Raw genomic sequence first — 104,366 nt, forward strand, 5'->3', positions numbered from 1 at the left:
ACATCTAAAGACTCCGAAAGACCGGCTCCGGACACACTAAGTGAAACACTACCTGATCTAATGGTAATTGGGAATAAGCATCTTGATTCTCAAAAATTCCGGCAAGCTCGCCTAAAGTTCTCCGGCTCTTTACCACACCTTCCCCCTTTAGCTCATCTTGAAAAAATGACAAGGATGGGATTACAATCTTTTTATGTTCCATGATATTCTATTTTACGATACAACTTATATCGCAAAAATAGATCGAATACCTTGGGCTTTATTTTAGTATTTTTCCAAACAACTATGAAATCCTGCCCTTATTCTCCATCCAGGCGCTCCTTATATTTTTTCTGGTACTCGGATGGAAGCATATTCGTGGTTTTCTTAAATTGGCCGATGAAGTTGGATAGATTATTGAATCCGGCCTCGGAGCTAATCGTGGATATCTTCAGATTTCCCTCTATCAATAGTTTTTTCGCGTGTCCTATGCGCATGTCATTCAAGTACTCCACGAAAGTCTTCTTGGTCCGTTTCTTGAAATAACGACAAAAAGCGGTCGGAGTCAAGCCTACCAAAGCGGCGACTTCCTCCAGCTTCACTGGAGACGTGAAGTTCTTCACCAGATATTTATAGACCTTATTGAAACGCTCGAAATCGTCCGAGTTGACCGTTTCCGTAAACCCCGTACTGGCTAATATCTCATATTCTTCGGAAGTCGCCATTAATTCCAGTAAAGCAATCAATTTGATCACCCTACTCGCTCCCGTCTCATTGGCGGATTGGCTGATCAGCTCGGCAATCTTCTTCCGGGACTTACCCACAAACTTAATCCCTCTACGGGAACGCTCTATCAATTCCCGGATATTATTCATCTCCGGAAGACGGATTAAATTAGGTTCAAAAATCTGACGCTTGAAGAACAAGCAAATACAAGTAGCCCGCAAGCCAGAGCTCTTATCGAAATAAACAGGGTCGTTTCTCCACTCATGTGGCAGTTGAGGGCCGATCATACAAACATCGCCCTCGAAATATCCTTCCACATGATCCCCGACAAAGCGAGTACCCGTACCACTTGTGATATACATTATCTCAATAGCCGGATGGTAGTGCCAAGGCACTATAAAATGCGGTAGATCCTCCACATAGAAATGAATGTGACTATCTATCGGGAATGGCAGTTCTTGAAATAATGGTTTCATAAGCTTTATACTAAAGGTTTCAACCTCTCGATCAGTTCATCCCCAAGCGCCCGTTTATTCACGATATGTTCCTGCACGGCGGTAACAAACGGATTATTCACGAAATCTCCTCGAACACCCTCGAAATCCTGTTGTTTTTCCTTGTTGGAACCATCCACTCCGAAACCGATCATAGAAGTCAAAGAGAATTCCTTACGGGCATCCTCATAAAGCATCTCATCCAAGCGGATCACACATTCTTGCCAACGACGAACCAGATCAATAATCTCCGCGGCGGAAATCGAACGGAGATCCACCCCATAATAACGTTCGATCATCTCGTAGGCCCATGTCCATTCCAAGGAATAATAACGTCCGTGAACCAAACGGAAAAAGCATTCCACATCCTCTAAGGAAGCGATTTCCCCCTGTTCGATATCTTGCAACAAGGCATCTAGCGGTTCCCTCGGGAGGATCAAGCCCGCCAAGTCCAGCCATTCTCCGGAGCCTTTGGATTCCGTAGGACGCAATTGCTCCCAGACCTCTTCCATAGAATAATAGGTCGTACCTTCCAAACGCTTGATTAACGAGTTACCAAAGAACTTATTAATTGCCATGCCATAAAAGTTCAACGCATTCCGGAGTGAGGAACCTTTTATACGAGTATTCTGATAATAATAAATCTCGGAAGTCTCTCCAACCAATGCCTGCAGGTTTTTCAAGATATCCACCGCTTTCAGCATCTTCTGGATCGTATAGGGACTCAATAGATTATAGTTAATCATATCCAAGCGATCCGGGTCCGTACGTTTATCACGCTTCGGCCATTTCTGGGCATCACGGATCGTACCTACGCTGCGAAGATTAATTCCCGGGACTAAGTAAGTCTCATCATCCTTCTCTATTAAATAGGAGAAGGGAATATCGGAAGTATCGCTATGGTGATGATGGCGACCCATTACCAAAGAGAAAGCGCCAATACGGGCCGGCCAAAGGATATACGAGTCGCTGGTCGTCTTGGAACCACGTTCCACGATCCCTTGATGAATCGGTCCCAGCTTATACATATGATTACTCTGGTTGGAGCCACTTCCCGCGTTCAAGAACGAATACATTCCCGCTATCAGCAAACTGCTCTTATGCATAGACACCGTAAACGGACCGGCGAAAATAGCGCAAGCCTCCCCATTCTCGAAAGCGCAGTTGCTGAACAACAAGGAATCATGGGCCGAGAAGTTATGCGTCACTTGGCAAGCCTGTCCGATAAAGCAACGGATAATCTTAGCGGCATCCGCGATCTTGGCTCCCGAAGAGACAATGAAATCTTGCGCGATCACACTATCCCCGATAAATACCGGGGCCTCTCTCTTACTATTTACGGAACCATTTTCCAGACGTGCGCTATTCTCTATGGTCGCGTAATCACCAATCTTCACGTTACGGATCGTACCGGTATTGACAATCTTGACCTTATCGCCAACCGTTCCCTCCGTAGAGGCGATACCCTCCGTATAAGCGGTAATCATATCCCGCAAGCGTTCGATCAAGGCCGGACGATGGCGGTACAAAGCGATAATATAAGCCAATGAAGCCGACAGGCCATCGTAAATCGGAACCTCACGCCCGCCGGTCTCATTCAAGACCGACACCTCGACATTATTCCCGAACGTAGCCTTGCCTTCCACCAACATAACATTTATATTCTGGATAAAGCAGTCATCACCGATCCGGTAATTAGCGATATAATTCTGTACGTTCTCGATCAGCACATTATCCCCCAACGTACAATTATGCAGGGTAACATGACGAAGCCCGCTATGCTTTACCAATCCTCCCGGCAGGGTAAACACCTTACGAAAGGCTCCTAACTTAACCACTCCTGAAAAACGTACATGGTTCACATATTCAATATCAAACACCTCTGGAACCCAAACTTGATTCCAATCATCGGCCCGGCAAGCCTGAGATCGCAAGGTGGCGATCTCATCCGGCCGCAAATTTCTCAAATGATTCATTGGTACTAATTTTGTAAGACTCTACTCTTCATCGTATTGCTGAAAGAGGAAGTCATTGTAAGGGAAACGGGTGATATGGATTTGTTTGACCCGTTCATACAACATCTCTTTCAACGCCTCTATATTCGTACGTTCCTTGGCGGAGATAAAGATGCAATTATCTTGCAATTTTCCCATCCACGTACGTTTCAGTTCATCCAGATCGATATTCTCACGACCACGAGGGGTCAAATCATCTTCCTCTTTCGGGACAAAGGTAAATGCGTCCACCTTATTGAAAACCATGATCATCGGTTTCTCGGTCTTATCGATCTCCGCCAACGTACGGTTCACGACCTCTATTTGCTCCTCAAAAGTCGGGTGTGAGATATCCACGATATGTACCAGCAAATCCGCCTCCCGTACCTCATCCAAGGTAGATTTAAAAGATTCCACCAACTCGGTCGGTAACTTACGGATAAATCCGACCGTATCAGACAGCAAGAACGGCAAGTTCTCGATAATTACCTTGCGTACGGTCGTATCTAGCGTAGCGAACAACTTATTCTCGGCAAAGACCTCACTCTTGCTCAATAAGTTCATCAAGGTAGATTTACCTACGTTCGTATATCCGACCAACGCTACACGTACCATCTTACCCCGGTTTTTCCGTTGTACGCTTTTTTGCTTGTCAATATCCACCAGCTCTTTCTTCAATCGTGCGATCTTATCCAAGATAATACGTTTATCAGTCTCCAACTGTGTCTCACCCGGACCACGCATACCTACGCCGCCTCGCTGACGCTCCAAGTGTGTCCACAGACGAGTCAAGCGGGGTAACATATATTTATATTGTGCAAGCTCCACCTGTGTCTTCGCATGGGCGGTCTGTGCACGGCTAGCGAAGATATCCAAGATCAAGCTCGTACGATCCAAGATTTTCACCTGCAATTCTTTCTCAATATTACGGAGTTGCTTCGGACTCAGCTCATCATCAAAGATCACCAAACCGATCTCATTCTCTACCACATACTCCTTAATTTCCTGCAATTTACCGGTCCCGACAAAAGTGACGGAATTCGGGTAATCCATTTTCTGGGTAAAACGCTTTACCGCATCCACCCCTGCCGTATCGGCCAAGAAAGCCAATTCGTCCAGATATTCCTTAACTTTTTGCTCATTTTGCTCAGGGGTAACCAAACCCACCAAAACGGCCTTCTCGGTCTGTGCCTCAGATATGATAAATTCTTTCATGCCACAAAGATATATTATTTCAATTATTTACGTATATTCGCGAACATATTTACAAATATAAATCAACTTAGCTATGAAAAAGAGAATTTGGCATCTATCCAGACGCGTTGTCGTTTGTACGGTATTCCTATTCGTACAACAATTTATCCAGTCACAAGTTTCAAATCCGTCTACATGGGAAAGCTTTGTGCAAAGTAACGCAAATATATCTATTCGAGATACGTTTCGGATGCAGACATTTGAGGGACTTGCTTCTGATAATTGGGATTATGCCATTACAGGTGAAGCCCTTATTGAAGATATCTCCGGCGTGAAAGATATTCCTAACAGCCACGGAAACTACGGGTTACGAATGCCAATGAATACGCAAGCGGCTTTCGAGCATTTCACGTTAACAGATCATCAAGATATAAAAATCAGTATACGGAAAGGGGGCATCCATTTAATGCTCGAAGAAAAGATGCAAGTTAAGACTTACCGCCCTAACAAACCAGAATATGTGTCGATCATAACTTTAAATAAAGACGATGCTACTGCTTCATTCGAAAAGACGGATATAGGCAGCAATCCCCCGGGATTGGATATTATCGTCCCCACACCGGCTGCCAATACCAAAAACGGCTATTATTATGTAGACAGCGTTTACGCACACGGCATGATTCCTACCTATTCCCTATTTACCGGAAACAGCGATTGGAACCATGAGGATCGCTGGAGCCACCTACCCGCCTACCGTCACCGCAACGCCTTGATTAACGGTAATATCTCCATAAATACAAATATCAGCTGTAAAGATATCTTTATTGGCGATGGAAACATCCGTATTTTACCAACCGGAAATCTATCCGTAAATAACCTTACCATCTATCCTAATGATGGTATCTTGGCGTCTTCCTCCACCTTGCGATCGTCCGGAACTATTAACATCTCCGGCAAAATAACGATCGAGAAGACCTTCGCTCAAAAAGGCAAATGGTATTTTATCTCCTTCCCCTTCGATGTATTCGCTTCCGGCATAGACCCGGATTTCCAACTGGGTGATGACAAAAGCGATACAAACGGTAATTACTTTTACGTACAAACCTACAACGGAGAAAAGCGAGCTAATTCACAAAGCCCTTCCAACAACTGGGAAGTCATACCACAAACAATAATCAATACATCCCAGCCCATCTTCAAGAAGAACAAGGGATACCTAATCGCTATTGACGCCTCCGCCGATCGCCAGAACCTCCGTTTCTCCTCGAAAGCAGGAGATATCCCTATAGATTTCGGAAAAAACGGTCAAGCCTCTATTCCGGTAAGCATTAACAACCAAAGCCAGAACCAGAATCACAACGGCTGGTATCTATGCGGTAATCCCCTGCCGGCTCCTTTAGCTCTTAGTCAAATAGAATCAAACTCGGCCTTAGACGGATACATTTATATATATGACGGCTCCACCTACCAACCCTACGTGATCGGTAGCGATTTCGCCATCCCTCCATTCTCCGCTTTCTTTGTCAAAGCGCATAAAAGTACCAGCCTATCTGTATATAATACATCCGAACCAGACAATTATAAATTATTATCAACGAACGCACCCATATCTTTCCCGACATCGGAACCTCAAGCCCGACAAGATTCCCCTGTTTCCAATCAAGTATTTTCATTTCCGGAATTAAGCTATCAGCTAGAGAACAAGACTTTATTCATTACTAATCTTCCATCCCCCGGTAAAGTCGAACTGTTTACTCCGGCAGGCATATTAGTATTCACGCAAGCGGTACAGGCAGGGAACCCTATCCTCCCGATTCCCCTCCCACAAGGTTTATATATCTTAATTATTCAAACAGAACATTATCGGGCACAATACAAATGCGTTTTAACCTCCTAAAGCCCGAAACAATCTTATATCTTTGCCCTGTTTTTAGAATAAAACGAATATGAAGAAGATCAATATCACAACAATTGCCTTACTTGTTTACTTAATCGTAATGAGTATCATCGGCTGGCCGGGAAACAATCCCGGAAACAATTATACCGAATATTTCTTGATGATCGGCGCTACGCTCGTCATCATCATCCTTCTACGCTATCTGCAAGTCAAACGTCTGAGAATGCGAGATAAGTGGAATAAAGACGATGATCCTGCCAAGCAATAAAAACACAGCCTGTTTTTCTTCACAGAAGAACAGGCTGAATGAACTTTATTTTATTACACTAGTATTAATATTACTGCTTTTTCGCCCTCACAGGCTACTTGAATGTCTCATAAAGACTACGCACAGTATAAATTATTCGATTATAAATAAGTACAATCTTAACAGGACACACACACCACTTGTTTCGCTTACTTTCTTAAAATGAGTTACTTTCATAATTCTTACATTTTATTCACTAGTACTAAAACGTCATTAACCAATACGTAAAAGACAGCCGATATCATTTTTGTAATCGTAGCCTAATCGTCATATCACTGAAAGGCAATACAATCGTGAACACATTTTTAATAACATAGACATATCATCGTAATATAATCACACGTCCTTTGCGTTCTGAAAAAATAGATTAATTCTAATATATTTTAAGGACAAAAGGATGGACAACAGAAATTACTTTACGATGGCGATTCCCGCTCTTTTGCTAGGCGTAGCATACTTACAGCCAATCAATGCGGCACCAGCGGAGGATCTGCCAAACGTTACTGGACGAATGACGATCACCCAACAGACATTCACGGTAAGTGGCGTAGTCGCCGATACGAACGGAGAACCAATTATCGGGGCTAACGTGATTGAGAAAGGGACTACAAATGGAGCCGTAACCGATTTTGACGGCAAATTTTCTCTCTCGCTGCAAAACAAGCAAAGCATATTGGTCGTTACTTATATCGGTTATAACACCAAGGAGATTCCAGCCGGGAATGGTTCTCCCCTCACGATCCAATTGCAGGATGACACCCAGAACCTAGACGAGGTTATCGTGGTAGGTTATAGTGTACAGAAGAAAAAAGACCTTACCGGTGCTGTTTCCGTACTGGAGGTAGGCGACCTGAAAGATACCCCGGTATCCAGTGTAGATCAAATGATGCAAGGTAAATTGTCCGGCGTAAACGTAATCCCGGATAATATGCCCGGCGGAGGCGTAGCGGTACGTGTACGCGGTTTCAGCACGATCCGTAACAATGATCCGCTTTATATCATCGATGGCGTGCCAGTAGAGGGCGGCATCAATTTTCTCAACCCGAATGATATCGAAAGTATGCAGGTATTGAAAGATGCTTCTTCCGCTTCCATCTATGGCGCACGTGCGGCAAACGGCGTGGTTATCATCAGTACAAAAAAAGGGAAGGAAGGTACTTTCCGGGTAAACCTAGACGCTTACGTGGGAGTACAAACCTCGGCAAAACAGATGCGTATGCTAAACGCCCAAGAATATGGCGACTTATTATGGCAGGCACAGCGTAACGACGGGAAATCACCAGTAAGCGACGTGTATGGCTCCGGCGAGACCGCCGTAATTCCGGAATTCCTTGACGCAGATCACCGTCTTCCCTCGGGAGACGTGGATTGGGTTGACGAGATCATGCAAAAAGCCATGGTCCAGTCCTATAACCTCTCTCTGGCGAAAGCAGATAAAGTTAGCAGCCACTTGTTCTCCCTAGGCTATTTCAACCAAGACGGTCTTATGAAATATACTGGTTTCGAACGTATATCCGGACGTTTCAACAATGAGTTCAAGCTCTTCAACGATCGTTTGAAAATCGGTGAGAACGCCACATTATCACATGCGTGGGGAACCTCGGTCACCAATAACGCCGCACTGGGAGGTATGTTATACAACGCCTATAAGACCGTATCCATTACCCCTGTTTACGATCTGGACGGGAATTTCGGCAGCAACCCGATCGCCGACATCTCCAACCCGTTAGGCGAATTATACCGTAATAAGGATAATAAAGATCGTACCACCCGTCTATTCGGTAATCTATTCGCCGAACTGAATATCCTAGAGGGACTTTATTTCAAGACCAACTTCGGAGCGGATTACAAAAACCTGTATAAACGAAGCTTCAAGGCCAAATACAACGAATTGAACACCCAGCAACCCTTGAGTACGTTGAGCACGCAAAACCGTTGGAACTTCAATTGGGTATTCACGAACACGTTAAACTATTTACGGACATTCGATAAACATACGATCGGAGCCTTATTAGGTATCGAGACAAACCGTTATCAAGAGGAATACTTCTCCGCCTCCCGTGAAGGCTTTGCCTCGGATGACGATAACTTCCATTTCCTCGATGCGGGCGATAGCGGCTCCCAGAAGAACGCAGGTTCTGCCTTTACTTCCAAGATGATGTCTTATTTCGGTAAAATTGATTATAATTTCGACAACCGCTACTTATTCTCAGCCACGTTCCGACGTGACGGATCTTCTAAACTTGGTAACAATAAATGGGGTAATTTCCCGGCTGTCTCCGCAGGCTGGCGTATCAGTAGCGAACCGTTTTATGATATTCCGGCTATCAGCAACATGAAAGTCCGCATAGGTTGGGGACAAAACGGCAACTCTGATATCCCGGCTTATTCTACGATCGATTCTTACATGAGTAATCCGAACCACTCCAACTATCCGATCGACGGTAGCCAAAATTCCGTGACAACCGGATACACCCAAACCCGTTACGGTAACGCAAACCTGAAATGGGAGACCACCACGCAAACTAATGTCGGGCTGGATCTAGGCTTCCTAGATAACAGCCTAACCGTTGTGCTGGATTGGTTTAACAAAGATACCAAGGACTTATTATGGGAGCGTCCCTTGATCGGTACCGTGGGGGGTACGAACCAAACGGTATGGGACAATGTCGGGAAAATGCGTAACCGGGGTTTCGAAGCTGAGGTCAGCTACAATAAGAGCATCAATAAAGATTTCGGGTTCAATGTCGCCTTCAATATGTCCGCTATCAAAAACAAGATGACTGAATTAGACGGTGATGTCTCCTATATCGGACTGCCTACCAGCGTGATTCACTCCCTCAACTTCGATCAAGAGGTTTCTCGTTCCGCCATCGGACAACCAATCGGCTCTTTCTACGCTTATAAAGAAGACGGTTTATTCCATAGCGAGGCGGAGATCAAATCATATACCAATAATAAAGGCGAACTACTCCAACCCAACGCAAAACCGGGTGATATCAAGTTCGTAGACGTAAACGGAGATGGCGTAATAGACGGTAACGACCGTGACTATATCGGTAACCCGCTCCCCGATGTCACGGCAGGCCTTACATTAGGAGTCAACTTCCATAATTTTGACCTCAGTCTATTCTTTCAGGGAATGTTCGGAAACGATGTATACGACTTGACCCGTTATGTGGGTGATTTCTACAATCAATCGCAATACAACAAAAACAGCCGTGTCGTTAACGCATGGACACCGACCAACACGAATACGGATATACCCCGTGTCACCATGGACGATCCGAACAATAACATCCGGCCCTCGTCCTACTATGTGCAAGACGCCTCTTTCGTTCGCTTAAAGAACATGAAAATCGGTTATTCCGTACCTCAGTCCATCCTATCCAAGATTAAGTTCAATAGCTTGTATATCTATGCGCAAGCAACCAACTTATTCACGATCACCGGATACGACGGTATCGATCCGGAAGTGGGATTGCAAAGTTACTCCAGTGACTACCGTAACCTAGATATGGGTGTGGACCGCGGCATCTATCCGTTATCCCGCACCTTCACCTTTGGAGTAAACGTAAGTTTTTAATCATCAAACAACAACAAACAAGAATATGAAGAAAATGATTATAGCGGCCTGTGCCGTATTCGCATTGACATCATGCAGCGATTTTCTGGAAGAGACACCTGTAGGCGAACTGACTCCCGAACAAGCACAAGATCCCAATAACATTGAGGGATTGATTATCTCCGCCTATTCCATCCTAGACGGCCAGATGGACGATGCCAGCTCCGGCTTGAATTCAGGATGCTCCAACTGGCAATTTGGCGATGTGATCTCAGACGATACCTACAAAGGCGGAGGTGGTACGGGAGACCAGAACCCGGTTCACTTGATGGAAATCTTCCATATCGACCCGACTATCCAAGATTACAATCGGAAATGGCTAGCCTTATACGAGGGCGTGAACCGCTGTAACCAAGCGATCCGTATCCTCAAAGGCAGCGATTATGATAAAAAGGAGACCCGTATCGCCGAGATGCGTTTCCTGCGTGCCCATTTCTATTTCAACTTAAAGATCATCTATAACCAGATCCCATATTTCGACGAGAGTGTCAGCGATCCTTCCGCGTTCGCCTCTATCTCGAATAAGGAGTATACATCCGATCAATTATGGGAGAAGATACTGAATGATTTTAAGGCCGCCTACGAAGGTCTCCCGGATTCCCAGCCGGATGTGGCACGTCCATGCAAGATGACGGCCCGGGCTTATATGGCTAAAGTTTACTTGTTCCAAGGCAAATGGCAGGAATGCGCTACAGCGACGGATGAGGTGATCAATTCCGGCAAATACCAGCTACTCCCCGACTTCCGGAATATCTTCTTGCCGGAAAATGACAACTGCCCTGAAATTTTATTTTCAGTCCAAGCCTCTATCAACGATGGCTCCCCGAACAACTACAACGGAAATCCGGGCGACCGTTTGTTACCTCCGGGAGGCCCTTATCCCAACTATGGTTTCCTTCGTCCTTCCCAAAACCTAGTAAACGCTTATAAGACCGACTCCAACGGCTTGCCTTTGGAAGACGGCATAGACGTTTCGGAAAATGATTATGTAGACACCCGCCTAGACCACACGGTAGCCCGCCCCGGAATCATGTTCCTAGATGTCCAACTCTATGACTGGACTCCTCGTGAGGCTACGGTTTACGGTCCGTATAGCCCGAAAAAACGTATTGTCTCCAAGAACTCAAGTTACTATTTGGCTATCTGGCCATACGTAAACGCATTGAATGTTTATATTATTCGATATGCGGACGTGTTATTGTGGCGTGCCGAAGCTGCTATCGAACTAGGCGATTTGGCTACCGGATTGAAATACATCAACCAAGTTCGCGAGCGTGCCATGAACAGCCAGACCGTAAAAACCGCTGACGGGACAGCGGATGCCGCCAAATACCGGATCGGATTATATCCGTCATTTTCCGACAAAGAGGAGGCGATCCGAGCCTTACGTACCGAACGACGTCTGGAATTCGCCTTAGAAGGTGAACGTTTCTTTGATCTAGTCCGTTGGGGAATCGCCTCAGACGTGATGAACACTTATTTCGAGCATGAGAAGACATTCCGCTCTCATCTCCAAAATGCCCGTTTCATCAAAGGGACCCACGAATACGGCCCGATACCGCAAGCGGTTATAGACCTTGCGAAAAATGGAATCATCGAGCAAAACCCAGGATATTAATGGGAATGCTCCCATTCTTCTTAAAAGAAATAGCTCCTATCCGAATATTCGGGCAGGAGCTATTTACATTTGTCTTTATATCGTCTCTTTATAACTTATCCCTTAAAAACCTACCGGTATAGGATGCCTCGCAAGCCGCTATCTCCTCCGGTGTGCCGGCACAAACCAGCTGTCCGCCGGCCTTTCCGCCTTCCGGTCCTAAATCGATCACATAATCCGCACATTTGATCACATCCATATTATGCTCGATAATTACCACGGAGTGACCTTTCTCGATCAAGGCATTGAAAGCTTTCAACAAAGTCTTGATATCATGAAAATGTAAACCGGTCGTAGGCTCGTCGAAAACGAACAAGGTAGGTTGCTGCTTCTCTTGGCCTAAGTAATAAGCCAGTTTCACACGTTGGTTCTCACCACCGGATAAAGTGGAGGAAGTCTGTCCCAGCTTGATATAGCCCAAGCCCACGTCTTGCAGCGGTTTCAAGCGTTTCACGATCTTCTTTTCTTGGGAGCCGGAACCTTTCTCGAAGAACTCGATCGCTTGATTCACGGTCATTTCCAACACATCGTATATGTTAGCGCCTTGATACTCTACATCCAATACATCCTGCTTGAAGCGTTTGCCGTGGCAAGCCTCGCATTCCAAGGTGATATCCGCCATAAACTGCATCTCTACCGTGATCTTGCCCTCGCCCTTACATTCCTCGCAGCGACCTCCTTCTTTATTAAAGGAAAAATAAGCGGCGTTATATCCCATCTGCTTCGCTAGAGGCTGCTCGCCGAATAGTTTACGGATCTCATCGTAAGCGCCGATATACGTCACAGGGTTCGAGCGAGAGCTCTTTCCGATCGAGTTCTGGTCTACAAACTCAATCGCCTGAATCATATTCAAATCTCCACTGATACCGGAGCAATCTACGGTCAGGCGGGCGGCATCATCCAAATGGCGTTTCACGCCCTCGTAGAAAATATCACGAACCAAGGAACTTTTACCCGAACCGCTCACGCCGGTAACCACCGTCATCACGTTCAAAGGAAACTTCACGTCCACGCCCTTTAAGTTATTCTTCCGGGCCCCTGTCACTTCTATATAATTATTCCACGGACGGCGGTAAGGCGGGATCTCGATCTGATCCTCTCCCGTCAAATAACGTACCGTATGGCTATCGCTACATTTCCGGAGGTTATTCACATCGCCTTGATAAACAACCTCACCCCCCAAACGCCCCGCTTTCGGACCGATATCGATGATATAATCCGCCGCACGGATAATCTCCTCATCATGCTCCACCACGACCACGGTATTCCCCAAGGCTTGCAACTGTCGCAATACCTTGATCAACAAATCCGTATCCCGGGAATGCAGACCGATACTCGGCTCATCCAAAATATACAACGAACCCACCAAGCTACTACCCAACGAGGTAGCCAGATTGATACGTTGGCTCTCTCCTCCGGATAAAGAGGCCGAGAGGCGATCTAAAGCCAGATAACCCAACCCCACATCCAACAGGAATTGCAAGCGATTATTGATTTCCGTGAGCAAACGTTTAGCGATCGCCGCATCCGTCTCGTCCAGTTCCAGTTGATCAAAGAAAGCCTTTGCCTCCGAAACCGGCATCGTCACCAGCTCGGCGATATTCTTACCGCCCACTTGCACATACAGCGCTTCCGGTCTCAAGCGGCTCCCCTTACAAACCGGGCAAGTCGTCTTTCCCCGATAGCGGGCTTGCATCACCCGGTATTGTATCTTATAAAGATTCTCTTCCACGAACTTAAAGAAATCGTCGATACCGTGTAAGCCTCTCGCCCCATGCCACAACAAATCCTTCTCTTTCTGTGTCAGGTCGTAATACGGACGATGGATCGGGAAGTTATATTTCTCGCTCTTCACGATAAAGTCTTTCAGCCATTCCCCCATCACCTCACCTTTCCAGCAAACCACGGCTCCTTGGTAGACAGACAAGCTTTTATCAGGCACCACCAGATTCTCATCGATACCCAGCACCTTACCGAACCCCTCACAAGTCGGACAAGCGCCCAACGGATTATTAAAGCTAAACATCATATCGGTAGGCTCCTCGAATATCATGCCATCCGCCTCGAACTTCTTCGAGAATTCCTTCACGACTATCCCTTCCTCCGTATAAATACGGATCAAACAGGTACCATGGCCCTCAAAGAAAGCGGTCTCAGCCGAGTCTGCCAAACGGCTTTTCAAGGTCTTATCGTCCGATACCGTCAGGCGGTCCACCAACAACTCGATCGGATAAGACAGCAACTCCTCGCTGGCCAGTACCTCCGAGATACGATATACCGTATCATTCACCGACAGACGGGCATATCCTTCTTTCCGCAAGATCTCCAGCTGTTCCTTCATATCCCGGCCTTCCGGCAAGACAACCGGGGCGAATACGGCAAAACGAGTCCCCTCGGGATATCGCACGACCTCCTTGATAATATCGCTCACCTGATGTTTTTTCACCTCGGTGCCGGAAACCGGCGATATCGTCTTCCCGACGCGAGCATATAACAAGCGTAAATACTCATAAATCTCGGTAGATGTACCGACCGTGGAACGCGGATTACGGGTATTCACCTTCTGCTCGATAGCGATAGCGGGCGGTATTCCCTTAATATAGTCGCATTCCGGCTTACTCATCCTTCCCAAGAACTGGCGGGCGTAAGCGGATAAACTCTCTACATACCGGCGTTGTCCCTCCGCATAAAGGGTATCGAACGCCAACGATGATTTTCCACTCCCCGACAGCCCGGTTATCACCACCAGCTTGTCCCTCGGAATCTCTACATCTATATTTTTCAAGTTGTTGACACGTGCCCCCTTGATGAAAATCGAATTGCTCTCAGACATATTACCTTTATCTTTTTCTTTAACGCAAAGATAGCCAAAACTAACCGATTCTGCCCTATCTTCATCGAACTAATTCACACAGTTAGACAGGGTGTGCCTCGTCCCTACTGCCAAGTAAATAAAATAACAAGGGTGAAATATTTCATATTTACAGGGAATCTTCTACATTTGTTGAAAATTTCATAGACAAACACAGCAAGGCACCCATGTACATTAAATATTTTCGCTTCTTAGTAGCGATTCTCTTTTGTGCGATAACCTCATGTTCTACGGTTCGCGAGAAGCCTCGTCCGGCTACGAGTACGGGCAAGGAGGCCAAGCGAGAGTTTAGGGGAGCATGGATACAGACCGCTTTTCAAGGCGAATACAAGGATATGACTCCCGCCCGGATGAAAAAAGACTTCATCCGCAAGCTTAATTACCTGCAAGCATGCGGCATCAACGCCATCATCTTTCAGGTGCGCCCCGAGGCGGACGCTTTCTATAAATCCGATATCGAGCCGTGGAGTCGCTTCTTCACCGGAGAGCAGGGCGTAGCCCCGGCAGGTGAGTTCGACCCGATGGCCTTCCTAATCCAAGAATGCCATAAACGGAACATGGAGTTTCACGCTTGGTTGAATCCTTACCGGGCGAGCACGGCGGGAAACACCCGTTTCGCCGATTCCCACATCTATCATAAGCATCCCGAATGGTTTGTCACTTATAATAAACAAATCCTTTTCGACCCGGGATTGCCGGAAAGCCGTCAGTTTATTTGCCGGGTAGTGCGTGATATCGTCGGCCGTTACGACGTGGACGCTATCCATATGGACGATTATTTCTATCCCTATCCCGTAGCGGGTATGCCTTTCCCGGATGATAACAGCTTCCGCAAATACGGCTTGCGAAAAGGATACAGCGAGGCGCAAAGGAACGATTGGCGCCGGGAGAACGTGAATACCCTGATCCGGGAATTGAAACGTACCATCTTGCTCACCAAGCCTTGGGTACGCTTCGGTATCAGTCCCTTCGGCATCTACCGCAACAAGAAAAGTACCGCGGACGGATCGGGTAGCAATACCAACGGCCTGCAAAACTACGACGACCTCTACGCCGATATCACCTATTGGGTACAGCAAGGTTGGATCGATTATAACATCCCCCAGATCTATTGGGAGATCGGACACCCGGCGGCGGATTACATCACGCTTATCAAATGGTGGGACAAAAACGCCAACGGAGGTCATTTATATATCGGGCAAGACGTGGCCCGCACCATGAAAGCGGACCAATTAACCCGCAAGATGCGTTATGAGCGTGCCTTGCCTCACGTGAGCGGCAATTGCTTCTGGCCCGCCAACGAGATTCTATGGAACAACAAGGGCGTAGCCGACAGCCTACGGCGGAACTACCACCGTTACCCGGCCCTTATCCCAGCCTATACCCATATGCATAACCGTCCGCCAAAAGACGTAAGCAAGCTAAAGACCGAATGGACACCTAAAGGCTTCTTGTTACATTGGCAAGCGGAGCAAAGCCCCACGAATCCGGAGCTAGCCTCCTATTTCGTGGTCTATCGCTTTAACGACAAGGAGCCGATAGACACGAGCGATCCCTCGAAGATCGTGGCTATCACCCGGGAAACCGGCTACTTGATGCCTTACGAGAAAGGTAAGGTAAAATACCGCTATGTAGTGACCGCCGTAGATCGCTTTCACAACGAGAGCGAGGGCAAGACAAAGAAAGTAAAATTATAAAGACAACAATATATGTTAACCGACCATCGCTGCACCAAATATACCGACTGTTCCTCTTGTAGTTTCTACCAGAGGGACATATTCAAGTATCGTCTTTATCCGAAAGGGTACGTGATCCCTCAGACAAGATGCATGCAGAACATGGTCTTTTTCCTAGTCAAGGGAGAGATCTGGCTGAACAGCGAGGAGCACCCGGACACCACGTTCCGGGGCGGACAGTTCGTGTTGCAACCGATCGGTTCGAAAGTGGAGTGCAAGGTACTCGACTACACCGAATGTATCATCTATCTCTTCGAGCGTCCGCAAAACATATGCGACAATCGTTTCAACAAAGGCATCTCCATCGTGGAGAACGAACGCCAGCAGCCCATCGTAATGACGATGGTCCCGCCGATACAACTCTTCATCGAGGGCATGAAGCTTTACCTCAACGATGATTTAAGATGCTCCGGACTGATGCAAGCCAAACGCTCGGAGATGGTCTACTTGCTGAACTGCTACTACCCCATCAAGGAGCTAGCCGCCTTTTACGCCCCGATTTACCGGTATAGCCACAGTTTCCAGTATTTCGTGATGCAGAACTACCAGAAGGCGAAAGACGTGGAGACCTTCGCCCAATTGGGAGGCTACAGCGTACCCACCTTCCGCCGTATCTTCAAGGATACGTTCGGAGAGCCCGCTTATCAATGGATGCTGAAACGCAAATGCCAAGACATTCATAACGACCTTATCATGACAGAGCTTTCCATATCCGAGATTTGTTACAAGTATGGTTTCGAGTCGCTTTCCAACTTCTCGCACTTCTGCAGGGCGAATTTCGGCCAATCTCCCCGCTCTATCCGTTCTTTAAAGGATGAAAATACATAATATTCAATGATTTTTTTTAAAATCTCTCAACTTTTGCAACTCTTTGGACAAAAATAACAATTCACCCCTTTAGCATTCCCTATACATTTGCGTTCAGAAGGTCAATCATAATTGATTTTCAAAGAAAAATAAAATGTATAGGTACAATAAGACAAGTATTATCTTAAAGATCTCTATCGCAGTTTTATTCATTATCGGCATGGTGCTGGAATGTAGTTGCGAGAGATCCGAGGAACCGGAGAAAAGAGGCACGGGCTACATCACTTGCACCCTTCGTTGGGATAGCGTGGTAGCAGGTTCCCCGGTACCGGAGAAACTTCGCTATTGTATCTACCCGTCGGAGGGCGGGCCGATGATACAGACGGATGGGAACGCCAATGGCATCACCCTGTTCTTACCACCGGATAAATATAATGTATTGGTTTTCAATTACGACGCGAAAAACATAGGTTTTCGTAATATGTCGAAGTTCGAGGAAGCGGAAGCATATATCTCCTCTCTAGAGGATCTGGAGGCATGTCAAGACGAGGTGATCCCGTTATATGTCGCCACGATCCGTTCGGTAGAGGTTGAGGGGGATACGGAGAAGCATAAGGAATTGACCTTGTCGCCGTTTTTCCTATCGAAGGATAGTTCCTTGAATCTAAGCAATGAAAGGAAAGGGATCGCGAACAATATCAACGGGCTAAAGAAAACGAGTATCCGATGAGAGAGAGCCGGTTATTTATCATCTTGATCTCGCTTGTCATGGGATTGGCGGGATGCTCGAAAGAGACTATGATCGGCGAGTATGTAGACCGTTGCGCCGTGCGCCTCGACATAGATTGGGGTCCTTGCGGTATCGACCCGGATGGTATGACCGCGCTCTTTTACCCGGTCGATGGAGGGGAGCCAAGCCGTTTCCTTACCAACACGGTCACGGGTGACGAGGTGCGATTGAGGAAAGGGATCTATAACGTAGTGGTATTTAACCAAGCGGCCGAAGAATACAGTTATCTCACGATCGAGGGTCAAGATCAATACAGCACCCTGCGGATCGTGATGAAGACGATGGATAGCGATTGGTACACGCCCACCGAGGGAGAGCGGCTGATCTACGATCCGGAACCTTTAGCGGTAGCTACATTGGAGGGTTTTGAGGTGACGCAAGAGATGGTACGGGCGAACCTTAAGGAGGGAAAGGAGTTTTCCTTGGCTTGCCGGCCCGAGAAGGTAATCTTCACGACCCATCTGTCCTTAGAGATAAAAGGATTGCACAACGTGCGGACTGCGAGGGGATCGATTAAAGGGATGGCGGATACATATTGGATAGCCAACAGTAAGACTGGGAGTAGCATAGCGACGCAACTCGTTGACTTCTCGGAAAAGACTTTTCACAAGAACTCAACGACCGATGGTATCTTATCCGGCTCTTACTTGACACTCGGCAGACCAAACGTCACATCGAAGGCCACGGACGAGATCAGTAATTTGCTTACGCTCTCCATCTTATTGGTCGATAACAAGACGGTCATTACGAAGCAATATGATATAGCTCCACGTGCCGCGATCAATAATGAGACGAAAGAGGTGAAAGTGGTGTTGGGTACCGGAGCCGATCCGGACGAGGAGGAAACTCCCGAGGATATTCCGCTGGAATTGCCAAACGTAAAGCCGGCAACTAATGGCGGCGAAGGAGGATTCGACGCAAGTATAGACAATTGGGGAGATGAAGTAGATATTGTGCTCCCCGCATAGATATAGAATAATAAATAGTAACAACATAAAACAACATTAAAAGACTAAGCGTTATGAAGACAAATTTATTCATTGCAGCATTAAGCCTAGTAGTATTGGCTGGCTGCTCAAGCGAAGATGAAATTGATACATTAGTGTCTAAGAGTGATAATGCGATTACTTTCGGGACTTATGTGGGGAAACAGACGAAGGCTTTAGATAAATCAGCCTTTGCTAAGGATGATAAATTCGGAGTGTCAGCATATTATGGCGATGGAACTTTCGAAGCAAACTTCATGAGTAATGAGACTATTAGTACAACAGATGGCTCCACTTGGACCTATACCAACACGAAATATTGGCCAGAAGGTAACCCTGTTTCATTTGTAGCTTATTATCCGAATTTGACAACTGCCCCTACAATAGCTGATGGTGCAACAGCAATTCCTTTTACTGTGGAGAGTGATGCTACAAAACAGGTTGATTTCATGTGGTCAACAGTTAAGGCTGCCACTAAAGATGATAAAAATGGAACAGCAATCAATGGAATTACAAACACCACAACAGATGCCACAAGCGTTCCTTTTGTATTCCAGCACGGACTTTCAAGAGTTCTGTTTAAAGCACAACTCGGTGCTTCTTCCTATGCAGGTGTAACGATCAACATTACTAACGTGACGATTAAGGATATTAATAACACTGGAACATTTACAATTCCCTCCACTTTAGCAGTTGGAAGCTGGAGTAGCTCAGGAACACAAAATTATACAGCTTTAAACACTAGTACAACAATATCAAATAATACTGCAACCCCAATAGGGAACTCGTTACTAATGATTCCTCAAGATGTAGCGAACAAAGCTATTGAAATCACTTATAATCTTGTTTATACAAATCCCGAACTTACAATACCTAATACTAAAACGATTACTTTAGCCGCTAATAGCAAATGGGATATAAATAAGCAATATACATATATATTCACCATCTCATTAGATGCTGTTGATTTAACAGCTACAGTCGGCTCGTTCGATACAATTACTCCTGACATAAAATTATAAACTTATCTTTGAATAATTATATTTATTCAAGTAGCATAAGAATAAGTTAATTAAAAATCCAATATACTCGAATGAACAGAAAAGGTACATTCGAGTATATTCCATTCTATTACGATAGATACTAATTATTTTAAGTACATCCCATATTTAGTATGGATCTTTCAAAGAAACGCCTACGATAAAACAAATCACAAAGACCATTCCGTTAGCAAAACAAGCTCTATACTACTTTTTTGCTCAATACAACCCACATTCGGTGACATCCCCTTCCCGCAAGAACCACAAAACAACGAGAAGGAGATAGCCATTAGTGCCCTTTTCCATCTCAAAAGCCCCCCTTTGCACACACAATAGGTCGCGAAAGCCAACGCGAAAGGCCGCGTTAGGCGACACATATGGTTACGTTGGGCATCGTAAGCAGCTAAGAATAGGGTTATAACCTAATGAGAAAGGCGTTATAACCTTATTATAACCCTATCGTAACCTTATGGAATAGCCCAAACACCCGGCAAACCATGAGTTACGATGAATTAATTTCGCTAGAATAAAAGGCCATTTTCCAACATCTGTCTGTCTACTAAACAATTGCTGTTTTTTTCTTGCGTATTTGGAAGCGAGACGTACATCCGCCCGAAATAATCGACTCTCACGGACTTCCGTTTACATTTTGTCAAAATGTCAATCCGCGAGGAAACTTCTCCCCACATAGCATACGGATATCAATTATTCTTCCTATATTTGCGATAATCCCTCATATCTAAGCGTAGGTCACTGAAGGAGGACATAAGTTAACGAAGAGCGTTTAAAGATATTATCCCGCATTGAAATCTCGACAATTTCAACTCCCGGGGATAATAGACAAGAAACGCTCACGTCAGTGCTATATTTACCAGTAATTGCTCTGGACGATATAACAGCATGGCGTGGGCTATTGTTTATTATTCGGGAGTGGGCAGTCGAGAGCCTCAATGCGGTAATATCAATAGTTTCCACGCTTCTGTATTTTTAGCCCGGCAACCGATGGAGACAGGTTGCCCTTATCCATTAAATGAAGACGATCCTCCTGTTACCCGTCTTGTCGCTATGGCTCCTGCTTGCCACGCAAGCCCATGCCCAAGTCTATCACCTACATTTATCCGACAACACTTGCCGGATAACAGAATGCGTTGATACTCCACAAGGCATCAAGCCCTTGGGTCAGACATGGAAAGGAAACACCTTCCATGATCGTTTCACGCTAGATTTCGATCGCGCTATCTTCACGTGGGAAAAGGAAGGAAAAGAGACGTATGCCAACAAGATCATCAACCACACTGCCAAATACGCTCACCACTCATTCTCCACGGAGCAGATTACCGCCAACCTCACCATCAACAGCCATCGAGCCGTCCTTCAACTTATCCACTTTCAGAATGGCCAATGGATACAAGTCACTTATTTTTGCGAGATAGGGAATTAACGGCTCATGCGAACATCTACAACATCTACCACTTATACTTGATATTTGTACTTTTTATTTGTGAGTGAAAATTCCAGCCTTAAAAAAGGAGGCCTTAAAGTTTACGATAAACATCTTCAAAAGGTACTCTGCAACGTTCTCCCCAAATGCCTTTATTTCCATCCCGTATCCCACAAGGAATAGCCATGTTTATTTCAGCACCATGAGGTAGTTTCAATGTCCTTTTTAGCCGACGGCTGTCCAGCCCTTCTAAGGGGCACGTGTCATAGCCTTCGTTTGCCATCGCAATCATAAACGTTTGTGCGGCAAGCGCACAGGATTTATGGGCTGTCACACGTATGTCATTCTCGGAAACTTCAAGCATCATAGGACGGAAAATACTGATTATATTAGCCAACAATTTCCTGAGCAATCCGAGAATACCGAAGAACCGGGCATAAACAAAAGGCATCAATATACCGTAATATATTTCCCGATCCTTAATACGTTTGGCCTGACGTTCTTTAGGACTGTAACGACGAATGTTCTCCCGTTCAAAATTGAGTACGAATCGCGCATGTTTCTTGTACCAGTCACGCCGAACCACAAAAATGACAATTTGTGAAGCGGTAGAAGCCGCTTTCTGACCAAGGCAGTCCCTTGAAATTTTTGCCAATAATTCAGGTTCTGTAATATGGTAAAATTCCCATAATTGCATATCAGAACTGTTAGGAGCCAATGTAGCCAGTTCCAAACAATGTTTTACCTTTTCCGTATCTATTGGTTTCTCTTTATCATACACCCGTACAGAACGACGATGATGAAGGACTTCATCTAAATTCATAATGATACTGACTTGAATTAAACATTTATTCCCAGCTGATTACTTCAGCCATTTATTATCGTGCTTTATTTAATTGCCGCATAACGACCTTCGCCATTTCTTTAGAACTGAACGGGTCCTGCCCAGTAATCAGATTATTATCTACAACTACTTTTGAAGTCATAGGTATCAATGCTTTTTCATAATCCGCTCCTCTCTCTTTCAACAACGCTTCAAGATCAAAAGGCACGTCTTCTTTTCTTCTGGCAAGACTTTCCTCAAACCAACTGAATCCCGTCAGCTTTTTGCCTTTAATCATATATTCGCCATTGGATAGTTTGACATTCAACAACCCACTGACCCCGTGGCAGATGGCCGACACTATCCTGCCACTTTCATCCTGTTTCCTTACGATAGTCTTTAAAGCTTCATTGTCAGGAAAGTCATACATCGCACCGTGTCCGCCGGCTAAATAGACACAATCAAACTGTTGTTCCAACAGGTTATCCAAACTGTTTGCATGATCCAACAGCTTTTTGAATTCTGGCTTTTCCCAATACTTTTCGGACATTTCATCTAAAAAAATTGGTTTTAAACTTTCGGGATCAATGGGAATATAACCTCCTTTCGGATTGGCTACCGTTATGTCATAGCCGCTTTCTTTTGCACTATGATAGATATGAGTAAACTCACTAAGCCATAATCCGGTCGCGAGTTTCCCATTGGCAAAAGTCCCTGTGCTAGTAACTATTATTAAAATCTTCATGATAATCAAATTATTGATTCATATTCTTTAAAAGAAAACATACACATGGATAGATTGTTTTTCAGAATATGGAATCTTTAACATAATCCGAAAATATGAAAACCTGCAAATCCTTTCAAATGCTATCTCTATCCACCAGCATTCGATAAGGAGAAATTACCGATCCCTTTCCTATTACCTCCGGGAGGAAGCAATTTGATGAATATTGTTTCCGTGATGCCCAAGTTGAAAGAAGAATTAAGAGCTATTTTCAACGACTACGGCTTGAAATATGTCTTCGATACCAATAGCCAGGAGATTAAAGTAATGAAAGAAAAGAAACCGGGAGAGATATTTTTAATCCCATTTCATTCCATAGCCGATACCCTGCAGCGCATGATTTTCTACAAAGCGGCTATTGAAAGTAACAGTGAGTCCGCATTAGTTTTTGAAGAACCGGAAGCCCACTCATACCCTCCTTTCATATCAAAGGTAACGCAGGATATTATCCAATCGGACAGAAATCAGTTTTTTATAACGACACACAGTCCTTATGTGGTTAACGACTTTCTGGAATTACCGAGTGACGAACTTGCCATTTACCTAGTTGACTTCAGGAATGGGGAAACTTTCGTGAAAAGAGCCAGTGACACAGAAATACAAGAAATGTACGAATATGGCATCGACCTATTTTTCAACACTGAAACATAGCGAAAGATACAGAACACATTGCAGGCACAAGCCCATACCCAAGTCTACCGCCTACGCTTATTCGACAGTACTTACAGGATAACGGAATGCGTTAAAAACTATTTTACGGAATGTCCAAATGTTCTGTCAATACGTTTACGAATGTTCGTAATGGCGCACCTTCATAATTATCCAACTCCCCAACCAAGATCAGAGCGGCGTTCTTCATCCATGGGTGGTATGGAATGGATAGTTCATAGGGGATTTCTCGGATCAGTTCCGGGGTGTTCTTGATTACCGTATAAGCGTCGCCATCGGCGGCTTTCTTGCCTTCGAAAACTAAGGTACGGTCGTACATTTTTTGCTTGTTTGCCCCGTTTAGTACTACCGGGGCCATGACTACGGAATCTCTGTCGCTACGCAACATCGGCATCAAGGACAGGGTTTGATATCGTCCCACGGAGAGTCCGCAGACACTGATCGTTAGGTCTAGACGCAAGGAGTTGCCCTCCCGCTCGATGCGGTTTTGCTTCACGGAGACTTGCCCCCGGTAAGATTGTATAGGCACCTGCGCTCCTGCCGGAAGAACAAGGCCGATCACAAGCAAGCATATATAAATGAATGTCTTCATAGATTTATCTCTTTATTTGATGATGTAAACGATACTGATACCCGCCTTTGTTAATCCCCAATACTCGTTGCGGAACTTGCCGATAGGCGCATCTCCTCTAGGAAAAGCGTACTTATCATATTCGAAATGCAAGTATCCGAAACCCGCCGTGAACTCCACGTTCCAACGGGGCGACACGTATAACTGATAACCATAAGAGATACCGCCGCCATAAGCGTTACCGTTATAACTATTCTTTTTCTCCATCCCATACAGGAGCTTCAAACCGGCGAAATCGTAATCCATATACTGGGCATGAACCCCGAAGAAATGTCCGTTGAAACGCTCGTGTATCCAGTAGCGCGCCTCTGGTTGTATCATCCAATGCTTAAAGGACTTATCGCTCGAGAATGTCCAACCGTTATAATACCCCGATGCCTCAACCGACCAATGCTTGTTGAACGCGACCTCCGCCCCTACGTTCGGCGTAGTGATCGCGTCATAAAGCACATTGGTCTTCACGGCCACGACCTGTCCTTGAATATCCATAAAGGTTGACAAAAGAAATACTAACAGTAAATATAGTTTATTCATATCTCCCGGTTCATTAGGTTTGTTTATTTAAGAGGCAAAACCGTACAAATATAAATATTATTTATCAGTTCATTTGTACGTTAACTTATATAATATCCATGATTTACGGATGAAAAACGTTATCTTTGTAAAATAAATCCAGAATATGACTCATGAAGGCTAAATATATCGTGATTTTTTTCCTGTCACTCCTTTCGTTTGTCGCTTGCGATAAAGAGGAGGTCGTTATCCCTACTACCGCCCCTCGTACGGTTCTTATCTATTTCGCGGGGGATAATAGCTTGAGTGGATACGTGAGCCAAAACCTGAGGGCGATAAAGGAAGGGATTGAGCGAGATGGATTGAACAACGGCAATTTGTTGATCTATACGGATAAGCAGAACGAGGCTCCCCAGCTTTTTCAATTAAAGCTGGAAGCGGATACCATCCGGCAGATCGTGCTCGAGACCTACGACTCGAACCAGAACTCGGCCTCTACCGAGACGCTGACGCAAATAATCGACAAGGTACAAAAGGAATATCCGGCGGATAGTTACGGGTTGGTGCTGTGGAGTCACGGAACAGGATGGCTGCCTTCTGATATCTATAGTTATTTGCGTTCCTTCGGGCAAGACGGGAAAAATAATTTCATGGAGATCAATGATCTGGCCTCCGCTTTATCGAAGTATCATTTTGATTTTATTTTGTTCGACGCTTGTTATATGTCGTGTGCCGAGGTAGCTTACGCTTTCCGGGGATGTGCGGATTATATTATCGGCTCGCCAACGGAGATATTGGCGAACGGCTTCCCTTATCAATCGATAATGGGGGATATGTTCAAGAAAGAAGCTGATGTGGTGGGGATAGCGACAAAGTTTTATACGTATTATCAAAGTGAGGCAGGAACGATCTCGGTCATGAAAAGCGATGAGTTGGATGAATTGGCTGCTACTTGCCGTACCCTATTCCATGATAAGACGGAAAGAGATCTTTTCGCCGTACCCGTTAGCGAATTGCAGATCATGGAGTATTTGACGCCGAATTATCATGCCTTATATGATTTTGATGATTACGTGAGCCGTCTGGCCACGGAAGAGCAATATAACGCATTCAAGCGGAGCATGGAAAAGGCGGTTATTTACAAGGCTACTACACCCAAGGCGGTTTACGCTTATCCGTATCCGTATGGAAGCTATCTGCCGGTCAATAAATATAGCGGCTTATCTATCTACATCCCCCAAGAAGCCTTGCCCAAACTAAATGAGTGGTACAAGGATCTTGAGTGGTATAAAGCGGTCTATTAATCACCTCTTATCCAACGCTTTCCGCGAGGAGTGTGAAGAAATAGTAAGATACTCCCTGCTATTGCAGCAACAATTGTAAAAAACACAGCCACTACTATCATACTAATCTATTTTAAGTATTAAACTTCCAATATATGCAAACCATACGGTAGCAACTAAGCCAACTCCAAAAATATACCAAATGATCAAAGGTATAGTATCAACATATGATAACCTTTCCCAATTACCTATATTAAAGAAAGCTCCACCTAATCCCAACACTAAAGCCGCAAATGTCAACTTTGACAGGTCAAAGAAATACTTCGCGATATTCTCCCTCCGTATCTTCACTAACTCTCGTGCCTCTTTATTCTTTTCTCTCCTTCTTTCAAAATCACTCATGACAAAAATAGTATTTATATTTCACATCCCATTCTATTTCACTAGGAAAACTTCTTTATAACGTTCAATTTTTCCTTGAGGATGAACGAGTTCCGCATAGAAAATATAGACTCCTGTTCTCACCTTGGAACCATTCACCGCAAGGCCGTTCCAAGCCAATTCACCTTCTATCCCTAATAAGTCATGATTTACCACCTCACTGATACGCCTTCCGGAGATATCAAATATCCAGGCCCTACAGGTATAGCCGGATTCATCAAGATGGTAGGAGATCGTATATTCCTTCGTTGCCTCAGAATAAACGGGAGACTCTATGCCCGTGACCTCGCCTTCATCTTGCTTTCCATATTGGGAATTCCGATAGCCGGGCGTACCGTATCCCGCCGTGGCCGAAGCCGAAGTCCAATTCATCTCATCCTGCGTATCGCTATCAGGATTAATCCGCTCCAAGGCAATCCCCTTCTCATTTTTCACGGATGGGGCATGCCATTTAGAGGAATAACGAATCTCATCGATCATAACCTCATCTTCCGTACGAAACAGGACTAGCGTAGCGGAGGTATTTGCCAAGACCGGAAGTTTTAATTCATGCAAAGCATCCGGCGAAGATATCAGATAAAAATCGCTCACTCCTTCTATACTTTTAGTCAGCAACGCATAATCTTGTGGTTCTACCAGAGAGACTATAGAAGATAAAGGATAATGCGTACTCAATGTACCATCGGATTTGCGGGTAGCAACAGACAGTCCAGCCAAAGACAATGTCCGGTCCGAACGATTATAAAGCTCGATATACTCACTCCCTTCCGGGTAAGGATTCGGCAACAACTCATTAAAAACGATCTCATTGGGTAAGACTATAATGTCCGTGGGGATACCCGGTTTATGGGGAGTGTCCGGACGATCCGGATCTTCTGGTTCATCGTCAGGAGAAGAGTTTGCGGAACCCGGCGTGCCTCCTCGCTCATCCGTTGATAAATAAAAACCGATTTCAGAACGTTCCCAAGCGATACCGGCTTTCGCTTTCTCATAGGCAATCCGGTCGATCTCCTTACCGGAAGGATCTAATAACGCAAGCTCCTTCCCCGTGTTCGCCAAAGACGCCGGGAATTTATCCAAGGGTATATCTTGTCCCGAATCGTCAATATGTATATCCCTACCGGACCGATAAAGCACGATATATCCATCCGCATCCAAAAGCAAAGCTGTTAATACCGTAGGCTTACTACCATATAAGAATGACCAACCATTTAACTCTATAGCCTTATCCGTCGTATTATAAAGTTCCACATACTCCGTTTCCGGAAAAGCCTTTTGTCCTTTCGGATCAGCCATCACCTCATTAATACGGATACTACCGGCGGGGAAAGAAGGAGTATCCGGCACTTCTGGTTCCTCCGGAGCGTCGGGCTCTTCTTCATATTCTAACCGAATCTCGGTAGAACTCTCCGGAATCTTATTTCCCTCAAGATCCATTAACCCCGAGCACAACAAATCATAACCCATACCAACCTTCAACTCCTTATCAAAGCTGATATTCACATGGATCCGCATATCATCCGCATAGGTCATACGAGAGGCATTACCGATACCCGATATAGAGAATATCGCCTCACGGATATCCACCGGAAGATTATATTGTAATTGGAAAACAGACTCGGTGATCGGTTGGATAGCAAGAAGCCGCGGAAGAACCAACGGCTCATCGGGCTCATTGGGTTCTTCTGGCTCTTCGGGAGTATCCGGCTTCTCTGGTTCGATCGATATATTATCGGATATAATGATGTAGTTACACGCAAAATCATTTACTCGAGTTTTAGAATAGCGGCATTCAAAACGTAGTTGTCCCCCTTTACATGAAGAAGAAACTTCAGACTCACAACTCCCTATCAAGACAAACCTACCCTTCTCTAGCACATATAAGTTCCATATCTTATGATTTTCTAAAGTAAGTTTCACTTTCAAATCCACGGCTCCCAACAAGACATCGAGCGCTTTCTCTATTAAGATCTTTGGATTCTTCTCCGTTGCGGTATGTTTCCGAAAAGTTATCGTTTTCTTATTACTGCCGATTTGGACATAATAATCGTTTTTTAATCCAAGCATCCTCTGATCATCTAAATAAACATGTAGCCGGATATGGTTTTGATCGCTTGGTTTGAAATCCATCCGAATCTCAAATTCCCATTCCATTGTAGCGGAATAAACGAGAGGAGTTTCTATGGAAACACTTTTCCGGGTAGGATCCGCACGTGAGACCAGCCATCCGGTCTCAATCACAAAGCAATCTAAATCACCCGTCCAAGGGTTATCCGATGTAATCTCCGGTCCATTAAACGGTTCTTTTAACTGGGGATAAGCGCAAAGCGGAAGTAAAAACGCAAGAATTAATAATAATTGTTTCATAGCTATATCGTTTTAGTTATAAATTTCTCTATCTTTGCACCCTAATAAGTTACAACTGTAAATAATAGGGCGCAAAAGGCAAAAATATGAAAGCCCTTTACAGACAGCAAAGTTATAACTATTTTACATTATTCAAATTAAATCAGTGCTCAAAATGAAAGTAGCAATTGTTGGTGTAAGTGGAGCCGTAGGACAGGAGTTCCTGCGTGTACTCGACCAGAGAAACCTCCCGATGGATGAGCTGGTACTTTTTGGCTCATCTCGTAGTGCCGGACGTGTTTATACCTTCCGTGGTAAACAGTATACCGTTAAGGAACTGAAGCATAACGACGACTTTAAGGGAATCGATGTTGCTTTTGTTTCAGCCGGAGGTGGTACTTCCAAGGAATTTGAGAAGACGATCACGAAACATGGTACGGTGATGATCGATAACTCCAGCGCGTTCCGTATGGACGAGGATGTTCCATTGGTCGTACCGGAAGTAAACCCGGAGGATGCCTTGAATCGTCCTCGTGGTGTGATCGCTAACCCGAATTGTACCACGATCCAGATGGTTGTAGCGTTGAAGGCGATCGAGAACTTATCTCATATCAAGCGTGTTCACGTATCTACTTATCAAGCTGCCAGTGGAGCGGGCGCTACCGCTATGGCTGAGTTGGTAAAACAATATGAGCAATTATTAAAGGGCGAGGAGCCTACAGTAGAGAAATTCGCTTATCAATTGGCATATAACGTAATCCCTCACGTAGACGTATTCACGGAAAACGGCTATACGAAAGAGGAGATGAAGATGTATAACGAGACCCGTAAGATCATGCACTCGGATATCGAGGTGAGCGCGACTTGTGTTCGCGTACCGGTTATGCGTGCGCATAGCGAATCTACTTGGGTAGAGACAGAGCGTCCGATCAGCGTGGAAGAGGCTCGCAAGGCTTTCGCCGAGGCTGAGGGTGTGGTATTGCAGGATGAACCGGCAAACAAGGATTATCCGATGCCGTTGTTCGTAGCGGATCACGATCCGGTTTACGTAGGCCGTATCCGTAAGGATATCAGCAACCCGAATGGGTTGACATTCTGGACCGTGAGCGACCAGATCAAGAAAGGCGCCGCTTTGAACGCCGTGCAGATCGCCGAGTACTTGCTAAAGGTGGGTAATATCAAATAACAGACAACTTTGTAAATTCTATATACGTGGAAGCGGGATCAAGAGAATACTCTTATCCCGCTTTTTTATTCCTTAGCGTAATTCCTCCATGCCTTCTCAAAACGTATAAATCAATACGCCCAATACCCGATGGTTGGTTATCGAATGTGTGTCATGAATCCGTCCGCCATCTTGCAAATCCACATGGCCATACCATGCGATGGAAGGGCTATATTCAACACCTAATTTCCAGTGCGGAAGATTATACGAAAGCTGCAGGTTGGTCGTAAATACCTGATCTACGTCCAGACCTACGCCATAGGTTTTGCCTACCAGTGCCTCATTCGCTCCCAAGTTCTTCAAATAGCCTAAGAACAAACCCGGTTTCCATTTCTTTCCGTACACGATATTCAACCAAGAAGTAGAGAAAAGATACGGTGAATATTCCTGTTCGCCGGTACGTGGGTCGATAGAGGTGACGCCGTAACCACCCAACATACAAGTTTGTGTCAAGTTAGAAGCCAGCAATGTTTTCGCCATCACCAACCAATTCGCGTCCTGATATTTCACGTGCGCCTCGCCGGATACGGAAGAAACCCGCTCGCTGACTTTATAAATCTTGCCATCCACCTCGTTCTGCGTTCTCGGCACCAACGACAAGATCTCCATACCGGCTCCTACCTGCCAACCGGGTTTCTTATAATCCACCCCGAGATAGACTTCCGGCACGCAACTATTCTTGATATATTCCTCGCTCTTTCCGTTCGGTCCGGCCGATAGATATTGCAACTGCCATAGAACCGACCCGGTCAATTGCCACCCATTGTCCGTATAACGATAACGAATTTGCGGGCTGCGGTTAAAGGGCTGGAACGGAGCGCCGGTAGAAAGATTCAACATCTGTGGAAAGACCTCGCCAAATAGCGGATGCCATGTCTGTCCGATCAAGACAGCGGACTTGCCCCAATCCAGATTCACATAGGCATGACGGATACGGAGCACCGCCCAATTGCTACCCGAACCCCGGAAATCGGCCTCTAGTTTCAAGGAAGTCTTGGCCGAACCAACCTTCGGTCCTTGTACATCGATTCCCAAACGGGAGTAAAGCAGGTAAAAACTACCGTTCGGACTAGCGTTCAAGTCCTTGCCATCCGCATCCAACGCCACGTCCTTCGGATATAGGTGGAACAAACCATCCACGATCTCGGCGTTCGCACGGGAATTATAGAACAAGTCTCCACGTACCTGTCCGTAAAATTTGTAAGAGAAGTTTTTCTTTTGCGCCTGTACGCATACCGCCATACATAGGCCGATCAAAAGAAGCAAGTTGCGTTTCATTTCCATTCCGGTCAATCTATCTTTAAAAATAATACATCATCAAACCTAATATACGATGATTCGTTATCGCATGTGTTTGCTCGATACGTCCGCTCTCTAAGTCGGTCGTGCCATAATAAGCTGTCGCCGGACAATACTCGAAACCGAACTTCCAATGCGGTAAATTATACGATACGTTTAAGCTGACGGTTATTAATTGATCGATATCCAATCCCATACCATACACCTTATCCGCTGAGACCAAGGACTTCCCGGTTCCCAAATTCTTCGTATATCCGACGAAAACTCCCGGTCTCCATTTCGTTCCGTAGGCGAAATTCACCCATGTCGTAGAATGGCGAAAAGGCGTATATCCCTGCTCGCCCGTACGGGAGTCCACCGAGCTCACCCCGTAACCGCCCAATAAAGCGGTATGATCCAAGGCTGAGGCCATCAAGGTTTTCGCCGCAAAGGTATAGTTTCTTCCGCTATACTTCAAATGTGCCTCGTAAGAGAATGCGGTCATTCGCTCGTTCACCTTAAAAGTTTGCTCCTTCCATTCTGTGGAAGTACGGGGTTTCAAGGAGATCATATGAGCGCCGAGCCCCATCAACCAACCATCCGCAGGGGTAAAATCCGCCCCCACGAACATCTCCGGAATGCAACTATTCTTGATATAATCCTCGCTCATGCCTTTCGGTCCGCTGGAAAGGTATTGTAATTGCCACAACACGGAAGCCGTCAATTGTACCCGGCTATTCGCCTTATACTGGTAACGGATCTGAGGGCTACGGTTGAAAGGCTGGAACGGCGCTCCGGTGGAAAGATTCAAGACATCCGGCATCACGGCGCCAAACAAGGGATGCCACGTGATCCCTACTAATACCGCCGATTTTCCCCAATCCAAGTTTACGTATGCCTGCCGGATACGTAACATCGTATTACTACTGGAAAAACCGCCAAAGTCCGTCTCTATCTTAGCGGAGGAACGAGCCTTGCCGATATCGGGACCCGTCACGTCCAAGCCCAAGCGGGAAGTGAACGTATAGAAACTGCCATTCGGCGTGGCGTTCAAATCCTTGCCATCCGCATCAAAACTCTTATCCAAAGGATAGAGATAAAAGTTCCCATCGATCGGAGCCATATTAGCCCGGGAATTGTAGAAAAGATCTCCACGGACGAAGCCGTAGAATTTGTAAGTGAAGTTTTTTCTTTGCGCTGTCGTAGAAAATAAGGCTAGCATCCCCACGAGCAACAGGGTAATCCGTCTCATTATAATTCAGTTTGTTATTTTTCTTACCTTATAAGCCGCGAATGTATATATTTTTATGGATTCAATTTGAAGAAACGAAATATTATTTGTTCCTTTGCTTCCAAGTTGTAAGCCTTAAAGGTCAAATTAGATTAATATTGTAAACACCAGATAAAGAAAATGAGTACTAAAAAGTTTTTGCTAGAAGAAAAAGATATACCTACGGCATGGTATAATATCGTAGCGGATATGAAGAACAAACCGCTGCCGATCTTAAATCCACAAACTAAACAGCCCTTAAAGGAGGAAGATTTATATCCTCTATTCTCGAAAGGCGTCTCTCATCAAGAAATGAACACGACAGACACATGGATCGAGATCCCCGATGAAGTACGCGAGCTTTATAAGGTATGGCGACCGACTCCGTTGGTTCGTGCCACTGGATTGGAAAAAGCGCTGGATACGCCCGCCCATATCTATTTCAAGAACGAGAGTGTAAGCCCGATCGGTTCACATAAGTTGAATTCGGCCTTGGCTCAGGCTTATTATTGTAAACAAGAGGGTACGACAAATATCACGACCGAGACAGGCGCTGGACAATGGGGTGCCGCTCTTTCTTACGCGGCAAAAGCTTTCGGCTTGGAACTTGCCGTTTATATGGTAAAGGTTAGTTACCACCAGAAGCCCTACCGTCGTTCGATCATGCAGACTTTCGGAGCACAAGTTGTTGCCTCCCCAAGTATGAGTACGAAAGCCGGACGCAAGATCTTGACAGACCATCCTAATTATCAAGGTAGCCTAGGTACCGCTATCTCCGAGGCGGTAGAGTTGGCCATGCAGACACCGAACTGTAAATATACATTAGGTAGCGTATTAAACCACGTTATGCTGCATCAGACCGTTATCGGACTGGAAGCTGAGAAACAAATGGAAATGGCTGGCGAGTACCCTGATGTCGTTATCGGTTGTTTCGGGGGTGGTTCCAACTTCTCCGGTATCACATTCCCATTCCTGCGCCATAAACTAACGGAAGGTAAGGATATCCGGGTTATAGCAGCGGAACCGGCATCTTGCCCGAAACTTACAAGAGGGCAATTCCAATATGACTTCGGAGATGAGGCTGGCTATACCCCGCTAATCCCGATGTTTACGTTGGGACATAATTTCTCTCCAGCGAATATCCATGCGGGAGGTTTGCGTTATCATGGCGCCGGCTCCATCGTCAGCCAGTTGATGAAAGACGAATTGATGAGCGCCGTGGATATCAAGCAATTGGATACCTTCAAGGCCGCTACTTTATTCGCGCAAGCGGAAGGAATCATACCGGCCCCGGAATCATCCCACGCTATCGCCGCGGCTATCCATGAGGCAGAGCAAGCCAAGATCGAAGGTAAACCTCGTACGATCTTGTTCAACTTATCGGGCCACGGCTTGATCGATATGGCCGCTTACGACCAATATCTATCCGGTGATCTAACAAACTATGAGGTAACGGATGAGGAAGTAGCTAACAATTTGAAAGATTTGGAGAAAATCATCTGATAAAAACAAGAAAAGGGGCGATACCAAATCGCCCCTTTCCCTTATTTGTCTATGAAAGTCTTAATTTAAAGTATGTATTATGAGAAAATTTCTTCGTAATTAGTACTCGGGATAATCATGTTCTGGACATTTAAGCTAAAGTTTTTCTTCTTCTTATCCCACATACCGTAATTTGTCTTTATCTCTCCACTTCGATCATCATATTGATAAGTGATCTGATAGAATGGAACCCATTCGTCGTTTGTCCGATCCCAACGAAACGCTTTCTTCTCGGAAACCTTGCCGTTCTCGTTGTACTGGAACTCATATCTTACCTGTTTGTTCAACAGTCCGTTTTCCTGTAAGAATACCACTTTAGAGATAATCTTACCATTCTCCTCTTTTGTATCATATAGATAATCTTTAGGAGACGCTGCGCTTATCGCTAAACTACACATGAAAGTAAAAACTAGCGCAAGAATACTTTTACCCCAAACTGATGTCTTCATACTATTTTAATTTATAAGGTTACTATCATTTTGTACCGCGAAGTAAGGAAGTTTCCCGACAATCACCAAAAGCAAAGTGACAAATCGTTAGCAATATCACAATATTTAACACATTTAAGACCTTCATTCCCTTCGATTCCCCCATGTTTACTGACATATTGTAAACCAAATCGTAAGTTCCCCCGATTTTTAAATATCTATTATTTACCACCAGCCGGATGTAACTTTCAAAAGAAAACTTTAGACACCGCTTTTTTAATAAATTAAAAATCTATTGATTAATAAATATATTCTTACCTTTGCAAAGGCAGAATGCAAATTGATTTCTTGACATGCGACAAATAATGAAACTATTTATCACATCCTTTCTTTTTATCCTATTCTCAGGATGTACAAAGGATGTATATGATCCTTCCGATAAAATTCCGGGAGAAGGTACTAATCCATTCTCAAAGGTAACAATTTCCTCTAATTTCGATTGGTCGATGATACAAATATCCCACCTTACCGTACAATCTTTCGACCCCTATGATGGCACCTATAATTATCTGGTAGAAGTATTTGATAAAAGTCCGGAAGATCAAGATGCGAATCTTCTCGCTACCGGGGTTTGCTCAAAGAAAACGCTTTTCGATAAGAAAATTATCTATCCAAAGGGAGAGTCGGATCAAGTTTACATACAATTGACGACCCCTACCGGATATCAAGTTACCGCTCCTGTCACCTTAACACCGGGTAATGATAATGTCTGTGCTTTCGATTCGTTAGCCGTATCGCAGGAAACAACCGCTACTCCGGTTAGCCGTACCCCGACCCGAAGCGTGTCTTCCACCTATACATTTATAATAGAAGACTCTTTCCCTAATTATGGAGATTATGATTTTAATGATGCCGTGATAAAAGTCCAGATGGAAACTTCCATGAAAGACGATTATGTACAATTCGCCAATATAAAACTGACTTTCCGTGCATTAGGTGGAACTAAGCGGGCCGGAGCTTTCATCCATCTCCCCGGCATAAAGTCCAAAGACATCCAAAAAGCCGAGTTAAATGGCTGGACCACGACTCCAGAATCGGAAACCGAGACTCCGGTTTATGCCCTATCGGATGATATACATGGATTATTCTCTTTTCATGAAATGATTAATACAGATAATGACCTTCCATATAGGGGAAAGCAAGAACGTTTGATCACCTTTTCGTTCGCAGCCGGTGCCTTAAAAGATTTGACCATTGATGACATCGATCTTTTCACGACCGTATTAAAGCGGGAAGGAGAGGTCTTACGCACGGAAATCCACCAACGTAATTATAGCTATACCCCCAAAGGGGTCAGATACCGTTATTACTCAAATGATAATTGCATATGGGCCTTAATGATACCGGATGATTTCAAATACCCTGTGGAACATGCTTTTATTGGTGATGCCTATCCGGATCTATTGAAATGGGTAAGTGGAGATAGCAAACATGTACAATGGTATAAAAGTAAGAATACGGTTGATAAGTGGATTTATACCCGAGAACAATAACAACCTAAAATCCTCCGTAAAATGAAAACGACCGCCATCTTATTTCTTGCCTATCTGGCTTTATGCGTTCAGTGCTCAGTGCCGGAAAACAAGAGCACGAAAAAAGAGATTAGTACTCAACCGATAAAGGTGGGTGTATTCGATGGGCATGGAGGAGCACAGACCTGTATTTGGGAAACTGTCGCCGCTATCCGGCTGGACCCGGAAATGGAGGTATGTACCATTACTACAGCAGATATAGCTAATAATGTGCTCGATTCGATCGACGCTATTATTATCCCGGGAGGAAGTGGCAAAAGTCAGTACTTAAACCTAGGGACCTTAAATCAACAACGTATCAAGGACTTCATCGCTAAAGGTAAAGGGGCTGTCGGGATCTGTGCCGGAGCCTATCTATTCTCGAATACTCCCGATTACACCTGTATACAGCTAAATGGACAGCAAGCGATCGACATCGAGCATGACAACCGAGGGCATGGATTAGCGAAATTCACCTTATGCGAGGAGGGTAAGAAGATATTCCCCGAATTAGCCGACCGCGATACGAGTTTCGTCATTTACTATGAGGGACCGGTATTTATAAACAATCCGGCTGATACGATCCAAAGCAACACGCTTGCCATCATGGAAAGCGATGTGCATGAGGAAGGAAACGCCCCGGCTAATATGACAAACGGTAAGCCATTCTTCGTAGCCAATAACTACGGGAAAGGGCGTGTTTTTAGTTCCATCGCCCACCCCGAAGGTACTCCCGGCATGATGTGGATGATCCCCCGGATGGTACGTTGGACCTTGAATAAGCCTTTTATCCCTTATCAATCCTCCGCCGTACGTCCAGACCTGTTCAATCATGAATCATTAATGGCTACCGATGATTTAAAGCAGGAAGAAAAAGCCTTTCAAATCCTTTTAAGCGGAGAAAGCGAGCAAAAGGTTGCCGCCTTGGATTGGCTGGAAGCACATCATTCATGGGATGCCAAACGATGGGTACAAGGATTGCTTTATGACGCTTCACCCGCCGTCCGTATCCGGGCAGCCCGGTATATAGCGGATACCCATTACTTACCTTTCTTACCCAACTTACAGGCGGCCTACCGGACAGAAACCGATAAGGCGACCCAAGAAGAATTAAAGACGCAGCTGGAGAAACTAACAGCCCTACTTCCTTAGGCTAGGGAGATTTAAACTCTCCCTAGATATTCATCTACCGTATAGTTTAAGAAACGATTGAATGGTAATAACAATTTAAAGTCATCCACCGCCTTATCCATCCAATCCGTAGCGTAAAAGAAATTATCCGGCTTATAAGACACCACGCTGAAATCCTTATGCTTCATGATATAACCATAAGGGGAATCCATTGGATAGCCGGCAGGCATGCGTTTCAGCATCTCCCCCTCTAACACCGGGAATGTTTTCTTAAATGTAGGTTCCTCGATAATAGCCGTAAATTCCTCGATATGATCGTATATATCCTGACGAAGTTTCTTTAATAGCGCAGGTGGCGGGCACCATACACCACCGGAAAGCAAGCAACCTCCCGGCTCCAGATGGATATAATAACCACCCCGTTCGCTGGCACGACCACCTTGGGAGATGTAAGCGGCGAAATGACATTTATAAGGAGTCTTATCTGGAGAGAAACGGATATCCCTGTATATCCGGAACAAACAATCTTTCGCCTCCAACCCGGCTACCTCGGGATCGAATAAGGAGATACGACCGATTAAATCCTGCACCTCATCAATAAAAACCTTACGTAGCGCATCGTAACGACTTTTATTGTCTTGGAACCATTCCCGATTGTTATGGCTCCTCAACTCTGTCAAGAACTCTATGATCTGTTCATTCATAACTTTCTATTTTTAATCCTTACAAATGTAAGAAATATTAGAAACTGTAACCCAGATTCAGATAAAATTGCAGGTTATTATTCCGGTTCGACAATCCGAAGTTCGTATTCATCGGACCGAACATACTATTATAGGCATAACCGATGCTGCCTCCCCATACACTTTCTCCCTTGAGCAGGTCGAAGAAATTATCCTCATGGATCGCATAGTTGGCTATCAATGAGATATAGTGCCGCTGCCCGATACGCTGACGTAAGTTCAAACGGACGATCGCCACGGAATTATCGAATATCTCCATCCGATTGATCCCCGCGAACGGTAACTGCTGGGGAAGGTACCTTTCCGGCATATCGCCTCCCACCACATTCAAAAAGGGATAAGCCGGATCTTTCCCGATCAACACGCGACCATCGATAGACGGCAACAGACTCAAATGGGAAGTCAGCGGCAATACTGAAAGGAAACTGAGTTTCAAAGCGGAGAAGAAGGTATGTCCCTTATAAGTCACGAAGTTATCCGTATAAATGGAATAATCCGCTTGCAGAGAAACGCCTTTACTCGGGAAGTAACGGCGGTCCAAGGTTTCCAGATGGGCCTGAGCGAAGTAACTGATAAAGCCTTCCGGTTTTACTTGATACTTTTGGTTTTCCGCCGTATAAAGGAATGAGTTATAATCAAAATACTCATAACGGGCTCCTAGCTTCAACTTGAAATTCAGCCAGTTCATGTCCGAATATCCAAGTTCCACGAAATGGTGGCGATACGTCGTATTTACGATTTTATCCCCCCGGTTATAGACGTCGAGATCATGGTACGTGAACATGTAAGACAGATTGATGTTACGCAAGGAATTACGCTCTATCGCATAGTCCACTCGCCCATACATACGTTTCCCGATCCTTCCCGTTACGGAGAACTTCGAATGGTAACAAGCCCGATTGTCAAAAGTAGCATTCAGCAACAGGGCGACGATATCCTCACTATTAAAATTCAAGCCCACATTAATCGCACTATTTGATTTTTCCTGTACCGTAAGCACCAAATCCTCCTGCCTCTCACCGACCAATTTATAGCTCACATTCGAGTAAAGATTTGTACCGATCACGATAGACATGGCTTCCTGCAATTTCTTCACGGTAAGCAAGCTATTCTCTTTCAAGCCGCTGATTTGCGTCAACCATTTCTCATCACGAGGATCTATACCTTCAAACAAGACACGCCGGATATGAAACGTATCGGTAGGGGCTACCGGATAGGAATGTACTAATCTCTTTCGGTGCATATCCGAACTATCGGATAAAACAATCTTCTTCTTTAAGGCAAGAATCTCATCCCATTGCTTGCGGGCGACTTGCTCACCCCGGTCAATCAAGGTATCCAGGGCCGTCTCCCCAAAACTAGCGGAATTATAAGGGTCTGTATTCGGGCGGAACAACAGATCGGTTTGTTCCTTATTCGGTCCGTATTTCTCATAACCATGCAAGGCGATGATCTGCCCTACGATATCCCAAGGGGTATTTATCCGCTCCAACTGTTTCAAGTCGCTAGTACCCAGATCTACGCCAATAATGATATCCGCCCCCATATCCCGTGCGACATCCGCCGGATAGTTATTCTTGATCCCACCATCTACCAACACCATGCTATCCAAACGTACCGGTGCAAACACGGCAGGAATCGCCATACTGGCACGCATAGCCAACGGAAGACTTCCATGATGGAAAACATATTCTTGCCCGTCCACCACATTCAACGCCACACAAGCGAAAGGTATATTCAATTGATTGAAGTCCACGGAATCATGATAACCGATCGTTAAATCAGAGAAAAGGTTCTGGAGATTTTGACCTTTTATCATCCCTTGGATCGTTATCTCTTTTTTACTCCGGCCAAAAGGAAGGGAAAAGACATATCGCTCGGAATTCTCTTTCTCCGGAAAAGTAAGGTTACTACGTTTCACACGGTCACTTAGCAACATGCTCCAATCCTGCCAACGTACCATGCTATCGATCTCAGCGGCAGTATAGCCAACGGAATACAAGCCACCAACGATAGCTCCCATACTGGTTCCGGCAATATAATCAATCGGGATACCGGCCTCCTCCAATACCTTCAACACCCCGATATGAGCGACACCTTTCGCCCCACCGCCTCCCAGCACCAAGCCAACCTTTTTCCGCTCAGCCATCACAGAAGGCACCAACATCAACCCAACCAACCACAATAAAAGGAACTTCCTCATCTAGATATTCTTTCCGGCAAATGTAGCTGGTTTACTCGAAAACGCAAACGGATTCATCTAGAATAAAACGTATGTTTACCTATATATAAAGTTTATCGCTATCTCATCTATTCTATAAACCATGCCGTGAACTGTATAAACCAAGGCGTGGTCTGCACATTCCACGGCGTGGTTTATACAGTTCACGGCGCTGATTTAAGAATAAATACTTATTCGCTATGGAATGTATAGGTTATCGGAGAACTATTTCAACAGGAGAGGAACATTTTATTTCCGGAACATAAGTGGGCAATAGATAGTATTTGATACAGTCTCCCTAGAATTAATAGGCATTTCTCTCTAAAATCGATTTACGTATTATGAATCAGGTATGTACGTGTTTATCAAAAAATAATATAGCCATCAACTTACTTTTTTCCAGCAAGGTAGCAGCCGGAGCAATATATTACTTTTTCTTTTTCAGCAGCATGACCACAGGATTCGACTCTTCATCCAAGTTTGCGGCGATCTCCTTCAACTTTCCTTTTAGCTGGCCTTTCTCGTAAGCCTCAACTAAGTCCGGGGCATCTAGAGTTTGGCAGATAGCTATTTCGGGGTTTCTTGGCTCTGATGTTAGAGAGACTTCTTCCTTATTAATGAAATCATCATTGTATAGAATATAGCTGAATAAGGCATTTTCTTGTTTATCATACACCAGATCTTCACCAAGGAAACCTTTAAACGTCGTAAAGTCAACCTCTTTTCTCATGGTTCTCATGAAACAGTAGCGATCGGTGATGACGGTTGGAAAAAGAAATACTTTAGTATCCATGGAGGATATGGAAGGGCTTCTTACGATAAAAGGACTCAGATTACCATCCGGCAAGTAATGGAATATGGTATCAGACGATGTATTGACAAGTATCCATTTATCCCGATCCGGAAACGTAAGATAAAATTCCGGCGTAATGATAAACTCCCCTTCTGTTACAACCGGAGTCTCAGTCCCCTTAGAGGGAATTTGGATCTCATGGGTGATACGGCCATCTTGTTTGGAAATAATCAAATGGCACTCCCGCTTGCCTTTTTCCGATGGATAACTCTTATAGCAAATCAAATGATCACGATCATAATTAAATATATAATTATAATAACTGGTATCCGTGAACTTAAAACTCCTTTTATAGTTTCCTAATAAGTCATAGACACCTATTTTTCTCGCTGGATTATCCTTGACGAATATCTCATCGTTACCCTCATCCAAGACAAGCCCTGTAAGCTGCGTGTATTCCTCACCGCTTTGCCCTAAACGGTTTATCTTCCTTAGTCCCTTTCCGTTTCTATCGAAAACAAGAATATCCCCATCACTGCCCCGATTCGTCACCAGCATGATATCCTTTCCGATCGCTTTCACGGCACCTTTAGTTATAAAATCATCCGTGGTTTCCAACGCGATGTATTCCACGTCCACAAGATCTTGAAGTATCAGTTCCTTTTCCGGATAATCGGCCATGACATCAACCCTTATAAGGTTATCGACAGAGGAAGCGGACCGATTGCCACATCCCATACATCCGACTAAAGCGAGTAGCATAGCCACTGCGTTCGTAGTTAATTTTCTCATTTTTTATGATGTTTAAAGTCTTTCGTTCGATGTCATTTCTTGCTCTTTAGCGCTTTCTCTTTGTTCATCATCCGTATCATCTCTTTTACCTCATCGGATGTCTCCGGCAGTTGTTGGATCAGAGATTGGAGTTCATTTATAGAAAGCTGGCTTTTCCGGTTATCTGGAGCCAGCATGGTTTGCTCCGTGATACCCCGTTTGGACATATCCGAATTTAATGACTCCAAGAAAGGCCGGGTAAAAGTCAAGTTACTCAGATCCGACTCGTTTTTCAACAGTTCCTTCGCGTAAGTCACTTGAGCGAATACACCTCTCTGTAGCTCCTCCGCATTCTTGAATCCGGAGATATCCGGATGGCTATATAGGTTCGCAATCTCACGAAGCAATTCTACACGAGTACCCTTCACCTCCCACGCCCGATAAAGCAGACGAGCCGCCTCCTCTATCTTACCCGAGCTTCTGGCGCTCATGGCACGAATCTCCATGACCATCTCCGATTCCTCCGGCAATTGATTGATCAGGTTACGCAAATCCACGATAGATATCTTGCTCTTTTTCCCATCCGGGTCTATCATAGTCTCCTCCGCCACATTACGGAAAAACATATCCTCATAGAAGGATTGCAGAAGCGCCCGGCTAAACACCATCGTCCTCTCGTCCGCTTTTTTCTTTAAGCTCTCATTCATATAAAGTACCAAGATAAAAAGACCTCGCTGACGATCCTCTTCACTCTGGAATTTAGACACGTCAATCTCACTATACATATGCGAGATCGCCGCTAGGAAATCCAGTCGTTCCGGATTCTTCTTCCATGCCTCATAGTAGAGACGGGACGCTTCCTTGTATCTCCCGTCTTTTTGGTAAGTCTCCGCACGGAAGGCCAATAATTGATTTACCAAGAAACGATTGGGTTCCAATCCCTTTTCCGCCCGGTCAAATAAGTCGTAAGCCCGCTTCCGGTCATACGTCTTACCCAAGGCGGAACCCAATAAGAGGCATACCTCGACAGAGGTCGTATCCTGCTCATATGCCATATCCAAGATATCTACCGAGGGCATATACAGACCGGCATAATACTTCGAGGCTCCCCCATATTTCAAGGTAAGGTAGGTGGAATCACCATCAGCCAACAAACTGGAATAGACAGAATCCGCCTGAACAAATTGTTTCACGATATATAGCCCCAATCCTTTACTACGCAATAATTGACGATTCCCGGGATTATAAAACAAGGCGGTATCGCAAATCGCTATTCCTTCCGATATATAATCCGGGCTACTAGCCCCCATCCGATACAATGAATTCACTAACGCAACCGCCAACCCCGCATTCTCACGATTCAAGTTATACGCCTGAAAATAAGCGGTCGTAGCAGAAGGATATTGTTCCATTCGAGTATAGCAATCGCCAATCGCACGGTATAAGACAGTATTATCCTCATTCTGAGCTTGCAATTTCTCATAGGCATCAACTGCTTTCTCATACTCCCCCAATTGGAAATACAGACGTGCCAACTGATAATTAGCGTAGAAGTTCGAGCTATCGGCGGATAATACCTGATGAAAATATCGCTCGGCATCCTCCGCACGGCCTAAGTTCGTCGCCGTCCGAGCCAAGATGTTTAAGATATCCAAGTTCGTCGTATCCATAGAAAAGCAAAGACGGTAATAGTCATAAGCCTTCTGATACCGAAGCATACCCTCATAAGCCTGCCCGATAGCGTTCATAATCTCATAATTCGAAGAATCAGCTAGTGTAAGGCTATCAGCATGAGCGATCACAGCCGCATATTGCTTACGGTTCACCAAGTCTTGCCAATTAAACTCTTGAGCATTTCCGGGAAAAATAAGGCAACAAAGTAACAGAACTGTAACTAAATTACATTTCGCATTCATATCTGTATATTTTTAAGATTACTGATTAAGCGACCAACATAGCCTCTATTCTTATTTCACTGTAACCGGAAAGTAATAGGCACCGTATATAAGACGCGGACCGCCTTTCCGTCCTGACGACCGGGAGTCCACCGGGGCATCATTCCGATGACTCGCAAAGCTTCCGCATCCAAGGAGGGATCTATTCCCCGTATGATTTTAGGTTCCACGATATTTCCTTTCTTATCTACCACAAACGAACAGATCACACGACCTTGCACTCCCGCTTCCTGCGCATCCGTCGGATACTTTATGCTTTGAGCGATAAACTTTAATAATTCACGATCCCCTCCGGGATATTGCGGCATCACGTCCACTACCGTCAAAGTCTCTTCCTTCATTTCTTCTACCGGACTTTTCAAACGGAACGTAATCGGGACCGTATATTTCACGGCGACCGCCTTTCCACGTTGCATTCCCGGATTCCAGCGAGGCATAGTGTTTATTACCCTTACGGCCTCCTCATTCAATAAAGGAGTCACTCCCCGAAGCACCTCCGGATTATTGACAGAACCATCACGCCCGACGATAAACGAGCAGATTACACGCCCTTGCTCCCCGTTATCCTGGCTCTCTTTCGGATACTTTATATTCGTGGCTATGTATTTCAACAACTCCGCATCCCCACCCGGAAAACTAGGCATCTTCTCTACCACGGTAAATACTTGCTCGTTCATCTCACGGGATTTGGAAGATAAGGACAAATGGGTATTATTTGTCATATCAGCAGCCAAGACCTCTTGGGACTCCCTTCCTTGATAGCTGCATCGCAAAATCGCATTCGCAGGGACCTCCAAAGAGAAAGCCCCTTTCCTATCCGTGATAGTCCCCTCTTTACCGCCCTTCACCACAACTGATGCCCCGATCAAAGGCTGCCCAGTCTCATCAACCAGAATGCCCGTAGCCGTCACCACAGCGTTCGAGACCGTAGCCTCATTCGCCAGACGGACAGTCAAACGGGCTACCGCCTCGATATTACTTAACAGCATCAAGATCCCTACCAATGGAATAAATATCAGATATTTCGTACGTACGATACCCGGGCTCCGCTTCTTGTTCATCATCATAATCCGGTTCTTCAGATGCAGCACATTGAAACTATTATACAAAGTAGTAACGGACTGATGATGAGCCAATCCCAATAAATGGTATTGATAGCTCTTACTATCGTAACCAGACTGGATCACCGTGTTATCCGCCAGATACTCCAGATTATGCCTAACCTCACGCTTCAATAACCATACAAAAGGATTAAACCAGCAAGCCATACACATCATCTCGCTCAAGATCACGTCAATCGAGTGCCATTGGGATACGTGCGTACATTCATGTGTCAATATCTCATCCGTTTCCTTATCCGAATGACTCTCCGGATGCAAGAAGACCATACGGAAAAAGGAGAATGGCCCGGCGGCCTTCCGCAACGCATAAACCGGAGTTTCATGAATAACAACACGCTCACTGGTATGAGCCAACCATAAGATACTGCTTAATTGCACGAGAAAACGTCCGCATAAGAACGCTACGATCCCCCAATAAATAAACCCCAAAGATCCCAACAACCATCCATACCAATCCACGGACGCCGCGGCATCCGCTTTCGCCGTCGCCTCAGGCAACATAGCGGAATACATATAAATCACGTCCGCTATAGGCTCTTGTTGCCTTACCCAATCTTGGATGTTCAGCAAAGGATAAAACAGAGCCAAGCCAAAGAACGCCAGCAAGATCGCACGACGTAGCTTGAAGAACGTGTCCTTATAGAAGAACAACCGGTAGAAGGCGTAAAAGAGTACAAAGGCTACATTTACCTTCAATAAGTAGGCAAATTCCGGTGTCATGGTATGTGGGATTTAGGTTATTCTTTTCCTTTCTCAATCAAATCGATGATATCCTTTAAATCATCCGTAGAGATTTTCTGATCTTTCGCAAAGAAAGAAACCATTTCTTTATACGAGTTAGCGAAATAATTCGTTACCACGCCCCCAAGGAACGTACGTTTATATTCCGTTTCCTCTATCAAAGGACGGTATTCATACGTATTTCCATAACGTTTCGCCTTCACGTACTTCTTTCGCTCCAGATTCTTGATCACGGAAGCGAGCGTCGTATAAGGAGGTTTCGGGTCCTCGTATTTGGCCAGCACATCTTTCACAAAACAAGGACCGATCCGCCAAATCCAGCGCATCGCCTCTTCTTCCTGCATCGTTAGCTTCTCCATAAATCTTATCCTTTTATTTAATGTATATCCACAAAGCTACGAAATAGTCGTAAACGGCATGCGGAAGGCACGTTAATTAACATTAAATAAGAATCACAAGACCTGCAATCGTGAATTATTGCAACTTAAACGTGATCGGCACCGTATATTTCACGGCTACCGGCTCGCCTCTTTGCGTGCCCGGTGTCCAACGAGGCATCATTTGCAAAACTCGAACCGCCTCTTGGTCTAATGCCGGGGAGATTCCTCTAAGGACCTTGTAATTCGTAAGCGTTCCATCCTTCGTTACCACAAACGAACAAATCACACGCCCTTGCTCTCCTTTGTCTTGGCTCTCTTGTGGATACTTTACATTCTTGGCTATAAATTTCAAAAGCTCCGCATCACCGCCGGGAAACTTCGGCATCACCTCTACTACCCTAAATACCTGCTCTCCATTTTCCAGCGTATCTTCGTCCTCCGCTTCCACCTGTACTTGCTCTTGTTTTTCTGCCTTTGTTACATCTGTCGGAACACTTTCTTCTTTTTGTTCCGAAGACTGTCCGCATCCTACGCACATCGCCAAAGCGAACAGGATGATCATTGTGTTCATAATCGCCTTTTTCATTTTCAATCCGTTTTAATGTTATTTATACCGTTATTACACATACTTACCAACCTCTAAGCATATCCGGATATTACGTTGGTTTCGCAAATATACGAAATGCTCGTAATATAAATATAAACAATACATTAATTAACACTAATAGCCATCAAAGGCATAGAAAAGATAAAAGAACACGATTATTTACCGAACAGTTAAAATACACAATATGCCCACTTTGCACGTAAATATTAGTATATGGCTGATATCTAAGCAGTTATACATACACGCCTATTACCGATCCAATTACTATCTATAATAAATCAGATTACTATCAATAGTAAATCAGATTTTCTATAGATAGTAACCATGAATACTATAGCTTCTATCGCTAGATTATTACAAGAAGTACAACCGAGCGATACATATCGAAGTCAGATAAGCGAATAAAACACAAAAACCGGATTGCCCTCCTCTCCTTTTAAGTCCAACTCCTGCGGAATCGTGATCGAGCGAAGCGATTTATATAAGTTTAGCTCATACGGGGTCACTACTTGTACCAGCTCATCTTTTATGACCCTCCCCCAGACCGGGAAATTCCGATAACTTCTCGTACCCTGCATGCCATGTTGAAGGTTCGCATCCGCCAGTTCATAGATAGAACCCGGCATCACACATTTTTCCACAAGTGTCTTTCCCGTCTTTTTATCTACAGAGGCTATATAATAGCCTTGGTTATACAATAAACGGAAATAATAATGTCCCGGAAACTCAATCATATCTTGCACAAAGATATCCTTGGGGTCCTTTTTTTCAATTCGCAAATTACTCATGTCCGTAACATCCAACGAACGAATCACTTCCGCATCCGAGTTTTTCAGATCAAGGACACAAGCCGCACTTATTCGATCCGCCGAGATACAGAAGACCGTATCATTACTACCGGTCTTAAACAACACAGAGTTTTGCGCATCAGAATAAGCGGGGGCGATACTTGTCGTGAACCCGCTCTTCTCATGGGGTAATAAAAAGGAATAAAAATCATTCTTGATCGCTATCGTATCCCCTTTCCTCGAAAATAGGCCTAATCCGAATCCTCCTCCGTTGAAAGGCTGAAAAGGGAATGATATGGCGGCGAAACGATCCTTTCCGATATGACGCATATAGATTACCGAATACTCATGGGTGGATTGTCCGATAAATTCACCTTCCAACGTATATTCCCAAACTCGATTATTACTAAATAAAAAAAGGCGATCATTACGTTCGTCCACTTGGATACATGGCAGAATACCTCTAAATTCACCCGGCCCCTGCCCTTCTTTTACCAACGTCCGGATAAAACGCCCTTGCCGATCGAACAGGACGATACGGGGCTCTTTTACGGGAAGCACATAGATATATCGATCTGTCACGGCATAATCATAAACTCCGTCTATCAACGAGGCATCATCCGTGGTCACCTCTAAAGGGACAAAAGTAACCCCCTTGATCTCATCGCCTAATCCCAATAGCCCCGGTTTATCCATCCCCCCTCTTATATCTGCGGTTAAAAGAGAGGACGCTTCCGTTGGCGAAGAACCGCATGACGCGAAACAAGAAACGACAAAAACACTATTTAAATAAAACAAGATAGAGGCTAACTTTACACTTTTCATAACCATGCTTTTTTGCCTCCAAAAATATCCCGCATATCTCACAAATCACATGATAAATGAGAACAAAAATGAGAACAAACCTGCCAAAACAGCTATAAATACATAATAATCAAAAACTTGAGATAAACTCCACAAATGTCTCCGTAGAACCTTCTTTCTTAAAAATCTTCCGGAATAGACGAGGACGAAGTACCGAACTATTATATTTCAATACCCGTGTGATCTGGTTGGCGGGAACGCCGATCTTCGTAAGCATACAGACCTTCAACTCCGTATCGGAAATAGCAGGATATAGTTTTTTCAGCCGTAAGGTAAAGTCATCATAAGCCTTATTCAACAAAACCTCCAAAAGCTCCCAATCCTCAGAGATAATCTTGCCGGCATCCCGATCGTGAAACTTCTCATAGACCTCCGATTTCCGCAAGATCGCGACAGATAATAAATGCTTACTCTCCTTATTATGAATCGACTCGTTACAAATCTCCAGCCGTTGTTTTTCCAATTGTAAGGAAACCAACATCAACTCTTGATCCTTTTCTTCCTTTATTTTCGTAATTCTCTTTTCCAAAAGGGCGATTTGCCGTTCATTCCCTTCTTTTTCTTCTCGCATACGTTGTTGCTGGCTAGCAATCGAGCGTCGCAAGGCTTCTTCCCTTCGAAGAGCGTTTTCCTGCGTATTTCTCCATCGCCGATAAAGGAGGAAGCAAATAAATAGGATTATGCCGATAATAAATGCGTACAGATAACGCTCCTGTCCCCTTTGCGATAGCATCAATTCTTTCCTATATAAGTCCTCACGAACCGGCCTTACATCATACCGGGAAGTGATCTGATAAATCGATTCTCTCGCTGACAGCGATCCGATAGAATCCCGTAACGCCTCGTATTTCTTGACTTCCTCCAGTATCCGGCCTTGTCCGGCCGTATCATTCAAGAGCTGATATTGGGCACTCGCTTTTCTCAAAAAAGACATAGCCTTGCCATATAATTCCTGCTCGGCGTACAGCCTCCCTATCTGGTTATATAACCGTCCCCAAAATTCGTAATCCCAATTCCCTCCCTCATATTCCAACGCACGTAAATAGCATTCCAAAGCTAGGGACGGTTGATCCATATCCTCATAGACCTTCCCCCGGTAAAACCAAGCTTTGGGTGGCCAGTAACAGCCTCGTGTCGTCCTATAATAATCCGTAGCGATAGAGATTATGGAATCCGATGTATGCCTCAATCCCGCCTCATCCCGTGATTCGGTCCATAACAGACAATAACGGGCTTTCTCTCGAAGCGATAATCCATTGATATCCCTCACTTTCTCTAATAACACCAAAGCACTGTCCGGATGATGCGGAATCAATTTCTCTACCTGCCAGAACAGGTTGCCATGCTTGTCACTCCTATATGAAAAAAGCACAAGAACCAAGATCACGATCGTAAATAATAAGATCGTAAACTTGATCCCTATGGAAAAATGCCGTGGCCCATTCAAATCCTTACGCATATAGGCAAATGTATATAAATTATTCATAAGGAAAGCCTTTTCCTTCCGCATTATTCCATGTGTCGGGACACATGCCCTGACCTCTCCCATTAATGCAGAAATATTTCTTTAATCGTTTGCGCAATATATGGATTTAGCATACCTTTGCGTGATAATTACATAGTTTAAGTAGAAATTTCTAAATACAATTAAATAACTTAAATTATTATCTTATGTGGTTACTTAATTCTTCTATCGGGAAGAAGCTGATAATGAGTATATCAGGCCTCTTTCTTGTTCTGTTCTTATTGTTCCACCTGTCGATGAACGTGACGGCCGTTTTCTCCGGAGAGGCTTATAACATGGTTTGTTCGCTGTTGGGCTCTAATTGGTACGCTGTGGCAGCTACTCTCGTATTGGCCGCAGGCGTTGTGATCCACTTCGTGTACGCTATCATTCTTACCTTGCAAAACCGTAAGGCACGTGGTAACGACCGTTACGCTATCAACGCTCGTCCGAAAGGCGTGGAATGGGCATCTCAGAACATGTTCGTTTTGGGTTTGATCGTTATCCTGTTCATGCTGTTGCACTTCAGCCAGTTCTGGTATAAGATGATGTTCGCCGAATTGATCGGTCATCACGAAGTTGCATTGGGGTCAGCTATGGTATCTCCACAAGACGGAGCCGCTTTTATCAACTATTACTTCCAAGGTAATGCCGTGATCACTGTTCTTTATTTGATCTGGTACGTGGCTTTGTGGTTCCACTTGACTCACGGGTTCTGGAGCGCTATCCAAACAATTGGTTGGAATAATACGATCTGGATGAACCGTTGGGAATGTATCTCTAAGATCGTAGCTACGGTTATTTGCGGACTTTTCGCGATCATTACTATCATCTTCTTCCTAAACGGAGTAGGTGCTTAATTGCAAGCTACAGGTTTTATAATTAAGAACTTTTGAAATTAAATCATTATGTCTGAAATAAATTCTAAAATACCTCAAGGCCCGTTGGCTGAGAAGTGGACTAATTATAAAAATCACCAGAAATTGGTGAACCCCGCTAACAAGCGTCGTTTGGATGTTATCGTAGTCGGTACAGGTTTGGCCGGAGCTTCCGCTGCCGCATCTTTGGCAGAGATGGGATTCAACGTATTGAACTTCTGTATCCAAGATTCTCCCCGCCGTGCGCACTCTATCGCCGCTCAAGGTGGTATCAACGCCGCTAAGAACTACCAGAATGATGGTGACTCTGTTTACCGTTTGTTCTACGATACGATCAAAGGTGGTGACTACCGTGCTCGTGAGGCTAACGTTTATCGTTTGGCTGAGGTTTCTAACTCAATCATCGACCAGTGCGTGGCTCAAGGCGTTCCTTTCGCTCGCGAATATGGTGGTTTGTTGGATAACCGTTCATTCGGTGGCGCTCAGGTATCACGTACGTTCTACGCCCGTGGCCAGACGGGTCAGCAGCTTTTGTTAGGCGCTTATTCAGCGTTGAGCCGTCAGATCGGTTTGGGTAAGGTTAAGATGTACACTCGTCATGAGATGTTGGATGTAGTTAAGGTAGACGGTCGTGCTCGTGGTATCATCGCCCGCAACTTGATTACAGGTAAGATCGAGCGTTACGCCGCTCACGCTGTAGTTGTAGCTACGGGTGGTTACGTTAATACGTTCTTCTTGTCAACCAACGCTATGGCATCTAACGGTTCCGCCGCATGGCAATGCTACAAGAAAGGCGCTTACTTCGCTAATCCTTGTATGGTTCAGATCCACCCGACTTGCGTACCGGTGAAAGGAGACTTCCAATCTAAATTGACTTTGATGTCCGAATCCTTGCGTAACGACGGCCGTATCTGGGTTCCGAAGAAACTGGAAGACGCTAAAGCTCTACAGGCCGGAACGAAGAAAGGTAAAGATATTCCCGAGGCAGACCGTGATTATTATTTGGAGCGTCGTTATCCGGCATTCGGAAACTTGGTTCCTCGCGACGTGGCTTCTCGTGCCGCTAAAGAGCGTTGCGACGCAGGTTTCGGCGTGAACAGCACGGGCTTGGCCGTATTCTTGGATTTCTCCGACGCGATCAATCGCTTGGGTAAAGAGGTCGTTAAGCAGAAATACGGTAACTTGTTCGATATGTACGAAGAGATCACGAACGATAATCCATACGAGACTCCGATGATGATCTACCCGGCATTGCACTACTCAATGGGTGGATTGTGGGTTGACTATGAGTTGATGACCTCCATTCCGGGTCTGTTCGCTATCGGTGAGGCAAACTTCTCCGATCACGGAGCGAACCGTTTAGGTGCTTCCGCTTTGATGCAGGGATTGGCCGATGGTTATTTCGTATTACCATACACGATCCAGAACTATTTGTCCGACCAAATCCAAGTTCCTCGCTTCAGCACGGATCTGCCGGAGTTCGTCGAGGCAGAAAAGGCCATCAAGGATCGTATCCAAAAATTGATGAACGTCAAGGGTAAAGAAACCGTAGACACTATCCACCGCAAACTAGGTCATATCATGTGGGAACATATCGGTATGGCACGCGACGCAAAAGGTTTGCAAGAAGCTATCCAGATGCTGAAAGACTTGAAGAAAGAGTTCTGGAGCAACGTATTCATCCCAGGCAACGCAGACAACTTGAATACCGAGTTAGAGAAAGCATTACGTGTAGCCGACTTTATCGAGATCGGTACATTGATGGCACACGATGCTTTGGACCGCGCTGAGTCTTGTGGTGGTCACTTCCGTACGGAGCACCAGACAGAAGAAGGTGAGGCCTTGCGTCATGACGATAAGTTCATGTACGTATCTTGCTGGGAGTACCAAGGCGAGGACAAAGATCCTGTCATGTTGAAAGAGGATTTGAACTATGAGTTCGTTGTTCCTCAAACACGTAACTACAAGAAGTAATAATCATCAATCTCAGAAAAAATTAGAATCATGGATAAAGATATAAGTGTAACACTTAAGGTTTGGCGTCAGAGAGGTCCGAAGGAGAAAGGACAGTTCGAGACATACAAAATTGAGAAGATCAATCAGAGTGTCTCTTTCTTGGAAATGTTGGATATCTTGAACGAGCAGTTGGTCAACGAGGGTAAGGAACCGATCGTATTCGATCACGACTGCCGCGAGGGTATCTGTGGCATGTGTTCATTGTATGTAAACGGACACCCGCACGGACCGGCAACTGGAGCTACGACTTGCCAGTTATATATGCGTCGTTTCCACGATGGAGAGACGATCACGATCGAACCGTGGCGTTCCGCAGGTTTCCCTGTTATCCGCGACTTGATGGTAGACCGCTACGCTTACGACAAAATCATCCAAGCGGGTGGTTTCACATCTGTCAACACAGGTGGTGTACCCGACGCTAATGCGATACCTATCCCAAAGAAGGACGCAGACTTAGCCATGGACGCTGCCGCTTGTATCGGTTGTGGCGCTTGTGCCGCCGCTTGTAAGAACGGTTCAGCTATGTTGTTCGTATCCGCTAAAGTTAGCCAGTTGGCTTTATTACCTCAAGGTAAGGTAGAGGCTGCCCGCCGTGCGAAAGCAATGGTCGCTAAAATGGATGAACTTGGCTTCGGTAACTGTACGAACACACGCGCTTGCGAGATGGAGTGTCCGAAGAACATCTCCGTTAGTAACATCGCTCGTTTGAACCGTGAGTTCATTTGCGCTAAGCTACAAGACTAATATTTGATTAGTATATCATGGAAAAGGCGTCTTTCTCTAAAAGAAAGGCGCCTTTTTATTTTTGTTATATGTTGAAAAACATAATTTAGCACTACAGATCTTGACAGGAATTGAAAAGTCCGTATATTTGCATCGTGGTTTTTTCATAATAGTATTAGATTTAAGGTTAACAAAGTTTGGTTAGGGCTTGTCGTGAGACAGGCTTTAATTGTTTATAGACCTACCTTTTAAACATGGACCACAAAATACTGCAAATAGAGATTGTTTAGCGTCATTTTATCGTCGATCTTTGCCTTTAAAGATCATATAGTATATGCTAATAAGTATTTTATTTGGCTTCTTATGTTATTTTCTCCGGGTGTTGATCAAACACAAGGAAAAAATCATGCGCCAGATAAGACAAATGGTAAAACAAAAATAAAATGGACAAAAAACGAACCACCAGTTCTTTCAGGGCAATGAGCACGGAAAGAAAACTCGAGTCGATCTTCCTTTTCGTAACAGGCCGATGCAACGCCAAATGCGCGATGTGCTTCTATGCCCAAGAAATGGATAAGAAGCAACCCGACCTCACTTTCGATGAAATCAAGAAAATATCAGAAACCGTTGGGCAATTCAACCGATTATGGATATCCGGGGGTGAGCCTACCCTGCGTGAGGATCTACCGGAAATATTGGAGTTATTCTACAAAAACAACCATATCAAAGATGTGAACATCCCTACGAACGGCTTAAAACCAGACCGGATCGTCGAATGGGTAAAACGGTTCCGCCAGAACTGCCCGGATTGTAATATTAACGTAAGCCTTTCCTTGGATGGTTTCGGTACGACCCACGATACACAGAGAGGCGTACAGGGAAACTTCTATAAGGCACTGGAAACCCTGCGTAAGATACAGGAGAATTTCGGAGACGACGGCAAGGTCCTGAAAAATATAGCAACCGTTATCACGAAATACAATATAGACCAGGTAGAAGACTTCATGACTTGGGTATACGGACGTTTCCGTACCTCCACACATACGATTGAGGCCGCCAGAGGCATGACCCGTGACGATGGCGTGAAAATCCTAACCGAGTCAACGCTACGCAAAATACAAGATGACATATCCCCTATCTATTCAGCTTATGCGGATCGGATGGTAGCGGATACCACCGGCTTAAGGAGACCGATCACACGCTTCTTCTATCTCGGCCTTATACGTACCTTATATAATGTGCGTGCCAGCAACATAGATCACCCGACCCCTTGGGGGATGGATTGTACGGCCGGAGAGACTACCTTGGTAATCGACTACGACGGACGTTTTCGTGCCTGCGAGTTACGGGAACCGCTCGGAAATATAAAAGAGTATGGTTGCGATATAAGTAAAGTGATGAATAGCGAAGCGATGAAACTGGAAATAGCCGCTATCGGACATGGGTATAAAGCCAACTGTTGGTGTACGCACGGCTGCTGGATCACCTCATCCGTCATTTTCAATCCACGTAAGATGATTCGCTCCGTATATAAAGGATACCGGGAAACGAAACGATTGAATCATCCCTTAGCCATCAATGAGCAGAAACTACAAACGATGGAAGCCAAATACCATCTGGACATCGAGCGTTTGCGTCAACTGAATATCCGGTAAACAAGACCCTCATAGCCCATAAATAAACGTAGCATGAAAATACTATTAGTAACCAGAGGCTCACAAGGCGACGTCCTTCCTTATTTGGCCATAGCGGCCGAATTGGAAAGACGCGGTCATGAGGTGACCATCAATCTCCCTCAAATATTCGAGGAGACCGTTAAACCCTACGGATTTAAATACGTATTGCAACAGTTTGACGATATCGGCGGCATGATCGATAGCGCAGCGCAAAACTCACATAAATTCCGGCCATTCCTTAAATGGATGCGGAACGTGATCGATAAACAGTTCGATCAATTGATTCCCCTACTAAAAGAGCATGATATTTTAGTATCGACCAACTCGGAATTTGCTGTCGCAAGTATCGCCGAGTATTGCAAGAAACCCTTGATACGTACCGCCTACGCCCCGTTCTTGCCGGGTAAGAAGATTCCCCCGGCCGTATTGCCATTTCCCAAACCCAACCCGATCATCACTCCCGCTATCCTATGGAAGTTGATGAACCGGATGACCAATTTCATGGTCAAAGACACGATCAATAAGAACCGGGCTAAATACGGACTCGCTCCGATCCGCAATTTTGGCTATCACGCGGGAGAGCGTTCATATAATTACTTGCTTTTCAGCCAGCACCTAGGAAACGTAGATCCGGACTGGACGTTCGAATGGTCGATCGGAGGCTATTGCTTCAATGACACTTTTCAATATGATGAGAAGGCTTACGAGGAAATGATATCATTCGTCGACAGCGCTCAAAGCCCTATTATCTTTTTTACCCTCGGGAGTTGTAGTTCCAAGGATGGTAACCGTTTCAGCAAAGCCTTGGTCGATATTTGCAAGAAACATGATTATCGGCTCATCATCGGTTCCGGTTGGGCAAAGACAGGAATCACCTTACAAGCGGATAAACATTTATTCTTAATGAAGCAGCCGGTTCCGCATAATTTGATATTTCCGCACTGCGACGGCGTTATCCATCATGGAGGTTGCGGCACGACCCATAGCGTAGGAAGGGCGGGAAAGCCCCAATTAATCACTCCGTTGATTATCGATCAACCCTATTGGTCCTATCGAATCCACCAATTAGGGTTAGGGCCGGAAGGGGTTAAGATAGCGAAAGCGAGCGAGCAGGAGATCGAACGCAAGGTTTGTGATCTGGTCACCAATCCGCTTTATAAGAAAAATGCCGCTCATATAGGCGAGATGATCCAAAAAGAGGGAGGTATAAAGAATATATGCGACTCTATCGAAAGATTTCAATGAGGCATAAGTTCCTATTAGATTTTATTACATGTTACAAAACACAATTTAGCACTTAAACTATTGACAAATAGCGGTAACTCCGTATATTTGCATAGTGGTTTTTTCATAATAGTATTAGATTTAAGGTTAACAAAGTTTGGTTAGGGCTTGTCGTGAGACAGGCTTTAATTGTTTTATAAGGTCTGCTTCCCGCAAAGCCCTTCGATTACATCAGAATAATCCGATGCGTCAATAAAGTTGATATCTTGTCTTTTAAGATCTTCCCATTAATCGGTTTCGCCGTATAGGCATCAAATCCACTATTAATGATCCGTTGCTCATCTTGGGCGAAAGCATAAGCCGTCACCGCAATAATAGGCACGCTAGCAGAAACCTTACGAATCTCTGCGGTAGCCTCGTATCCATCCATGACCGGCATCTTTATATCCATCAAGATCAACTGCGGTTTGTGCTGATGAAATAGCTCCACAGCCTCCTTTCCATTCCATGCATGAATCAATTTATATTCAGGCTTCAATATAGACTCAAACAGGCGATAATTACTGGAATTGTCCTCAGCGATCAAGATCGTAACCTCACTTCGGGCGATCTTCTCCAAAGTAACAGGCTTCTGCTCTTCACTAGGAAATAATTCTTTCTTCGGCTGAAAAGGCAATGTAAACCAGAACTTAGAGCCTTTCCCTTCCATAGAATCAACCCCGATCGTTCCTTTCATCTGGGTAACAATCATCTCACAGATGCTTAAACCCAGTCCTGTTCCTTGAGCGAAAGTATTCAGTTTTACAAAACGTCCGAAAATATCTTTCCGCTTATTCTCCGGGATTCCGCAGCCCGTATCCTCTACATAGAACCACAACGTATTATCATCCTTCAACTTATAGCCAAATAAAATCGATCCTGCCAGCGTAAATTTCATGGCATTGTTCAACAGATTGATCATCAGTTGAGACAGACGATTTCGATCCGTATAAATCACGCAAGGCTCCAGATAATCCTTAAATGAGATCTGTACATCCGGATTCTTATTCTTCAAATGAGCCGATTGCTCCAAATCCCTCAATACAGCGTTAATATCCACATAGTCATAAGTAAACTCCAAGGTACCCGCCTCGATCTTTGACAAATCCAAGATATCGTTTATCAACTGCAACAATAGGGAATTATTATTCTCGATAATATCAGCGAATTCCTTCTTATCCTCAAGGTCATCGGTCGAGGCAAGGATATTAGAGAAACCTACTATCGCATTTAACGGTGTACGTATCTCATGGCTCATATTTGCTAAAAACGCTGATTTCAATTTATTCGACTCCTCCGCCTTATCCCTAGCCATTCGAAGGTCATGTTCCAATTGCTTACGCTCGGTAATAGATATCGTAGACCCGATCAACGCTTTCGGTTTACCGGAAGCATCATATTCAGCCATTACCTGTATCTCCTCCCACTCATGGCGATCTTCTCCCGGAATCAACCGCTCCAGACAATATTCTTTTCGTACTTTCTTTATTTTCCCATTACACAAATCATCGAAAGCCTTTTCCACGCAAGCCCTGAAAGACGGGTGTATCTTGCTGAAATATTCCTTCAACGAAACCTCATGGGTATGCACCTCTGCTGTCTCTATATTATCTCCCGGATGTACTTTCGACTCATAGATAATCTTCCCTTCAGCCAGATTATATCGCCACGGTAAAAGATCTGCCGCCTCTAACGCCATAGCCAGCTTATGATTCATGGCTTTCAAATGCGTCTGGAAATTATGGATATCCGTAATATCAATAAAAAACGCATCAACTACATTCTCTTCCGAGGTAGGCATGATGATAATCGTATAGTAAAGCCCTGTCGGCTCAAAATAATACTCACAAGTAAAGGATTTCCCACTCTCCAGAACTGTAGGCACAGCCGATAGAAGCAAAGGATAACTTCCCCCAATTAAATTAGCGATCTCTTTTCCATGCTTATTTACCACGAAATCTTTAGGAGCGATTTTTTCCTCGAAAGCATGGTTTACATCCAAAACCTGCACATCGATTTGCGTACCTTCCCGAATCAGCCGCTGCCGTATATAAGGCAATGGCATATTATTAAATAAATCACGGTAACGGGATAATAGCCTCAACTCCACTTCCTTCATCTTTTGCTTAGAACGATACACGTAATGCCACGCTAAAAACACGACTACCAGAAAGAAAATCAGAAAGCCTAACAGCGGCATCCAATATTTTTCTAAAAAAGAGGGAGGCGCATTCAAATAGATCGCATCATGTGGGAAATTATCTTCATTAGACATCGCGCTCATCAGCGAAACATAATTCAAGTATTTATGAGGATCATCCACCGTTGAAACCGGGATCTTGCCCATATCTTCACCGTTATAAACTTGCTGTAGCAAGGGAATTAGAGCAGTCTCAATCGTTTTAGCGCTATTATAATATCCACCAATCGTATATCCTTCTTCCACGCCCATATCATATAAAGAAAAAACAGGATGCCTAGAAATGCCGTTTATACCTTGATACAAAGTACTATATAATAACGAGTGATTCAAGAAAGGTTTCTCGGTAATCCACGAGTAATACATCACGGCCGTCGCTCGATGTGGGTCTTTCTCCGACAGAACCGCCATTAAACTATCCATGGAGCAAGAACCCTCCGTATAAAAATCCACTTTCCCCTCAGGGAAAGAAGTTTCCATATGTTTCTCCATCTCATCCCGGAGCCATGTGGAGACATAACGTCTGTCGGATATGAAAATCAGACGTTTCAAACCCGGGATTAATTCCTTCACCAAGTCGATCGAACCTTTAACATAATAAGGGATAACCAATCCCGTAGCGTTATACCCCTTAACCGCCTCTTGTAAAGGAATCACCCTATCAGAGGAATGCCGCTGATTAAAATAACATTCATTTTCTGCCATTTCCCCCGTCTCCGAACAGACCAGAGTGGGAATATCCCCCCATTTCTCCCGGATCTTATCCCGCATAAAAGCCCATCCATTTACGCCTAAGTAGATAATTCCATCCGGCTTCTTCTTGTTAGCTTCAAAGAAGACCTCTTGTTTCTCTTTTAATTTCTCTGGCGTATCAACCAACATCACGCTTATATGATCTATCCGGAGAGTGTACTCCTCCGGGGTAGCGAACTTCGAGATCATGTTTAATAAATTACCAGACCAACGTTCGCCATCCACATATGAATTTATCACCAATACATACGATTCCTCCTTGACCGGATATGAAGAACTCCCATAAGCCAGAGTCGGCATACCGGCTATCAAGCATAAAATCAATCCAAAATAAAGTATTATTGCCTTTAAATTTATAATATTTCGTATCATTCCCTACATTCCTCTATTGCAGTTGTAAAGACAAAGATATTCCTTAATTATCAACTAATCTTATCAAACTCGTTTTTTTATCAAGTTTTGGTGTCAAATTCACGTTTCTTACAAACTAAAGGCTTTTTTAATCGGGACTATTCGGTTATTTACCGATACTCGTATAGAAATCAGCGGTATTTACTTGTGTATAGAATGACGAACCCGTACATTTGATAAAAAACAAAAAAATGGAACTTATGGATATGAAAGATTATGACATCGATTTTAAAGAGAAGAGGACAAACGGGTATCTGATCGCTACCTTATTTATCATTGTCGGTATATTATTTTTACTGCGGAATCTAGGAATGATAGATCCATCTTTATTTGACTTGCTTGTATCTTGGCCGATGCTGCTTGTCGTGTCGGGCATCTTTATGATTTTCCACCGTAATCCGGTAGGAGGTATGCTCCTCGTGGGCGTGGGAGTCTATTTCCTTTTCCCGCAGTTAAATTGGATCACGAACGATTTCTTACGTATATATTGGCCGTTAGGATTAATCCTGTTAGGATTGGTCATCATGCTGAAGCGGAAAGATTCTATCCGCACGAAAAAGCATAAACGTCCTTTTAACCATCCCCCTTTCGGGCACAGAAAGCCTAACGATGAGATCAACTACGAGACAGATAACGGTTTCGTATCGGTTGACACCACTTTCAACTCGGTAAGGTACATCGTACTGGACCCCGTATTCAAGGGGGCGGACATAGACGTATCTTTCGGCAACGTGATCCTCGATCTTAAAAAAACAACATTAGAGGCTGATGAAACCATCATAAACATAGATAGCTCCTTCAGCGGCGTAGTAATATACGTTCCTAAAGGATGGCTGGTTCGTCTAAAGGTTGATTCCTTCTTGGCTGGATGCCAAGACATGAGGGACCTGACAGAAACAACCGACATGACGCACACGTTATATATATGTGGAGACTTGTCGTTCAGCGGCCTTGAACTAAGAGACTAAACTCATCATGCAAGAACATCCTATTACAACATCCATATTACATAAAGGGCTGGGAAGCCTATTATTACTTTTAGCCATAGCGATCCAATGCGCATTATTAACTCTTTATGGCGATCTTCCGTTGAGCATCACTTTGGTCGATAGCTTACTTTCCATCGCATTGTTCGCCGTAGCGGGATATTATCTTTGGTATGTACAATGTACGTTACATATCATGCAAGCACGAGTGGCTTTCGCCGTACTCGTACAAATCGCTTGCATAGCCGGATGCTCGATCTTGCTACAAATATTCGGATTGGAAGATTGGGAGGAATTCTCGATCACGATTCCTTTTCGATTCCTGTTCGGCCTAATGGCATGGATCATTCTATCCCAATGGTATGCCAGTCGGGAAAGAAAGAGTGAGGCGGAACCTATCGTGAGACAAATGGAGGAAAAGACGGCACCTCCCCCGACTACCGTTCCGGAGGAGATTCTAGATCGTATATCCGTAAAAGACGGGGCACGTATTCATATCATCCCGATAAAAGAGATATTCTATTTGCAAGCATGTGGCGACTATGTGACCTTATTCACCACTTCCGGTCAGCACGTAAAGGAGCAAACCATGAAGTATTTCGAGCGAAGCCTTCCTTCTCCGGAGTTCGTTCGTATACACCGCTCTTATATCGTTAATACGGAACAGATATTGCGAGTAGAACTATTCGGAAAAGAAACCTATCAAGTACGATTAAAGGATGGAACATATCTTCGTGCCAGTAGCGCTGGCTATAAGCTACTCAAAGAACGTCTTTCCCTTTAGCAGTCCTATAAAAGGGACCTAATCATCGTTAAAATTAGAAGATTTTGATTGTAATATATAGAGTTTTGTGTTGTGTAACACTTTTTTGCAAGCATCGATATGTTACTTAACATATATTAGTTGCAAAAGACTTGACAAATGGTCTTGACGAACGTATCTTTGCATCGTGGTTTTTTCATAATAGTATTAGATTTAAGGTTAACAAAGTTTGGTTAGGGCTTGTCGTGAGACAGGCTTTAATTGTTTATAGAGGTTTGCTTCCCTAGATTTACATATAACTATAAAAAAACGGCCACCCCTAAAAAGAGGCGGCCGTAATTATTCTTAATGAAAGAACCTACTCTTTGACAATCCTTGTAACTTCCAAATCAAAGATCAAAGTCGTATAAGGCTTTATTATGACACTTCCCGAAGCACTCCTTCCAGCCGAACCGTATCCCATCTGTTGAGGAATCCAAATCTCCCAACGATCTCCTGGGTGCATATTCTGTAACGCTGTAGCAAAACCATCTACCATATCAGAAACAGTAAGCTCGGCAGGCTCTCCAGCCTCGAAAGAACGATCATCAAAAACTTCACCATTTATAAAAGAGCCTTTATAATAACATTCCACCTTGCTCGTATAATAAATCGGCTCCTTACTCTCCCCAGTCTTCAAGACCTTGTAAAGGATAAATCCGGCATTACTTTGAGAACTCAATTGCTCGAAACCCGGAACCAGCATCTGGGCTTGAAAAGCCTCCTCATTCTGGACCTTCCAAACCTCATCCACCTCTAGTGCCTCATCATCATCCCCACAAGAGGTGATCATGAGCACGCAAAACAACATCAACGCGATATGCCAGTACTTCTTCATTCGTTTACTCTATTACCTTTTTCAATAAATTCTTCATGCTCACCTTCTCCGTGATAATATCGTGAAGCTTATCGATGCTTACGCGCTCTTGCTCCATCGTGTCACGGAAACGGATCGTTACGCAATTATCCTTCAAGGTGTCATGGTCTACCGTAATACAATACGGGGTACCGATCGCATCTTGACGGCGATAACGCTTACCAATAGAATCCTTCTCGTCGTATTGGCAACGGAAGTCGAAACGCAACATATTTATAATCTCCTCAGCTTTCTCGGGCAGGCCATCTTTCTTCACCAATGGCAATACGGCCAACTTGATCGGAGCCAAGGCTGCGGGCAACTTCAATACCACACGGCTCTCGCCATTCGCCAACGTCTCCTCGCAGTAAGAACCCGCCATGATGCTCAAGAACACACGGTCTACACCGATCGAGGTCTCGATTACATACGGAGTGTAACTCTGGTTCAACTCCGGATCGAAATATTGGATCTTTTTACCGGAAAACTTCTCATGCTGACTCAAGTCGAAGTTCGTACGACTATGTATACCCTCCACTTCCTTAAATCCGAACGGCATCTCGAACTCGATATCCGTAGCCGCGTTAGCGTAGTGAGCCAACTTCTCATGATCGTGATAACGATACTTCTGATCTCCCAAGCCAAGAGCTTGATGCCATTTCAAGCGAGTAGACTTCCATTTCTTGAACCACTCGATCTCCTCACCCGGACGAACAAAGAATTGCATCTCCATTTGCTCGAACTCACGCATACGGAAGATAAACTGACGAGCCACGATCTCATTACGGAACGCCTTACCGATCTGGGCGATACCGAACGGGATCTTCATACGGCCAGTCTTCTGCACATTCAAGAAGTTCACGAAAATACCTTGGGCCGTCTCCGGACGAAGATAAATCTTAGTCGCTCCATCAGCGGTAGAACCCATATCCGTAGAGAACATCAAGTTAAACTGGCGAACCTCCGTCCAGTTACGAGTTCCGGAAATCGGGCAAACGATCTCGCAATCCAAGATCAATTGGCGAAGATCCTCGAAGTTAGACTCGTTCATCGCCTTGCTATAACGCTCATGGATCTCATTCCATTTTGCTTGATGCTCCAATACACGAGGATTCGTCTCACGGAATTTAGCCTCATCGAAAGACTCCCCGAATTTCTTAGCGGCTTTCGCCACTTCCTTATTCATTTTCTCCTCGATCTTGCCCAAATGGTCCTCGATCAAAACGTCCGCACGGTAACGTTTCTTCGAGTCCTTGTTATCGATCAACGGATCATTAAAAGCGTCAACATGGCCGGAAGCTTTCCAGATAGTAGGGTGCATAAAAATAGCGGAATCAATACCCACTACATTCTCATGCAGCAAAGTCATGCTATCCCACCAATATTTCTTTATATTGTTCTTTAACTCAACACCATACTGGCCATAATCGTATACCGCTCCCAAACCGTCATAAATCTCTGAGGAGGGAAATACGAAACCATACTCCTTACAGTGTGAAACTAATTTCTTAAATACATCTTCTTGTGCCATAATCTAATAATTTGCCAATTTTGTTAATATGCCAATGTGCCAATGATAAGTCCATCGGAGACCCGCCTGAGTGGCACATTAGCACATGGTCTCCTTTATGAGGTTACAAAGTAAATGATTTTTTCCGTAACTATAGAAAGTTTTGTATATTTACGACGTAAATCATTAGTGTTTGCGCAAACAGTATAATTTAAACAAGATAATACCATGAAATCAGAAGAAATCTCACGCCGCTCGTTCCTTAAGCGAGCGCTAGCCTTATCGGCAGTATCGGCCATCCCGTCGTTCTGGACACCCGCCCACGGACGTGTTCTACCTACTTCCCCGCTAATCAGCGCTAATGACCGGGTAAACATCGCGTTCATCGGCATCGGACAACGAGGGGGCGAGATCGCCAAGGAATTGTATAACACAGGTCTGTGTAACGTGGTAGCTCTCTGCGACGTGGACATGGGAGCCCCTCACACGCAAGAGATTATCAACATGTTCCCGAAAGCGGCCCGTTTTCAAGACTTCCGCACGATGTTCGACCGGATGGCGGACAAGATCGATGCCGTAAGCGTAGGCGTGCCGGATCATTCCCACTTCCCGATCACGATCGAGGCGATGGCGCACGGCAAACATGTATATGTAGAGAAACCGATGGCCCGCACGTTCCAAGAAATAGAGATCATGATGCGTGGAGCGAAGAAATACGGCGTTGTCACCCAAATGGGTAACCAAGGACATTCCGAGGCGAACTATTTCCAATTCAAGGCATGGAAAGAGGCCGGTATTATCAAGGATGTTACCGCCATTACCGCCCATATGAATAATCCGCGTCGCTGGCACGGATGGAACCCGAATATTAGGCATATGCCTATGGGAGAACCGGTTCCCGAGACGATGGATTGGGACACATGGATCGGCGTAGCTCAATATCATGATTACAACCATGACTACCATTTGGGACAATGGCGTTGTTGGTACGACTTCGGAATGGGTGTCTTAGGAGACTGGGGAGCGCATATTTTGGATACGGCACATGAATTCCTAGATTTAGGATTGCCTACAGAAATAAATCCGCTTTATTTGAAAGACCATAACCCGTTCTTCTTCCCGATGTCATCCACCCTTCTGTTTAAATTCCCGGAAAGAGGGAATATGCCGGCCGTGGATATCACTTGGTACGATGGACTGGACAATATCCCCTCCGTCCCGGAAGGTTACGGTGTTTCCGAACTTGACCCGAATATCCCGACCGTAGCCGGCGGCAAGATACAACCGGCGAAGTTGAACCCGGGCAAGGAAATCTACTCGAAAGAATTAACCTTCAAGGGTGGTTCTCATGGAAGTACCTTATCTATCATCCCGGATGAGAAAGCGAAAGAGATGGAATCCCGCTTACCGGAAGTGCCGAAAAGCCCTTCAAACCATTTCGCGAACTTCCTGCTAAGTTGTATGGGTAAGGATAAAACCCGCTCACCGTTCTCTATCGCCGGCCCATTAAGTCAAGTATTCTGTCTCGGTGTATTAAGCCAGCGCTTGAACCGCAAGCTCGTCTTCGATCGTGACACGAAACAGATCACGAACGATCCGGAAGCGAATAAGATGCTATGTGGAGTACCGCCTCGCAAAGGATGGGAACAATATTATACCATTTAATTGAAACATGGAGAATTGAAAGTTATTCGCTCATCGCTTTAACTTTCAATTCTCTCATATAGTTTATAAGCCTATTTGCTACAACATCTACAACTATCCCTGCAATCATCTGGCCTTAGGATATTTAGTTCATGGTGGTAGATAAAAAACATCTACAATTATCTGGCTCTATCTACCACTATTTACTGCCATTTACCACTTTTCCTTCACCTAACACAACGATCCTCTACACTCACCATATAGCATTATCCAATCTCCTTTCAACATATATAAAATATTAGCATCTAGTTATTTGTAGTTTTTCAGACTAAAAAACAAAAGTTTGTCCATATGAAAACAAAAGTTTAATAAGCGGAAAACTTTTGTTTCTCTATAGGGAAACTAAAGTTTCCTCAGTATGAAACTTTTGTTACCTCTAAGAGAAACCCACTTTTGCTTTTAATCCCTACGCTACGCTCTGCATTTTTTGTTATATTTATGGCAAATATAGAAAACCATAAGAACTAAAAGAATTTTCAAATTACCGAAGGAAAAGTACAAGGAGTGAGAACAACTACGGAAGGGGTCTTATTGTATAAGGGTATTTCATGAAGACCGGAAATCCGAACGAACAAGGATTGGACGAATAGGCACCCTATACGAAGGAAAAAACATTCGTGATGACATTCCATATCGAATAAAGTCATCACGAACGCCTTCAAATATACTCATAGGACTCCGAGAAACTCGACTGGGAGCTAGAAGAAGCCAATTCTTCAGAGACTAATTGAAGCAGATTGCCATTCTGATCATAGGACTTCGTGATCCGACGAAGCTCTATGGATTCTTTTTCTGTCGGAAGGTCGGCATAAACCATGATCTCCATGTTCAATCCGTTCTCATTGCGGTACTCGCTATATCGGAAAACCTCGGACGTTTCGGGATCACGAATCGTTTCTTTTGTCAACAACCCTGTCTCATCGTACTCATAGTCCGTATAAGTAAGCTTCCGGCCGAGTTCGTCGTACTCAACTTTCCGTTCCAGAAGATTATTCTTATAAGAAAAGACTGTCACCTTGCTCTTGCCAATAACCGGATATTCAGTAATCTCCTTTATTTTCCGGCCTTGTTCATCATACTTATAATGAAGCGTAGACAAATTATGATACGTCTGATCTAGGTTTCTGTTGAAGTAAACTTCTTTAGACAAAAAACCCCACTCGTCATAAACATATTCAACGTAGCCAATCAAGTATCCTTCTCCATCCTCCGTATTCAATGGATGTAATACCTTGGAGATACGTCCCGACTCATCGTACACATATTCCTTCGCTAGACTCTGAGGAGAGGAAATACCCGCACCGTACCAAACTCGTGCCAATTTAGCTCCCTCCGGATAAACAACACTAGGACAAATCACCGGCTTAGCCTCATCTTGAAATGAGTCCTCGCTACACCCCAGAGTGCCCAGCAAGACAAAAAGCAGGATGATCCCACCTATCGGATTGATGATTCTCATAATATCTTATTTATTTAAGTTTCTATAAGTTATAGATGATCAAACAATCTCAAAAGCTGCATATCTATTAAAAAAAGACACCGAATATTCGTCAGATTCGTATCCTATGAGTGATTTGCTGTTAAAGCTTGAACTTATACCCAACCGTCAGACTCATCGTATTGTAATTGGCACCGACACTTCTTACCTCATACAGAGAGAAATTATCGCCATCGATCTTATAGTTACCGCCCTCATCACCTAGAGAGAGATCATATCCCAGATTCATCACCCAGTTATTCACCTCTATACCAAAAGAAGTTGTCAATCCCCAATCAAAAGAATTCACGTCTCGAAATGGATGATCGGCGTTTTCAGCCTCATCATATCCCGAATGGCCATAACCATAACTATACCCTAGGCCAGTAGATTTGACATATTTACCAAGCGCCTGCGGCTCCTTCGAATACCCCATCGTAAACGAAGATCCCCAATTCGTATCATTCTTGACAGATACACCGGCATACATACCGACCGCTAAATGCATACGTACCTCTTTCGACACTTTCCATGAGAAATCAGCCATCACGGGCAATTGCAAAAAATGTTGCGTGATACCACCGGTCATCATCTCTTTCAAGACATACGTGGCAGACTCCGTCGTTCTCGGATAATCTCCCAACGAATACCCTCTATTCGCATAATATAAACCGGATTTCAATCCAATCCATCCCGGTTCAAACTGGTAAGATACACCAACGCCTACCTTAACCCCCGCACGCCAGCTAGATCCCATTCCAACACGATTAACCGCAGCAAATCCACCCTCCGGAGTAATCCCCCAGCGTGATTGAGCGCTCACCACCAAGCCGCTCAAAGCGCATAACACAAATAAAATCAGCTTCTTCATATCATTATTCTTTTATATGTAAATATCAATTGTTATTGATAAGACAAAAGATTCTGAAAAACCCCTACTCCAACACCTAATTTTATAGTTACCTTATACCTAAAATAGCATATATCAATTTTTTTACTATATTTGTTACTCAATAAATTACATGGTCATGAAAACATTAAATGAAATCATAAGTATTCTCAAAGAATACAAAAAGACTATGTCTTCCCAATATGGTATAAAGCGATTGGGAGTATTTGGTTCCGTTGCCAGAGGAGAACAAACAGAATCAAGCGATTTGGATATCTGTGTCGAGATAGAAACTCCTAATTTCTATATTCTATGTGATATTCAAGAAGATTTGGAAAAATTGACCGGATATAAAATCGATCTACTACGTTTAAGACAAAACTTGAATGAATTGTTAATGAATAATATACGACGCGATGGAATATTTGCTTAACCAAGAAATACTGCAAATCCTTCATAGAGTTCAATCTACAATTGAAACGGTCTTACGCAGAAATAAACCGATCTTTTCCGTAAATGACTATCTGCTGAGTGAGTCCGGCATGGAAAAGCTAGATGCCGCTTGTATGTTAATACAGACCATCGGTGAAAACCTAAAATCCATTGATAATAAGACCCATGGAACACTATTTTCTAAATACCCACAAATACCTTGGCGAAATATTTTTAGAATGCGCGATTATATCTCTCATCATTATGATGGTGTCGATGCCGAAATCGTTTTTGATGTCATTAAAGATAAACTACCCCCATTATTAGTTACAGTCAGCCAAATTATCAAAGAAATAGAATAGAATTTGCTATATTTACACCCTGTTAGCAATTTGGCGTAATAGCGTTGTGTAGAAAGAACTGGATTTTATGAGACCGGAAGATAAAGAAGACGATTATATCGAGGATAAGGAAAACGAGGAAATTGAGGATATAAATAGTGATACCCAAGATAACGAGACTACGGAGGAAGAGGCGAATACCCATTCCGACTATAAAGTCCCGGGGAAAGGGGATACACGTGTCACGACCTATCATTTGTCTGGGATGTACCAAAACTGGTTCCTAGACTACGCTTCTTATGTGATCTTGGAACGGGCCGTTCCGCATATCAACGATGGACTGAAACCCGTACAACGACGTATCCTGCACTCCATGAGGAGGTTGGATGACGGGCGGTATAACAAGGTCGCGAATATCGTAGGTCATACGATGCAGTTCCACCCTCACGGAGACGCCTCTATCGGAGATGCCTTGGTGCAATTGGGACAAAAGGATCTGTTGATCGATTGCCAAGGAAACTGGGGTAATATCCTGACGGGAGACGGAGCCGCCGCTCCTCGTTATATAGAGGCTCGCCTTTCCAAGTTTGCCTTGGAGACCGTATTCAATCCCAAGACAACCCTTTGGCAGCTTTCTTACGACGGACGTAATAAGGAACCGGTTACCTTACCGGTAAAATTCCCTTTATTGCTGGCACAGGGCGTGGAAGGTATCGCCGTAGGCCTGTCTTCCAAGATACTCCCTCATAATTTCAATGAGTTATTAGATGCTTCCATCGCCTATCTACGGGGAGAGGAATTCGCGTTATACCCGGATTTCCAGACAGGAGGCTCTATCGACATAGCCAAATATAATGATGGAGAACGGGGTGGATCGGTGAAAGTCCGTGCAAAAATCGGCAAGCTCGATAATAAGACATTGGTGATCTCGGAGATCCCGTATGGAAAAACAACCTCTACCGTGATCGAGTCCATCCTAAAAGCGAACGATAAAGGAAAGATCAAGATCAAGAAGGTAGACGATAATACCGCCAAGGATGTAGAGATCTTGGTGCATCTCGCTCCGGGGGTCTCTTCAGACAAGACCATCGATGCCTTATACGCCTTTACGGATTGTGAGATCAGTATCTCCCCGAACTGTTGCGTGATCAAGGAGGACAAGCCGCATTTCCTTACGGTCAGCGATGTGCTTCGCCACTCTACGGATCGTACGCTGGAGCTTTTACGGGAAGAGCTCAAGATCCAGAAACAAGAGCAAGAGGAGGCCCTGTTCTTCGCCTCCCTTGAAAAGATATTTATCGAGGAACGTATTTATAAAGACCCGGAATTCGAGAACGCCAAGAACATGGACGAGGCGATATCCCATATCGACCTTCGTTTAGAGCCGTTCAAGCCCCGATTTATCCGTGAGGTTACCCGGGACGATATACTGAAACTCATGGAGATCAAGATGGGACGTATCTTAAAGTTCAACTCCGACAAGAGTAACGAGTTCATTGCCCAGACCTTGGAACAAATCGCCAAGATCAACGATAAGCTGGAACATATCGTCGACTATACCATCGATTGGTTTACCATGCTGAAAGAGAAATACGGCAAGGCTTACCCTCGCCATACCGTGATACGCAATTTCGACACGATCGAGGCGACCAAGGTCGTAGAGGCGAACGAGAAATTGTATATCAACCGTCAAGAAGGTTTCATCGGCATGGGACTGAAAAAGGACGAGTTCATATGTAACTGCTCGGATATAGACGATGTCATTATCTTCTATCGCAACGGTACTTATAAGATCGTCAAGGTAGCGGATAAGATCTTTATCGGTAAGGATATTCTATATGTCAACGTATTTAAGCGTAACGACAACCGGACGATTTACAACGTCATATACCGGGACGGTAAGTTCGGATATAATTACATCAAACGCTTCGCCGTCACAGGCGCTACACGCGATCGGGAATACGACCTGACCAAAGGTACGGAAAACTCCCGTGTCCTTTACTTCAGCGCAAACCCGAACGGAGAGGCGGAGACCGTCAAGGTAATCCTGAAACCCAAACCCCGGCAGAAACTACTCGTCTTCGAAAAGAACTTCAGCGAGATAGCCATTAAGGGACGGGGTTCTCAAGGTAATATCCTGACGAAAGCGGAAGTGCACAAGATCAGCCTCAAGCAGAAAGGCTCTTCCACCTTGGGAGGCCGGGAAGTATGGTTCGACTGGGACGTACTCCGGTTAAATTACGATGGGCGGGGAGAAGAGCTAGGCGAGTTCCATAGCAACGATCAGATATTGGTGATCCTGCCGAACGGCGATTTCTACGTCACGAATTTTGACCTTAGCAATCACTACGAGTCCAATATCATGGTCATCGAGAAATACCAGCCGAGCAAGATATGGACTGCCGTATTATACGACGCGGATCAGAAATATTATTATATCAAACGATTCCTGCTGGAGGTAAACACCCGGAAGCAGAATTTCCTAGGAGAGAATCCGAAGAACCGCTTGATGTTGCTTACGGATGAGGTCTATCCTCGTATCGAGGTGATCTTCGGAGGCCACGACGCCTTCCGGGAGGCTCTCGTCCTCGATGCCGACGAATTTATCGCGGTGAAAGGCTTCAAAGCCAAAGGTAAACGAATCTCTACATTTGAGGTCGAGACAATCAATGAGCTGGAACCGAATCGCTTCGTCCCTTCCGAAAACGCATCGGAATCAGACGATACCGAAGGCAATGAGGAGGGAAACGACACTGACGACGGGCAGAGTACCACGGATATTATCGATGAAATTACGGGACAGATGAAATTGTTTGACGAATAACCTATGAAAACTATCACCTGTTTGATTGGTTTGTTCCTGCTGTTTCTCGCGTCACCGGCCAAGGCCCAGTCCGATGGAGACGAGATCCCTTGGTCTATCAACAGCGGAACCATGGTCGGTATAGGAAGCTACAACCTAATGGACACCTATTTATCTCCCAGCATGGAAGATAAGAAATATACAGGCCCCGGATTACGGGTAATGAATGAACGGATGAAGAGGGTCCGACTGGCAAACTATCGGGTATCCAGACAGCAAATCATAAGCGTCGATCTGGCTAGCACGGATAATGCTGCCTCTACCGCTACGGATTTCGCGGGCTTTATCGATTATACGTTGGGTTACCATTATCATTTGCCCACGGTATTGCCGGATTTAAAGCTTCTGGCGGGTGGTGCCGTGCATGGCATGGGTGGTTTTATATACAATACCCGCAACGGAAATAACCCGGCCTCGGCGAAAGCGGATATCGATTTGAACATCTCTGCCATGGCGATCTATAAGTTATGCGTCAAGGAATATCCTATGACGCTGCGCTACCAGTTCACGATCCCCTTCGCCGGTGTTTTATTCTCCCCCCATTACGGGCAATCGTATTACGAGATCTTCAACCTAGGGAATGCTTCGGGAGTGGTGCAATTCAATTCCTTCCATAATAAATTCGCCATGAAGAACTTTTTCACGGTCGATTTCCCGGTTTGTAATTTTACGATACGGGCAGGTTACCTAAACAGCTCTTACCGTACGGATATCAATGGGATACAGTCTCATATAATCTCTCACTCTTTTATGATCGGCCTCGTGAAAGAATTCATCTCTTTCGGAGGAAAACGCCTAAAGAATACCCAGCGGTTCAGAAGCGCTTATTATTAAAAGGAAATCAAATGAAACGATACCTTATATATATATGTATATCTCTCGGATTCCTGTTTACCGGATGTGAGAAATCGGACGAATACGTGGCCTCCCCACAGGAGAACTTTGAGGCGCTTTGGAAAATATTGGATGAGAATTACTGCTTCTTCGAATACAAGGACATTGATTGGAACGAGGTTCACGACCGTTATAAGACGCAGATAAGCGATACGATGAACCAATACGTCCTATTTGACGTATTAGGCGATATGCTAAACGAGCTGAAAGACGGGCATACCAATTTGATATCCACCTTCAATATGTCCCGCTATTGGGATTGGTACCTCGATTATCCGGATAATTTCGACTCAGACATACAAGAGAATTATCTCGGAAGGGACTACTCGATCGCCGGAGGACTTAAATACACGACATTGAGTGACGGTCAGATCGGGTATATTTACTACGGTAGCTTTTCCAGTTCGGCCGGTGAAAGCGGCTTGGATCACATATTCTATCAATTCAAGGATTGCAAAGGTTTGATCTTCGATATCCGGGATAATGGCGGTGGCATGTTATCAAACGCCGATCGCATCGCTTCTCGTTTCTTGGAGGAAAAGATACTGACCGGCTATATCCAACATAAGACGGGTAAAGGGCACGATGACTTTTCCGAACCTTATCCCCTTTATCTCTCACCTTCCGAGCGTATCCGCTGGTTACGTCCTGTCGTGGTCTTAACGAATCGTCATTGCTACAGCGCCGCCAACGATTTCGTGCAGAAAGTACGCATGATGCCTTATGTAACGACGATGGGAGATCGCACCGGAGGCGGTAGTGGTTTCCCCTTCAACTCCGAGTTGCCCAACGGCTGGGGTGTCCGTTTCTCCGCGTCTCCCATGCTGGATGTAAACAAACAGCATACGGAATTCGGTATCGATCCTACATATAAGGTTTCTATGACCCAAGAAGATATCGAGAAAGGTAAAGATACGATTATCGAGGCGGCGATCACCCACCTCTTGTCCGAGACCGAGAAGAAATAAGGTTTCGCTAAAAAAACAACGCAAATATTTGCAAGTTTATAAAAAAGCATTACCTTTGCACACGATTCCAATGCGGCTGTGGTGTAATTGGTAGCCACGTCAGACTTAGGATCTGATGCTTCACGGCGTGGGGGTTCGAGTCCCTTCAGCCGCACAAATCCAGAAATCCTTGTAAGTTCGCTTACAAGGATTTTTTAGTATGGATAAACCTCCTCCATATATACAAGCACTGTGCAGATCAAGGATTACAAACAACATCCAAATTGTTAATTTTAGAAGATTTTGTGCCTATTCTGTATAGTTTCAAATTCAAAAACATTTTTTATACCGGGCAGGCATGTTGTTTAACACAAGTTATACTCAAAACCCTTGACAAAGGGGCTTTACAAGCTTATCTTTGCATTGTGGTTTTTTCATAATAGTATTAGATTTAAGGTTAACAAAGTTTGGTTAGGGCTTGTCGTGAGACAGGCTTTAATTATTTATAGGGGTTTCATTCGTTTATAGATGCTTCCCGGCATCGATTTTATCTTTCCATCCAATTCCAACTCAAAGAGCAGAGAAGATAATTGATGTACCGGAAGATTCAAGGCTACGGACAATTCATTGATATGAGATTCCTTTTGCGTCTCCAAGAACGACAAGATCCGTTCGCTCTCCTCGTTCTCCGGAAACAATAATTGGGTTTGGACCGGTAACGCGTCTGTCTTTTGAGCGACATCCCAACGCATCGCCATGATTAAATCGTCAGCGCAAGTGATCAAGCCTCCTTTATTCTGCCGGATTAAGCCATTACATCCCTTAGAGTTGATATCCGTTACCCGACCCGGAAAGGCATAGACATCCCGGCCATACGAGAAAGCGATATCCGCCGTGATCAAAGAGCCTCCTTTCTCCGCCGATTCAATAACGATCGTGGTATCCGCCAAACCGGCTACGATCCGGTTTCGCCGGATAAAGTTCTGCCGATCCGGATTCGTCCCGCTAGGAAAGTCGGTCAATAAACCTCCCCGCTCCAACATCTCGACCGCCGTAGAACGATGCACGGGAGGATAGATACGATCCAAACCATGCGCCAATACGCCCACCGTGGGCAATTGGTTCTTCAACGCATTCCGATGAGCGCAAATATCGATGCCATACGCAAGTCCGCTAACGACCAATAGATCCGGGAAAATCACGGACAAATCCCGCAATAAACGCTCGGTCACTTCCTGCCCATAAGCGGAGGCCCTACGAGTACCCACAACGCTGATGATATGGGCGGCGTTTAAATCCGCCTTCCCCTTGAAATAAAATAAAACCGGAGCGTCTGGGCATTCCCGCAGACGTTCCGGATAATTCATATCTTTCAAGAAATAGATAGAGATACCGTTCTTTTGGGCAAAAGCCAATTCTTTCTCTGCCCGTAAAAGCACATCCGCCCGCTTAATCTCGGCGATAATCGAATCGCCGATACCCGGTATCTTCTCTAGCGACTGGCGCTTTTCCGTAAACACGGCCTCCGCATCTCCCAACGCTTCCAGAAGATGGCGGGCTAGGATATCTCCCACCCCATTAATCATAGTAAGGCCAATTTGGTAAATCTGTTTGTCTGTCATTTATGCTTGTTTTGATTCTATTCGCTTTAGCATCTCATCGAAATATTCTCCTCTGGTTAATTTGCCATTCTCTACGACAACGGATTCCACGACTCCTTTAGTAGCCAGCGCCCCATCGGATTCCCGGTAAATATCTTGCTCGAACACCAGTTTCACCCCTTTCTTATATACATTCAGGCAAGAAGTATACCGATCGCCGCTCCGCAAGGAGTTCTTGAACTGGATATCCACACGGGCCACAAAAGCATCGATGCCCTTCTCATGCATGGCGCCGAAGTTCTCACCCAACGACTCCAGAAACTCATGCCGGGTATGCTCCATATAATGCTGGTAATTGGAGTTATTCACCACGCCTTGCAAATCGCACTCATAATCGCGAACCTTGTCTGTCAGTTTAAAAATATATTCCTTCATTATTGTAGTTCTTTTTCGATTTGTACTTTCTCCATTTTATAAAGACGATCGGACGGGCGGATCTTCTCGGACATCTTTATCGAGAAGCGTTCCCCTTTCACGGTCTCCTCCACCGGTTTCAGGTCTACCCGGATCTCATCGACGGTCTGCATAACGGCTCCGGTCGTGGGACCCGTTACCAAGATCTCATCGCCTACTCTCAAGGAACCGGACTCCATCTCAAACTCGGCGACACCGATTCCGCTGAAGTATTTGATACCCCGTGCCACGTACACTTTCTTACGGGTAGCACCGGAGCCATATTTACTGCTCCATTCACCCAATCGTTGTCCCAGATAGTAGCCATCCCAGAAACCGCGATTAAAGACCCTGCGTAGACGCTCGTCCCAAACCGCTACCTTCTCCTCATCGAAGGTACCTTCGCAATAGGCCTTGACCGCCTCTTTATAACATTCGGTCACGAGACGCACATACTCCGGCCCGCGGGCACGCCCCTCCAGCTTGAACACACGTACGCCGGCATCCATCATCTTATTCATGAAATGAATCGTCTTCAAGTCTTTCGGCGACATGATATACTGATTCTCCACATCCAGCTCGATCTGGCTATCCTTGTCATGCACCGTATAGGCACGACGACAAATTTGCATGCAAGCCCCCCGATTGGCGGAAGCGTTCATCTCATGCAAACTCAAATAGCATTTACCGGACACGGCCATGCACAAAGCCCCGTGAGCGAACATCTCTATGCGGATCAATTCCCCTTTCGGGCCTTTGATCTGCTGCTTCACGATCTCCTGATAAATCTCATGCACCTGCTTTAAGTTCAACTCGCGAGCCAATACGACCACATCGGCGAAGCGGGCGTAAAACTTCAACGCCTCCACGTTCGAGATATTCAACTGCGTGGATAAGTGCACCTCTTGCCCGATGCTATTCGCGTAACTCATAGCGGCCACATCGGCGGCGATAATGGCGGAGACACCCGCATCCTTAGCGGCGTCTATGATCTCCCTCATCAACGGAAGATCCTCACCATAAATAACCGTATTAACCGTGAGATAACTCTTGATACCATGTTCCCCGCAAATAGCGACGATCTTACGCAAATCCTCCGTCGTGAAATTATTCGACGAGCGAGAACGCATATTCAATCCCTCGATACCGAAATAAATGGAGTCGGCCCCTCCTTGTATAGCAGCCATCAACGATTCATAGGAACCGACAGGCGCCATTATTTCAAAATCCTTCTCTTTCAAGGTTATATATTTTAATATTACGGTAGCAAAGGTACGAATAATATTTGAGAAGATTTCTTATAAGCACAAACCCTCCATCCCATCATGAAAGAATAGTTCCAGTTGGAGAAGCACAAGATCCTAAATAAAGCGGGGCAATCCGAGCTCTATCAATATATCATAAATGATCCGGATTATTAAAAACGCCTGTTCCATCCACCGATCATCTTACGAGATGTAAAAATTATTCCCCAAAAAGAAGTACTTTTGTAATCTCTATTTAGTTAGCAAACAGAAGGTATGAAGATTGGTTCAATAGATTTAGGGGAGCGTCCGGTATTCTTGGCGCCTATGGAGGACGTGACGGATATCTCGTTTCGTTTGATGTGCAAAAGCTTCGGGGCGGACATGGTATATACGGAGTTCGTATCGAGCGACGCGTTGATCCGCAGTGTGAACAAAACACAGCAAAAACTAAATGTCTCCGATGATGAGCGTCCGGTCGCTATCCAGATTTACGGTAAGGACGTAGCCTCGATGGTAGAGGCCGCACGTATTTGCGAGGAAGCTCGTCCGGATATTTTAGACATAAACTTTGGTTGCCCCGTAAAGAAAGTAGCAGGCAAGGGAGCCGGGGCCGGTATGCTACGCAATATCCCGTTGATGCTGGAAATCACGAAAGAAGTAGTGAAAGCCGTGAACATCCCCGTCACCGTGAAAACCCGTTTAGGATGGGATGCCGACAACCGTGTTATCGTGGATCTGGCCGAGCAACTACAGGATTGCGGTATCGCCGCCCTCTCCATCCACGGACGTACACGGGCGCAAATGTACACGGGCGAGGCGGATTGGACCTTGATCGGTGCCGTAAAAAATAACCCTCGCATGCAAATCCCTATCATCGGGAATGGCGACGTGACTTCCGCCGAGATATGCAAGCAGCGTTTCGAGGACTATGGCGTAGACGCCGTAATGATCGGTAGGGCTAGCATAGGCCGCCCTTGGATCTTCCGGGAGGTAAAACACTATCTTACGACCGGGGAATTATTGCCGCAAGAGCCTTTCTCTTGGTATCTGGATATCCTAAAAAAACAAGTGGAGCAAAGCGTGGAACGATTGGACGAACGTAGGGGAATCTTACATATTCGTCGTCATCTGGCAGCTACTCCGCTCTTCAAAGGTATTACCGATTTCAAGCAAACACGGATCGCCATGCTACGTGCGGAGACTGTTAACGAATTATTCGAAATTATGAATAATATTCCTAAAAAGTACGGAATTTCAGAATAACAAGCTTGATATATATCAAATTGAAACCTATTTGCGATATTTTTACAATAAAATGTTACAAATACTATTGACGCATATTATAAAACCCTTTATATTTGCATCGAGTTTTTTTCATAGTATTTTAGATCTAAGGTTAACAAGTCTTTGCAAGGGGGGAATCGTGAGATTGTTTCATTGAGGAGCAAAAAAAGCCGCATCCATATTGGGACTAGCGGCTTTTTTGTTTTTCCGGACTCTATATCCTAAATCAAGAAACTTATCGTATCTTTGTCAATAGGTCACATTAAATATTTGGCACTATGAACCAGACTATTTATCCCATCGGTATACAGAACTTCGAGAAGATTCGATCAAGGATTATGATTCTCGCTTTGGTATCTATAAACTAGGATTTCCCAATTTAGAGGTAGAAGAAGGCTTTGTCAAATACCTGCTTCCTTTCTACACCAGTGTTAGCGCCCCTAAGACTCCTTTCGAAATCGGGCGTTTTGTCCGGGAGGTGGAATAAAAAAGCCTATGTTTTCGCACACACGCTATACATTATTCGAAATAAACCCTTACATTTGCGAAAAACATAATACTATACCACCATGAGTAAGAAAGTCATAACTTTCGGAGAGATCATGCTTAGGCTGGCTACTCCGGACTATTTACGCTTTTGCCAAGCCAATCAGTTCAACGCTACTTTTGGCGGAGGGGAAGCGAATGTCGCCGCCTCACTCGCCAACTATGGCATAGAGACTGAGTTTGTAACCCGTTTACCCAAAAATGACATCGCCCGTGCCTGCGTTATGGAATTACGCAAACAGGGTATCGGAACATCCAAGATCATTTACGGAGGGGAACGGTTAGGCATTTATTTTCTGGAGACCGGAGCGGTCGCTCGTGCCAGCAAGGTGGTATATGATCGGGTTCATTCTTCCATCGCCGAGATCCAACCGGGGATGATCGATTGGGACGAGGTATTCAAAGATGCCTCTTGGTTTCACTGGACAGGTATCACGCCAGCCATATCCGAAGGTGCCGCCAACGTATGCTTGGAAGCGATACAGGCGGCAAACCGATTGGGCATCACGGTATCCTGCGACCTCAACTACCGGAAAAATCTCTGGAAATACGGTAAGACAGCCCATGAGGTCATGCCGGAACTAGTAGCCGGATGCGATATCATCCTAGGAAACGAGGAAGATGCCGAGAAAGTCTTCGGTATCAAGCCCGAAGGTTTCGACGCCGCCGCCACGGAAGGCGAGGTACACGCCGCTTCTTTCCAGTCGGTATGTACCCAATTAATGGCTCACTTCCCACGTGCCCGGAAAGTTATCATCACGCTAAGAGGCTCCATCAATGCCAATCATAACACATGGGGCGGAGTGCTATACGCCGACAACCGGTTGTACGAATCCCGCCGGTATGACATCACCCATATCGTAGATCGTGTAGGTGGAGGCGATTCTTTTATGGGAGGTCTTATTTACGGTTTGCTCTCCTACCCCGGTGACGACCAGAAAGCCTTGGACTTCGCAGTAGCGGCTTCCTGCCTGAAACACACGATCTACGGAGACTTCAACCAAGTAACCGTAGAGGAAGTAGAAAAACTCATGTCCGGCGACACCTCCGGCCGTGTCTCCCGCTAATTTTCAATTCTCAATTTTCAATTTTTAATTCCCAATATGGCTCGATTCAATAAAATACAAACATTACAGGCTATCATCCAAACCGGAATGGTGCCCGTCTATTATAATAAAGAGGTAGAGATCGCAAAACAAGTTGTAAAAGCCTGTTACGAGGGAGGCGTCAGAGCCTTCGAGTTTACCAACCGGGGAGATTTCGCCCACGAGGTATTTGGCGAGCTGGTAAAATACGCCGCCAAGGAATGTCCGGAATTAGTATTGGGCGTAGGTTCTATCGTAGACCCGGCCACAGCCGCCTTATTCATACAGCTAGGGGCAAACTTCGTAGTCGGTCCGCTGTTTAACCCGGAGATAGCGAAGATATGTAACCGTCGCCTCATCCCTTATACGCCCGGCTGCGGTTCCGTATCCGAGATCGGCTTTGCCCAAGAAACAGGTTGCGACCTTTGCAAGATATTCCCCGCCGGAAATGTAGGAGGTCCCTCATTTGTCAAGAACATAAAGGCACCCATGCCATGGACCCTAATCATGGCGACCGGTGCCGTGGAGCCGACAGAGGAGAATCTATCCGCTTGGTTCAAGGCCGGCGTGACCTGCGTAGGAATGGGATCCAAACTCTTTCCCAAAGAAGCGATAGCGGGAAACGATTGGCAATCCATTACCGATTTATGCCGCGACGCCTTATCTATCATTCAAAAGTATCGCCAAGTATGAAAAGCTTTTTAGATCAAGATTTCTTGCTCCAGACCGACACGGCCCGTGAGTTATATCACGAGCATGCGGCGAAGATGCCCATCATTGATTACCATTGCCATCTGGATCCCCGGCAAATAGCGGAGAATCACCAATTCGAGGATCTTACGGAGATATGGCTGGGCGGAGACCATTACAAATGGCGGGCGATGAGAGCGAACGGTATTCCCGAGGAATATATCACCGGAGATAAATCTCCTTACGAGAAATTCCTTAAATGGGCCGAGACGATGCCTTACACGATGCGAAATCCGCTTTATCATTGGACGCATCTGGAGCTTAGCCGTATATTCGGAATCCATAAAGTCTTGAATCCGGCTTCCGCCGAGGAAATCTATGCGACTTGTACGGATAAACTACGTACCCCCGAATATCGTGCGCAAGACATCATGAAACGGATGAACGTAGAGATCGTTTGTACGACCGACGATCCTATAGACTCATTGGAATTCCATCAAAAAATACGTTCAAACGGATGCCACACCCGTGTATATCCGGCATGGCGACCGGACAAGGTACTCGCTATCGATAATATCAAGGCGCTAAATGACTATTTGTCCAAGCTGGAGGCCGCCGCCGATAAGACCATCCTCACCTACAAGCATTTATTGGAGGCTTTACAAAAACGACATGATTTCTTCGCCGCCCAAGGGTGCCGGTTATCGGACCACGGGTTGGATACTTTCTATGCCGAACCTTATACCGAGCAGGAGATTGAGGTGATCTTCCTCAAGGCTCGTATGGGTAAATCGCTCACGGAGCAGGAAGTTCGCAAATACCGTTCGGCATTGCTATACGAATTGGCGGTGATGGATGCCCGGAGTGGATGGGTACAACAATTCCATATCGGCGCAAATCGGAATAATAACAAACGGATGTTCAAGTTATTAGGAGCAGACACAGGTTTCGACGCTATCGATGATCAGCCGGTAGCTGTTTCCATGAACCGCTTTTTCAGCCGTTTAGATCAAGAAGGGCTGTTAGCGAAAACGATCGTTTACAACCTGAATCCCCGCGACACTGAGTTGATGGTAGCCAATGCCTACAATTTCAACGACGGCAGTGTACCCGGGAAGATGCAATATGGAGCGGCTTGGTGGTTCCTCGATCAGATCAAAGGCATGGAAGATCAATTAAATGCGCTTTCCAGCCTCGGGCTTTTAAGCCGTTTCGTCGGTATGCTGACAGATTCCCGTAGCTTCCTGTCATATCCCCGTCATGAGTATTTCCGCCGGATCCTTTGTAATATGCTAGGCAATGAGATAGAGAAAGGCTTATTGCCCGCCTCCGAGTTTTCCTTCATTGGACAGATGGTGGAGGACATCAGTTACAACAACGCTAAACGATACTTTGATTTCTGATTACTGCAACCCGCATTGCAATGTTACTGCACGCCTGTCGCAGTAACACTGCACGTGCGTTGCAGTAAGGCTGCAACAGCTTTGCAACATTTTATTCACAAACACTTCATAAGACCTTCCACTATACTCGCACATATTACGCCTACTTTTGCGGCAGATTTAGATAAACACTAAAATACGCAAACATGAAACAACGGCTTTATGATTTCATCCCTGTCAAGCATCTATGCGTAGGGATGTCTTTATGTGGCATAGTGGCAGGTACCCAAACCGCTCAAGCTTCTCCCGTCTTTGGGCAATCATCGGGCTTAGAACTTCCGAGTCCCAGCATCTACCAACAAAGTACGAAACAGATTTCCGGTATCGTCAAAGACCAGGCGGGGATTCCTGTAATTGGCGCGAACGTGATCGTAAAAGGGACGACAAACGGAGTAATCACCGGGCTCGATGGAGATTTCCTACTGGAAGTTCCGGAAAACGCTATCTTAGAGATCAGTTATATCGGTTATATGACGCAAAGTATCCCGATAAACGGGAAAACGACCTTCAACATCATCCTAGAAGAAGATACGCAGAAATTGGATGAGGTAGTCGTACTCGGTTATGGAGCGGGGCAACGCAAACAAGATCTCTCCGCTTCCGTGGGCGTGCTGAACAACACGGAAGACTTGGTGGCCCGTCCGGTTACCTCTACCGAAAGTATGTTGCAAGGGCAGTTAGCGGGTGTTACCGTACAAGCGAACGGTGGAGACCCAACGGCTACACCCTCAATCGTGATCCGTGGACAGGGCTCACAGAATGGCGATAACGTATTATGGGTTGTTGACGGTGTTCCCGGCGCACCCATCGCCTCTATGAATGATATCGAGACGATTGTCGTCTTAAAAGATGCTGCCTCTGCCGCTATCTATGGAGCGCAATCCGGAGCCGGCGGTGTTATCTTGGTAACCACCAAGAAGGCGAAAGAGGGCAAGACCTCGTTGAGCTATGATGCGACTTTCGGTGTTCGTAAAGCTAGCAACGTAATCGAGCCGTTAAATGCGGAAGAGCAACTCGAGATGCGAAAACTGTCTTACGCAAACGCGGGGCTTACATTGCCGACCGGTTGGGATTTGACCAAGAACCCATGGGTAGGTACCACACGTACCAACTGGATGGACGAGATCTTCCGCACCGCTTTCTACCAACGCCATAACGTAGCCTTGAATGTTGGTTCCGAGAATGCCTCCAACCGTGTTTCATTTGCTTACGATAACGATGAAGGTGTATTGATCAATACTTTCAACAAGAACCTTTCACTTCGTTACAACGGTAAATTCAAATTGAATAAATGGGTGACCATCACCGAAGACGTGGTTTGGAAAAACAACGAAAGCCGTTCAAAAGATACCGACAGTGGTTATACGGGAGTTGTCGCGGCGGCTATGTATATGCCTGCCAGCGCTACGGTTTACAATCCGCTGGATGGTACTTACGGTGGAACAACGACCGAAGACCCGGATTACATCGCCAAATATGGCTCCAACTTCGCGGATATCCACGGAGACGCTGTCAATCCGGTTCGCTTGCTGGAAGCGGAAAACCGCTATGACCGAACCAGTGACATCTGGAGTACGACCAGTCTGGAACTAGCGAATATCGTTACCGGCTTAAAGTTCACGAGCCGTTTCACTTACAACCTGAAGAATAATCTATATAAGAACTTCAGTCCGATCCGTGACGAGGTGGGAAAACCCTCCTTGACAAATAATCTGGATGAAACGACTTACCGTGCAGACGCATGGAAAACGGAAAACACATTGACTTACGACAATACGTTTAATGACATGCACACCCTGGGTGTCTTACTATCCACTACGGCCGATCATTACAGCAAGCGAGGGCTAGAGGTTAATGGAAAAGATTTATCTGACGAATCCGATTATTTACAATATCTATCCTATGCGAATTCCGTTTCCGCTACCGATTATTTGACCGGTCCTGACGCAAACGTATCCTTGATCGCCCGTCTGGCTTATTCCTTCAACGATCGTTACTTCGTTACAGCCTCTTGGCGTCGTGATTACGCAGGCCGTCTACCTAAAGATAATAACTATGGCGACTTCCCTGCCGTAACAGCCGGATGGAAAATCTCTAATGAATCTTTCTTCCCGAAGAGCGAGACACTGAATTTATTGAAGATCCGTGCTTCTTGGGGACGTGTCGGTAATCTGGGATCTATCGGTTACAATTATAAATCCGCCTTATTAGGTAAAACTTTCTGGTCGGAGCAGGCACAGTACGGCGTAGAATCGAACAAGATTTGGGGAAACTTCGTCTATAACTCTACCGCATTAAATCCCAACTTAACATGGGAAACTTCCGAGCAATGGGACTTAGGCCTAGATGTGAACATGTTCGACAATCGCTTGAGCATGGCATTCGACTATTTCGACAAACGCACGTTCAACTTGATCCAGTCGCAAACGATGAACTGGCCGGGAACGATCGGTATCGATGCCATGTTAGTCAATCAAGGTGAAGTCCGCAACCGAGGTTTCGAGGCGCAAATCAATTGGAACCAACAGGTAAATAAAGATTGGTCGTACTTCGTTTCCGGAAACTTCTCTTATCTAAAGAACTGGGTTTCTGATATTGGGGTAAAAAACACAGACGGAACCCCGGGCGTTTGGACAGGTATCACCAAAAATGATGCATATTTCGATGGTAGTTATCGTAACCTTCCATATATGTATCAAACAGCCGAAGGAGAACCGCTGGCCTCTTTCTATCTGATCAAGACTGACGGCATTTTTCAAAGCGACGCAGAGGCAGCCGCTTATGTAAACAAAGACGGAAAACGAATCCAACCGGACGCTGTAGCCGGCGATTTGAAATTCGTCGATGCCAATGGTGATGGAGTTATCAATGATGAAGACCGTCAATACTGCGGTAGCGCTACACCTAAAACTACATTCTCATTCTCCGGAGGATTCACTTGGAAGAAGCTTTCCGTAAGCGCTATGTTCCAAGGCGTAGGTGGAGCACAAGCTTTATATGTAGGTAAATATATGGCTTTAAGCGATGTAGAAGGAAACTTCAACCGCTCAAAAGAGATCATGAACGCTTGGAGTCCGTCGAATACAGGGTCGAATATTCCACGCTTATCGAAAAACGACCCAAATAGCAACTTTAGCACACCGTCTGATTGGTATCTGGAGAATGCTTCTTACTTACGTTTGAAGAACTTCACCGTATCCTATGACTTGAGTGATGTTATCAGGAAATGCGCTCACCTGCAAGAACGCAACAGCATGATGTCTGTTTACCTTAGCGGTGAGAACCTCTTCACGATCACGAACTACTCAGGAATGGACCCGGAAACCGGCGGTTGGGATGCCTTGAAGTATCCGGTTTCACGCGTATTCTCTGTCGGAGTCAAATTGACATACTAATCGGGTATTTTAAAAGATATTCATATTAACAAAGGATCAAAATGAAAAGATATATTACAGTATTAGCATTATCCGCATTGGTTTGTAGTTCTTGTAGCGACTTCCTCGACGTTCAGCCGGAAGGAAACGCAACTACAACCTCCTATTTCTTGAATGATCAACAGGCCATTGATGCCATTGACGGATTATATGAAAGATTCCATCAAGAGGGTTGTTACGGCCGTGAATTATTCTGGGAACAGGGAGCCGCATGCGACATTGTTTGGGGACGTACGCGCGGTTATAACTCTTTGGCGACCTTAGCCTATACCGGTGATGAATCTCCTCTAAGAGATGTATTCAGCCGTATGTATTCTACTATGTCCCGTGCGAATTGGATCATCCAAGAATTAGTGAAGAAAGAAAAGGGAACGACGCTGACCGCCGTCGAGAAACGCAGCTTGGGCGAAGCTTACTTCAGTCGCGGCTGGGCACATTATCTGATCGCTTATCGGTACGGTACGGATAAACAAGGAGTACCTTTCGTACGTTACGAGGACTTCCCCGACGATTACGACAACTCCATACCGCCTCAGCAAGCTACCGTTATGGACAATTATAAACTGATCATCGAAGATATGGACAAGGCAATCGCCTACCTTCCAAACTTCGAATCCTATGACGCCGACAACCGGGGCCGGGCACATCAGGCTGCTGCCGTGGCGTTCAAAGCGAAAACTTATGCTTACTGGGCTACTTGGGATGCTACCCAATGGAACAACGTCATCGAGATGGTCAATCAATTGGAGAACAACTACAATCGAGATCTAGCTCCTACATTCGCGGAACTATTCTCGTCTGACTTGAAAGATTATTGGAATGCCGAATATCTCTGGACTATTCCGAGTATCGGCGGCGCACTACCGGGCGGTACCGAATTCCCGGGCATTATCCTTGAGAACAAAGGATGGGGCAAATATAATGGTTGGGGGCAGATGAAGCCCTCTTACGACATCTACGAAGAAATGGCGAAAGATGGTAAAGGTAATGACCGTTTAGTACGCTCAATCTTGGAATACAACCAAGAGTTCCCGTTCTTCGGCGAGACACGCAAATTCTGGTCTACCTCCGACCTTGAAGCTGGTTTCATGATCAATAAATACATGGACGCTTTCAAATACTCAGACCCTGTAGGTGAAGGAGCCGTGAGTGCTAACGGAGACTGGCCTACGGTCCGTGTCAATTTCCCGATCATCCGTTTCGCAGAAATGTTATTGTTCCGTGCCGAGGCATATTTAATGACAGGTCAAGCCGATAAAGCAACCGCAGACATCAACCGTATCCGCCTACGCTCCAACTTGACACCGCTTGCCGGCACCGCCACGATGAAGGATATATATCACGAACGCCGTTGTGAATTGGCTTTTGAGTTTACAGATCATCTATTCGACTTAAAGCGTTGGAACCGTTCTTCCAATACCGACATAAAGACATTGGCCGATAAAGAGTTGAACGCACATCCACGTATCCGCAGATATGAAGACCGGGCGAATCCGGAATCCGCGTTCACGATTATTGGTTATGAAGATTACACCAACAAAAACGCCTATCAAGCGCATATGATGGTATTCCCGTATCCAAGTGAAGAGATTACTAAATCGAATGGTCAATTGAAGCAGAACGAGGGATATTAACCGGCTCCTTTAAACCGATCAAGGTACGAATAAGATTCATTACGGGCTGTCTCAGAAAATGAAACAGCCCATGTTATTTTCTACCGGGTAAAAACGCATATCTCAAATAGGTAGCTTACCTTTGCCTATTGTATACTATATATTAAACAAAAAATATACCATGAGATTAATTCAAACGCTTTCTTCTTGCTTGTGTACAGGAATAATAGCCTTATTCACGGCCTGTAGCCAAGCTCCACAATCCCCCATCGATTCCGTGAATCCGTTTATCGGCACGGGATTTCACGGACACACGTATCCCGGGGCCACGGCTCCTTACGGAGCGGTCCAACTAAGCCCAGACACCCGGAAAGGTAACTGGGACGCTTGTTCTGGCTATCATTACAGCGATTCTACCTTAATGGGTTTCTCCCATACCCATTTAAGCGGTACGGGATGTATCGACCTAGGCGATATCCTATTCCGCCCGTCTCTCCAGACACCTTTAGTGTTCTCGCACTCGGACGAGAAGGCTTCCCCGGGCTACTACTCGGTGAATCTCAAGGAGGCAGGTGTATTAGCGGAACTTACCACGACCCCGCATGTCGGGATACACCGATATACCTATAAAAAAGAGACAGAGGCTACGTTGGTGGTCGATATGGACCATTTATTGGATAACGAATATATGTACGAGGGCTGGGTGAAGCGAACCGGGGATAACGAGCTTACCGGTATGCGGCGTACCCGGGGCTGGGTAGACAATCAATATGTCTTCTTTGTAGCGCAGTTCTCGCAACCCTTCTCTTCCATGGAACAGCCTTCCGAACGGCAAGCCGTACTTACCTTCGATACGACTACCGGAAAACCCATCGTCTGCAAAGTCGGGGTATCGATCGTAAATGAGGAGAACGCCCGTCTGAACCTTGAGCAAGAGACGGATTCCTATGGCTTTGATTTCGATGCCATCCATCAAGCGACACGCTCCGATTGGGAAAAAGAGCTGGACGTTATCACGGTAGAAGGAGGCACCGAAGCCGAGCGCACGAATTTCTATACGGCGCTATACCATAGCAAGATCATCCCGAATATAGCGAGCGACGTGAACGGACAATACCGCCGTCACGACATGAGCGTAGCGACGATCCCGGCAGGTCGCCGCCAATTCTCCACCTTCTCCACTTGGGACACCTTTCGGGCCTGGCATCCGATGATGACTCTGTTGGATACTACCTTGGTGAATGATATGGTACAGTCTCTCTTGGATATGTACGACGCCAGCGGCGAGCTTCCGTTATGGCCCTTATCGGCGGGCGAGACCGGGACCATGATCGGTTATCACTCCACATCGATTATAGCGGACGCTTATTTAAAAGGTATTCGCGGATATGACGCGGAACACGCTCTCGAAGCGATGAAGATCTCAGCGGAGAAGAATAAGAAAGGAGCGGATTATTATATAAAGGAAGGCTTCATCCCGACGAATATCAAGAAAGAATCGGTTTCCTGCCTATTGGAATTTGCCTACGATGATTGGTGTATCGCACAAATGGCGAAAGCTTTAGGACATATGGATGATTATGAGACCTTCATCAAGCGCTCCCAGAATTTTATCAACGTATTCGACGGTAGTACCCGGTTCTTCCGGGGCAAACGGCAGGATGGGAATTGGGAGACTCCTTTCGATCCATTCGCCATCGGACGTTCCTATACGGAGGCTACGGCCTGGCAATATCGTTTCTTTACCCCGCATGACGTATATGGATTGACCCAGTTGTCCGGAGGCCGGGAGGCGTTCATCGCTGATCTGGATAGCTTATTTATGGTTACCTCCGAGGTAGTCGGCGATCTGGTAGACGTTACCGGATTGGTCGGTCAATACGCGCATGGCAACGAGCCTAGCCATCACATGGCTTACCTATATAGCTATGTGGGCCAGCCCTGGAAGACACAGGAATGGACCCGTCGCTTGCTGGACGAGATGTACCAGCCCACGCCGGAAGGCATCATCGGCAATGAGGATTGCGGCCAGATGTCCGCTTGGTATATCTTGAGCAGCCTCGGCTTCTACTCCGTATGTCCGGGTAGCAACCAGTTTATCCTAACGACCCCGTTGTTCGATAAGGCGAACATGAAGCTGGGCAATGGCAAGACATTGGTCATTACCGCCAACCAGCCGGATAAGAACAAGTATATCACGAAGGTTACCTTAAACGGCGAGGAGATATCGCATTGCTACATCACCTACGACCAGTTGATGCAAGGAGGCACACTGGACTTTACGCTCTCGGCAACACCGGACAAGCGTTGGGGAACCGCTCCCGAGTACGCTCCCTATTCCTATACGGAGCAACCTACCGTCTCTATCCCTTACATAGCGAATGATCTGGATTTGTTTGAAGGTGAGATTACGGCGGAACTAAAATCCACGACACCCGAGGCGGTTATCCATTACACGCTTGACGGATCGGAACCGGATGAGAACGCTCCCGTATACAGCGAGCCATTCGTCTTAAAAGAGACCACGATTATCAAGGCCAAAGGATATAAAAAGGGATTCGTACCCAGCCGTACGTACTCGATCCAAGCCACAAAAGCCGTATTACGCCCCGCATTATCCATACAGCCTACGAAGCATGGGGTAGCTTATACTTATTACGAAGGAGAGTTCCAATGGGTAGCCGATCTGCAAAAGGCGAAGGTGGTCGAGACCGGAACAATACCTGAGCCTTCTATCCTGAACGCTAAATTGCCGGATCATTTCGGTTATATCTTCACCGGATATATATACGCCCCGGAAGATGGAGTCTATGAGTTCAGTACCCGCTCGGATGACGGTAGCGTCCTCTATATCGGCAAAGAAAAGGTAGTGGACAATGATGCCTCCCACGCCGCTATCGAAGCGACGGGACGCATCCCCTTACAAAAAGGCTACCACCCCTTCGCCTTGCATTATTTCGAGGATTACGAGGGTGAGTACCTAGGCTGGAGCTGGCGTACGCCAAGCATGTCCAAACTAGACGCGATCCCAACAGAGAACCTTTATATAAATTGATAATATTAAATACTGAATCATATGAGAAGAACAACTCTATCCGTGCTATCCTCCTTAGCCATCCTGCTATCCGGCATGATCGTTCCGGAGGCCGCGGCACAAAGTCGCCGAGACAAAGAACAAACGTATGTACTAGAGAAACCTTACGAGGTCAAGAAACTAGTCCCCCCTACCGGAAAGAAAATAAAGAACGTGATCCTCATGATCGGCGACGGCATGAGCCTTATGCACATGTATTCCGCTTGGACCGCCAACCGGGGCAAGCTCTGGCTGGACAACTCCCAATACACCGGCCTCTCGAAAACCTATTGCGCCAACCGCCTCATCACCGACTCCGGAGCCGGAGGTACCGCACTGGCCACCGGCCATAAAACGAACTACCATATGGTAGGCGTAGACCCGGCAGGCAAACCCTTGGAATCTCTGGCTACCTTGGCGAACAAGAAAGGCCTGTCAAGCGGCATCGCCGTTACCTGTCGCCTATGGGACGCTACGCCCGCCGACTTCTGCTGCCACAATACGGATCGCGACGCCGAGGCCGAGATCGTAGCGGATTACGTGAACTGTGGCGTCGATTACGTATTCGGCGGCGGCTCCAAGCTATTCGAGAACCGTGCAGACGGACGTGATTTGTTCAAGGAATTAAGGGAGAAAGGTTACCAGACTCCCCGTAGCTGGGAGGAACTGGCGAAAATTCAAAAAGGCAAGGTATTCTGCGTTACCGATACCGTAGATACCCCGCTTCCCGCCGAGCGAGGCGATCTCTTGGCTCGTGCCTCGATGAAAGCGATCGATCTGCTGGGACAAAACCCGGAAGGTTTCTTCCTGATGGTAGAGGGCTCCCAATTGGATGATTACGGACATTTCAACGATATCGACCTGTTGATGCAAGAGACACATGATTTCGACCGTACGATCGGACGTATCTTCGAATGGGCCGCCCAAGACGGTGAGACATTGGTTGTCGTAACTGCCGATCACGAGACCGGTGGCCTTACCTTGGTGGACGGGGATCTGAACGAGGGCCGTATCGTCTGTAAATTCTCCACCGGTAGCCACAGCGGTGTCATGGTTCCCGTTTACGCTTTCGGCCCGGGCGCCGAGAACTTCACGGGTATCTTCGAGAATACGGATATCTTCTGGAAGATCAAAAAGCTCCTGAATCTATAATCAAACAGTATTCATCCGATGGAGAGTATAACAGGCCGCTATCCCGCTAGTCAAGTACCGCAATCCTCCCGGTCGGGTACCGCAGTACCCCTGCCCAAGTACCGCAGTACTTTGGCTGAGAGGACAGCAGTACTTGACTAGCAGTACTACGGTACCCGACCGGGAGGACCGTGTTCACCGACTGAGGCGCACCTTCTCCCTCTCTCCCCCAATAAAAATATCATAAGGAATGACAACAAGACGAAACTTCTTAAAGCAATCCCTTCTCGCAGCAGGTGCGGCCTCCGTTCCCGCCGGGAACCTTTTAGCGCAAGAGAAAATGGAAGAGAAACGACCCAAGTACAATCTTCCTTACAAGAACACCTACCTGAAGGAACCCTTCGTGACCGAGAATGAGTTCCGGACAGCGAGACCGGAGACCATCACGCCCGGAACCTTCGAGGAGGCCAAGCAAATCCTCCCGGACCCGACTTGGAGCGGACACGAGAAGGAAATCGAGATGTACTGGAAGGCTTGGCAAATCGGCATCGGCAACATCAAGGCCCCTGAACCAGATTCCGGTTTCGTATGCAGTTACCTCGATGTCGCCTACAACGGCAATATCTTCATGTGGGACTCCGCCTTCATGATGATGTTCGCCCGTTTCGGTACCCGCTTCTTCCCCTTCCAACGTACGTTAGATAATTTTTACGCCAAACAACATCCGGACGGTTTCATCTGCCGGGAGATCAAGGCGGACGGAGCGGACTGTTTCGAGCGTTACGATCCGACCAGCACCGGACCGAATATCCTCCCTTGGAGCGAGATCGTCTATTATAAGCAGTTCGGCGATATGGACCGCCTACACAAGATATTCCCCGCCCTTTGCGCTTATTATAAATGGTTGAAGCTAAACCATACGTGGCGCAACGGTACGTATTGGACCAGCGGTTGGGGTACCGGCATGGACAACATGCCCCGGGTGGAACCGAAATACAATCCGATATACAGCCACGGCCATATGATCTGGCTGGACGTTTGCTTGCAACAATACTTCACCGCCGGGCATCTGCTTGAGATGGGTTTCTATCTGGAGCGTTGGCAGGAGATCGAGGAGTTCGAGGACGAGCAGAAGATGCTAAAGAAGTATATCAACGAGAACCTATGGGACGAGAAGGAGCATTTCCTTTTCGATCAATACGCCGACGGAAGCCTTTCCTCCACCAAGGGAATCTACGCATACTGGGCCTTATTGACCGATGTCCTATCCAAGGAACGCATGGACGCTTTCGTGGCCGAGCTGGATAACAAGGAGACATTCAACCGCCTGCACCGCGTCCCTTCCCTTGCCGCCAACCATCCTAAATACAAGGATAACGGCCGCTACTGGCAGGGTGGCGTATGGCCGGGAGCGAATTATATGGTGATTACCGGCCTATTGCAACAAGGCTACCGTAAATTGGCTTACGAGATCGCACGCAACCATTACGATAACGTCCTAAAGGTGTATAAGAATACCGGTACGTTCTGGGAATACTACGCTCCGGAGCATGAGGAGCCGGGCTTCATGGCTCGCCCGAATTTCGTGGGCTGGGGCGGACTGGCACCGATCTCCGGCTTGATCGAGCAAATCTTCGGCATCCGCTCCAATGTGTACGAGAAGAAATTGACCGTAGACGTGAACTTGACGGAGGCTTATGGTATCGACCGTTATCCTTTCGGCCTCGACGGTCTGGTAGCGATCAAAGTCAAGGCCCGTTCTTCCGCTACCCAAGAGCCGCAGGTAGAAATTACCAGCGACGTCCCCTTGGAACTAACCGTCCTTTGGGGCGACAAACAGAAGACGGCTAACGTAAAACCCGGCACGCGAACCGTATAAGACAGCAAATCCATAAACATCCAGTTGTAGAGACGGGGCGTGCCCCGTCTCTACAACTGGACTCAAAAAACAATTAGTATATGAAACAGATTCTATCCTTATTTATCACCTCCCTCGCCCTCTGTACGGCTTGCACCTCCCCGAAGGGATCGGACACAGTTCAAGTAGCGGAGACAACCACGGAGCAGACGATTCAGAAAGCCTCCTCCGCAATTCATTACAACGCCTTCTCGCACAATGATTATTGGCGGGAGAGACCTCTGCTGGACGCCTTGTCCTTCCGCTTCAACTGCGTGGAGGCCGATCTGTGGCTGATCGATGGCGAGCTATACGTTTCCCATGATCGCCCGGAACCCAACCCGGCCATTACCTTCGAGAACCTATACCTCAAGCCGCTCGTGGCCCGCATACAAGCGAATGGAGGTAAGGTCTATCCCGATAGCGATCGTCCTTTCTACCTGATGGTGGATTGCAAGGCACAAGGCGAAGAGATGTACAAGCTATTAAAGAAACAGATGGAACCTTACAAGGAATATTTCTGTTCCGTCGATAACGGCGAATATAAAGAAGGTGCCGTCCTCTTCTTCCTTTCCGGTGACCGTCCGAAGAGCAGCCTGCCGAAAGAGAACAGCCGCTTCACCTTCCTCGACGGACAAATAAAGGATCTGGGACAGGGCATCCCTGCTTCCCTCGCTCCGGTCATAAGCGATAATTACTCCGATTTCTTCACTTGGAAAGGCGAAGGTGAGATGCCCGCCGACCAACTACAGAAGATGCGTGAGATCATCCGGAAAGTCCACGATGAGGGAAAACTATTCCGTTGGTGGGGCGCCCCGGATACCGAGCAGTTCAAACGCTTCTTCATCAAAGAAGGCGTAGACTTGGTAGGTGCCGATGACCTGAATGGGTTATACAACGTATTGAACGAGCGTTAAACGAGAATATTACAATAGGCATTATAAGGTTGTTACAATGGGCATTCTAGCATCTTTACAACAGGCATCGTAACAGCCTTATAATGCCCATCATAGTTTTAACATATCACAACCGCTTTTATTCCAACCAAGGCTGCGGATTCAGCTTCGTCTTTTCCTTCCACAATTGGAAATGAAGGATCGTGGAATTACCGTCCTCCGGATCCGAATAGATCCTTCCGATCGCTTGACGGGTAGAGACCCGGTCGCCCGCTTTTACATATACCTGACTCAAATTGCTATAAACCGTCAAGTAGTTACCATGACGAACGATTACGGAATTATTATACCCCGGCACCACGAACACACGCGTCACCTCCCCATTGAATACCGCACGGGCATCCGCCCCGGGTGAGGTCTGGATATCGATACCACTATTACTGGTACGAACATATTTCAACTCCTGATGCTGTTGCTCGCCGAATGTAGAGACGATCGTATGTCTTCCGGCCACCGGATACGGCAAACGTCCCCGGTTATTGGCGAAGTTATCGGACAATTGCTTCTCCGCCTTTGTCATCGCATAGCCCCCTTTCGTATCTGCCACACGTTCCTCACGGATCGGCTCGTTTTTACTCTCCGGTACGGGTTTACCCTTAGCGGCAGCTTGTTCACGGGCACGACGCTCACGTTCCGCACGTTCACGGGCGGCTTTCGCCTCGGCCTCGGCACGGGCGATCTCCTCGGCGATCTGCTTCTCTATCTGTCGGTTTAAAGCCTCGGCTTGACGACGCTTCTTTTGGAGATCCGCCTTCAAATCCTTTTGTCTCTTATTCAATAGCTGGACTTCCTCTTTCTGAGAAGCTTCCTCACTTTCTAGCTTCTTACTCTCTTCTTGACGAGTTCCTAAAAGAACACGCTTCTCGGCACGGGTCTTCTCCATCTCAGCTTGCTTGCGGCTGATCTCGGCCTGCTTTTCAACGATGTCATTCGCTTGCCGCTTCTGCCAATCCGCATATTCCCGCAAATACCGCATACGCCGCATGGATTGAGAGAAACTCTCGGCGGATAGGATAAACAACAATTTATCTTGCGAGCTATGGCGTTTATAAAGCCCTCGCATCGATTTACCGTAATTCGTCTGCTTATCGCCCAGTTCCCGTTTTAAGGTGCGCAACTGGCCTTGGATATTCAAGATATCTTTCTCGATCTCATCCAGCTCTTGATTCAATAAACTGATGACTTTCTTACGCGAAAGAATTTGTTTGGAAAGTAGATTCAAACGGTTCAGGGAAGTTTTAGCAGTCTGGGCCGTCTCTTGTAATAATTTATTCGTCTCCTCGATATCGGCCAACGCCTCCTTGCGCTGCTGCTCCAACTGACGGACAGCGGCGGATTTCTGACCGTAAACCACGGTAGATAAAGACAATGCCAATAGAACGATCCAGACGTACCTCATGATAGATTATTGATTCAGATTCGTAATCGTTTTCAATACTTGCGCAAAGGTAATACGCTTATATTTAGAAGGAACCGAGAAATCCAACTTGAGCGGCTCGTCCAGTTGGATACGGGAGTAATGGATCTTCACCCCACCCTCGGGATTCCCGTTCTTCAACACCTGCACATCCATCAACATCGGGAACGGCTGCCGATCCACCAAGCGAAAATCCTCGTACAGCCATTGCAAGGCATAACGATCGGAAGGATCCGCTACATAGGTAGAGAGAAGTTTCTCCTCGCCGTCCGCCTTAAAGGTATAGAATAACCCCATGGCATCCTTCGTCTTGATCTCGGCGACCGGACCTTCTTGATTCAGCTTAAACCGATTATAATGCTTACGGGAAACGCCTTGCTCCCCCGGGATAAACAGATGATTCGTGAAAAGAGCCTGCAAATTATAGAAGTTGAACTCGATCGGAGTCTGTCCTTGCAAATTGGAATAATTCTCGATCATATAGCGTTTATTCATGCGGTCTACCACTTTGATCGTATCCCGGCTCAACTCGATACGGAAGATCTCGATCCCGAGAAATGGCTGTACCGACAGCTGGAAAGCGCTATCCTTGACCATCTTCATATCCACCCGAGAACTCATTTGCTTACCGGGGATATCCAGATCCACGTTCAGCCGGGCCGTCAAGGTACGGAACTGGAAGGATTGATCCTCCACCGACTGGAAGAACTCATTATGAGCCTTCACGCTAGCGGATTCCACCGTCCCGACTTTCTTGGACGATTTACAGCCTGTCAACATCGAAAGTAAAAGACCTCCACATAACAGGAAGGTCAAGAAATAGTCTCTTTTCATTTCGCGTTCTCGTCTTCTATATATTGTTGCTCGGCGATCTTACGGTTCAAGATCTCGGAATCCTTCCCCATCTCTTTCGCCTTTTTCCATTGCTCCACCGCTTTTTCCTTATCACCGTTCATGAAAAGGATGTCCCCATAATGATCCACGAGTTCGGCGCTCTTTGTCTTATCTTTCTCCAAAGCGCTCTCGATATAGATTTTCGCCAAGGTATAGTTTCCTTGTACGAAGAAGATCCAAGCGTAGGTATCCAGATACGTGGCGTTGTCCGGTTCCAGCTTGATACATTGGGCGCTCATACGCTCCGCCTTCTTCAAGTCTTTCTTCTCCAAGGAAAGGAAGTAACTGTAGTTGTTCAGTACGACCACGTTCTTGTCATTGTACTTCAATGCCTCATCGTACGCTTTATACGCTTGATCCAATTGCCCCATCTGGTAATAAATATCACCGATCTGGCCGTAGAAATCAGATTTCAGCGGCAGGTTCTCCTTCGGGATGATATTCAAGCCCGCATAATAGGTATTCAAGGCTTCTTGATATTTCTGTTGTTGGTAGTAAGCGATACCCAGATAGAAGTAATATTCCGGCGACTCGGGGAAAAGCTCCATACAAGCCGTACAGATACGGATGACCTCCGGGATATCCTCCCCTTTCAAAGCCAAATTCAGCAATTGCTGCCAAGCCCCGGCGTTACTCGGTTCCATCTCGGTTACCAACTGGAACTGGAATTTCGCCTCCTCTGTCTTTCCTTGGGCCATCAAGAGACCGCCATACATCAGCTTTAAGTCAATATCCTCCGGATGTTGCTCCAAAAGAGTTTGGAATAAATGGTTTGCGTTCTCGGTTCCCTGCTTCGTTTGTTGCAGTTTCAAGATATACCGGGAAAGGATGTTCACTTTCGTCTCCACGTCCAGCTTCTCGTTTACCAAAGCGCTACGGATTTGTTGCTCGGCGGCCTCCTTATCTCCTTTCGCCTCGTAGTAATTGGCCATAGAGACGATATAATAAGGGTCAGTCGGATCAATCTCATTCGCTTTTTGATAGCAAGCCAAAGCCTTGTCCATCTCCCCGTTTTCCAAATGAAGATCACCCAATACGATCTGGTAACGGGCCTCCATAGGATATTTAGCCGCTAGCTTCTCGATCTCCTTGAAAGCCTCTTCCGGTTTCTCCAACTGGACGTACAGTTTGTATTTCTGCATGGAGATCGCCTCGTTCATACCCATAACCGACTCCAAGGCGTCATAAGCCTCGATCGCCTTCCCGATCTCGCCGGCTTGCGTCAAGGCATCGGCCAGATAATAATTCAGCTCCTCCTTCTCCGGATAATCACGAACCAGTTCCTCGTACTCCTCGGCGGCTTCGCCATACATACCCAGATTCCGGGTGATAGACGCCAATGCCATTTTATACGTGAAATTATCCTTGCTGTTGGCTACGGCTCTTTTCAACATCTCGACCGCTTTCTCCGGACGGTTCAACTGTACATAAAAAGAAGAAAGCTCATACAAGACCGGAGCCGCCGTCGAGTCAATCGCCAAGCAATGGTTGAAGGCATCATAAGCGGCGTCAAATTTCCCGGCGTTCTTCAAGTTCAAGCCCTCATAAAAGAAGTAATCGAATTTACGTTGATCCTTCTCCGTTTCTGTAGCACCAGCCGGGAGCACAGCGACCAACGAGAGGAAAGAGATGAGATATATCAGTTGCTTAAACATCCTATTATTCTTGTTAACCTTATTATTCTTATTCTTTTCCGGTATGACCGAATCCCCCGGCTCCCCGCTCCGTATCATCCAACGTCTCCACGAGTTCCCAATCCACATGGCTATGAGCGGCTATAACCATTTGGCAGATACGCTCACCATCATTCACCGTAAAAGGCTCGGAAGATAGATTCACGAGAATGATACCGATCTCCCCCCGATAATCGGCATCGATCGTACCCGGCGTATTCAGCAGGGTTATCCCATGCTTTAAAGCCAGCCCGCTACGAGGACGCATCTGGGCCTCATAGCCTTCCGGCAGCGAGATATAAAGTCCGGTCGGGATTAATTTACGTTCCAACGGTTTCAACACAACCGATTCCGACAAATTCGCCCGGATATCCATCCCGGCAGATAAAGGAGTCGCATAACCCGGCAGCGGGTGATGCGATTTATTGATAATTCTTACTTTCATATATTATCTTATTTTCTTTATTCCCGAACGGAGACTATTCGGATTACACCGAGTGCTCCAAAACGAAGCGATAAAGACCATATCATCATCTATATAATAAATAACCTTATAATTCTTATGAACAACCAAACTGCGATACTCTCGTTCAAGCCCTCTCAAAGCAGGTTCAATCTTACCTAAACGAGGGAAAACAGACAGCCGCTCATTTGTTCTCTGCACTTCGTCCACAAAACGAATCACGGCCTTTTCCCCAAAAGCAAGAAAACCAAACGATATCGCTTCCTTAAACAACACCTTAGCCTCATCAAGCCAAACTACTTGCATAAGAACGGATATTCATTTCTTAGCTCTTGAAAGACTTTCTCGCTCGGGGTAAAACGTCCAGCGACACGATCCTCTTCAGCCCTCCCTAGACTTTCTTTCAATTGAGCGATCGAATGAGGTAATGCCGGTACATCTCCAAACAAACTATCAGAAACCTCTTGTCTTTCTTGAAACTTTACTTTTACTTTTCTTACAGCATCAAGAATCGCTTCCATAAGCTCCTCATTACCTAAGGCACTCATGGTTTCCTCTATATATACATATTTCAATTCATTTACTGTCATACTTCTTAATAGGTTCTAATCCTTGATCTCCACAAAGGTAATGAATTAACTAATTAACCCAATCCCCGTTCTCTTTTATTAACTGAACTAAACGTTCTACAGCGTCTTCCTCGGGGATATTCTTGAGGACACATTCCTTACCTTTATACAGGCTGATTTGTCCACGTCCGGCACCCACATAACCATAGTCGGCATCGGCCATCTCGCCGGGGCCGTTTACGATACAGCCCATGATACCGATCTTCAAGCCTTTTAAATGGGAAGTAGCCTCCTTGATACGGGCGATCGTTGTTTGTAGGTCGTACAAGGTACGTCCGCAACTCGGACAAGAGATATATTCCGTCTTACTGATACGGGTTCTTGTAGCCTGCAAGATCCCGAACATACAGCGATCCGAGACAACCGCCTCGCATCCCTCATTGTGCAGCATCAAGCCATCCCCAAAACCATCCAGCAAAAGCGTACCGAAATCGGCGGCGGATTTCAGTTGCAACAACTCCACATCCGTCTCCCGGAAATCACGATGCAAGACAACCGGCACGTCACAACCCGCCATCAGCAATTTATGCATAGCCGCACGTTGCGAGCCAACCCCATTCCGATGATGTGTACTTAATAAAACCACCACGGTCTTATCCGCTTTCAAGATCTCCAACATACGATCCGTAAGATCCATATACGTCAGACGGATAAACTTAAGCGGACAATCGTAATCCTTTAACTCCTCCGCTTCCGAGGCGATGAAGCAAGGAAAAGCATTCGGACGCTCTTTCCAAAAATGAGCGTCTACCAATAAACGGAAATTATCCGGCAAATTATCCGGATCTTCCTTTCCTATATATATATAGTCCGGCAAGGACAAATGATCAAACTCAAAATCCCCGTTACTACGATCGGAGATCACGACTGGCGGGAAAGTACCTCCGATACCCTCCACCACACGGCTTATACGACGGCATGTCGCCACCGTATCGAAACCGGGAGCCATCGAAGCCTCGATAGGACGATGATTTTCCCGTTCCCTAATATAATCCACCAATTTACGCGCTACCGGCATTTCCGCCTCGGGGTCCTCACTCAAGGAAACCCGGATCGTATCACCGATACCGTCACATAGAAGCGTACCGATTCCGACAGCGCTCTTGATACGCCCGTCCTCACCGTCACCCGCCTCCGTTACCCCAAGGTGCAAGGGGTAATGCATATTCTCGGCCTCCATCGTACGAACCAACAACCGCACGGTCCTTACCATGACAACGGTATTGGAAGCCTTAATCGAAATAACCACATCCGGGAAATTCTCCTCCCGGCAAATGCGAAGAAACTCCATACAACTCGCTACCATCCCCTCGGGCGTATCACCATAACGGCTCATGATACGATCGGAGAGCGAGCCATGATTCACACCGATACGAATAGCGGTGCCATGTGCCTTACAAATATTCAAGAAAGGGACGAACCGCTCACGGATCTTCTCGATCTCGGCGGCATATTCCTCATCCGTATATTCAAGATGGCTGAATGTCTTTACCTTATCTACATAGTTTCCCGGATTGATACGTACCTTTTCCACCTCACCGGCGGCGGCATCAGCCGCTCTAGGATTAAAATGGATATCAGCGACCAAAGGAGTCGTATACCCTTGTTCATTCAATTGTTTACGAATCTCGCCCAAGTTTCGGGCTTCCCGTTCCCCCTGTGCCGTAAAACGCACATACTCAGCTCCCGCCTCGATCATACGGATCGCTTGAGCTACCGCCGCCTCCGTATCCATCGTTGATACATTAGCCATGGATTGAATACGGATAGGATTCTCACCTCCCATGGGTGTGTCACCGATTTGGGCAACGGATGATTTACGGCGGTTGTAATTAAAGTAAGCCATTGTTAATTGAAAATTGAGAATTGAAAATTGAGAATGAGTGTTGAGAACTGAAAACCTAAAGAGAGACTTTCTCCTTAATTTTCAATTCTCAACTTTCAACTTTCAATTAATTAGTTTTGTATTTAAAAGAAACCTTAGCCAACTCCTCGTTAGCCTTCACGATTTTCTTCTTCAAATCCTCCTTATAAGCGGATAGCTTCTCCTGAAGTTGCTCGTCGCCGACGGCAAGCATCTGCACCGCAAGGATACCAGCGTTCAAAGCGCCATTGATGCCGACAGTAGCCACAGGGATTCCCGGAGGCATCTGTACGATAGCCAACAAGGCATCCATACCGTCCAGCGTAGAGTTAATAGGCACGCCGATCACGGGAACCGTCGTCATGGAAGCGATCACACCGCAAAGATGAGCGGCCATTCCGGCAGCGGCGATGATAACCTTGATTCCACGTCCTTTAGCTCCTTTGGCGAAAGCCTCCACCTCAGCGGGAGTACGGTGTGCGGATAGAGCATGCATCTCGAACGGGATCTCCATCTCATCCAAGAACTTAGCCGCCTTCTCCATAACGGGTAGATCCGAGGTACTACCCATGATAATACTTACAACAGGTGTCATTCTTATTTAGCGATTAATTTTTGATAGTCTTCAGCGGATAATAGTTCCTCCAACTCAGAAGCGTCCGTAAGAGAAATCTTGATTAACCAACCTTTACCATAAGCGTCTTCATTAACCAATTCAGGAGCGTCTTCCAATTCAGCGTTTACTTCCAAAACCTCTCCGCTAACCGGCATGAAAAGATCGGAAACAGTCTTAACAGCTTCAATCGTACCGAACACCTCTTCTTGAGCGACGGTCTCCCCCTCTGTCGTAATGTCTACATAAACGATCTCACCTAGCTCGCCTTGAGCGTAATCAGTAATACCAACATAAGCTACGTCACCTTCTACACGAATCCACTCATGGTCTTTTGTGTACTTTAAATCTGCAGGAAAATTCATAATTTTAGTGTTTTTATTAGATGAATAAATAGATATAACTCATTAATGAGGCTACAAAGGTACATATAAATCCCAGACAAAACCCCGCATATACCTGCATTGGTGTATGCCTTTTTAAAAAGATACGCGAGGTACCTAATAAACCGGCCACGATCAACACGACTATAAAAGCCCAGTAGGGATTTATCATATGGATACGCGCCACTCCCATAACACCGCCCAGTAACCCGCCGATACCAATGGCATGCGCGCTAATCTTCCAAGCAAAATTGATGCATAAGGCGATTACCAAGGCTACGCAAGCCCCGATCAGCATCGCTAACAACCAAAACGGCATCAGCATCTTATACAGGAAAAAGATACATACCAAGATGGAAGTGATAAAAATCAGATAAGGAACCACCCGCTCCTTCCGGTCGGAAAGCTCTATATCGCCGGCCGCGCCATTTTTCACCAATAAGAAGATGAAAAGCCCGGGAACTATCGCTGTCGAAATAAAGGTACCTCCGGCAATCAGCAGCTTCACAGGTAACGGGTAAATGGCGAGAAATGTAAACATCAACGCCAACACGATCCCATAGGTCACCATAAGCAACGGATGGAACACGAAGGATATTATATTCGAGAATAGTTTCATACGCTTTTATATTTCTTTTCTCAGACGAGCTACCGGAATCCCCAGTTGCTCCCTGTATTTCGCTACCGTACGCCGGGCGATGACATACCCTTTTTCTTTCAGGATCGTAGCCAACTCCTCATCGGTCAACGGTTTTCGTTTGTCTTCGGCATCTACATGTTCTTTCATGATCTTTTTCACCTCACGGGTCGAGATCTCCTCGCCGGTATCGGTCTGCATAGACTCGGAGAAAAAGTATTTCAACGGATAAATACCGAAATTCGTTTGCACATATTTACTGTTACTTACCCGGGAAATAGTGGAGATATCATATCCCGCACGCTCCGCTACGTCTTTCAAGATCATGGGATGGAGGGTAGCCTCATCGCCTGTCAGGAAAAAGTCCCGTTGTAAATAGATAATCGCCTCCATGGTACGCTGCAAGGTCTCATTACGTTGCTTGATAGCGTCGATGAACCACTGGGCGGAATCCAACTTTTGTTTCACGAACTGTACGGCATCCCGCCTCTCAGCGGTTTGGTTCGCCTTATTCGCCGTATAATCCTGAAACATCTCGGCATACTCCCGGTTGATACGCATATCCGGTACCCCCCGGTTATTCATGCTCAAGATAAGCTCTCCATTATGCGCTTCCACCACGAAATCCGGGATGATCTGGCTCATCGCCACTTCCATAGAACCACCCCAACTACTTCCGGGTTTCGGATTTAACATAGTAATCTCGTGAATGACCTTCTTTAACGTTTCCTCATCGATATCGAGACCTCGTAAGATCTTATCGTAATGTTTGCGGGTGAACTCCTCGAAATATTCGGTCAAAACACGAATCGCCAAATTTGTAACCGGAGTATTCTCCTTCTTATCCAGCTGGATCAACAGACATTCTTTCAAGTCACGGGCACCTACCCCGGCAGGCTCAAAATCTTGGATGATATTCAAGATAGACTCGATCTCCTTCTCATCTACCTCTTGTCCGGCTTGGAAGATCAAATCGTCCGCTATCGCCGAAAGGTCCCGGCGCAAATAACCGTCATCATCGATATTTCCAATGATATACTCCGCTATTTTCATTTGCTTATCCGGTAAATCCCTTAACCCGAGCTGCTGTAACAGAAACTCATTCAAGGATTGGCTTACGGAGAAGGGGACATCCTCTTTCCGTTCCGCACGCTCGGTCATTTCCCGTAGCTTATAATCAGGTATATCGTCTTCCGTTAAATAATCTCCCAAAGAAAGGTCGGTCTCAGTATCAACAGAAGGGATCTCTTCTCCCCCCTCCTCGCTTTCAGTTCGTTCAAAATCATCAACAGGCTCTTTTCCTTCCTCCAAGGCTGGGTTATCTTCCAGCTCATGCTTCACACGTTCTTCCAACTCGATCGCGGGAAGCTCCAGAAGCCGTATCAACTGTATCTGCTGAGGGGATAGCTTTTGCTGTAACTTTTGTTGTAACTGTTGCTTTAACATAATCTAAATCATTGCACTGTAAGGGCAGGACAATCACCCGCCCTCTTATTTATCAACATGCAAATATAAGTTTTTAGTTTTAACAGTACAGCTATTAAACTATAATAGTTCTAAACAAGGTGCATGATGGACCCTAGCGACTTTAAAATCCTTCCTTCACGATCCGTTTGATCGGGAGGAAGAATCGTTCGATCAGACGTAATTCTTCCGTTACGATCTCTGCGGAGGCTTGCGTCTCGGGCGAGACGGGCAGGTCATGAAAGCCTCGATGCGGTCATGGTCTCCGATGCGCTGCATGATATCGCC

General features: G+C 45.7%; 81 protein-coding genes, 1 tRNA gene and 1 pseudogene. 42 read left to right on the top strand and 41 right to left on the bottom strand.

The genetic code is table 11. The annotated features are described in order from the left end of the window. A partial coding sequence (locus tag DW033_RS24970) for a hypothetical protein (RefSeq protein ID WP_233554229.1) occupies positions 1-204 on the top strand: 204 nt, incomplete at its 5' end. Between the two features lie 95 nt (positions 205-299). Here the strand turns inward: DW033_RS24970 and DW033_RS16785 are convergent. From DW033_RS16785 to hflX, 3 genes are read right to left on the bottom strand one after another with little or no spacing between them, the layout of a single operon-like run. Continuing rightward, positions 300-1,181, bottom strand: coding sequence for an AraC family transcriptional regulator (locus DW033_RS16785; protein WP_005863332.1), 882 nt, complete (start codon positions 1,179-1,181; stop codon positions 300-302). 5 nt (positions 1,182-1,186) lie between these two features. After that, on the bottom strand, positions 1,187-3,175 hold the full coding sequence (locus DW033_RS16790) for a DUF4954 family protein (RefSeq protein WP_048927040.1): 1,989 nt from the start codon (positions 3,173-3,175) through the stop codon (positions 1,187-1,189). Positions 3,176-3,196: 21 nt separating this feature from the next. Further along, on the bottom strand, positions 3,197-4,408 hold the full coding sequence (gene hflX / locus DW033_RS16795; protein WP_005859898.1) for a GTPase HflX: 1,212 nt from the start codon (positions 4,406-4,408) through the stop codon (positions 3,197-3,199). A gap of 73 nt (positions 4,409-4,481) precedes the next feature. On the opposite strand from hflX, the gene DW033_RS16800 reads away from it, so the two are divergent. From DW033_RS16800 to DW033_RS16815, 4 genes are all read left to right on the top strand, one after another. Next, positions 4,482-6,284, top strand: coding sequence for a T9SS type A sorting domain-containing protein (locus DW033_RS16800; RefSeq protein WP_122382959.1), 1,803 nt, complete (start codon positions 4,482-4,484; stop codon positions 6,282-6,284). A 49-nt stretch (positions 6,285-6,333) separates the two neighbouring features. Beyond that, positions 6,334-6,552 carry a hypothetical protein gene (locus DW033_RS16805; protein ID WP_005863339.1) on the top strand — a complete coding sequence of 73 codons (219 nt, stop codon included), beginning with the start codon at positions 6,334-6,336 and terminating at the stop codon, positions 6,550-6,552. A 436-nt stretch (positions 6,553-6,988) separates the two neighbouring features. Continuing rightward, the gene (locus tag DW033_RS16810; RefSeq protein WP_122382960.1) at positions 6,989-10,177 is read left to right on the top strand and encodes a TonB-dependent receptor; all 3,189 of its coding nucleotides are present in this window, start codon (positions 6,989-6,991) and stop codon (positions 10,175-10,177) included. A 25-nt stretch (positions 10,178-10,202) separates the two neighbouring features. Beyond that, complete coding sequence (locus tag DW033_RS16815) at positions 10,203-11,834, top strand: RagB/SusD family nutrient uptake outer membrane protein (RefSeq protein ID WP_048927038.1); 1,632 nt, start codon at positions 10,203-10,205, stop codon at positions 11,832-11,834. 88 nt (positions 11,835-11,922) lie between these two features. On the opposite strand, the gene uvrA is transcribed toward DW033_RS16815, so the two are convergent. After that, entirely contained in the window at positions 11,923-14,706 is a 2,784-nt protein-coding gene (gene uvrA, locus DW033_RS16820) for an excinuclease ABC subunit UvrA (RefSeq protein ID WP_122382961.1), read from the bottom strand. A 206-nt stretch (positions 14,707-14,912) separates the two neighbouring features. On the opposite strand from uvrA, the gene DW033_RS16825 reads away from it, so the two are divergent. From DW033_RS16825 to DW033_RS16850, 6 genes are all read left to right on the top strand, one after another. Further along, positions 14,913-16,442: a glycoside hydrolase family 10 protein gene (locus tag DW033_RS16825; RefSeq protein ID WP_008779082.1), complete on the top strand. Its 1,530-nt coding sequence runs from the start codon at positions 14,913-14,915 to the stop codon at positions 16,440-16,442. A 12-nt stretch (positions 16,443-16,454) separates the two neighbouring features. Continuing rightward, positions 16,455-17,309 (top strand): helix-turn-helix transcriptional regulator, encoded by an 855-nt coding sequence (locus tag DW033_RS16830; RefSeq protein WP_122382962.1) that lies wholly within the window; start codon positions 16,455-16,457, stop codon positions 17,307-17,309. Positions 17,310-17,442: 133 nt separating this feature from the next. Next, positions 17,443-18,018, top strand: coding sequence for a DUF5119 domain-containing protein (locus tag DW033_RS16835; RefSeq protein ID WP_009275253.1), 576 nt, complete (start codon positions 17,443-17,445; stop codon positions 18,016-18,018). Continuing rightward, positions 18,015-19,046 carry a DUF5119 domain-containing protein gene (locus DW033_RS16840; RefSeq protein WP_122382963.1) on the top strand — a complete coding sequence of 344 codons (1,032 nt, stop codon included), beginning with the start codon at positions 18,015-18,017 and terminating at the stop codon, positions 19,044-19,046. The genes DW033_RS16835 and DW033_RS16840 overlap by 4 nt, the downstream gene beginning before the upstream one ends. Positions 19,047-19,099: 53 nt before the next feature. Beyond that, positions 19,100-20,086: a fimbrillin family protein gene (locus tag DW033_RS16845; RefSeq protein ID WP_122382964.1), complete on the top strand. Its 987-nt coding sequence runs from the start codon at positions 19,100-19,102 to the stop codon at positions 20,084-20,086. Between the two features lie 1,048 nt (positions 20,087-21,134). Then, positions 21,135-21,545 (top strand): hypothetical protein, encoded by a 411-nt coding sequence (locus DW033_RS16850; RefSeq protein ID WP_044545777.1) that lies wholly within the window; start codon positions 21,135-21,137, stop codon positions 21,543-21,545. Positions 21,546-21,639: 94 nt separating this feature from the next. On the opposite strand, the gene DW033_RS16855 is transcribed toward DW033_RS16850, so the two are convergent. After that, positions 21,640-22,368, bottom strand: a complete 729-nt coding sequence (locus tag DW033_RS16855) for a nitroreductase family protein (protein ID WP_011967249.1) — start codon at positions 22,366-22,368, stop codon at positions 21,640-21,642. 55 nt (positions 22,369-22,423) lie between these two features. Further along, positions 22,424-23,113, bottom strand: a complete 690-nt coding sequence (locus DW033_RS16860) for a type 1 glutamine amidotransferase domain-containing protein (protein WP_121961177.1) — start codon at positions 23,111-23,113, stop codon at positions 22,424-22,426. Positions 23,114-23,329: 216 nt separating this feature from the next. Between DW033_RS16860 and DW033_RS16865 the strand changes: the two genes are divergently transcribed. Beyond that, positions 23,330-23,803, top strand: coding sequence for an AAA family ATPase (locus DW033_RS16865; RefSeq protein WP_233554231.1), 474 nt, complete (start codon positions 23,330-23,332; stop codon positions 23,801-23,803). 103 nt (positions 23,804-23,906) lie between these two features. Here DW033_RS16865 and DW033_RS16870 read toward each other — a convergent pair whose 3' ends face one another. Together DW033_RS16870 and DW033_RS16875 are read right to left on the bottom strand one after the other, a co-directional pair. Next, positions 23,907-24,413, bottom strand: a complete 507-nt coding sequence (locus DW033_RS16870; protein ID WP_121956061.1) for a DUF3868 domain-containing protein — start codon at positions 24,411-24,413, stop codon at positions 23,907-23,909. Between the two features lie 12 nt (positions 24,414-24,425). Beyond that, the gene (locus tag DW033_RS16875) at positions 24,426-24,986 is read right to left on the bottom strand and encodes a DUF3575 domain-containing protein (RefSeq protein ID WP_005863367.1); all 561 of its coding nucleotides are present in this window, start codon (positions 24,984-24,986) and stop codon (positions 24,426-24,428) included. 152 nt (positions 24,987-25,138) lie between these two features. Here DW033_RS16875 and DW033_RS16880 point away from each other — a divergent pair, with 152 nt between their 5' ends. Next, positions 25,139-26,269, top strand: coding sequence for a clostripain-related cysteine peptidase (locus DW033_RS16880; protein WP_048927035.1), 1,131 nt, complete (start codon positions 25,139-25,141; stop codon positions 26,267-26,269). 102 nt (positions 26,270-26,371) lie between these two features. Here the strand turns inward: DW033_RS16880 and DW033_RS16885 are convergent, their stop codons facing one another. Both DW033_RS16885 and DW033_RS16890 read right to left on the bottom strand, forming a co-directional pair. Continuing rightward, positions 26,372-26,650: a hypothetical protein gene (locus tag DW033_RS16885; RefSeq protein ID WP_048927034.1), complete on the bottom strand. Its 279-nt coding sequence runs from the start codon at positions 26,648-26,650 to the stop codon at positions 26,372-26,374. A gap of 33 nt (positions 26,651-26,683) precedes the next feature. Next, on the bottom strand, positions 26,684-29,056 hold the full coding sequence (locus tag DW033_RS16890) for a lamin tail domain-containing protein (RefSeq protein ID WP_057326106.1): 2,373 nt from the start codon (positions 29,054-29,056) through the stop codon (positions 26,684-26,686). 154 nt (positions 29,057-29,210) lie between these two features. On the opposite strand from DW033_RS16890, the gene DW033_RS16895 reads away from it, so the two are divergent. Continuing rightward, on the top strand, positions 29,211-30,221 hold the full coding sequence (locus tag DW033_RS16895; protein WP_057326105.1) for an aspartate-semialdehyde dehydrogenase: 1,011 nt from the start codon (positions 29,211-29,213) through the stop codon (positions 30,219-30,221). Positions 30,222-30,317: 96 nt separating this feature from the next. On the opposite strand, the gene DW033_RS16900 is transcribed toward DW033_RS16895, so the two are convergent. Both DW033_RS16900 and DW033_RS16905 read right to left on the bottom strand, forming a co-directional pair. Further along, positions 30,318-31,538, bottom strand: a complete 1,221-nt coding sequence (locus DW033_RS16900) for a DcaP family trimeric outer membrane transporter (protein WP_057326164.1) — start codon at positions 31,536-31,538, stop codon at positions 30,318-30,320. Between the two features lie 22 nt (positions 31,539-31,560). Next, the gene (locus tag DW033_RS16905) at positions 31,561-32,790 is read right to left on the bottom strand and encodes a DcaP family trimeric outer membrane transporter (protein ID WP_057326104.1); all 1,230 of its coding nucleotides are present in this window, start codon (positions 32,788-32,790) and stop codon (positions 31,561-31,563) included. A gap of 159 nt (positions 32,791-32,949) precedes the next feature. Between DW033_RS16905 and DW033_RS16910 the strand changes: the two genes are divergently transcribed. Continuing rightward, positions 32,950-34,311 (top strand): TrpB-like pyridoxal phosphate-dependent enzyme, encoded by a 1,362-nt coding sequence (locus DW033_RS16910; RefSeq protein ID WP_005859947.1) that lies wholly within the window; start codon positions 32,950-32,952, stop codon positions 34,309-34,311. Between the two features lie 77 nt (positions 34,312-34,388). On the opposite strand, the gene DW033_RS16915 is transcribed toward DW033_RS16910, so the two are convergent. Further along, positions 34,389-34,799, bottom strand: coding sequence for a DUF3836 domain-containing protein (locus tag DW033_RS16915; RefSeq protein ID WP_005863376.1), 411 nt, complete (start codon positions 34,797-34,799; stop codon positions 34,389-34,391). A gap of 344 nt (positions 34,800-35,143) precedes the next feature. Here DW033_RS16915 and DW033_RS16920 point away from each other — a divergent pair, with 344 nt between their 5' ends. Both DW033_RS16920 and DW033_RS16925 read left to right on the top strand, forming a co-directional pair. Beyond that, positions 35,144-36,331, top strand: coding sequence for an LruC domain-containing protein (locus tag DW033_RS16920; RefSeq protein ID WP_233554233.1), 1,188 nt, complete (start codon positions 35,144-35,146; stop codon positions 36,329-36,331). Between the two features lie 21 nt (positions 36,332-36,352). Further along, positions 36,353-37,501 (top strand): BPL-N domain-containing protein, encoded by a 1,149-nt coding sequence (locus DW033_RS16925; protein WP_005863380.1) that lies wholly within the window; start codon positions 36,353-36,355, stop codon positions 37,499-37,501. An 11-nt stretch (positions 37,502-37,512) separates the two neighbouring features. On the opposite strand, the gene DW033_RS16930 is transcribed toward DW033_RS16925, so the two are convergent. The 9 genes from DW033_RS16930 to DW033_RS16970 form a co-directional block, all read right to left on the bottom strand. Continuing rightward, positions 37,513-38,184, bottom strand: coding sequence for a DUF2461 domain-containing protein (locus DW033_RS16930; RefSeq protein WP_057326102.1), 672 nt, complete (start codon positions 38,182-38,184; stop codon positions 37,513-37,515). A gap of 37 nt (positions 38,185-38,221) precedes the next feature. Further along, positions 38,222-40,426, bottom strand: a complete 2,205-nt coding sequence (locus DW033_RS16935; RefSeq protein ID WP_122382966.1) for a patatin-like phospholipase family protein — start codon at positions 40,424-40,426, stop codon at positions 38,222-38,224. Positions 40,427-40,871: 445 nt separating this feature from the next. Further along, positions 40,872-42,029, bottom strand: a complete 1,158-nt coding sequence (locus DW033_RS16940) for a 6-bladed beta-propeller (protein ID WP_122382967.1) — start codon at positions 42,027-42,029, stop codon at positions 40,872-40,874. 32 nt (positions 42,030-42,061) lie between these two features. After that, positions 42,062-43,924, bottom strand: coding sequence for a tetratricopeptide repeat protein (locus DW033_RS16945; RefSeq protein ID WP_122382968.1), 1,863 nt, complete (start codon positions 43,922-43,924; stop codon positions 42,062-42,064). Positions 43,925-43,980: 56 nt separating this feature from the next. Further along, positions 43,981-45,804, bottom strand: a complete 1,824-nt coding sequence (locus DW033_RS16950) for a TonB family protein (protein ID WP_005863389.1) — start codon at positions 45,802-45,804, stop codon at positions 43,981-43,983. A gap of 17 nt (positions 45,805-45,821) precedes the next feature. Continuing rightward, a complete protein-coding gene (locus DW033_RS16955; RefSeq protein WP_005859967.1) occupies positions 45,822-46,184 on the bottom strand; it encodes a BlaI/MecI/CopY family transcriptional regulator in 363 nt (120 codons plus the stop codon). Positions 46,185-46,299: 115 nt separating this feature from the next. Then, a complete protein-coding gene (locus tag DW033_RS16960) occupies positions 46,300-46,791 on the bottom strand; it encodes an energy transducer TonB (RefSeq protein ID WP_005863391.1) in 492 nt (163 codons plus the stop codon). 410 nt (positions 46,792-47,201) lie between these two features. Beyond that, the gene (locus tag DW033_RS16965) at positions 47,202-48,425 is read right to left on the bottom strand and encodes a 6-bladed beta-propeller (RefSeq protein ID WP_122297324.1); all 1,224 of its coding nucleotides are present in this window, start codon (positions 48,423-48,425) and stop codon (positions 47,202-47,204) included. 109 nt (positions 48,426-48,534) lie between these two features. Next, the gene (locus DW033_RS16970) at positions 48,535-49,950 is read right to left on the bottom strand and encodes a tetratricopeptide repeat protein (RefSeq protein WP_172986705.1); all 1,416 of its coding nucleotides are present in this window, start codon (positions 49,948-49,950) and stop codon (positions 48,535-48,537) included. 185 nt (positions 49,951-50,135) lie between these two features. Between DW033_RS16970 and DW033_RS16975 the strand changes: the two genes are divergently transcribed. From DW033_RS16975 to DW033_RS16995, 5 genes are all read left to right on the top strand, one after another. Continuing rightward, the gene (locus DW033_RS16975; protein ID WP_009016611.1) at positions 50,136-50,828 is read left to right on the top strand and encodes a succinate dehydrogenase cytochrome b subunit; all 693 of its coding nucleotides are present in this window, start codon (positions 50,136-50,138) and stop codon (positions 50,826-50,828) included. Between the two features lie 48 nt (positions 50,829-50,876). After that, positions 50,877-52,820 (top strand): fumarate reductase/succinate dehydrogenase flavoprotein subunit, encoded by a 1,944-nt coding sequence (locus tag DW033_RS16980; RefSeq protein ID WP_005859978.1) that lies wholly within the window; start codon positions 50,877-50,879, stop codon positions 52,818-52,820. Positions 52,821-52,850: 30 nt separating this feature from the next. Then, positions 52,851-53,606, top strand: coding sequence for a succinate dehydrogenase/fumarate reductase iron-sulfur subunit (locus DW033_RS16985; RefSeq protein WP_005859980.1), 756 nt, complete (start codon positions 52,851-52,853; stop codon positions 53,604-53,606). Between the two features lie 422 nt (positions 53,607-54,028). Beyond that, positions 54,029-55,240: a radical SAM protein gene (locus DW033_RS16990; RefSeq protein WP_121961183.1), complete on the top strand. Its 1,212-nt coding sequence runs from the start codon at positions 54,029-54,031 to the stop codon at positions 55,238-55,240. Between the two features lie 33 nt (positions 55,241-55,273). Then, positions 55,274-56,506: a glycosyltransferase gene (locus DW033_RS16995; RefSeq protein WP_036616340.1), complete on the top strand. Its 1,233-nt coding sequence runs from the start codon at positions 55,274-55,276 to the stop codon at positions 56,504-56,506. Between the two features lie 205 nt (positions 56,507-56,711). Here DW033_RS16995 and DW033_RS17000 read toward each other — a convergent pair whose 3' ends face one another. Next, a complete protein-coding gene (locus DW033_RS17000; RefSeq protein ID WP_122382969.1) occupies positions 56,712-59,849 on the bottom strand; it encodes an ATP-binding protein in 3,138 nt (1,045 codons plus the stop codon). Positions 59,850-60,088: 239 nt separating this feature from the next. Here DW033_RS17000 and DW033_RS17005 point away from each other — a divergent pair, with 239 nt between their 5' ends. Further along, positions 60,089-60,856 (top strand): LiaI-LiaF-like domain-containing protein, encoded by a 768-nt coding sequence (locus DW033_RS17005; RefSeq protein ID WP_121961190.1) that lies wholly within the window; start codon positions 60,089-60,091, stop codon positions 60,854-60,856. Positions 60,857-60,863: 7 nt separating this feature from the next. Beyond that, the gene (locus DW033_RS17010; RefSeq protein WP_009016614.1) at positions 60,864-61,658 is read left to right on the top strand and encodes a LytTR family DNA-binding domain-containing protein; all 795 of its coding nucleotides are present in this window, start codon (positions 60,864-60,866) and stop codon (positions 61,656-61,658) included. Positions 61,659-61,995: 337 nt separating this feature from the next. On the opposite strand, the gene DW033_RS17015 is transcribed toward DW033_RS17010, so the two are convergent. Then, entirely contained in the window at positions 61,996-62,514 is a 519-nt protein-coding gene (locus DW033_RS17015) for an FKBP-type peptidyl-prolyl cis-trans isomerase (protein WP_057326093.1), read from the bottom strand. A gap of 4 nt (positions 62,515-62,518) precedes the next feature. Beyond that, positions 62,519-64,063 (bottom strand): glycine--tRNA ligase, encoded by a 1,545-nt coding sequence (locus tag DW033_RS17020; protein WP_044545906.1) that lies wholly within the window; start codon positions 64,061-64,063, stop codon positions 62,519-62,521. A 207-nt stretch (positions 64,064-64,270) separates the two neighbouring features. Between DW033_RS17020 and DW033_RS17025 the strand changes: the two genes are divergently transcribed. Further along, on the top strand, positions 64,271-65,707 hold the full coding sequence (locus DW033_RS17025; RefSeq protein ID WP_121961186.1) for a Gfo/Idh/MocA family oxidoreductase: 1,437 nt from the start codon (positions 64,271-64,273) through the stop codon (positions 65,705-65,707). Between the two features lie 697 nt (positions 65,708-66,404). Here DW033_RS17025 and DW033_RS24975 read toward each other — a convergent pair. Next, positions 66,405-67,205, bottom strand: a complete 801-nt coding sequence (locus DW033_RS24975; RefSeq protein WP_233523663.1) for a hypothetical protein — start codon at positions 67,203-67,205, stop codon at positions 66,405-66,407. Positions 67,206-67,326: 121 nt separating this feature from the next. Further along, positions 67,327-68,094, bottom strand: a complete 768-nt coding sequence (locus DW033_RS17035) for a porin family protein (RefSeq protein ID WP_044545853.1) — start codon at positions 68,092-68,094, stop codon at positions 67,327-67,329. 157 nt (positions 68,095-68,251) lie between these two features. On the opposite strand from DW033_RS17035, the gene DW033_RS17040 reads away from it, so the two are divergent. The 6 genes from DW033_RS17040 to DW033_RS17065 all read left to right on the top strand — a co-directional run bounded on the left by DW033_RS17040 (position 68,252) and on the right by DW033_RS17065 (position 73,764). Further along, on the top strand, positions 68,252-68,545 hold the full coding sequence (locus tag DW033_RS17040; protein WP_048927214.1) for a nucleotidyltransferase family protein: 294 nt from the start codon (positions 68,252-68,254) through the stop codon (positions 68,543-68,545). Further along, positions 68,529-68,906, top strand: coding sequence for a DUF86 domain-containing protein (locus DW033_RS17045; RefSeq protein WP_048927020.1), 378 nt, complete (start codon positions 68,529-68,531; stop codon positions 68,904-68,906). Before DW033_RS17040 ends, DW033_RS17045 begins: the two co-directional genes overlap by 17 nt. 67 nt (positions 68,907-68,973) lie before the next feature. Further along, positions 68,974-71,709 carry a DNA gyrase/topoisomerase IV subunit A gene (locus tag DW033_RS17050; protein WP_009016618.1) on the top strand — a complete coding sequence of 912 codons (2,736 nt, stop codon included), beginning with the start codon at positions 68,974-68,976 and terminating at the stop codon, positions 71,707-71,709. A gap of 3 nt (positions 71,710-71,712) precedes the next feature. Further along, complete coding sequence (locus DW033_RS17055; protein ID WP_122297303.1) at positions 71,713-72,582, top strand: DUF3316 domain-containing protein; 870 nt, start codon at positions 71,713-71,715, stop codon at positions 72,580-72,582. A gap of 11 nt (positions 72,583-72,593) precedes the next feature. Further along, positions 72,594-73,610 carry a S41 family peptidase gene (locus DW033_RS17060; RefSeq protein ID WP_122268020.1) on the top strand — a complete coding sequence of 339 codons (1,017 nt, stop codon included), beginning with the start codon at positions 72,594-72,596 and terminating at the stop codon, positions 73,608-73,610. 72 nt (positions 73,611-73,682) lie between these two features. Beyond that, positions 73,683-73,764 (top strand) — tRNA-Leu (locus tag DW033_RS17065). A gap of 328 nt (positions 73,765-74,092) precedes the next feature. Here the strand turns inward: DW033_RS17065 and dprA are convergent. From dprA to DW033_RS17080, 3 genes are read right to left on the bottom strand one after another with little or no spacing between them, the layout of a single operon-like run. Further along, entirely contained in the window at positions 74,093-75,211 is a 1,119-nt protein-coding gene (gene dprA / locus DW033_RS17070) for a DNA-processing protein DprA (RefSeq protein ID WP_122297302.1), read from the bottom strand. Further along, complete coding sequence (locus DW033_RS17075; RefSeq protein ID WP_005860009.1) at positions 75,212-75,625, bottom strand: thioesterase family protein; 414 nt, start codon at positions 75,623-75,625, stop codon at positions 75,212-75,214. Continuing rightward, complete coding sequence (locus DW033_RS17080) at positions 75,625-76,884, bottom strand: peptidase U32 family protein (protein ID WP_172986694.1); 1,260 nt, start codon at positions 76,882-76,884, stop codon at positions 75,625-75,627. The genes DW033_RS17075 and DW033_RS17080 overlap by 1 nt, the downstream gene beginning before the upstream one ends. Positions 76,885-77,163: 279 nt before the next feature. Between DW033_RS17080 and dusB the strand changes: the two genes are divergently transcribed. The 11 genes and pseudogenes from dusB to DW033_RS17140 all read left to right on the top strand — a co-directional run bounded on the left by dusB (position 77,164) and on the right by DW033_RS17140 (position 94,002). Continuing rightward, entirely contained in the window at positions 77,164-78,153 is a 990-nt protein-coding gene (dusB, locus tag DW033_RS17090; RefSeq protein ID WP_057326091.1) for a tRNA dihydrouridine synthase DusB, read from the top strand. A 346-nt stretch (positions 78,154-78,499) separates the two neighbouring features. Next, a pseudogene (locus DW033_RS17095) lies at positions 78,500-78,655 on the top strand (AAA family ATPase); the annotation flags it as partial. Positions 78,656-78,743: 88 nt separating this feature from the next. After that, positions 78,744-79,787 (top strand): sugar kinase, encoded by a 1,044-nt coding sequence (locus DW033_RS17100; RefSeq protein ID WP_048927014.1) that lies wholly within the window; start codon positions 78,744-78,746, stop codon positions 79,785-79,787. Between the two features lie 36 nt (positions 79,788-79,823). Continuing rightward, positions 79,824-80,498, top strand: coding sequence for a bifunctional 4-hydroxy-2-oxoglutarate aldolase/2-dehydro-3-deoxy-phosphogluconate aldolase (locus DW033_RS17105; protein ID WP_005860016.1), 675 nt, complete (start codon positions 79,824-79,826; stop codon positions 80,496-80,498). Further along, positions 80,495-81,898, top strand: a complete 1,404-nt coding sequence (gene uxaC / locus DW033_RS17110) for a glucuronate isomerase (protein WP_048927013.1) — start codon at positions 80,495-80,497, stop codon at positions 81,896-81,898. The genes DW033_RS17105 and uxaC overlap by 4 nt, the downstream gene beginning before the upstream one ends. A gap of 185 nt (positions 81,899-82,083) precedes the next feature. Further along, positions 82,084-85,332, top strand: a complete 3,249-nt coding sequence (locus DW033_RS17115; protein WP_048927012.1) for a TonB-dependent receptor — start codon at positions 82,084-82,086, stop codon at positions 85,330-85,332. A 41-nt stretch (positions 85,333-85,373) separates the two neighbouring features. Beyond that, positions 85,374-87,005 (top strand): RagB/SusD family nutrient uptake outer membrane protein, encoded by a 1,632-nt coding sequence (locus DW033_RS17120; RefSeq protein WP_048927011.1) that lies wholly within the window; start codon positions 85,374-85,376, stop codon positions 87,003-87,005. 160 nt (positions 87,006-87,165) lie between these two features. Continuing rightward, positions 87,166-90,039, top strand: a complete 2,874-nt coding sequence (locus DW033_RS17125) for a GH92 family glycosyl hydrolase (protein WP_048927010.1) — start codon at positions 87,166-87,168, stop codon at positions 90,037-90,039. A 21-nt stretch (positions 90,040-90,060) separates the two neighbouring features. Continuing rightward, positions 90,061-91,209 carry an alkaline phosphatase gene (locus DW033_RS17130; RefSeq protein WP_121960697.1) on the top strand — a complete coding sequence of 383 codons (1,149 nt, stop codon included), beginning with the start codon at positions 90,061-90,063 and terminating at the stop codon, positions 91,207-91,209. 229 nt (positions 91,210-91,438) lie between these two features. After that, the gene (locus tag DW033_RS17135) at positions 91,439-93,067 is read left to right on the top strand and encodes a trehalase family glycosidase (protein WP_048927008.1); all 1,629 of its coding nucleotides are present in this window, start codon (positions 91,439-91,441) and stop codon (positions 93,065-93,067) included. A gap of 80 nt (positions 93,068-93,147) precedes the next feature. Beyond that, positions 93,148-94,002, top strand: a complete 855-nt coding sequence (locus DW033_RS17140; RefSeq protein WP_048927007.1) for a phosphatidylinositol-specific phospholipase C/glycerophosphodiester phosphodiesterase family protein — start codon at positions 93,148-93,150, stop codon at positions 94,000-94,002. Between the two features lie 118 nt (positions 94,003-94,120). Here the strand turns inward: DW033_RS17140 and DW033_RS17145 are convergent, their stop codons facing one another. From DW033_RS17145 to rpoN, 11 genes are all read right to left on the bottom strand, one after another. Beyond that, complete coding sequence (locus DW033_RS17145) at positions 94,121-95,440, bottom strand: murein hydrolase activator EnvC (RefSeq protein WP_044545170.1); 1,320 nt, start codon at positions 95,438-95,440, stop codon at positions 94,121-94,123. Positions 95,441-95,446: 6 nt separating this feature from the next. Beyond that, a complete protein-coding gene (locus DW033_RS17150) occupies positions 95,447-96,292 on the bottom strand; it encodes a DUF4292 domain-containing protein (RefSeq protein WP_005860032.1) in 846 nt (281 codons plus the stop codon). Continuing rightward, positions 96,289-98,007, bottom strand: coding sequence for a tetratricopeptide repeat protein (locus DW033_RS17155; protein ID WP_005863454.1), 1,719 nt, complete (start codon positions 98,005-98,007; stop codon positions 96,289-96,291). Before DW033_RS17155 ends, DW033_RS17150 begins: the two co-directional genes overlap by 4 nt. Before the next feature lie 28 nt (positions 98,008-98,035). Beyond that, the gene (gene dut, locus DW033_RS17160) at positions 98,036-98,470 is read right to left on the bottom strand and encodes a dUTP diphosphatase (protein WP_022192384.1); all 435 of its coding nucleotides are present in this window, start codon (positions 98,468-98,470) and stop codon (positions 98,036-98,038) included. A 3-nt stretch (positions 98,471-98,473) separates the two neighbouring features. Beyond that, positions 98,474-98,794: a type II toxin-antitoxin system RelE/ParE family toxin gene (locus DW033_RS17165; protein WP_044545172.1), complete on the bottom strand. Its 321-nt coding sequence runs from the start codon at positions 98,792-98,794 to the stop codon at positions 98,474-98,476. Then, the gene (locus DW033_RS17170; protein ID WP_005863458.1) at positions 98,785-99,078 is read right to left on the bottom strand and encodes a hypothetical protein; all 294 of its coding nucleotides are present in this window, start codon (positions 99,076-99,078) and stop codon (positions 98,785-98,787) included. Before DW033_RS17170 ends, DW033_RS17165 begins: the two co-directional genes overlap by 10 nt. A gap of 49 nt (positions 99,079-99,127) precedes the next feature. Continuing rightward, positions 99,128-100,963, bottom strand: coding sequence for a 4-hydroxy-3-methylbut-2-en-1-yl diphosphate synthase (locus tag DW033_RS17175; RefSeq protein WP_005863460.1), 1,836 nt, complete (start codon positions 100,961-100,963; stop codon positions 99,128-99,130). Between the two features lie 106 nt (positions 100,964-101,069). After that, positions 101,070-101,576, bottom strand: coding sequence for a 5-(carboxyamino)imidazole ribonucleotide mutase (purE, locus tag DW033_RS17180; protein WP_005860041.1), 507 nt, complete (start codon positions 101,574-101,576; stop codon positions 101,070-101,072). A gap of 2 nt (positions 101,577-101,578) precedes the next feature. Then, complete coding sequence (gcvH, locus tag DW033_RS17185) at positions 101,579-101,959, bottom strand: glycine cleavage system protein GcvH (protein ID WP_005863462.1); 381 nt, start codon at positions 101,957-101,959, stop codon at positions 101,579-101,581. Between the two features lie 16 nt (positions 101,960-101,975). Continuing rightward, positions 101,976-102,596 carry a hypothetical protein gene (locus tag DW033_RS17190; protein WP_005863464.1) on the bottom strand — a complete coding sequence of 207 codons (621 nt, stop codon included), beginning with the start codon at positions 102,594-102,596 and terminating at the stop codon, positions 101,976-101,978. Between the two features lie 6 nt (positions 102,597-102,602). After that, positions 102,603-104,060, bottom strand: coding sequence for an RNA polymerase factor sigma-54 (rpoN, locus tag DW033_RS17195; RefSeq protein ID WP_005860047.1), 1,458 nt, complete (start codon positions 104,058-104,060; stop codon positions 102,603-102,605). Positions 104,061-104,366: the final 306 nt, after the last annotated feature.

Source organism: Parabacteroides sp. AF39-10AC (genome assembly GCF_003635405.1).
Taxonomy (GTDB): Bacteria; Bacteroidota; Bacteroidia; order Bacteroidales; family Tannerellaceae; genus Parabacteroides; species Parabacteroides distasonis.

What these genes read in the sequence shown, in the direction of transcription:
- DW033_RS16785 (WP_005863332.1), bottom strand. Translation starts at nt 1,181, where the DNA reads ATGAAACCATTATTTCAAGAACTGCCATTCCCGATAGATAGTCACATT.
- DW033_RS16790 (WP_048927040.1), bottom strand. Translation starts at nt 3,175, where the DNA reads ATGAATCATTTGAGAAATTTGCGGCCGGATGAGATCGCCACCTTGCGA.
- hflX (WP_005859898.1), bottom strand. Translation starts at nt 4,408, where the DNA reads ATGAAAGAATTTATCATATCTGAGGCACAGACCGAGAAGGCCGTTTTG.
- DW033_RS16800 (WP_122382959.1), top strand. Translation starts at nt 4,482, where the DNA reads ATGAAAAAGAGAATTTGGCATCTATCCAGACGCGTTGTCGTTTGTACG.
- DW033_RS16805 (WP_005863339.1), top strand. Translation starts at nt 6,334, where the DNA reads ATGAAGAAGATCAATATCACAACAATTGCCTTACTTGTTTACTTAATC.
- DW033_RS16810 (WP_122382960.1), top strand. Translation starts at nt 6,989, where the DNA reads ATGGACAACAGAAATTACTTTACGATGGCGATTCCCGCTCTTTTGCTA.
- DW033_RS16815 (WP_048927038.1), top strand. Translation starts at nt 10,203, where the DNA reads ATGAAGAAAATGATTATAGCGGCCTGTGCCGTATTCGCATTGACATCA.
- uvrA (WP_122382961.1), bottom strand. Translation starts at nt 14,706, where the DNA reads ATGTCTGAGAGCAATTCGATTTTCATCAAGGGGGCACGTGTCAACAAC.
- DW033_RS16825 (WP_008779082.1), top strand. Translation starts at nt 14,913, where the DNA reads ATGTACATTAAATATTTTCGCTTCTTAGTAGCGATTCTCTTTTGTGCG.
- DW033_RS16830 (WP_122382962.1), top strand. Translation starts at nt 16,455, where the DNA reads ATGTTAACCGACCATCGCTGCACCAAATATACCGACTGTTCCTCTTGT.
- DW033_RS16835 (WP_009275253.1), top strand. Translation starts at nt 17,443, where the DNA reads ATGTATAGGTACAATAAGACAAGTATTATCTTAAAGATCTCTATCGCA.
- DW033_RS16840 (WP_122382963.1), top strand. Translation starts at nt 18,015, where the DNA reads ATGAGAGAGAGCCGGTTATTTATCATCTTGATCTCGCTTGTCATGGGA.
- DW033_RS16845 (WP_122382964.1), top strand. Translation starts at nt 19,100, where the DNA reads ATGAAGACAAATTTATTCATTGCAGCATTAAGCCTAGTAGTATTGGCT.
- DW033_RS16850 (WP_044545777.1), top strand. Translation starts at nt 21,135, where the DNA reads ATGAAGACGATCCTCCTGTTACCCGTCTTGTCGCTATGGCTCCTGCTT.
- DW033_RS16855 (WP_011967249.1), bottom strand. Translation starts at nt 22,368, where the DNA reads ATGAATTTAGATGAAGTCCTTCATCATCGTCGTTCTGTACGGGTGTAT.
- DW033_RS16860 (WP_121961177.1), bottom strand. Translation starts at nt 23,113, where the DNA reads ATGAAGATTTTAATAATAGTTACTAGCACAGGGACTTTTGCCAATGGG.
- DW033_RS16865 (WP_233554231.1), top strand. Translation starts at nt 23,330, where the DNA reads ATGCCCAAGTTGAAAGAAGAATTAAGAGCTATTTTCAACGACTACGGC.
- DW033_RS16870 (WP_121956061.1), bottom strand. Translation starts at nt 24,413, where the DNA reads ATGAAGACATTCATTTATATATGCTTGCTTGTGATCGGCCTTGTTCTT.
- DW033_RS16875 (WP_005863367.1), bottom strand. Translation starts at nt 24,986, where the DNA reads ATGAATAAACTATATTTACTGTTAGTATTTCTTTTGTCAACCTTTATG.
- DW033_RS16880 (WP_048927035.1), top strand. Translation starts at nt 25,139, where the DNA reads ATGAAGGCTAAATATATCGTGATTTTTTTCCTGTCACTCCTTTCGTTT.
- DW033_RS16885 (WP_048927034.1), bottom strand. Translation starts at nt 26,650, where the DNA reads ATGAGTGATTTTGAAAGAAGGAGAGAAAAGAATAAAGAGGCACGAGAG.
- DW033_RS16890 (WP_057326106.1), bottom strand. Translation starts at nt 29,056, where the DNA reads ATGAAACAATTATTATTAATTCTTGCGTTTTTACTTCCGCTTTGCGCT.
- DW033_RS16895 (WP_057326105.1), top strand. Translation starts at nt 29,211, where the DNA reads ATGAAAGTAGCAATTGTTGGTGTAAGTGGAGCCGTAGGACAGGAGTTC.
- DW033_RS16900 (WP_057326164.1), bottom strand. Translation starts at nt 31,538, where the DNA reads ATGAAACGCAACTTGCTTCTTTTGATCGGCCTATGTATGGCGGTATGC.
- DW033_RS16905 (WP_057326104.1), bottom strand. Translation starts at nt 32,790, where the DNA reads ATGAGACGGATTACCCTGTTGCTCGTGGGGATGCTAGCCTTATTTTCT.
- DW033_RS16910 (WP_005859947.1), top strand. Translation starts at nt 32,950, where the DNA reads ATGAGTACTAAAAAGTTTTTGCTAGAAGAAAAAGATATACCTACGGCA.
- DW033_RS16915 (WP_005863376.1), bottom strand. Translation starts at nt 34,799, where the DNA reads ATGAAGACATCAGTTTGGGGTAAAAGTATTCTTGCGCTAGTTTTTACT.
- DW033_RS16920 (WP_233554233.1), top strand. Translation starts at nt 35,144, where the DNA reads ATGAAACTATTTATCACATCCTTTCTTTTTATCCTATTCTCAGGATGT.
- DW033_RS16925 (WP_005863380.1), top strand. Translation starts at nt 36,353, where the DNA reads ATGAAAACGACCGCCATCTTATTTCTTGCCTATCTGGCTTTATGCGTT.
- DW033_RS16930 (WP_057326102.1), bottom strand. Translation starts at nt 38,184, where the DNA reads ATGAATGAACAGATCATAGAGTTCTTGACAGAGTTGAGGAGCCATAAC.
- DW033_RS16935 (WP_122382966.1), bottom strand. Translation starts at nt 40,426, where the DNA reads ATGAGGAAGTTCCTTTTATTGTGGTTGGTTGGGTTGATGTTGGTGCCT.
- DW033_RS16940 (WP_122382967.1), bottom strand. Translation starts at nt 42,029, where the DNA reads ATGAGAAAATTAACTACGAACGCAGTGGCTATGCTACTCGCTTTAGTC.
- DW033_RS16945 (WP_122382968.1), bottom strand. Translation starts at nt 43,924, where the DNA reads ATGAATGCGAAATGTAATTTAGTTACAGTTCTGTTACTTTGTTGCCTT.
- DW033_RS16950 (WP_005863389.1), bottom strand. Translation starts at nt 45,804, where the DNA reads ATGACACCGGAATTTGCCTACTTATTGAAGGTAAATGTAGCCTTTGTA.
- DW033_RS16955 (WP_005859967.1), bottom strand. Translation starts at nt 46,184, where the DNA reads ATGGAGAAGCTAACGATGCAGGAAGAAGAGGCGATGCGCTGGATTTGG.
- DW033_RS16960 (WP_005863391.1), bottom strand. Translation starts at nt 46,791, where the DNA reads ATGAAAAAGGCGATTATGAACACAATGATCATCCTGTTCGCTTTGGCG.
- DW033_RS16965 (WP_122297324.1), bottom strand. Translation starts at nt 48,425, where the DNA reads ATGAAAAGTGTAAAGTTAGCCTCTATCTTGTTTTATTTAAATAGTGTT.
- DW033_RS16970 (WP_172986705.1), bottom strand. Translation starts at nt 49,950, where the DNA reads ATGAATAATTTATATACATTTGCCTATATGCGTAAGGATTTGAATGGG.
- DW033_RS16975 (WP_009016611.1), top strand. Translation starts at nt 50,136, where the DNA reads ATGTGGTTACTTAATTCTTCTATCGGGAAGAAGCTGATAATGAGTATA.
- DW033_RS16980 (WP_005859978.1), top strand. Translation starts at nt 50,877, where the DNA reads ATGTCTGAAATAAATTCTAAAATACCTCAAGGCCCGTTGGCTGAGAAG.
- DW033_RS16985 (WP_005859980.1), top strand. Translation starts at nt 52,851, where the DNA reads ATGGATAAAGATATAAGTGTAACACTTAAGGTTTGGCGTCAGAGAGGT.
- DW033_RS16990 (WP_121961183.1), top strand. Translation starts at nt 54,029, where the DNA reads ATGGACAAAAAACGAACCACCAGTTCTTTCAGGGCAATGAGCACGGAA.
- DW033_RS16995 (WP_036616340.1), top strand. Translation starts at nt 55,274, where the DNA reads ATGAAAATACTATTAGTAACCAGAGGCTCACAAGGCGACGTCCTTCCT.
- DW033_RS17000 (WP_122382969.1), bottom strand. Translation starts at nt 59,849, where the DNA reads ATGATACGAAATATTATAAATTTAAAGGCAATAATACTTTATTTTGGA.
- DW033_RS17005 (WP_121961190.1), top strand. Translation starts at nt 60,089, where the DNA reads ATGGATATGAAAGATTATGACATCGATTTTAAAGAGAAGAGGACAAAC.
- DW033_RS17010 (WP_009016614.1), top strand. Translation starts at nt 60,864, where the DNA reads ATGCAAGAACATCCTATTACAACATCCATATTACATAAAGGGCTGGGA.
- DW033_RS17015 (WP_057326093.1), bottom strand. Translation starts at nt 62,514, where the DNA reads ATGAAGAAGTACTGGCATATCGCGTTGATGTTGTTTTGCGTGCTCATG.
- DW033_RS17020 (WP_044545906.1), bottom strand. Translation starts at nt 64,063, where the DNA reads ATGGCACAAGAAGATGTATTTAAGAAATTAGTTTCACACTGTAAGGAG.
- DW033_RS17025 (WP_121961186.1), top strand. Translation starts at nt 64,271, where the DNA reads ATGAAATCAGAAGAAATCTCACGCCGCTCGTTCCTTAAGCGAGCGCTA.
- DW033_RS24975 (WP_233523663.1), bottom strand. Translation starts at nt 67,205, where the DNA reads ATGAGAATCATCAATCCGATAGGTGGGATCATCCTGCTTTTTGTCTTG.
- DW033_RS17035 (WP_044545853.1), bottom strand. Translation starts at nt 68,094, where the DNA reads ATGAAGAAGCTGATTTTATTTGTGTTATGCGCTTTGAGCGGCTTGGTG.
- DW033_RS17040 (WP_048927214.1), top strand. Translation starts at nt 68,252, where the DNA reads ATGAAAACATTAAATGAAATCATAAGTATTCTCAAAGAATACAAAAAG.
- DW033_RS17045 (WP_048927020.1), top strand. Translation starts at nt 68,529, where the DNA reads ATGGAATATTTGCTTAACCAAGAAATACTGCAAATCCTTCATAGAGTT.
- DW033_RS17050 (WP_009016618.1), top strand. Translation starts at nt 68,974, where the DNA reads ATGAGACCGGAAGATAAAGAAGACGATTATATCGAGGATAAGGAAAAC.
- DW033_RS17055 (WP_122297303.1), top strand. Translation starts at nt 71,713, where the DNA reads ATGAAAACTATCACCTGTTTGATTGGTTTGTTCCTGCTGTTTCTCGCG.
- DW033_RS17060 (WP_122268020.1), top strand. Translation starts at nt 72,594, where the DNA reads ATGAAACGATACCTTATATATATATGTATATCTCTCGGATTCCTGTTT.
- dprA (WP_122297302.1), bottom strand. Translation starts at nt 75,211, where the DNA reads ATGACAGACAAACAGATTTACCAAATTGGCCTTACTATGATTAATGGG.
- DW033_RS17075 (WP_005860009.1), bottom strand. Translation starts at nt 75,625, where the DNA reads ATGAAGGAATATATTTTTAAACTGACAGACAAGGTTCGCGATTATGAG.
- dusB (WP_057326091.1), top strand. Translation starts at nt 77,164, where the DNA reads ATGAAGATTGGTTCAATAGATTTAGGGGAGCGTCCGGTATTCTTGGCG.
- DW033_RS17100 (WP_048927014.1), top strand. Translation starts at nt 78,744, where the DNA reads ATGAGTAAGAAAGTCATAACTTTCGGAGAGATCATGCTTAGGCTGGCT.
- DW033_RS17105 (WP_005860016.1), top strand. Translation starts at nt 79,824, where the DNA reads ATGGCTCGATTCAATAAAATACAAACATTACAGGCTATCATCCAAACC.
- uxaC (WP_048927013.1), top strand. Translation starts at nt 80,495, where the DNA reads ATGAAAAGCTTTTTAGATCAAGATTTCTTGCTCCAGACCGACACGGCC.
- DW033_RS17115 (WP_048927012.1), top strand. Translation starts at nt 82,084, where the DNA reads ATGAAACAACGGCTTTATGATTTCATCCCTGTCAAGCATCTATGCGTA.
- DW033_RS17120 (WP_048927011.1), top strand. Translation starts at nt 85,374, where the DNA reads ATGAAAAGATATATTACAGTATTAGCATTATCCGCATTGGTTTGTAGT.
- DW033_RS17125 (WP_048927010.1), top strand. Translation starts at nt 87,166, where the DNA reads ATGAGATTAATTCAAACGCTTTCTTCTTGCTTGTGTACAGGAATAATA.
- DW033_RS17130 (WP_121960697.1), top strand. Translation starts at nt 90,061, where the DNA reads ATGAGAAGAACAACTCTATCCGTGCTATCCTCCTTAGCCATCCTGCTA.
- DW033_RS17135 (WP_048927008.1), top strand. Translation starts at nt 91,439, where the DNA reads ATGACAACAAGACGAAACTTCTTAAAGCAATCCCTTCTCGCAGCAGGT.
- DW033_RS17140 (WP_048927007.1), top strand. Translation starts at nt 93,148, where the DNA reads ATGAAACAGATTCTATCCTTATTTATCACCTCCCTCGCCCTCTGTACG.
- DW033_RS17145 (WP_044545170.1), bottom strand. Translation starts at nt 95,440, where the DNA reads ATGAGGTACGTCTGGATCGTTCTATTGGCATTGTCTTTATCTACCGTG.
- DW033_RS17150 (WP_005860032.1), bottom strand. Translation starts at nt 96,292, where the DNA reads ATGAAAAGAGACTATTTCTTGACCTTCCTGTTATGTGGAGGTCTTTTA.
- DW033_RS17155 (WP_005863454.1), bottom strand. Translation starts at nt 98,007, where the DNA reads ATGTTTAAGCAACTGATATATCTCATCTCTTTCCTCTCGTTGGTCGCT.
- dut (WP_022192384.1), bottom strand. Translation starts at nt 98,470, where the DNA reads ATGAAAGTAAGAATTATCAATAAATCGCATCACCCGCTGCCGGGTTAT.
- DW033_RS17165 (WP_044545172.1), bottom strand. Translation starts at nt 98,794, where the DNA reads ATGCAAGTAGTTTGGCTTGATGAGGCTAAGGTGTTGTTTAAGGAAGCG.
- DW033_RS17170 (WP_005863458.1), bottom strand. Translation starts at nt 99,078, where the DNA reads ATGACAGTAAATGAATTGAAATATGTATATATAGAGGAAACCATGAGT.
- DW033_RS17175 (WP_005863460.1), bottom strand. Translation starts at nt 100,963, where the DNA reads ATGGCTTACTTTAATTACAACCGCCGTAAATCATCCGTTGCCCAAATC.
- purE (WP_005860041.1), bottom strand. Translation starts at nt 101,576, where the DNA reads ATGACACCTGTTGTAAGTATTATCATGGGTAGTACCTCGGATCTACCC.
- gcvH (WP_005863462.1), bottom strand. Translation starts at nt 101,959, where the DNA reads ATGAATTTTCCTGCAGATTTAAAGTACACAAAAGACCATGAGTGGATT.
- DW033_RS17190 (WP_005863464.1), bottom strand. Translation starts at nt 102,596, where the DNA reads ATGAAACTATTCTCGAATATAATATCCTTCGTGTTCCATCCGTTGCTT.
- rpoN (WP_005860047.1), bottom strand. Translation starts at nt 104,060, where the DNA reads ATGTTAAAGCAACAGTTACAACAAAAGTTACAGCAAAAGCTATCCCCT.